Source organism: Delftia sp. UME58 (genome assembly GCF_014170385.1).
Taxonomy (GTDB): domain Bacteria; phylum Pseudomonadota; class Gammaproteobacteria; order Burkholderiales; family Burkholderiaceae_C; genus Comamonas; species Comamonas acidovorans.
Genome location: NZ_LZZV01000056.1, coordinates 112,314 through 218,954 on the forward strand (window position 1 = coordinate 112,314; position 106,641 = coordinate 218,954).

The 106,641-nt window shown below is 66.5% G+C and carries 98 protein-coding genes (1 of these 98 cut by a window edge); 80 read left to right on the plus strand and 18 right to left on the minus strand.

The window, feature by feature from the left end:
• Positions 1–366 carry the beginning of a phenylalanine 4-monooxygenase gene (phhA, locus tag A9976_RS18025; RefSeq protein WP_183020137.1) on the minus strand. Its footprint begins 525 nt before the window's first position, so only the first 366 of its 891 coding nucleotides appear in the window; its start codon is at positions 364–366; the stop codon falls past the left edge of the window.
• 64 nt (positions 367–430) lie between these two features.
• On the minus strand, positions 431–1,513 hold the full coding sequence (locus A9976_RS18030) for a tripartite tricarboxylate transporter substrate binding protein (RefSeq protein ID WP_232245657.1): 1,083 nt from the start codon (positions 1,511–1,513) through the stop codon (positions 431–433).
• A gap of 375 nt (positions 1,514–1,888) precedes the next feature.
• On the opposite strand from A9976_RS18030, the gene A9976_RS18035 reads away from it, so the two are divergent.
• The 10 genes from A9976_RS18035 (at position 1,889) to rfbC (ending at position 11,482) form a co-directional block, all read left to right on the plus strand.
• Positions 1,889–2,371: an Lrp/AsnC family transcriptional regulator gene (locus tag A9976_RS18035; RefSeq protein ID WP_183020138.1), complete on the plus strand. Its 483-nt coding sequence runs from the start codon at positions 1,889–1,891 to the stop codon at positions 2,369–2,371.
• A 136-nt stretch (positions 2,372–2,507) separates the two neighbouring features.
• Positions 2,508–3,233, plus strand: coding sequence for a GNAT family N-acetyltransferase (locus A9976_RS18040; protein ID WP_183020139.1), 726 nt, complete (start codon positions 2,508–2,510; stop codon positions 3,231–3,233).
• Positions 3,234–3,339: 106 nt separating this feature from the next.
• The gene (locus tag A9976_RS18045) at positions 3,340–4,221 is read left to right on the plus strand and encodes an HlyC/CorC family transporter (RefSeq protein WP_183020140.1); all 882 of its coding nucleotides are present in this window, start codon (positions 3,340–3,342) and stop codon (positions 4,219–4,221) included.
• A 73-nt stretch (positions 4,222–4,294) separates the two neighbouring features.
• Positions 4,295–5,947, plus strand: coding sequence for an apolipoprotein N-acyltransferase (gene lnt, locus A9976_RS18050; RefSeq protein WP_183020141.1), 1,653 nt, complete (start codon positions 4,295–4,297; stop codon positions 5,945–5,947).
• A gap of 178 nt (positions 5,948–6,125) precedes the next feature.
• Positions 6,126–6,650 (plus strand): bifunctional 3-hydroxydecanoyl-ACP dehydratase/trans-2-decenoyl-ACP isomerase, encoded by a 525-nt coding sequence (fabA, locus tag A9976_RS18055; RefSeq protein ID WP_012203203.1) that lies wholly within the window; start codon positions 6,126–6,128, stop codon positions 6,648–6,650.
• Positions 6,647–7,870 carry a beta-ketoacyl-ACP synthase I gene (gene fabB / locus A9976_RS18060; protein ID WP_183020142.1) on the plus strand — a complete coding sequence of 408 codons (1,224 nt, stop codon included), beginning with the start codon at positions 6,647–6,649 and terminating at the stop codon, positions 7,868–7,870. Before fabA ends, fabB begins: the two co-directional genes overlap by 4 nt.
• A 165-nt stretch (positions 7,871–8,035) precedes the next feature.
• Complete coding sequence (gene rfbB, locus A9976_RS18065; RefSeq protein WP_183020143.1) at positions 8,036–9,106, plus strand: dTDP-glucose 4,6-dehydratase; 1,071 nt, start codon at positions 8,036–8,038, stop codon at positions 9,104–9,106.
• A complete protein-coding gene (gene rfbD, locus A9976_RS18070) occupies positions 9,103–10,005 on the plus strand; it encodes a dTDP-4-dehydrorhamnose reductase (protein ID WP_183020144.1) in 903 nt (300 codons plus the stop codon). The genes rfbB and rfbD overlap by 4 nt, the downstream gene beginning before the upstream one ends.
• 41 nt (positions 10,006–10,046) lie before the next feature.
• Complete coding sequence (gene rfbA / locus A9976_RS18075; RefSeq protein ID WP_183020145.1) at positions 10,047–10,937, plus strand: glucose-1-phosphate thymidylyltransferase RfbA; 891 nt, start codon at positions 10,047–10,049, stop codon at positions 10,935–10,937.
• Positions 10,934–11,482, plus strand: coding sequence for a dTDP-4-dehydrorhamnose 3,5-epimerase (gene rfbC, locus A9976_RS18080; RefSeq protein WP_183020146.1), 549 nt, complete (start codon positions 10,934–10,936; stop codon positions 11,480–11,482). Before rfbA ends, rfbC begins: the two co-directional genes overlap by 4 nt.
• A 6-nt stretch (positions 11,483–11,488) precedes the next feature.
• On the opposite strand, the gene A9976_RS18085 is transcribed toward rfbC, so the two are convergent.
• Positions 11,489–12,370 carry a LysR substrate-binding domain-containing protein gene (locus A9976_RS18085; RefSeq protein ID WP_183020147.1) on the minus strand — a complete coding sequence of 294 codons (882 nt, stop codon included), beginning with the start codon at positions 12,368–12,370 and terminating at the stop codon, positions 11,489–11,491.
• Between the two features lie 210 nt (positions 12,371–12,580).
• Here A9976_RS18085 and A9976_RS18090 point away from each other — a divergent pair, with 210 nt between their 5' ends.
• From A9976_RS18090 to A9976_RS18115, 6 genes are all read left to right on the plus strand, one after another.
• Positions 12,581–14,032: an NCS1 family nucleobase:cation symporter-1 gene (locus A9976_RS18090; RefSeq protein WP_183020148.1), complete on the plus strand. Its 1,452-nt coding sequence runs from the start codon at positions 12,581–12,583 to the stop codon at positions 14,030–14,032.
• Positions 14,033–14,042: 10 nt separating this feature from the next.
• Complete coding sequence (locus A9976_RS18095) at positions 14,043–14,792, plus strand: GntR family transcriptional regulator (protein ID WP_183020149.1); 750 nt, start codon at positions 14,043–14,045, stop codon at positions 14,790–14,792.
• A 174-nt stretch (positions 14,793–14,966) separates the two neighbouring features.
• The gene (locus tag A9976_RS18100) at positions 14,967–16,010 is read left to right on the plus strand and encodes a putative 2-aminoethylphosphonate ABC transporter substrate-binding protein (RefSeq protein ID WP_183020150.1); all 1,044 of its coding nucleotides are present in this window, start codon (positions 14,967–14,969) and stop codon (positions 16,008–16,010) included.
• A gap of 15 nt (positions 16,011–16,025) precedes the next feature.
• Entirely contained in the window at positions 16,026–17,099 is a 1,074-nt protein-coding gene (locus A9976_RS18105; protein ID WP_183020151.1) for an ABC transporter ATP-binding protein, read from the plus strand.
• Positions 17,096–18,874 carry a putative 2-aminoethylphosphonate ABC transporter permease subunit gene (locus A9976_RS18110; protein WP_183020152.1) on the plus strand — a complete coding sequence of 593 codons (1,779 nt, stop codon included), beginning with the start codon at positions 17,096–17,098 and terminating at the stop codon, positions 18,872–18,874. The genes A9976_RS18105 and A9976_RS18110 overlap by 4 nt, the downstream gene beginning before the upstream one ends.
• A gap of 31 nt (positions 18,875–18,905) precedes the next feature.
• Positions 18,906–20,021: a TIGR03364 family FAD-dependent oxidoreductase gene (locus tag A9976_RS18115; RefSeq protein ID WP_183020153.1), complete on the plus strand. Its 1,116-nt coding sequence runs from the start codon at positions 18,906–18,908 to the stop codon at positions 20,019–20,021.
• A 16-nt stretch (positions 20,022–20,037) separates the two neighbouring features.
• Here A9976_RS18115 and A9976_RS18120 read toward each other — a convergent pair whose 3' ends face one another.
• Positions 20,038–21,213, minus strand: coding sequence for a zinc ribbon domain-containing protein (locus A9976_RS18120; protein WP_232245656.1), 1,176 nt, complete (start codon positions 21,211–21,213; stop codon positions 20,038–20,040).
• A 73-nt stretch (positions 21,214–21,286) separates the two neighbouring features.
• Complete coding sequence (locus tag A9976_RS18125) at positions 21,287–22,405, minus strand: SPFH and helix-turn-helix domain-containing protein (RefSeq protein ID WP_183020154.1); 1,119 nt, start codon at positions 22,403–22,405, stop codon at positions 21,287–21,289.
• Positions 22,406–22,763: 358 nt separating this feature from the next.
• Between A9976_RS18125 and glyQ the strand changes: the two genes are divergently transcribed.
• The 6 genes from glyQ to A9976_RS18155 all read left to right on the plus strand — a co-directional run bounded on the left by glyQ (position 22,764) and on the right by A9976_RS18155 (position 29,003).
• Positions 22,764–23,702, plus strand: a complete 939-nt coding sequence (glyQ, locus tag A9976_RS18130; RefSeq protein WP_012203218.1) for a glycine--tRNA ligase subunit alpha — start codon at positions 22,764–22,766, stop codon at positions 23,700–23,702.
• Between the two features lie 34 nt (positions 23,703–23,736).
• Positions 23,737–25,848, plus strand: a complete 2,112-nt coding sequence (gene glyS / locus A9976_RS18135) for a glycine--tRNA ligase subunit beta (RefSeq protein ID WP_183020155.1) — start codon at positions 23,737–23,739, stop codon at positions 25,846–25,848.
• 167 nt (positions 25,849–26,015) lie between these two features.
• Positions 26,016–26,585 carry an HAD-IIIA family hydrolase gene (locus A9976_RS18140; protein WP_183020156.1) on the plus strand — a complete coding sequence of 190 codons (570 nt, stop codon included), beginning with the start codon at positions 26,016–26,018 and terminating at the stop codon, positions 26,583–26,585.
• A 158-nt stretch (positions 26,586–26,743) separates the two neighbouring features.
• Positions 26,744–27,484 carry a 1-acyl-sn-glycerol-3-phosphate acyltransferase gene (locus tag A9976_RS18145; RefSeq protein ID WP_013804242.1) on the plus strand — a complete coding sequence of 247 codons (741 nt, stop codon included), beginning with the start codon at positions 26,744–26,746 and terminating at the stop codon, positions 27,482–27,484.
• Between the two features lie 16 nt (positions 27,485–27,500).
• Positions 27,501–28,427, plus strand: a complete 927-nt coding sequence (locus A9976_RS18150; RefSeq protein ID WP_183020157.1) for a M48 family metallopeptidase — start codon at positions 27,501–27,503, stop codon at positions 28,425–28,427.
• Between the two features lie 135 nt (positions 28,428–28,562).
• Positions 28,563–29,003 carry a rhodanese-like domain-containing protein gene (locus tag A9976_RS18155; RefSeq protein WP_183020158.1) on the plus strand — a complete coding sequence of 147 codons (441 nt, stop codon included), beginning with the start codon at positions 28,563–28,565 and terminating at the stop codon, positions 29,001–29,003.
• Here the strand turns inward: A9976_RS18155 and A9976_RS18160 are convergent, their stop codons facing one another.
• The 3 genes from A9976_RS18160 to A9976_RS18170 are packed head-to-tail and all read right to left on the minus strand — an operon-like array spanning position 29,004 to position 32,172.
• A complete protein-coding gene (locus A9976_RS18160) occupies positions 29,004–30,155 on the minus strand; it encodes a CaiB/BaiF CoA-transferase family protein (RefSeq protein ID WP_183020159.1) in 1,152 nt (383 codons plus the stop codon).
• A complete protein-coding gene (locus A9976_RS18165) occupies positions 30,155–31,180 on the minus strand; it encodes an NADPH:quinone oxidoreductase family protein (protein ID WP_183020160.1) in 1,026 nt (341 codons plus the stop codon). Before A9976_RS18165 ends, A9976_RS18160 begins: the two co-directional genes overlap by 1 nt.
• 2 nt (positions 31,181–31,182) lie before the next feature.
• On the minus strand, positions 31,183–32,172 hold the full coding sequence (locus tag A9976_RS18170) for a tripartite tricarboxylate transporter substrate binding protein (protein ID WP_183020161.1): 990 nt from the start codon (positions 32,170–32,172) through the stop codon (positions 31,183–31,185).
• A 201-nt stretch (positions 32,173–32,373) separates the two neighbouring features.
• On the opposite strand from A9976_RS18170, the gene A9976_RS18175 reads away from it, so the two are divergent.
• Entirely contained in the window at positions 32,374–33,273 is a 900-nt protein-coding gene (locus A9976_RS18175; RefSeq protein ID WP_183020162.1) for a LysR family transcriptional regulator, read from the plus strand.
• A 9-nt stretch (positions 33,274–33,282) separates the two neighbouring features.
• On the opposite strand, the gene A9976_RS18180 is transcribed toward A9976_RS18175, so the two are convergent.
• Positions 33,283–34,218, minus strand: coding sequence for a LysR family transcriptional regulator (locus A9976_RS18180; protein WP_183020163.1), 936 nt, complete (start codon positions 34,216–34,218; stop codon positions 33,283–33,285).
• Positions 34,219–34,323: 105 nt separating this feature from the next.
• Between A9976_RS18180 and A9976_RS18185 the strand changes: the two genes are divergently transcribed.
• Positions 34,324–35,298 carry a tripartite tricarboxylate transporter substrate binding protein gene (locus tag A9976_RS18185; protein WP_183020164.1) on the plus strand — a complete coding sequence of 325 codons (975 nt, stop codon included), beginning with the start codon at positions 34,324–34,326 and terminating at the stop codon, positions 35,296–35,298.
• Position 35,299: 1 nt separating this feature from the next.
• Complete coding sequence (locus A9976_RS18190) at positions 35,300–36,058, plus strand: Asp/Glu racemase (protein ID WP_269670910.1); 759 nt, start codon at positions 35,300–35,302, stop codon at positions 36,056–36,058.
• 60 nt (positions 36,059–36,118) lie between these two features.
• Here A9976_RS18190 and lysM read toward each other — a convergent pair whose 3' ends face one another.
• On the minus strand, positions 36,119–36,589 hold the full coding sequence (lysM, locus tag A9976_RS18195) for a peptidoglycan-binding protein LysM (RefSeq protein ID WP_183020165.1): 471 nt from the start codon (positions 36,587–36,589) through the stop codon (positions 36,119–36,121).
• 185 nt (positions 36,590–36,774) lie between these two features.
• Here lysM and A9976_RS18200 point away from each other — a divergent pair, with 185 nt between their 5' ends.
• From A9976_RS18200 to A9976_RS18295, 20 genes are all read left to right on the plus strand, one after another.
• Positions 36,775–37,587 carry a type III pantothenate kinase gene (locus A9976_RS18200; protein WP_183020166.1) on the plus strand — a complete coding sequence of 271 codons (813 nt, stop codon included), beginning with the start codon at positions 36,775–36,777 and terminating at the stop codon, positions 37,585–37,587.
• 159 nt (positions 37,588–37,746) lie between these two features.
• Positions 37,747–39,453, plus strand: coding sequence for a type II secretion system ATPase GspE (gene gspE, locus A9976_RS18205; protein ID WP_183020222.1), 1,707 nt, complete (start codon positions 37,747–37,749; stop codon positions 39,451–39,453).
• Positions 39,446–40,663, plus strand: a complete 1,218-nt coding sequence (locus A9976_RS18210; protein ID WP_183020167.1) for a type II secretion system F family protein — start codon at positions 39,446–39,448, stop codon at positions 40,661–40,663. Before gspE ends, A9976_RS18210 begins: the two co-directional genes overlap by 8 nt.
• A gap of 32 nt (positions 40,664–40,695) precedes the next feature.
• Positions 40,696–41,136, plus strand: coding sequence for a type II secretion system major pseudopilin GspG (gspG, locus tag A9976_RS18215; RefSeq protein ID WP_183020168.1), 441 nt, complete (start codon positions 40,696–40,698; stop codon positions 41,134–41,136).
• Positions 41,137–41,194: 58 nt separating this feature from the next.
• Positions 41,195–41,641 (plus strand): GspH/FimT family pseudopilin, encoded by a 447-nt coding sequence (locus tag A9976_RS18220; protein ID WP_183020169.1) that lies wholly within the window; start codon positions 41,195–41,197, stop codon positions 41,639–41,641.
• Positions 41,641–42,045, plus strand: coding sequence for a type II secretion system protein (locus A9976_RS18225; RefSeq protein WP_220808722.1), 405 nt, complete (start codon positions 41,641–41,643; stop codon positions 42,043–42,045). The genes A9976_RS18220 and A9976_RS18225 overlap by 1 nt, the downstream gene beginning before the upstream one ends.
• On the plus strand, positions 42,042–42,737 hold the full coding sequence (locus tag A9976_RS18230) for a prepilin-type N-terminal cleavage/methylation domain-containing protein (protein WP_183020171.1): 696 nt from the start codon (positions 42,042–42,044) through the stop codon (positions 42,735–42,737). The genes A9976_RS18225 and A9976_RS18230 overlap by 4 nt, the downstream gene beginning before the upstream one ends.
• A gap of 47 nt (positions 42,738–42,784) precedes the next feature.
• On the plus strand, positions 42,785–43,531 hold the full coding sequence (locus A9976_RS18235; protein ID WP_183020172.1) for a general secretion pathway protein GspK: 747 nt from the start codon (positions 42,785–42,787) through the stop codon (positions 43,529–43,531).
• A 70-nt stretch (positions 43,532–43,601) separates the two neighbouring features.
• A complete protein-coding gene (locus tag A9976_RS18240) occupies positions 43,602–44,777 on the plus strand; it encodes a PilN domain-containing protein (protein WP_183020173.1) in 1,176 nt (391 codons plus the stop codon).
• Positions 44,774–45,346 (plus strand): type II secretion system protein GspM, encoded by a 573-nt coding sequence (gene gspM / locus A9976_RS18245; RefSeq protein ID WP_183020174.1) that lies wholly within the window; start codon positions 44,774–44,776, stop codon positions 45,344–45,346. The genes A9976_RS18240 and gspM overlap by 4 nt, the downstream gene beginning before the upstream one ends.
• Complete coding sequence (locus tag A9976_RS18250) at positions 45,343–46,038, plus strand: hypothetical protein (protein WP_183020175.1); 696 nt, start codon at positions 45,343–45,345, stop codon at positions 46,036–46,038. The genes gspM and A9976_RS18250 overlap by 4 nt, the downstream gene beginning before the upstream one ends.
• Before the next feature lie 22 nt (positions 46,039–46,060).
• Positions 46,061–48,532 carry a type II secretion system secretin GspD gene (gspD, locus tag A9976_RS18255; protein ID WP_183020176.1) on the plus strand — a complete coding sequence of 824 codons (2,472 nt, stop codon included), beginning with the start codon at positions 46,061–46,063 and terminating at the stop codon, positions 48,530–48,532.
• A gap of 77 nt (positions 48,533–48,609) precedes the next feature.
• Positions 48,610–49,047 (plus strand): hypothetical protein, encoded by a 438-nt coding sequence (locus tag A9976_RS18260; RefSeq protein ID WP_183020177.1) that lies wholly within the window; start codon positions 48,610–48,612, stop codon positions 49,045–49,047.
• Positions 49,048–49,251: 204 nt separating this feature from the next.
• On the plus strand, positions 49,252–51,030 hold the full coding sequence (locus tag A9976_RS18265; RefSeq protein ID WP_183020178.1) for a cell surface protein: 1,779 nt from the start codon (positions 49,252–49,254) through the stop codon (positions 51,028–51,030).
• Between the two features lie 100 nt (positions 51,031–51,130).
• Positions 51,131–52,042: a peptidylprolyl isomerase gene (locus A9976_RS18270; RefSeq protein WP_183020179.1), complete on the plus strand. Its 912-nt coding sequence runs from the start codon at positions 51,131–51,133 to the stop codon at positions 52,040–52,042.
• A gap of 221 nt (positions 52,043–52,263) precedes the next feature.
• Positions 52,264–53,064, plus strand: coding sequence for an ABC transporter permease (locus A9976_RS18275; RefSeq protein ID WP_183020180.1), 801 nt, complete (start codon positions 52,264–52,266; stop codon positions 53,062–53,064).
• The gene (locus A9976_RS18280) at positions 53,061–54,347 is read left to right on the plus strand and encodes an ABC transporter ATP-binding protein (RefSeq protein WP_183020181.1); all 1,287 of its coding nucleotides are present in this window, start codon (positions 53,061–53,063) and stop codon (positions 54,345–54,347) included. The genes A9976_RS18275 and A9976_RS18280 overlap by 4 nt, the downstream gene beginning before the upstream one ends.
• Before the next feature lie 3 nt (positions 54,348–54,350).
• Positions 54,351–55,412 (plus strand): acyltransferase, encoded by a 1,062-nt coding sequence (locus A9976_RS18285; protein ID WP_183020182.1) that lies wholly within the window; start codon positions 54,351–54,353, stop codon positions 55,410–55,412.
• Positions 55,413–55,457: 45 nt separating this feature from the next.
• Positions 55,458–56,357, plus strand: a complete 900-nt coding sequence (locus A9976_RS18290) for a bifunctional 2-polyprenyl-6-hydroxyphenol methylase/3-demethylubiquinol 3-O-methyltransferase UbiG (protein ID WP_183020183.1) — start codon at positions 55,458–55,460, stop codon at positions 56,355–56,357.
• A gap of 41 nt (positions 56,358–56,398) precedes the next feature.
• Positions 56,399–57,259, plus strand: a complete 861-nt coding sequence (locus tag A9976_RS18295; protein WP_183020184.1) for a cyclopropane-fatty-acyl-phospholipid synthase family protein — start codon at positions 56,399–56,401, stop codon at positions 57,257–57,259.
• A 52-nt stretch (positions 57,260–57,311) separates the two neighbouring features.
• On the opposite strand, the gene A9976_RS18300 is transcribed toward A9976_RS18295, so the two are convergent.
• Positions 57,312–61,133: a methyltransferase domain-containing protein gene (locus A9976_RS18300; RefSeq protein WP_183020185.1), complete on the minus strand. Its 3,822-nt coding sequence runs from the start codon at positions 61,131–61,133 to the stop codon at positions 57,312–57,314.
• A 347-nt stretch (positions 61,134–61,480) separates the two neighbouring features.
• On the opposite strand from A9976_RS18300, the gene A9976_RS18305 reads away from it, so the two are divergent.
• From A9976_RS18305 to slmA, 6 genes are all read left to right on the plus strand, one after another.
• Positions 61,481–62,254: a glycosyltransferase family 2 protein gene (locus A9976_RS18305; RefSeq protein WP_183020186.1), complete on the plus strand. Its 774-nt coding sequence runs from the start codon at positions 61,481–61,483 to the stop codon at positions 62,252–62,254.
• A gap of 5 nt (positions 62,255–62,259) precedes the next feature.
• The gene (locus A9976_RS18310; RefSeq protein WP_183020223.1) at positions 62,260–63,363 is read left to right on the plus strand and encodes a glycosyltransferase family 4 protein; all 1,104 of its coding nucleotides are present in this window, start codon (positions 62,260–62,262) and stop codon (positions 63,361–63,363) included.
• A gap of 110 nt (positions 63,364–63,473) precedes the next feature.
• The gene (gene argB, locus A9976_RS18315; RefSeq protein ID WP_183020187.1) at positions 63,474–64,364 is read left to right on the plus strand and encodes an acetylglutamate kinase; all 891 of its coding nucleotides are present in this window, start codon (positions 63,474–63,476) and stop codon (positions 64,362–64,364) included.
• A gap of 121 nt (positions 64,365–64,485) precedes the next feature.
• Positions 64,486–65,205: a response regulator transcription factor gene (locus A9976_RS18320; protein WP_012203252.1), complete on the plus strand. Its 720-nt coding sequence runs from the start codon at positions 64,486–64,488 to the stop codon at positions 65,203–65,205.
• Between the two features lie 37 nt (positions 65,206–65,242).
• Positions 65,243–66,730, plus strand: coding sequence for a sensor histidine kinase (locus tag A9976_RS18325; RefSeq protein WP_183020188.1), 1,488 nt, complete (start codon positions 65,243–65,245; stop codon positions 66,728–66,730).
• Positions 66,731–66,812: 82 nt separating this feature from the next.
• Positions 66,813–67,508, plus strand: coding sequence for a nucleoid occlusion factor SlmA (gene slmA / locus A9976_RS18330; protein WP_012203254.1), 696 nt, complete (start codon positions 66,813–66,815; stop codon positions 67,506–67,508).
• Positions 67,509–67,611: 103 nt separating this feature from the next.
• Here the strand turns inward: slmA and A9976_RS18335 are convergent, their stop codons facing one another.
• Positions 67,612–68,124 carry a Mor transcription activator family protein gene (locus A9976_RS18335; RefSeq protein ID WP_183020189.1) on the minus strand — a complete coding sequence of 171 codons (513 nt, stop codon included), beginning with the start codon at positions 68,122–68,124 and terminating at the stop codon, positions 67,612–67,614.
• A 146-nt stretch (positions 68,125–68,270) separates the two neighbouring features.
• Here A9976_RS18335 and A9976_RS18340 point away from each other — a divergent pair, with 146 nt between their 5' ends.
• From A9976_RS18340 to A9976_RS18430, 19 genes are all read left to right on the plus strand, one after another.
• Entirely contained in the window at positions 68,271–68,885 is a 615-nt protein-coding gene (locus tag A9976_RS18340; RefSeq protein ID WP_183020190.1) for a S24 family peptidase, read from the plus strand.
• Between the two features lie 453 nt (positions 68,886–69,338).
• A complete protein-coding gene (locus A9976_RS18345) occupies positions 69,339–69,824 on the plus strand; it encodes a hypothetical protein (protein WP_183020191.1) in 486 nt (161 codons plus the stop codon).
• A 130-nt stretch (positions 69,825–69,954) separates the two neighbouring features.
• Entirely contained in the window at positions 69,955–70,881 is a 927-nt protein-coding gene (locus A9976_RS18350) for a phage tail tube protein (protein WP_047474647.1), read from the plus strand.
• A gap of 43 nt (positions 70,882–70,924) precedes the next feature.
• Positions 70,925–71,380 (plus strand): hypothetical protein, encoded by a 456-nt coding sequence (locus tag A9976_RS18355; protein ID WP_012203259.1) that lies wholly within the window; start codon positions 70,925–70,927, stop codon positions 71,378–71,380.
• A 29-nt stretch (positions 71,381–71,409) separates the two neighbouring features.
• Complete coding sequence (locus A9976_RS18360) at positions 71,410–71,700, plus strand: DUF1799 domain-containing protein (RefSeq protein WP_016446439.1); 291 nt, start codon at positions 71,410–71,412, stop codon at positions 71,698–71,700.
• A gap of 70 nt (positions 71,701–71,770) precedes the next feature.
• A complete protein-coding gene (locus tag A9976_RS18365; RefSeq protein ID WP_183020192.1) occupies positions 71,771–76,786 on the plus strand; it encodes a tape measure protein in 5,016 nt (1,671 codons plus the stop codon).
• Positions 76,783–77,718, plus strand: coding sequence for a hypothetical protein (locus A9976_RS18370; protein ID WP_183020193.1), 936 nt, complete (start codon positions 76,783–76,785; stop codon positions 77,716–77,718). The genes A9976_RS18365 and A9976_RS18370 overlap by 4 nt, the downstream gene beginning before the upstream one ends.
• The gene (locus tag A9976_RS18375; protein ID WP_183020194.1) at positions 77,696–78,397 is read left to right on the plus strand and encodes a hypothetical protein; all 702 of its coding nucleotides are present in this window, start codon (positions 77,696–77,698) and stop codon (positions 78,395–78,397) included. Before A9976_RS18370 ends, A9976_RS18375 begins: the two co-directional genes overlap by 23 nt.
• On the plus strand, positions 78,397–79,479 hold the full coding sequence (locus A9976_RS18380) for a hypothetical protein (protein WP_183020195.1): 1,083 nt from the start codon (positions 78,397–78,399) through the stop codon (positions 79,477–79,479). Before A9976_RS18375 ends, A9976_RS18380 begins: the two co-directional genes overlap by 1 nt.
• The gene (locus A9976_RS18385; protein WP_183020196.1) at positions 79,469–80,008 is read left to right on the plus strand and encodes a hypothetical protein; all 540 of its coding nucleotides are present in this window, start codon (positions 79,469–79,471) and stop codon (positions 80,006–80,008) included. The genes A9976_RS18380 and A9976_RS18385 overlap by 11 nt, the downstream gene beginning before the upstream one ends.
• 149 nt (positions 80,009–80,157) lie before the next feature.
• A complete protein-coding gene (locus A9976_RS18390) occupies positions 80,158–80,865 on the plus strand; it encodes a TetR/AcrR family transcriptional regulator (RefSeq protein WP_183020197.1) in 708 nt (235 codons plus the stop codon).
• A gap of 63 nt (positions 80,866–80,928) precedes the next feature.
• Positions 80,929–82,734 carry an acyl-CoA dehydrogenase C-terminal domain-containing protein gene (locus A9976_RS18395; RefSeq protein WP_183020198.1) on the plus strand — a complete coding sequence of 602 codons (1,806 nt, stop codon included), beginning with the start codon at positions 80,929–80,931 and terminating at the stop codon, positions 82,732–82,734.
• Positions 82,735–82,814: 80 nt separating this feature from the next.
• Positions 82,815–83,255, plus strand: a complete 441-nt coding sequence (locus A9976_RS18400; RefSeq protein WP_012203268.1) for a DUF2147 domain-containing protein — start codon at positions 82,815–82,817, stop codon at positions 83,253–83,255.
• Positions 83,256–83,308: 53 nt separating this feature from the next.
• Positions 83,309–85,711, plus strand: a complete 2,403-nt coding sequence (locus tag A9976_RS18405; protein WP_183020199.1) for a 3-hydroxyacyl-CoA dehydrogenase/enoyl-CoA hydratase family protein — start codon at positions 83,309–83,311, stop codon at positions 85,709–85,711.
• Between the two features lie 155 nt (positions 85,712–85,866).
• Positions 85,867–87,063, plus strand: coding sequence for an acetyl-CoA C-acyltransferase (locus A9976_RS18410; protein WP_016446429.1), 1,197 nt, complete (start codon positions 85,867–85,869; stop codon positions 87,061–87,063).
• 104 nt (positions 87,064–87,167) lie between these two features.
• Entirely contained in the window at positions 87,168–88,070 is a 903-nt protein-coding gene (locus tag A9976_RS18415) for an alpha/beta fold hydrolase (protein WP_183020200.1), read from the plus strand.
• 37 nt (positions 88,071–88,107) lie between these two features.
• The gene (locus A9976_RS18420; RefSeq protein WP_183020201.1) at positions 88,108–88,938 is read left to right on the plus strand and encodes an acyl-CoA thioesterase II; all 831 of its coding nucleotides are present in this window, start codon (positions 88,108–88,110) and stop codon (positions 88,936–88,938) included.
• Positions 88,939–88,959: 21 nt separating this feature from the next.
• The gene (locus tag A9976_RS18425; RefSeq protein WP_183020202.1) at positions 88,960–89,754 is read left to right on the plus strand and encodes an enoyl-CoA hydratase; all 795 of its coding nucleotides are present in this window, start codon (positions 88,960–88,962) and stop codon (positions 89,752–89,754) included.
• Complete coding sequence (locus A9976_RS18430) at positions 89,748–90,239, plus strand: thioesterase family protein (protein WP_183020203.1); 492 nt, start codon at positions 89,748–89,750, stop codon at positions 90,237–90,239. Before A9976_RS18425 ends, A9976_RS18430 begins: the two co-directional genes overlap by 7 nt.
• 40 nt (positions 90,240–90,279) lie before the next feature.
• On the opposite strand, the gene A9976_RS18435 is transcribed toward A9976_RS18430, so the two are convergent.
• Positions 90,280–91,659 carry an MATE family efflux transporter gene (locus A9976_RS18435; RefSeq protein WP_183020204.1) on the minus strand — a complete coding sequence of 460 codons (1,380 nt, stop codon included), beginning with the start codon at positions 91,657–91,659 and terminating at the stop codon, positions 90,280–90,282.
• Positions 91,656–92,123, minus strand: a complete 468-nt coding sequence (locus A9976_RS18440) for a MarR family winged helix-turn-helix transcriptional regulator (RefSeq protein ID WP_013804191.1) — start codon at positions 92,121–92,123, stop codon at positions 91,656–91,658. The genes A9976_RS18435 and A9976_RS18440 overlap by 4 nt, the downstream gene beginning before the upstream one ends.
• A 218-nt stretch (positions 92,124–92,341) precedes the next feature.
• Here A9976_RS18440 and A9976_RS18445 point away from each other — a divergent pair, with 218 nt between their 5' ends.
• Positions 92,342–93,007, plus strand: a complete 666-nt coding sequence (locus A9976_RS18445) for a polymer-forming cytoskeletal protein (protein ID WP_183020205.1) — start codon at positions 92,342–92,344, stop codon at positions 93,005–93,007.
• A gap of 75 nt (positions 93,008–93,082) precedes the next feature.
• Here the strand turns inward: A9976_RS18445 and A9976_RS18450 are convergent, their stop codons facing one another.
• Positions 93,083–93,559, minus strand: coding sequence for an acyl-CoA thioesterase (locus A9976_RS18450; protein WP_013804190.1), 477 nt, complete (start codon positions 93,557–93,559; stop codon positions 93,083–93,085).
• A 41-nt stretch (positions 93,560–93,600) separates the two neighbouring features.
• On the opposite strand from A9976_RS18450, the gene A9976_RS18455 reads away from it, so the two are divergent.
• Positions 93,601–95,427 (plus strand): ABC transporter ATP-binding protein/permease, encoded by a 1,827-nt coding sequence (locus tag A9976_RS18455; protein ID WP_183020206.1) that lies wholly within the window; start codon positions 93,601–93,603, stop codon positions 95,425–95,427.
• A gap of 44 nt (positions 95,428–95,471) precedes the next feature.
• On the opposite strand, the gene A9976_RS18460 is transcribed toward A9976_RS18455, so the two are convergent.
• Positions 95,472–97,364, minus strand: a complete 1,893-nt coding sequence (locus A9976_RS18460) for a S9 family peptidase (protein ID WP_183020224.1) — start codon at positions 97,362–97,364, stop codon at positions 95,472–95,474.
• 229 nt (positions 97,365–97,593) lie between these two features.
• On the opposite strand from A9976_RS18460, the gene A9976_RS18465 reads away from it, so the two are divergent.
• From A9976_RS18465 to A9976_RS18495, 7 genes are all read left to right on the plus strand, one after another.
• Entirely contained in the window at positions 97,594–98,352 is a 759-nt protein-coding gene (locus A9976_RS18465; protein WP_183020207.1) for a GntR family transcriptional regulator, read from the plus strand.
• A gap of 116 nt (positions 98,353–98,468) precedes the next feature.
• Positions 98,469–99,560: an aromatic ring-hydroxylating dioxygenase subunit alpha gene (locus tag A9976_RS18470; RefSeq protein WP_013804187.1), complete on the plus strand. Its 1,092-nt coding sequence runs from the start codon at positions 98,469–98,471 to the stop codon at positions 99,558–99,560.
• A gap of 98 nt (positions 99,561–99,658) precedes the next feature.
• A complete protein-coding gene (locus A9976_RS18475) occupies positions 99,659–100,132 on the plus strand; it encodes a MarR family winged helix-turn-helix transcriptional regulator (RefSeq protein ID WP_047326188.1) in 474 nt (157 codons plus the stop codon).
• A gap of 268 nt (positions 100,133–100,400) precedes the next feature.
• A complete protein-coding gene (locus A9976_RS18480) occupies positions 100,401–101,753 on the plus strand; it encodes an MFS transporter (RefSeq protein WP_183020208.1) in 1,353 nt (450 codons plus the stop codon).
• Between the two features lie 30 nt (positions 101,754–101,783).
• Positions 101,784–102,884, plus strand: a complete 1,101-nt coding sequence (locus tag A9976_RS18485) for an aromatic ring-hydroxylating dioxygenase subunit alpha (protein WP_183020209.1) — start codon at positions 101,784–101,786, stop codon at positions 102,882–102,884.
• A gap of 34 nt (positions 102,885–102,918) precedes the next feature.
• A complete protein-coding gene (locus A9976_RS18490; protein WP_183020210.1) occupies positions 102,919–103,881 on the plus strand; it encodes a PDR/VanB family oxidoreductase in 963 nt (320 codons plus the stop codon).
• A 106-nt stretch (positions 103,882–103,987) separates the two neighbouring features.
• Entirely contained in the window at positions 103,988–104,935 is a 948-nt protein-coding gene (locus A9976_RS18495; RefSeq protein ID WP_183020211.1) for a 2-hydroxyacid dehydrogenase, read from the plus strand.
• A gap of 8 nt (positions 104,936–104,943) precedes the next feature.
• Here A9976_RS18495 and A9976_RS18500 read toward each other — a convergent pair whose 3' ends face one another.
• Positions 104,944–105,384 (minus strand): hypothetical protein, encoded by a 441-nt coding sequence (locus A9976_RS18500; protein ID WP_220808724.1) that lies wholly within the window; start codon positions 105,382–105,384, stop codon positions 104,944–104,946.
• A 116-nt stretch (positions 105,385–105,500) separates the two neighbouring features.
• On the opposite strand from A9976_RS18500, the gene A9976_RS18505 reads away from it, so the two are divergent.
• Positions 105,501–106,157: a TetR/AcrR family transcriptional regulator gene (locus tag A9976_RS18505; protein WP_183020212.1), complete on the plus strand. Its 657-nt coding sequence runs from the start codon at positions 105,501–105,503 to the stop codon at positions 106,155–106,157.
• Positions 106,158–106,273: 116 nt separating this feature from the next.
• Here the strand turns inward: A9976_RS18505 and A9976_RS18510 are convergent.
• The coding region (locus A9976_RS18510) for an integrase core domain-containing protein (RefSeq protein ID WP_183020213.1) at positions 106,274–106,641 on the minus strand (368 nt) is incomplete at its 5' end.

Sequence of the window (106,641 nt, forward strand, 5' to 3'; positions counted from 1 at the left end):
CGAGAAGAAGGGCACCTCGGGAATCAGCCCGGGCACGCCGACGATCTCCCAGCCCGTGGCGCGGCGCAGGCGCTCGTTGACTTCCTCGAAGCGCGGAATGCGGTCCTTGGCGCCCAGCGAGGGCAGGGCGTCGATGAAGTGCTGGCTTGCCAGGCCCGGCAGCAGGGCGGACTGGCGCTCGTACAGGCGCCGGTAGGTGTCGTGGTCGGCCTCGGTGTAGGCGTCGTAGTCCTGCGCGCAGGTGTAGTCGTCGCTGGCGCGGCTGTAGTCGCCGCGCGGGGGGCGGTCGGCCTGGCCGTAGACCACGGGTGCCACACCGGGGGCGTGGGCGTGGGAGGAAGTGGGGGTCGCTGCGGTGCTCATCATGGTGCTCTCCAAGGATCTTGTCATTGCCGCCCCGGGCCGGGGGCAGGCAAGGCACCTGCGCGGCTCAGAGCTGGCGGATTCGGGCGGCCTGTACCAGCAGGCCGTATTTGCTGTGCTCGGAGCGCACAAAGCGCGCGAACTCCTGCAGTTGCAGTTCTTCGGGCAGCACGCCCATGGCGGACAGGGTGTCCTGCACCGGGCGGCTGCGCATGGCCTGCGCGAACGCGGCGGCATGGCGCTGCGCCTGCTCCGCCGGCCAGCTGGCCGGTGCAAACAGGCCGAACCAGTTGGCCATGTTGAAGCCCTGCACCGTGTCGTTGAGGCTGGGCACCTCGGGCAGCAGGGGCGCGCGCTCCAGCGTGGTCACGGCCAGGGCCTGCAGCCGCCCTGCGCGGATGTGCGGCAGCGAAGATGCCAGGCTGTCGAACAGCAGGTCGGCCGAGCCGTCGAGCAGGGCCGACAGTGCCGGCTGCGTGCCGCCGAAGGGCAGGTGCAGCAGCGGCAGCCGCGTGAGCATCTGGTACATCTCGCCCGACAGGTGGCCGCTGCTGCCCGGCCCGCCCGAGGCATAGCGCAACGGCTGGCGGTGCTTGGCAAGAAAGCGCTGCAGGTCCAGCGGCGTGCGTATGCGCCACTGGCGCGCCAGATCGCTGCGCATGACCAGCACATTGGGCATGCGCGCCACCAGCACCAGCGGCTGGAAGTCGCGCAGCGGGTCGTAGCCCAGCTGGGGCTGCAGCCAGGGTAGCACGGCATGGGTGGCGGCCGCGCCCATCAGCAGCAAGCGGTCCTGGGCCGTGGCCTGGGCGACCATGTTGGAGCCCTTGGCGCCGCCGTCGCCCGGCACATAGAGGATTTGGATGGCTCCCAGCTTCGCGGTGCTGGCCTCGACCAGCGGCCGTGCCGTGCGGTCCAGCGGGCCGCCGGCCGCATAGGGAACGATCAGGGTCAGGGAGTCGGACTTCGCATCGCGCGGCTGGACTGCGGAGGGCTGCTGGGCCTGCGCCGCCGCAGGCAGCCAGGGCAGGGCGGCCAGTGCTGCCAGCAGGCTGCGCCGCGCCAAACGGGCCGACGGCTGCGGGCCGGCTGGCGCAGGCGCACGGGCATGGCGTGACATGGCGCGGTTGGCGTCGTGGCGGGGCGTCATGGCGTGAAGCGAAATGGAGGCGATCCCCGCAGTATAGGCAGCGTGGGCAGGCAGGCGGGCGTGGACGACGCATGTCCCGTTGGCGCTTGACTGTTTGCGCGCAGGCCTGGACGGCAGCCTGGTTCAGCAGGGCATTCATGGGGATCTCCGGCCAGTGCGGTGCAGGATGGTCGGACGGGCGCCATGGCCGGCGCCTGCGTCTTCTCTATCGGTGCTGTCACTGTAGGCGGGAGGGGCTTCAGCTTTTTGCCGTTTGCCCGTGGTGGGAAAATGCGGAATGCATGAAAATTGCGGAATTCTTTCGTTTATCGCAATTTAACTGGTTAATTCGGGTTAACCCTGAAGAAATCCGTACTTATTTACGAGTCCACCGCCATGAGCGCCACGCACAACATCGACAAACTGGATCGGGCCATTTTGCGCCGCCTGCAGGCCAACGGCCGGGAAACCTATGACGTCATCGGGGAGCAGGTGGGCCTGTCTCCCAGCGCCGTGCTGCGACGGGTCAAGCGCCTGGAAGACAGCGGTGTGATCGACCGCTACGTGGCCCTGGTCCAGCCCGAAACGGTGGGCCTGGGGCTGACCGCCTATCTCAACGTGCGCCTGGAAAAATACACCGAGACCAGCAAGCGCAACCCCATGGACGTGTTCCGCGCCAGCGTGCAGACTTGGCCCGAGGTGGTGGAATGCGTGTCGCTGACCGGCGAAATGGACTACCTGATGCGCGTGGTCGTGGCCGATATGCAGCACTACACGCGCTTCGTCATGGACACCTTGCTCAAGCACCCCAGCGTGCAGGACTGCAAGACCAGCTTCGTGATGGACCGGGTGAAGGTGACCACGGCGGTGCCTCTGTAGCCACGAAGGCTAGGGCAGGGGCCTTGCCGTCGAGAGGTGCAGGGAGGGAAATTGGTTTGCATGCCAAAACCTTACAGTTTTGTTGCATTGCAATATCTCCGTTGCTCGACATCGGGTTTTTACCTATATTTGAGCCATGAATGCATCCAAAGACTGGTTGAAGGCGTCCTGGCAGGCCGGCCGGGACATGTTGCGTGCGAGCGCAGGCCAGCCGCACCGTCCCGATGGGCGCTCCGCGTCCATGGTGCCCATTCGCTCCCTGGGCCCGTCCCACCGCGAGCGCGTGGTGGCGCATTTGCTCAAGCTCGATGAAGGCGACCGCTACCTGCGCTTCGGCTATGCCGCCAGCGACGAGCAGGTCCGCCGCTATGCCATGCAGCTCGACTTCGAGCGCGATGACATCTTCGGCATCTACAACCGCCGGCTCGAGCTGATCGCCATGGCGCACCTGGCGTTTGCCTCGCATCCCGAGCACAAGAGCTGCGCCGAATTCGGCGTCTCCGTGCTCAAGCAGGCACGTGGCCGTGGCTATGGCGGGCGCCTGTTCAACCGCGCCGTGATCCATGCACGCACCAAGGGCGTGTCCATGATGTTCATCCACGCGCTGTCGGAGAACACGGCCATGCTCAGGATTGCGCGCAAGGCCGGCGCCACCATCAAGCGCGATGGCTCCGAATCCGAGGCCTATCTGCAGCTGCCGCCCGCCGGCATCGACACGCACATGGCGTCTCTGATGACCGAGCACATCGGCGAGGTGGACTACCAGCTCAAGAAGCAGGCCAAGCAGTTCTGGGATTTCCTGGCCGATGTGCAGGAAATCCGCCGTGGCGTGCAGGATGGCCGCCACCAGGCCGGTGAATAAGCGCAAAACGCCGCAAGGGGAATTGGCGCAGCGCATGCAGGGGTGACGGAGCAATCCGCTATCCTTGCAGCTTGTTTCACTACCGCACGTCCTGCACTCCAAGACAGTGTCCGACCCCCATCCTGCGCGCTCTTCCGAGAAGGAAAGCAAGCGAAGCTTCCTGCAAAAGGTGGCCGAGTTCATCCACCCGGCCCCCGACTCTCCCGACGAGCTGATCGAGACCCTGGCCGACGCCGAGGACAATCAGGTCATCGGCCCCGAGTCGCGCGTCATGCTCGAACGCGTGATCCGCATGGCCGACATGACGGCCGGCGACGTCATGGTCGCAGCCCCTCGCATGGACCTGGTCAACATCGACGCGCCGTTCGATGAATTGCTGCACCAGGTCATCACCACGGCCCATTCACGCTTCCCGGTCTACCAGGGCGAGCGCGAGAACATCATCGGCATCCTGCTGGCCAAGGACCTGCTCAAGCTGCAGCGCTCGCCGGACCTGAACATCCGCGCCCTGTTGCGCCCCGCCGCCTTCGTGCCGGAGAGCAAGGGCCTGAACGATCTGCTGCGTGAATTCCGGGGCAACCGCAACCACCTTGCCGTGGTCATCGACGAGTTCGGCCGCGTGGCGGGCCTGGTGACCATCGAAGACGTGCTGGAGGAAATCGTCGGCGAGATCGAGGACGAGTTCGACATCCCCGAGGACGAGGGCGACATCTTCGCCCTGGCCGACAACAGCTACCGCGTGGCGGGCGACACCACCATCGAGCATGTGAACGAGACCTTCGAGGTGTCCCTGCATGCCCGCGATCCCGACGATGAGTTCGACACCATCGGCGGCCTGATCGCCCACGAAATGGGCCATGTGCCCAAGCGCGGCGAGCAGATCCACCTGGCGGGCCTGGAATTCACCGTGCTGCACACCAAGGGCGGCGCCGTGCGCTGGTTCAAGGTGGTGCGCGATCCCGCCGCCGACAGCCTGCTGCGCAGCTGAGACTGCGCCTGAACCTGCCCTTGGCTGGACCTCTCTCACCCGAGACCTACCTCTTTTTGCGCACAACCGGCCGATGCCCCTGTCCAGTTCTTCCGCTTTCTCGCAAGACGGCCGGCGCATGGGCCGGTTCGCCCATGGCGTGCTGCTGCTGGTAGCGGGTGCGGCACAGGCCCTGTCGCTGGCCTGGCCCTGGGCGCGCGGGCAAGGTGACGGGCTGCTGAGCCTCATCGGCGGCTATGGCCGCCCGCTGTGGTGGCTGCAGATACTGTCGCTGGCCGTGCTGGCGCGCGCCCTGCAGACGGCGCAGCGCCCGGCCCAGGCGGCAGGGCGTGCCATGCTCTTCGCCACGGCCTGGCTGGTGGCCACCTTCTGGTGGCTGTTCATCTCCATGCATGTCTATGGCGGCCTGCCTGCGCCGCTGGCCGTTGCCGCCGTGCTGGCGCTTGCGGCATTTCTGGGCAGCTACTACGCGGTGGCTGCCTGGGGCTGGCAACGGCTGCGCCCTGCCGGTGCAGCGGGCGGCGCGCTGCTGTTTTCCGCCGTCTGGCTGCTGGCCGAACTGGCGCGTGGCTGGCTGTGGACCGGCTTTCCCTGGGGCGCCGGCGGTTATGCCCATGTGGAAGGGCCCTTGTCCGTGCTGCCGCGCTGGATTGGCGTCTATGGCACGGGCGCCGTGGCGTCCTGGCTGGCGTATTGGCTGGCCGCCTTGCCGGGAATCTCGCGCAATGGGGCCCGTGTTCGGGCCGCCCGGCCCCTGGCGGCGGCTGTGGCCCTTGTTCTGGCCTGGGGCGGCCTGTGGTGGTTGCGCGATGCCGCCATCAATGCACCGTCGGCCGAGCGGCCTGCACTGAGCGTGGCCATGCTGCAGGGCAATATCCCGCAGGATGAGAAGTTCGAGGCCGGCAGCGGCATTCCGCTGGCGCTGGGCTGGTATGGGCGCGAGCTGCGTGCGGCCACCGCGCAACTGGTCGTGGCCCCTGAGACAGCCGTGCCCCTGTTGCCCCAGCAACTGCCCGAGGAATACCTGGACCTGCTGCGCGAACCGTATCTGAAGAAGGATGGCCGGCAGGCCGCGCTGCTCGGCATTCCCCTGGGATCGGAAGAGGCCGGCTATACGAACTCGGTCGTGGGCTGGCAGCCCGGCCAGATCCAGGACTACCAGTACGACAAGCACCATCTGGTGCCCTTCGGGGAGTTCATCCCGCCGCTGTTCCGCTGGTTCACGCAGATGATGAACATACCGCTGGGCGACTTCAACCGCGGCGCGCTGGGACAGCCCTCCATGGCCTGGGCCGGCGAGCGGCTGTCGCCCAACATCTGCTACGAGGATTTGTTTGGCGAGGAGCTGGGTGCACATTTCGGCAACGCGGCGACGGCGCCGACGGTGCTGGTGAATTTCAGCAACATCGGATGGTTTGGCGACAGCGTGGCGATTGACCAGCATCTGGCCATCAGCCGCATGCGTGCGCTGGAATTCGAGCGCCCCATGCTGCGCGCCACCAACACAGGCGCCACGGTCGCGATCGACCACCGGGGCGTGGTCACGCATGCGCTGGTGCCTTACGAGCGCACCGTGCTGCAGGCCAGCGTGCAGGGCCGCGAGGCCTTGACGCCATTCGCGCGCTGGGTACACGCGGCAGGTCTGGTGCCGCTGTGCCTGGCTGCCTTGGCGGTGCTGGTGGTGGCTTGGATCAGGCGGCGCAAGCCGTCGGTCCGGGGGCTGTAGCCGAGGCCCGCGAGCCGGGTCGGCGTGGCTTTTGTGGCAGAGTTTTGATGCGGCCTCGGGGTTTTGTTGCAGTCTGGCAACGTTCAACCCCGATAATGCGCGGCTGCATGGTCCGCTGCGGGCCGCACCCATTCAGAGATAGAGGTGGCGTCAGTGCCGCCGTGGAGCAAGTTAGACAATGGCCGATTCTTTTTCGTATGAGCAACTGATCGCTTCGGGCGAAGGCAAGCTGTTTTCCGCAGACAGCGGACGTCTTCCCCTGCCTCCCATGCTGATGTTCGACCGCATCACGCACATCGACACCGATGGTGGTGCCCACGGCCTGGGCAAGATCGTGGCCGAACTCGACATCAAGCCTGATCTCTGGTTCTTCGACTGCCATTTCCGGGGCGATCCCGTCATGCCCGGCTGCCTGGGCCTGGATGCCATGTGGCAGTTGATCGGCTTTTACCTGACCTGGCTGCGCCTTCCCGGCCGCGGCCGCGCCCTGGGCGCCGGCGAGGTCAAGTTCACGGGCGAAGTGGGTCCTGACGTCAAGCTGGTGACCTACGAAATCAACATCAAGCGCGTGATCAAGCGCAAGCTGAACATGGCCATCGGCGATGCACGCCTGCTGGCCGATGGCAAGGAAATCTACGTGGCCAATGACCTGCGCGTGGGTCTGTTCCTGCGCGAGGGTGAAGGCCAGGGAACGGCAGCATGACCAAACGTCGCGTAGTCATCACCGGCGCGGGCATTGTCTCGTGCATCGGCAACGACCTCGATACCGTGGAGACCTCGCTGCGCGAGGGCCGCACGGGCATCAAGGCCATGCCGAAATTCACCGAACTGGGCATGCGCAGCCAGGTGGCCGGTGTGCCGGAGATCGACGTCGAGGCACGGATCGATCGCAAGCAGCTGCGCTTCATGGGCGATGCGGCAGCCTATGCGCAGATCGCGCTGGAAGATGCCATCGCCCAGGCGGGCCTGGCCCCCGAGCAGGTCAGCCATCCGCGCACGGGCCTGATCATGGGCTCTGGCGGCGGCTCGCCGGCCAACCAGATCGAGGCGGCCGACACATTGCGCGAGAAGGGCATTCGCCGCGTCGGTCCCTACCAGGTCACGCGCTGCATGAGCTCCACGGTGTCGGCCTGCCTGGCGACCAATTTCAAGGTCAAGGGCATCAACTACTCCATCACCTCGGCCTGTTCCACCTCGGCGCACTGCATCGGCGCGGCGGCACAGCAGATTGCCTGGGGCATGCAGGACGTGATGTTTGCCGGCGGCGGCGAAGAGCTGTCCTGGGGCATGGCCCTGCTGTTCGACGGCATGGGTGCCATGTCCAGCAAGCACAACGACCAGCCCGAAAAGGCTTCGCGCGCCTATGACGCCAACCGCGACGGTTTCGTGATCGCAGGCGGCGGCGGTGCCGTGGTACTGGAGAGCCTGGAGCACGCCCAGGCCCGGGGTGCGAACATCCTGGCCGAAGTCGTGGGCTTCGGCGCCACCAGCGATGGCGAGGACATGGTCGCGCCCTCGGGCGACGGCGCCATCGCCTGCATGCAGCAGGCCCTTGAAGGTATCGAAGGCGGCGTGGACTACATCAACACCCATGGCACCTCCACGCCCGTGGGCGACATGCAGGAAGTGCGCGCCATGCGCGCGCTGTTCGGCGACCAGGTGCCGCCGTTCTCCTCCACCAAGTCGCTGACCGGCCACTCGCTGGGCGCTACCGGCGTGCAGGAAGCCATCTACTGCATGATCATGATGAACAAGGGCTTCATCGCAGGTTCGGTCAACGTGGACACGCCCGATCCGGCACTGGGCGACATGCCCCTGGTCACCCGCACACGCGATGCCCGACTGGACACCGTGCTGTCCAACAGCTTCGGCTTTGGCGGCACGAACGCCTCGCTGGTGCTGCGCCGTTGGCAGGGCCAGTGAACACGCCCCGGGTGTGTAAAAGGCGTGTCCTGAAGGAAAAAGCCCGCCTCTTGCGGGCTTTTTTACTGGCGAGCGCCGACAATGCCCAGGTCGCGCGGGAGGCCGCACCCCATGCTGCTGCCGGATCCCCGCCCCAAGAACAATGAAATTTTGCAAGGTTGAACCATGATTCTTGTCACAGGCGGCGCCGGCTTCATCGGTGCCAATTTCGTGCTGGACTGGCTGGCTGCTGGCGACGAGCCGGTGCTCAACGTGGACAAGCTCACCTATGCCGGCAACCTCAAAAGCCTGGAGAGCCTGCAAGGCGATGCGCGCCATGTCTTCGTGCAGGCCGACATCGGCGACGGCCAGACCCTGGCCCGCCTGCTGGCCGAGCACAGGCCGCGCGCCGTGGTCAACTTCGCGGCCGAGAGCCATGTGGACCGCTCCATCCATGGCCCCGAGGACTTCATCCAGACCAATGTGGTCGGCACCTTCCGCCTGCTCGAAGCCGTGCGCGGCTACTGGAGCGCGCTGGATGCCGAGGCCAAGGCAGCCTTCCGTTTCCTGCATGTATCCACCGACGAGGTCTACGGCAGCCTGGCGCCTGCGGCACCGGCCTTCACCGAAGACCACCTCTACGAGCCCAACAGCCCGTACTCGGCCAGCAAGGCTGCCAGCGACCATCTGGTGCGCGCCTGGCACCACACCTACGGCCTGCCCGTGCTGACGACCAACTGCAGCAACAACTACGGCCCGCTGCATTTCCCCGAGAAGCTGATCCCGCTGATGATCGTCAACGCCCTGGCCGGCAAGCCGCTGCCCATCTATGGCGACGGCATGCAGGTGCGCGACTGGCTCTATGTGCGCGACCACTGCAGCGCCATCCGCCGCGTGCTGGAGGCCGGCAGGCTGGGCGACACCTACAACGTGGGCGGCTGGAACGAGAAGCCCAACGTCGAGATCGTGAACACCGTCTGCGCCCTGCTCGACGAGCTGCGCCCCAAGGCCGATGGCACCAGCTACAGCGCACAGATCACCTATGTGAAGGACCGCCCCGGCCATGACCGGCGCTATGCCATCGATGCGCGCAAGCTCGAGCGCGAACTGGGCTGGAAGCCTGCCGAGACCTTCGAGACCGGCATCCGCAAGACCGTGCAGTGGTACCTGGACAATCCCGAATGGGTGGCCGATGTGCAGTCCGGCGCCTACCGCGAATGGGTCAGCCGCCAGTACGCGGAGGGAGCCGGCTCATGAAGCTGCTGCTGCTGGGCCGCAATGGCCAGGTGGGCTGGGAGCTGCAGCGCAGCCTGGCGCCGCTGGGCGAACTGATTGCGCTGGACCGCCAGGGCGATGCCGGTGGCCAGGGCCTGTGCGGCGATCTCTCGCGCCTCGATGAGCTTGCACGCACCGTGCGCGCTCTGCGCCCCGATGTCATCGTCAATGCCGCCGCCCACACGGCCGTGGACAAGGCCGAAAGCGAGCCTGACCAGGCGCGGCTGCTCAACGCGCTGGCCCCCCAGGTGCTGGCCCGCGAGGCGGCGCAGATCGGTGCGCTGCTGGTGCACTACAGCACGGACTATGTCTTCGACGGCAGCGGCAGCGCCGCGCGCACGGAGACCGAGGCCACGGCGCCGCTGTCCGTCTATGGCAGCAGCAAGCTCGAAGGCGAGCAGCTGATCCAGGCTTCAGGCTGCCGCCACCTGATCTTTCGCACCAGCTGGGTCTATGCGGCGCGCGGCGGCAATTTCGCCAAGACCATGCTGCGCCTGGCCCAGGAGCGCGAGGCGCTGAGCGTGATCGACGACCAATGGGGCGCGCCGACGGGCGCGGACCTCATCGCCGACGTTACGGCCCATGCCATTCGCCAGCTGCAGCGCCAACCCGGCGACCAGGGCCTGTACCACCTGGTGGCCGGTGGCGAGACCACCTGGCATGCCTATGCCAGCCATGTGATCGCCCGCGCTCGCGAACTCGCGCCCGACCGGCCCTGGAAGGTGCAGCGAATAGCTGCCGTGCCCACCAGCGCCTTTCCCACCCCGGCACAGCGTCCGCACAATTCCCGCCTGAACACCGACCGGCTGCAGCAGACCTTCGGCCTGCGCCTGTCGCACTGGCAGGCCGGCGTGGACCGCATGCTGCAGGAAATCATCTGAGCGCGGCTGCGCGCTCCAGGAAGAACCCCAGGATCCAGGACATGAACCAGACACGCAAAGGCATCATCCTCGCGGGCGGCTCCGGCACCCGCCTGCACCCGGCCACGCTGGCCATCAGCAAGCAACTGCTGCCGGTCTACGACAAGCCGATGATCTACTACCCGCTGAGCGCCCTCATGCTTGCGGGCATCCGCGAGATCCTGGTGATCAGCACGCCGCAGGACACGCCGCGTTTCGAGCAGTTGCTGGGCGATGGTTCGCAGTGGGGCCTGAAAATCGAATACGCCATCCAGCCCAGCCCGGACGGCCTGGCCCAGGCCTTTCTGATCGCCGAGGATTTCCTGGCCGGTGCGCCCAGCGCCCTGGTGCTGGGCGACAACATCTACTACGGCCACGACTTCCCCCGCCTGCTGGCGCGCGCCGACGAGCGCAGCGAGGGCGCCACGGTGTTTGCCTACCACGTGCAGGACCCCGAGCGCTATGGCGTGGCCGAGTTCGATGCCCAGGGCCGCGTGCTTTCCCTGGAGGAAAAGCCCAGGCAGCCAAGGAGCAACTACGCGGTCACTGGCCTGTATTTCTACGACAGCCAGGTCGTGGAACTGGCCAAGTCCATCAAGCCCTCGGCGCGCGGCGAGCTGGAAATCACCGACCTCAACCGCCTGTACCTGGAAAAGGGCCAGCTCAATGTGGAGCTCATGGGCCGTGGCTATGCCTGGCTGGACACGGGCACGCACGACAGCCTGCTGGAAGCGGGGCAGTTCATCGCCACCCTGCAGCAGCGCCAGGGCCTGAAGGTTTCCTGCCCAGAAGAGATCGCCTTCCGCCAGGGATGGATAGACCAGGCACAGCTGGAGACGCTGGGCCAGGCCCTGGCCAAGAACGGCTACGGCCAGTACCTGCTGCAGATCCTCAAGGAAAAGGTGCACGCATGAAGGCAACACCCCTGGCCATTCCCGAGGTAATGCTGATCGAGCCCAAGGTCTTTGGCGACGATCGCGGCTTCTTCCTGGAAAGCTTCAACCAGCAGGCCTTCAACCAGGCCACGGGCACGGACCACCAGTTCGTGCAGGACAACCACAGCCGCAGCAAGAAAGGCGTGCTGCGCGGCCTGCACTACCAGCTGCCGCCGCATGCCCAGGGCAAGCTCGTGCGCGTGGTGCGCGGCGCCGTGTTCGACGTGGCCGTGGACATCCGCAAGGGCTCGCCGACCTTCGGCCAATGGGTGGGCGCCGAACTGACGGAAGACAACCACCGCCAGCTGTGGGTGCCGCCAGGCTTTGCCCACGGCTTCGTGGTGCTCAGCGACAGCGCCGACTTCCTCTACAAGGCCACTGCCTTCTACGCGCCCCAGGCCGATCGCGGCATTGCCTGGAACGACCCGGCCATCGGCGTGCAATGGCCGCAGCTCGATGTGGAGATGTCGCTGTCGGACAAGGATCTCAGGCAGCCGCTGCTGGCGGATGCCGAGCTGGCCTGAGCCGGTTCACATCTGGTCCGGCAGCACCCCGCCCGGCACGGCTTCCTCCAGAAAGCCGGCGATCAGCCGGGCCTGGCGGCGTTCGCGCAGGCAGTACAGGTACTCGGGCAGGCGCGGCACGGGGCCTGCGAAGGGCAGGACGACGATGTCGGGGTGGGCCGAGGCTTCATGCCGGGCGAAGACGCTGATGCCCATGTCGCGGATCACGGCCTCGCGGATGGCTTCGCGGCTGGCGATTTCCATGATGTGGCGCGGTGCCAGGCCGGCGGCGGCCAGCATCTGTTCGGTGAGCTGGCGCGTCATGGAGCCGCGCTCGCGCAGGATCAGCGTGTCGTGCACCAGATCGGACGCCTGCACCATGGTGCGCTGCGCCAGCCGGTGGCTGCGGTGCACCAGCAGCGCCAGCGGGTCCTGGCCCAGCTCCATGCGCAGCAGGCGCGGATCGCTCTCCAGGTGTGAGGAGGTCGCCAGGTCCACCTGGTAGTCCACCAGCGCCTGCACCATCTGGCGCGAGTTGCCGCCCACGATGGCCACTTCCACCCGCTCGAAGCGCCGCTGGTAGCGCTTGACGATGTCCAGCACGTAGTAGGGCGCCGTCGCGCCTATGCGCAGCTGGCCCTGGCTGGCATCGCCCGAATGGCGCAGCGCCGACTCCAGCTGGATGGTCTGCAGCAGCAGTTGCTCGACCTGGGGCAGCAGGCGCAAGCCGGCATCGGTGATGGACAGCCGCCCGCCCTGGCGATGGAACAGCTCCACGCCGTAGTGCTCTTCCAGCGCGCGGATCTGGGTGGTCACGGTGGGCTGGCTCAGTGCGAGCTGGCGCGCGGCTTGCGTGATGCTGCCAAGGCGGGCGACCCAGAAAAAGGACTTGAGCTGCGTGACGAACATGGCGGGGTTGGAGGGAGGGGGGCGGCTCCATATTTCACCATGTCGCCGCAGCCTGAAGGCCTGCGGTGGCCGGGTATGTCCCGGGAAAAAACTCCTGCGCCCGAAGGCACACTTCTTGCATACCAGTTTGCGTGCCAGTTTGTGTGCCAGCTGATCATGGGTTTCGGCTGGTCTTGTGTCAGTGATTACTCGTGGTCAAGGAGCGCATCAATGGACATCCGCAACCCCTCGCCAGGTCTCTACAACGAAGACCTGGCGCCCACCAGGGACCGCCGCTGGGGCGCCTTCAGCATCTTCAACGTCTGGACTTCGGACGTGCACAGCCTCTGGGGCTACTACCTGGCGGCCAGCCTGTTTCTGCTGTGCGGCAGCTTCGTCAATTTCCTGATCGCCATCGGCATCAGCTCCCTGGTCATCTTCTTTCTGATGAACCTGATGGGCTATGCGGGCGAGAAGACCGGCGTGCCCTACCCGGTGCTGGCGCGCGCCTCGTTCGGTGTCTGGGGGGCGAATCTGGCGGCGCTTGTGCGCGCCGTCGTGGCCTGCTTCTGGTATGGCGCGCAGACGGCGGCCGCCTCGGGCGCCATGGTGGCACTGCTGGTGCGCAATGACGCCCTGCTGTCCTTCCACCAGACCACGCACTGGCTGGGCCATTCAGGGCTGGAGGTGATCTGCTATGTGGTCATCTGGGCTTTGCAGCTGCTGATCATCCAAAGGGGCATGGAGACCGTGCGGCGATTCCAGGACTGGGCCGGGCCTGCCGTGTGGATCGCCATGCTGGTGCTGGCCATCGGCCTGTGCGTGAAGGCCGGCGGCTTCAGCTTCGACCACGGCATTCCCATGGATGTGCTGCTGGACAAGACCAAGGATGCGGGCGTGAGCGGCGCGCCGGGCAGCTTCTGGGCGCTGATGGCCGTGGGCGCGACCTGGATCACCTACTTTGCGGCGCTGTACCTGAATTTCTGCGACTTCTCGCGCTATGCGAAGAACAAGGAAGCGGTCGCCAAGGGCAACCTCTGGGGCCTTCCTGTGAATCTGATCGCGTTCTCGCTGGTGGCGGGCATCACCACGATTGCGGCCTTCAAGGTCTATGGCGAGGTGCTGCTGCACCCGGAGCAGATCTCGGCCAAGTTCGACAGCTGGGTGCTGGCCCTGCTGGCCGCCGTCACCTTTGCCGTGGCCACGCTGGGCATCAACGTGGTGGCCAACTTCGTCTCGGCGGCCTTCGATATCTCCAACGTGTTTCCCAAGCGCATCGACTTCAAGCGCGGCGGCTACATCGCCGCGCTGATCGCCCTGGCTCTCTACCCCTTTGCACCATGGGAGGGCGGCGCAGCCCACTTCGTGAATGCCATCGGCGCCACCATGGGGCCGCTGCTGGGCATCATCCTGGTGGACTACTACCTGGTGGCCAAGGGCAACATCAACGTGGCAGCGCTGTATGACGAGCATGGCGAGTACCGCTACGAGGGCGGCTGGAACGTCAACGCGCTGATCGCCACCGGCATCGGCAGCGTGTTCTCCACCATCCTGCCCAACTTCACCAGCCTGCTGCCGGTCTGGTGGGGCACCTACGGCTGGTTCTTCGGCGTGCTGATCGGTGGCGGCGTGTACTGGGTGATGGCCACGCTGCGCCCGCGCCGCATTCCGGCCGCGGCCTGAGGAGGCCGCCATGTCCGAGCCGCAGGATGCGCCGGCCACCGGGCCGGCCTTGATTGCCGAGCGTGTCATGCGCTCCATCGTCGAGCGCAAGCTGCGCCCAGGCGAACGCCTGGGCGAAAAGGAACTGGCCGAGGTCTTCGGCGTGAGCCGCACCATGGTGCGCGAGGCGCTGATGCAGCTGCAGGCGCGCGGTTTCGTCGAGGTGCGCTCGCGCCAGGGCTGGTACGTGGTCGAGCCCTCGTTCGAGGAAGCCCAGGAAACCTATGCCGCGCGCCGCGTGCTGGAGTCCGGCATGCTGCGCGACGCGGGCCGGCCGCTGCAGGCGGCCATACGCACGCTGCGCCAGCACGTGGCCCAGGAGCGCGGCGCCATTGCCGAGGCCGACAACGCCGGCCAGCGCAGCGTGCTGCTGGCTGACTTCCACGTCTGCCTGGCGCAGCAACTGGGCAACCGCTTCCTCACGGCCATGATGGCCGACCTGTCGGCGCGCACCACCCTGGTGTCTGCGCTGTACCAGTCGCAGACCGAGGCCCAGCACTCCAATGCCGACCACGAGGCCATCGTCGATGCGCTGGCCGCTGGCGACATGGCGCGCGCCGAGCAATTGATGCGCGAGCACATCGACGCGCTGGCCGCGCGGCTGGATCAGGACCTGGCGCACCGCGCGCGCCTGCAGGACCGGCTGCTGGATGCGCTGCAGCCCCAGGCGGCCCAGGCCGCCCAGGCAACGCGCACAGGCAGGGGCAAGCCGCGCGGCTGAAGAAGCGGGGAGCGTGGCGGATGGCAGGGTGAGGGGGACACCCAAATCCGCCAATACCCGCTTCGCCAAATTTCCGTTGTGTGACACGGGCGTTTCACCTGCGCTTCCTAAAGTGGGTGTCAGAGGTGGTGAACCTGCCACCTGTCCACGAACCCACAACGGAACTGCCACGCCATGCGCCACACCCTTGCCTCCCTGGGCCGCCGCCTCGCCATTGCCTCCGCGGCGCTGACCGTCGCCTCCTTCGCCACCCTTGCCCACGCGGCCAGGACCGAGCTGCTGGTCTACAGCGCGCTGGAGGCCGACCAGATCAAGGCCTACAAGAGCGGCTTCGAGAAGGCCCATCCCGATATCGAACTCAAGTTCGTGCGCGACAGCACGGGCATCATCACGGCCCGCCTGCTGGCCGAGAAGGCCAACCCCCAGGCCGACGTGATCTGGGGCGTGGCCGCCACCTCGCTGATGCTGCTGGACAAGCAGGGCATGCTGCAGCCCTACGCGCCCAAGGGCCTGGACAAGGTGCGCGCCAACATGCGCGATCCGCGCGCCCAGCCGACCTGGGTGGGCATGGACCTGTGGTCCTCGGCCATCTGCTTCAACACCGTGGAGGCCGGCAAGCGCAAGCTGCCCGTGCCCGCCAGCTGGTCCGACCTGGTCAGGCCCGAATTCAAGGGCACGATCACCATGCCCCACCCGGCCTCCAGCGGCACGGGCTACCTGATGGTCGCGGCCTGGCTGCAGATCATGGGCGAGGAAAAAGGCTGGGCCTACATGGACGGCCTGCACCAGAACATGGGCGTGTACACGCACAGCGGCTCCAAGCCCTGCCGACAGGCGGGGGCCGGCGAGTTCCCCGTGGGCCTGAGCTTCGAGTACCGCGCCAGCAAGACCAAAAAGGACGGTGCGCCCATCGACATCGTCTTCCCGCAGGAAGGCCTGGGCTGGGACGTGGAGGCCACGGCCATCCTCAAGACCAGCAAGAAGCAGGAAGCCGCCAAGGCGCTGGCCGACTGGGCCGTCACGCCAGAGGCCAACAAGCTGTACGCCGCCAACTTCGCCGTGCTGGCCCTGCCCGAGGCGCAGGAGAAGCTGGAGTTCATTCCTGCCGATCTCGAAAAGCGGTTGGCGAAGAACGACTTCGATTGGGCTGCGGCCAACCGCGACCGCATCCTGGCCGAGTGGAGCCGCCGCTACGAAGCCAAATCGGAAAAGAAGTAAGTCGAGGGCCACGCCATGCTGCGCATAGACCATATCGCCAAGCGCTACCGCGAGCAGCAGGTGCTGCGCGGCATTGACCTGAACGTGGAGGCGGGCGAGTTCGTCAGCCTGCTCGGCCCTTCGGGCTGCGGCAAGACCACGCTGCTGCGCATCGTCTGCGGCATCGACATGCCCGACGAGGGCAGGGTGCTGTTCCAGGGCGATGACATCACGCGCTGGCCTGCCGCGCGTCGTGGCTTCGGCGTGGTGTTCCAGAGCTATGCGCTGTTTCCCAATCTCACGGCCGCGCAGAACGTGGCCTTCGGCCTGAACGCACAGCCTGCGGCGCAGGCGCGCGAGCGCGTGGCCGAGATGCTGTCCCTGGTGGGCCTGGGCGCGCAGGCCCAGCGCTACCCGGCCCAGCTGTCGGGCGGCCAGCAGCAGCGCGTGGCCCTGGCCCGCGCGCTGGCGCCCCGGCCGCGCCTGCTGCTGCTGGACGAACCGCTGTCCGCCCTGGACGCCCAGGTGCGCACCGAGCTGCGCAGCGAGATCCGCCAGCTGCAGCGCCAGCTGGGCATTGCCTCCATCATGGTCACGCACGACCAGGAAGAGGCCTTGTCCATGGCCGACCGCGTGGTGCTCATGCACCAGGGCCGCATCGAGCAGCAGGGCTCGCCCGAGCAGCTCTATGCCCGGCCCGTGAGCCAGTTCGCGGCCGGCTTCGTGGGCCGCATGAACCTGCTGCCGGCCACGGCCGAATCGGCGGACCAGGTGCGCATCGGCGAGGCCAGCCTGCGCTGCGCGCTGGCCGGTTTCGAGCCGGGCGCTGCCCTGCTGGTCGGCGTGCGGCCCGAGAGCGTGGTGCTGCACCCGGCCCAGCCCACGGCATTGCCCAACCTGTTCCGCGCCCGCGTTGTGGAGACCTCCTTCCTCGGATCGATGGCCCTGGTGCGCCTGTTCAGTTCCACCCTGCAATGCCAGATCGACGCCCAGTGGCCGCTGCGCCACGATGTGGGCCTGCCCGACTGGCTGCAGGGCGAGGTGCTGATGGAGCTGCCCGCCGCCGCACTGCAGCCGCTGGCGGCGCCCGACGCGAGGAAGGCTGCATGAGCGCGCATCCCATGGACACGGCCATTTCCGTGCCCGTGCCCGTGCCCGTGCCGGTGGACCGCTCCGTTCCCGCCCGCCGCAGCGCGCCTGCAGGGCCCGTGCGTCCTCGGGGGCGCAGCGCAGGCTGGGAGCGCTGGTGGCTGGGCGCCCTGGTGCTGGGGGCACTGGCCTGGCTGCTGGCCACCATCGCCCTGCCGGTGGCCAGCCTGCTGGGCAGGAGTTTCTGGGACGACACGGGCCGCTTCACGGGCCTGGCCCAGTTCATCACCTATGCGCGCATGCCGGGCGTGGCGCAATCGCTGTTCAACAGCCTGTGGCTGTCGGCCGTGAGCAGCACGGTCTGCGTGCTGCTGGCCTATGTCTACGCCTATGGCGTGGTGCGCAGCTGCATGCCGCTGGCGCGCTGGTTCCGGGGGCTGGCCCTGGTGCCGCTGCTGGCCCCCTCGCTGCTCATGGCCATCAGCCTGATCTACCTGTTCGGCAGCCAGGGCCTGCTCAAGGGCTGGCTGCAGGGAGGCTCGGCCTACGGGCCCTTCGGCATCATCGTGGGCTCGGTGCTCTGGACCTTTCCGCATGCGCTGATGATCCTGTGCACCACGCTGGCCTCGGGCGATGCGCGCCTGTACGAGGCTGCCGCCACGCTGGGCGCCAGCCGCTGGCGCAGCTTCCGCCAGGTCACGCTGCCGGCCAGCCGCTACGGGCTGATGATTTCCTGGATCGTGGTCTTCGTGCTCGTGGTGACCGACTTCGGCGTGCCCAAGGTCATCGGCGGCAACACGGCCATGCTGGCCACCGATATCTACAAGCAGGTCATAGGCCAGCAAAAGCTGTCCATGGGCGCCGTGGTGGCCATGCTGCTGCTGGTGCCGGCCGGCCTGGCCTTTGCGGCAGAGCGCCATTTGCGTGCGCGGCAGGCGGCGACCATGGGCGTGCGCTCCGTGCCGCTGATGCCCCAGCCCCATGCGCCGCTGGACCGCGCGCTGCTTGCCTACTGCGCGCTGGTGGCGCTGGCGCTGCTGGCCGTCATGGGCACGGCCGTGCTGGCCTCCCTGGTCAGCTACTGGCCCTACAACCTCGCGCTGACGTTCAAGAACTACCGCTTCGACATGATGGACGGCGGCGGCTGGGCCAGCTATGGCAACTCGCTGTCCATGGCGCTGGCCACGGCGGTGGTGGGGGCGGTGCTGAGTTTCGTGACCGCCTACCTGGTGGCCAAGCCCCAGCGCTGGGCACGCACGCGCCAGTGGCTGCATGCCGTGGCCACGCTGCCCATGGCCGTGCCGGGGCTGGCGCTGGGCCTGGGCTACATCCTGTTCTTCAATGCCCAGGGCAATCCGCTGCACTTCCTGTACGGCAGCATGGCCATCCTGGTGCTGTGTTCGGTGGCGCATTTCTTCTCGGTGGCGCACATCACGCAACTGGCCGCGCTGCAGCAGCTCGATGCCGAATACGAGCGCGTGGCCGATTCCATGGGCGTGGCCTTCTGGACGCTGCTGTGGCGCGTGCACCTGCCGGTGTGCATGCCCGTGGTGATGCAGGTGGCCGGTTACTTCTTCGTCAATGCCATGACCACGGTGTCGGCCGTGGTGTTCCTCTACTCGCCCGAGACCACGCTGGCCTCGGTGGCCGTGCTGGCCATGGACGACGCGGGCGACACCGCGCCCGCCGCGGCCATGGCCACGCTGATCTTTGCCACGGCCGCCACGGGCCGGCTGCTGATCGCGGCGCTGGATGCCTGGGTGCAGCGGCGCACGCAGCGCTGGCGCCAGCGCTGATTTTTCCTTTCCTTTTCCTCTGTTTCCTCCCATGAAGAACTACGACCTGATCGTGGTGGGGGCCGGCATTGTCGGCCTGGCCCACGCCTATGCGGCTGCGCGCCGTGGCCGCAGCGTGCTCGTCATCGAGCGCGACGCGGCCTGCATCTCCGCCTCCATCCGCAACTTCGGCTTTGTGACCGTCACTGGCCAGCAGGCAGGCGCCCACTGGCGGCGTGCCATGCGCTCGCGCGACACCTGGGCCGAGATCGCGCCGCAGGCCGGCATCGAGGTCGTGCACCGCGGCCTGTGGCTGACGGCGCGTCGCCCCAGTGCCGAGGCCGTGCTCCATGCCTTTCTGAGCACGGCGATGGGCGAGCGCTGCGAGCTGCTCACGCCGGCCCAGGCCGCCGAGCGCCACCCGGCACTGCGCACCGGAGACCTCAGTGCCGTGCTCTACAGCCCGCATGAACTGCGCGTGGAGTCGCGCACGGCCATTGCCCGGCTGGCGCAGTGGCTGGAGCAGGCCATGGGCGTGGATTTCCGCTTCGGCGAGGCCGTGCTCGAGGTGGCGGCACCCCGGGTGCGCAGCACGCGCGCCAGCTACCACGGCGAACGCGTGGTGGTCTGCAACAACGCCGACCCGGGCGGCCTGTTCGCCGGCCTGTGGGCGCCGCACCGCATCCAGCTGTGCCAGCTGCAGATGCTGCGCGTGCGGCCGCAGCCGGGCTTTCGGCTCGAGGGCTCGGTCATGGGTGACCTGAGCATGGTCAGATACGAGGGCTACAGCGCCCTGCCCGAAGCCGCCGCGCTGCGCGCCGAACTGGAGCGGGAGGAGGGCGAGAGCCTGGCCCATGGCATCCACCTGATCGCCGTGCAAAGCGCCGACGGCAGCCTGGTGGTGGGCGATTCCCACCACTACGGCGCAGCGCCCCAGCCCTTTGCCAGCGAGGCCGTGGACGGGCTGATGCTGCGCCACATGAACGAGGCCCTGAACCTGCGCGACGCCCAGGTGGTGGAGCGCTGGGTGGGCGTCTATCCGAGTGCGCAGGACGCGCCCTGCGTGGTGCATGCGCCCGACGAGGCCACGCGTGTGGTGGCGGTCACCGGAGGTTCCGGCGCGAGCACCGCCTTCGGGCTTGCCGAAGAGGTCTGGAGCGCGTGGTGAGCGGCAGCCGGCCTACTTACTGGCCGAACATCACCCACAGCAGCGCCAGCACCATGATCGTGGCCAGCACGGCCAGCGTGATCTTGAGGGCGCTGTAGGGGCGCTCGCCCGCGATCTGGCCGGTGTAGCCGTTGGCGATGATCTGGAAGGTCTTGCTGCCGTAGGTGTATCCCACCAGCCAGACCGGCACGAGGATGTGCTTGAAGGTGCGGCCCTGGTACTCGCGCTGCACCTGCAGGTTGCGGTAGGTGTCGCCGGGCACCTGGCGCGCGCACAGGGCGCGCAGCTGCTCGTCCATGTCCTGCACGTTGACCTGGGCGGCCTTGCCCAGGTCGATCTGGTAGCGCTCCACGGTCCAGCCGCGCACGAACTCGGGCGTGTAGGGCTTGAGGTCGGTGGTGGTGGGAAAGGGCTCCACCTGGCGCAGCAGGTTGGCGTGCACGCCCACGGTGCCGGGCACCAGTTCGTCGTCGAAGAAATGCGCGAGGCTGCCCGAGGCCGGCTCCCAGCGCACATGGCGCACCTGGCGCGTCTGCACGTTGCCGTTGCTGTCGCGGTAGGACTCGGTGGTGTAGTAGTAGAAGCCTGCCTCGGCCTGCCAGTCGGCGCTGGCGTGGGCGTCGAAGGTCCAGTAGGGCAGGTAGACGCCATGCAGCGTGTCGGTCAGTGCTGCGGACTTCAGGCGGTTGGGTGCGAACCAGCGGCTGCCGTACCACTGGCGGATGCGGTCGCGGATCTGGCCGTCGCTGATCTTGAAGGGCAGGATGCTCTGGGGCGTGATGGCATCGCCCTGCTCCTCATGGGCGACGATGGAGGGTGAACCACAGAAGTCGCAGCGCTGGGCCACGGTGCGGTTCACGAAGACCGAGATCGCGCGGCAGTTCTGGCACTGGACCTCGTAGCGGTCCTCCGTGCCCCAGCCCCGGCCGGATTGGGGGTTGCGCAGCGCCTCGGCCAGGTCCTGCTCGACCACATCGCGGCCCAGCTCCTCGCGCGTTTCCTCGCTCCAGGGCACCGTGGTGCCGCAGTACGGGCACTTGAGCGCCTGGGCCTGGGCATTCCATTCGAGATTGGCGCCGCATTCGGGGCAGGGGTGCTTGCGCACCATGGCGGGCGCGGCGGCTGCGGCCTCCCAGGAACCGGAGGCGGGGGAAGTCGAGGTGCTGGAGGAACTGGAGGAGGGCGCGCTCACGGCATCGGTCCTGGAAAACGGGACGCGGCGCCAGGCAGGGCCTGGCGCCGCAAAGGGTCAAACCACGGAAATGTCAGCCGCGCAGGAAGTCATCGAGTGCGGCCTGCGCAATGCGCCACTGGCTGCCGATCTGGCGTGCCTTGAGGTTGCCGGCCTGGATCTCGGCCAGCACATCGGCCTCGCTCACACCCAGTACCTGGGCCGCCTGGGCCGGGGTCAGCACCTGCAGTCCACCGGCGGCGGGCGCTGCGGGGGCCTGGGCCGCCTGTGCGGCAGCGGGCGAGAACGGATCGGACGTCTGGCCCTGGCCGGCCGGTGCGCCACCGGCACCGCCGCCGCTTTGCATGCTCTTCATCATCTCCTGCGCCATGCCGAAGCCCATGGCCATGGTGGCGGGCAGGGTGGCTGCGGCAGCGCCTTCGCCGCCCGTGGTCATGGCCTGGCCCATCTGGTACTTGACGTAGTCGTTGAGATTGCCGATGGCCGTCATGCTGGAGCGCTTGTCGATGGCCTGCTCCACCTCGGGCGGCACGGACACGTTCTCCAGCACGAAGCTGGTGATCTCCAGGCCGTACTTGTCCGTCATGGCCGGGTTGATCAGCGGCAGCAGCGCATCGCCCAGCTCGCCATAGCGCTGGGCCACGTCCAGCACGGGCACCTGGGCCTTGGCCAGCGACTCGGTGAACACGCTGATGATGCGCGAGCGCATGGTGTCGGCGAACTCGTCGATGCGGAAGTTCTGGTCCGTGCCCGCCACTTCCTTGAGGAACTTGGCCGGCTCGACGATGCGGAAGTCGTAGGTGCCGAAGGCGCGCAGGCGCACAGCGCCGAAGTCCTTGTCGCGCACCATCACGGGGTTGGAGGTGCCCCACTTGTTGCCCGTGAACAGGCGCGTGTTGATGAAGTAGACATCGCACTTGAACGGCGAGTTGAAGCCGTACTTCCAGCCCTGGATGGTGGACAGGATGGGAATGTTCTGCGTGGTCAGCGTGTGCTTGCCGGGGCTGAACAGGTCGGCGTACTGGCCGGCCGAGACGAACTGCACCTGCTGCGACTCGCGCACGATGAGCTGGGCGCCGTTCTTGATTTCCTTGTCGTCATCGGGCCAGCGGTAGGAGAGCGTGTCGCGCGAGTCATCGGTCCACTCGATGATCTCTATCAGTTGCTTGGTGATGATGTTCATCAGGTTCATGGCAGGCTCCGGGGCGGTGGTGGTCCACGACAAAAAAGGTCAATGGGCCATTCTAGGGGGCGTGCATGGCGGCGTGGCGAACGGCCACCGGCCGCGGCCCCGGTGAATTGTCAAAAAATGAAGCTGCCGGGCCTTGCAAGGCCTGTTTCCAGTTGGTCCCGCGCCATGGCCTTTGCCTGTATGCAATGCGTGCTCTGTTTTTTGATGCAGATCGCGTGGCGTCGCTGCCGCAGTGGGGCCGCAGGCCGGCGCCACGGCGCACGGCCGGGCGGCGCCTTAAAATCGTCGTTTGCGCGGCGCGAGCCGCCTCTCATTCACCGGCGCGGCCCCGGCCTGCGTGCGACGCCTGAAACAAGTCATGCTCACTTTCCAACAAATCATCCTCAAGCTGCAGTCCTACTGGGCCGACCAGGGCTGCGCGCTGCTCCAGCCCTATGACATGGAAGTGGGCGCGGGCACCTCGCACACCGCCACCTTCCTGCGCGCCCTGGGCCCCGAGCCCTGGAAGGCCGCCTACGTGCAGCCCAGCCGCCGCCCCAAGGACGGCCGCTATGGCGACAACCCCAACCGCCTGCAGCACTACTACCAGTTCCAGGTGGTGCTCAAGCCCGCGCCCGACAACATCCTGGAGCTGTACCTGGGCTCGCTCGAAGCCCTCGGGTTCGACCTGAAGAAGAACGACATCCGCTTCGTCGAGGACGACTGGGAGAACCCCACGCTGGGCGCCTGGGGCCTGGGCTGGGAAGTCTGGCTCAACGGCATGGAGGTGACGCAGTTCACCTACTTCCAGCAGGTCGGCGGCATCGACTGCAAGCCCGCCACGGGCGAGATCACCTACGGCCTGGAGCGCCTGGCCATGTACCTGCAGGGCGTGGACAACGTCTACAACCTGACCTGGACCGACGGCCTGAGCTACGGCGACGTCTACCACCAAAACGAGGTGGAGCAGTCCACCTACAACTTCGAGCATTCGGACGCCGACTTCCTGTTCACCGCCTTCGGCGCCTACGAAAAGCAGGCCAACCACCTGATCGGCGAACAGCTGGCGCTGCCGGCCTACGAGCAGGTGCTCAAGGCCGCCCACACCTTCAACCTTCTCGATGCGCGCGGCGCCATCAGCGTGACGGAGCGTGCCGCCTACATCGGCCGCATCCGCAACCTGGCCCGCGCCGTGGCCAAGGCCTATATGGACAGCCGTGCACGCCTGGGCTTCCCCATGGCGCCCAAGGCCCATGCCGACGAAGTGCTGGCCGAGCTGGCCAAGGCCGCCGAACAACAGGGCAAGAAGGCCGCCTGAGGCGGACACCGCTGCACCGAGAGAACACCAGACCATGAACGCATCGAATCTTCTTGTTGAACTGTTTGTCGAAGAGCTGCCCCCGAAGGCGCTGCAAAAGCTGGGCGACGCCTTTGCCGGCGTGCTGTTCGAGCAGCTCAAGGCCCAGGGCCTGCTGGCCTCCAGCGAAGCGCGCCTGACGGCCTATGCCTCGCCGCGCCGCCTGGCCGCCCACATCACCGAAGTCCTGCCCCAGGCCGAGGACAAGGCCGTGTCGCAAAAGCTCATGCCCGTCTCCGTGGGCCTGGACGCCGACGGCAAGCCCACGCCCGCCCTGATCAAGAAGCTGGCCGCCCTGGGCGCCGGCGAAGAAGCCGTTGCCGGCCTGACGCGCCAGGGCGAGGGCAAGGCCGAGGCCCTGTTCCACGCCTCCACCGTGCGCGGCGTGATGCTGGCCGACGGCGTGCAAAAGGCGCTGGACGAAGCCATTGCCAGGCTGCCCATCCCCAAGGTCATGCGCTACCAGCTGGCCGACGGCTGGAGCAGCGTCCATTTCGTGCGCCCGGCCCACGGCCTGGTGGTGCTGCACGGCACCGAGGTGCTGATCGGCGTCAAGGCCCTGGGCCTGACGGCCGGCACGGCCACGCATGGCCACCGCTTCGAGGCGGCGGTCGATCCCGTGGTCATCCGCTCTGCCGATGACTACGCCGCGCAGCTGCGCGAGGAAGGCGCCGTCATCGCCAGCTTCGCCGAGCGCCGTGCCGAGATCGCGCGCCAGTTGCAGGCCGCTGCCGAGCGCGTGGGCGGCGGTGTCCGTCCCATCGAGGACGATGCCCTGCTGGACGAGGTCACGGCCCTGGTCGAGCGTCCCAATGTGCTGGTCTGCGAGTTCGAGAAGGAATTCCTCGACGTGCCGCAGGAATGCCTGATCCTCACCATGAAGGCCAACCAGAAGTACTTCCCGCTGCTGGACGCCGCCGGCAAGCTGACCCACCAGTTCCTGGTGGTCAGCAACATCAGCCCCCAGGATGCCAGCGCCGTCATCGGCGGCAACGAACGCGTGGTGCGCCCGCGCCTGGCCGACGCCAAGTTCTTCTTCGACCAGGACCGCAAGAAGACCCTGGCCTCGCGCGTGGACGGGCTGGGCAAGGTGGTCTATCACAACAAGCTCGGCACCCAGGGCGAGCGCGTGGAGCGCGTGCGCTCCATCGCCAAGAGCATTGCCCGCCAGCTGGGCGACACGGGCCTGGCCCAGCAGGCCGACCTGGCCGCGCAACTGGCCAAGACCGACCTCGTGACCGACATGGTGGGCGAGTTCCCCGAACTGCAGGGCACCATGGGTCGCTACTACGCGCTCAACGACGGCCTGGACGTGGCCGTGGCCGATGCCATCGAGGACCACTACAAGCCCCGCTTTGCGGGCGACGAACTGCCGCGCGGCAACGCCGGCGTGGTCGTGGCCCTGGCCGACAAACTGGAAACCCTGGTCGGCATGTTCGGCATCGGCAACCTGCCCACGGGCGACCGCGACCCGTTCGCACTGCGCCGCCATGCGCTGGGCGTGATCCGCATGCTGGTCGAGAAGGACCTGGCGCTGGACCTGGAGACCCTGCTGGTCAGCGTGCTGCCTGCCTTCGGCGACAAGATCGAGGACGCCACGCCCCAGCTGGCCGACTTCATCTACGACCGCCTGGCCGGCAACCTGCGCGAGCAGGGTTTCTCGGCCCAGGAAGTGGACTCCGTGCTGGCCCTGCGCCCGCAGCGCCTGTCCGACGTGCAAAAGCGCCTGGAGGCCGTGCGCGCCTTCGGCGAGCTGCCCGAGGCACCGGCCCTGGCCGCCGCCAACAAGCGCGTGGGCAACATCCTCAAGAAGGCCGACCAGGCTGTGCAGGCCCAGGTTGACGCGGCCGTGCTGGCCGAGGTGGCCGAGAAGGACCTCTACGCGGCCCTGCAATCGGTGGCGCCCAAGGCACAGCAGCAGTTTGCTGCCGGCGATTACACGGCCAGCCTGCAGACCCTGGCCGCGCTGCGCGCCCCGGTCGATGCCTTCTTCGAGCATGTGATGGTCAACGCCGAAGACCCGGCGCTCAAGGCCAACCGCCTGGGCCTGCTGGCGACCTTGCACGAAGCCATGAACCGCGTGGCGGACCTTTCGCGACTGGCGTAAATGGAGCACCCCCTGAGGCGCTTCGCGCCTTCCCCCTCTCTACTTGCTTCGCAAGGGAGGGGGACGACACCCTCGATGCGGGGCGGCGCGGCCGGCCTAGGCCCTTCCTCGGTGTCCCTCGTCTTGGGACGCGCGCAATTGAGTTCTGACATTCTTGGGACCCGACCATGAAAATTGCGATCCTGGACCGTGACGGAACCCTCAACCAGATCGGTGAGGAGGGCTTCATAGGCTCGGCCGAGGCCTGGACGGCCCAGCACGGGGCGCTGGAAGCCGTGGCGCGCCTGAACCGGGCGGGCTGGCATGTGGTGGTCGCCACCAACCAGCCGGGCCTGGGCCGGGGCCTGTTCGACGTGACCGAACTCAATGCCGTGCACGCGCGCATGCACCGTGAAATGGCGGCGGCAGGCGCGCGCGTCGATGCGGTTTTCTACTGCCCCCATGCGCCGGACGAGGAATGCCATTGCCGCAAGCCCGGCACGGCGCTGTTCGAGCAGATTGCCGAGCGCTTCGGCGTCGAGGGCCACCAGCTGTGGGTGGTCGGCTCCTGCGTGGCCCACCTGCAGGCCGGTGCCGCCATGGGCGCGCGCCTGCACCTGGTCTGCACGGGCGCCAGCGCCGGAGTGTCTCTGGACGGGGCGCTGCCGCCCGGGCTGCCGCCCGGCACCCAGCGCCATGCCAGCCTGGCCGCGCTGGCCGATGCGCTGGTTCCGGCGGATGCCGCACCGGCTCCCTGAACGCCTGAACGCCTGAACGCCCGAACGGCGCTTTTCCCATGCGCCGCCGGCCTGCCGTCCTGCGCACAATGCTATCTTTGTGAATTCCGATTCCTGAGGGCGCAAGGCCCGGGCCTGCCGCCCGGCCCTTGCGCCGCTTTCTGCACCACACTGCCGCCATGTCCCTGATCCGCTCCACCCTCCACATGCTCTGGATGGGCATCACCGTGATCCCCTACACCCTGGCCGTGCTGCTCACGCGCTGGCTGGGCGGCGGGCCGCGCCGCGTCTATGCCGTGGCGCGCGCCTGGCTCAAGCTGTCGGTGGACAGCGCCCGCGTCATCATGGGCGTGCGCCACCGCGTGCAGGGCATGGAGAACCTGCCCACCGATCCCAAGCAGGGCGTGGTGCTGCTGGTCAAGCACCAGTCCACCTACGAGACCTTCCTCATGCCGGCCATCATGCCGCGCCCGCTGGCCTATGTGTTCAAGAAGGAGCTGCTCATGGTCCCCTTCTTCGGCTGGTCCATCGGCAGCATGGACATGATCCACATCGACCGCAAGCACGGCTCGCGTGCCTTCCACAAGGTGGTCGAGCAGGGCAAGCGCCTGCTGGGCCAGGGCACCTGGGTGATCATGTTTCCCGAAGGCACGCGCATCCCGCGCGGCCAAAGGGGCGAGTACAAGACCGGCGCCACGCGCCTGGCCATCATGACCGGCGTGCCGGTCGTGCCCGTGGCCGTCACCTCGGCCAAGTGCTGGCCGCGCAAGGCCTTCATCAAGACGCCGGGCGTGGTGGATGTCTCCATCGGCAAGCCCATTCCTTCCGTGGGCCGCAAGCACGAGGAGCTGATGGTGGAAGTCGAAAACTGGATCGAGGCAGAAATGCAGCGCCTCGACCCCGAGGCCTACCGCGCCTGAGGCGCCGGAGAGCGGCATGGCGGACCCGGCACAGCGCAGTTGGGATTGGCTGCTGCCACCTGCCGTGCAAACGCAGGACGGCGGGCTGAAGCCGCGCCGTGACCGGGCCGCTCCCCCCGCCCAGCCTCCATCCGCGCCTCCTCCTTCATCTGCCCCGTCTCCATCCACCATCCCCGAGCACAGTCCCAGCGTCCATCCGGAGGCCAACCAGCAGGCGGTCCTCCAGGGACAGGTGCTGCATTACCGGCTGCAGCGCTCGCGCCGGCGCACCATCGGCTTCACCATCGGCGCGCAGGGGCTGGTGGTCAGCGCACCGGCCTGGGTGAACATGGCTGCCATCGCACAGGCGCTGGATGCGAAATCGGGCTGGATAATGCGCAAGCTGCACGAGGCCGGCCAGCGCCAGCAAGCCCAGCAGGCGGCACGCATCCGATGGGAGCACGGCGCGGAGATCGGCTACCTGGGCCGCCCCTTGCAGCTGTGCCTGACCGGCGGCGAAACCCAGCCGCTGCGCACGCGCCAGATACACCGTGAACAGGCGGCCGACGGCAGCCAGTCCCTGCAACTGCCGCTGGCGCCCGGGGCATCGGCCGCCGAGGTGCGCGCCTGCGTGCAGGCCTGGATGCTGCGCGAGGCGCGCTCCTGGTTCACGGCCAGCCTGCAGCGCCACGCACCGCTCCTGGGCGTGCAGTGGACCAGCCTGAGGCTGACCAGCGCAAGCACGCGCTGGGGCAGTGCCAACACGGCGGGCGCCATCCGGCTGAATTGGCGGCTCATGCAGCACGCGCCCGAGGTCATCGACTACGTGGTCGTGCACGAGCTGTCCCATCTTCGGTACATGGACCACAGCCCGCGCTTCTGGGCCACGGTGGCCAGCGTCATGCCGGGCTGGGAGGCGCAGCGCCAGGTGCTGCGCGACAAGCTGCTGCCTCCCTGGGAGTAGGCGAGGCGCCCGGGGGCGACTTGAGGCGACTTCAGGCAACTCAATGCGGATCAATGCGGCCTCATGCGTCCTCACGCAGGCGGCACGGTTATTCTTGCCGTGCACACAACCGCGTCTTATTCAGAAAGCCAATCCATGACCGCAAGCGCTCCCGTCCCCGCAGCGATCCCGCTGACCGTCCAGCCCGCACCGGGATATGCAGGTGATATTCCTGCCGAACTCGCCTGGCAATGGCAGCAATCCGGCGAAGCCGTGCTCGTCGATGTGCGCACCGATGCCGAGCGCGACTGGGTGGGCCGCGTACCGGGCGCCGTGGCCGTGGCCTGGAAGCAGTGGCCGTCCATGGCGATGAATCCCGAATTCGACAGCCAGCTGCGCGCCGCCGTGCCTGAAGGCGGCAAGGTGGTCCTGCTGTGCCGCAGCGGCGTGCGCTCGGTGGCTGCCGCCCAGCGTGCGACGCAACTGGGCATCGAGGCCTACAACATCCTCGAAGGTTTCGAGGGCGACGTGGACGCCAACGGCCAGCGCGGCCATGTCGGCGGCTGGCGCCTGCGCGGCCTGCCCTGGCGCCAGTAGTCAGCGCAGGCCGAACTCCCGCAGCACGGCCTGCGTGTGTTCGCCCAGCGCGGGCGGCACCAGGGCCTGGGCATCCGTCGCATGCGTCTGTCCCGGCAGGCGCGGCAGGGGCAGGTCCGGCCAGGCGCAGTGGCCGGGCGTGCGCTGGAACAGGTGCGCCGACTGGGGATCGTCCAGCATTTCGAAGGGGTGGCGCACGCGTCCGAACAGGATGTCGTTGTCCTTGAACAGCCGCTCCCAATGGGCCAGTGGCTGGTGCAGCAGGGCCTGCGCCAGCCGGGCCGACAGGTGCTGCGCCTGCGGCAGCCGGCCCGCGCTGCTGCGCAGGGCCGGGTCCTGCAGCCAATCGTCAAAACCCATGGTCTTGCACAGGCGGGCGAACATGGCGTCGTCCAGCATGCTGAGGTAGAGCATGCCATCGGCCACGGGGAACAGGCCCGTGGGCGCGTTGAAGGCCGAGGCCTCCGCGCCGGGGAACAGGGCGCCTTCAATGACCAGGTAGGACTGCAGGGCCGCGCAGACCTGCAGCATGGACAGTTCCAGGTGCCGGCCCCGGCCCGTGCGTGCGGCCCGCAACAGCGCTGCCGTGGTGCACTGGGCGGCATACAGGGCCGTTGCCAGGTCGGCCAGCAGCAGGCCGATGCGGCGGGGCTGGCCCGTGGCCGGGTCGCGGTTGGCGTGCATCAGGCCGCCGTAGGCCTGCATGGTCGTGTCCAGGGCCGGCAGTCCGGCCATCGGCCCCTCGCTGCCATAGCCGGAAATGGACACGTAGACCAGGCGCGGGTTGCCTGCGGCCAGTTGCACGGGGTCGGCGCCCATGCGGGCTGCCACGCCGGGGCGGAAATTCTGCAGCACCACGTCGGCGCGCAAGGCCAGCGCCTGCAGCGCCGCGCGCCCTTCGGGCGCACGCGTGTCCAGCACCACGCTGTGCTTGCCGGCGTTGCAGGCCACCGAGATGGCGGTCTGGCCATCCCGGCTTCTGCCCATCTGCCGGCTCCAGTCGCCAGCGGGCGGTTCGATCTTGATCACCCGCGCGCCCTGCTGGCGCAGCAGCAGTCCGCAGTAGGGGCCGGCCACGCCCTGGCTTATGTCGAGGACGGTGATGCCGGCCAGCAGTGGCTCATCGTCGAATGGATGGGGAGTCGAAGACATCAGAAATCCAGGATGACCTTGCCCACGGCGCGGCGCGACATGGTGGTGTCCAGTGCCTGCTGCCACTGCGGCAAGGGAAAGTGCATGGTGCGTGGCGCCGCGATGGCCCTGCTGGCGACGGCTTGCGTGATCTGCCCGACCAGGGCCTGCACGGCCGGTGCGTGGACGGCACGCTCGTCGGTCAGTCCCCAGCCGATATAGCGGCCGTAGTTGAAGCCCAGCACGCCCAGGTTCTTCACCAGCAGCAGATTGGCGGGAAACTGCGGAATGCGCCCGCTGGCAAAGCCCATGGCCAGCAGGCGGCCCCCGGGTGCCATGCAGCGCAGGGAGGCATCGGCCAGGTCGCCGCCGACGGGGTCGAAGACCACCTGGACCCCGCCTGCGGGGCACAGCGCCTTCACGGCTGTGGGCAGCGCCACGGCGTCGGATGGCAGGGCGTGGGCGGCGCCATGGGCCAGCGCTGCCGAGCGCTTTTCCTCGGTGCTGGCCGTGGCGATGACCTGCGCGCCCAGGTGGCTGGCGATCTGTACGGCCGCCATGCCCAGGCCGCCGCTGGCTCCGTGCACGAGCACGCTTTCCCCGGCCTGCAGCCGGGCCGCCCACTGCAGTGCCGACCAGGAGGTGGCATAGGTGATGGGCAGGGCGGCCGCTGCGCACAGGGGGACGGCATCGGGCAGGGCATAGACGGTATGGGCCAGGGCCACGGCTTCCTGCGCCAGCGCGCCCCAGTCCAAGGCCGCAATGACGCGCTGGCCCGTGCGCAGGTCCGGGCGCAGCTGGCGGACATCGGGGGCAACCTCCATGATTTCACCCGCCACCTCGGTGCCGGGCGTGAAGGGCAGGGGCGGCCTACGCTGGTAGGTGCCTGCGACGAACAGGCTCAAGGCAAAGCCTATGCCCGCATGGCGTACACGGATGCGGACCTGGCCGGGTGCCAGCACGGGCCGCTGCAGTGCCTGCAGTTCCAGTTCATTCCAGTGGCCCCAGTGGGTGCAGACCAGGGCCCGGTAGTGTTTGTCGGCCATGGCTACTCCAGCCGGATGTCGAGTTCGCGCACCAGTTGCGCCCATTTGGCCTGGTCGGCGCGCAGCGTGGCGGCAAAGGCCTGGGGCGTGCTGCCCACAGGCTCCAGGTTCAGGCCATGCAGGCGCTGCACGATGGCGGGCTGCTGCACCAGGCGCGAAACTTCGCGGGACAGCTGCGCCGTGATGGCCTGCGGGGTGCCGGCCGGAAACAGCAGGCCCATCCACGCGTCGGGCTCGAAGCCCTGGTAGCCCAGCTCCAGGAAGGTGGGCACCTGGGGCAGCAGGGTAGAGCGTCGGGCCCCGGTGATGGCCACGGGCACGATGCGGCCCGCCTGCAGCAGCGGCATGGCCGTGCCCACGGCGATCAGTCCGATGGGAATGTGGCCTGCCGCCAGATCGTTGCCCAGGGGGACGCCGCCCTTGTAGGGCGTATGCGCCATCTTCAGCCTGGCCTGGCGCTTGAGCAGCTCGCCCAGGATGTGGCCCGTGGTTCCCACGCCGTAGGAGCCGTAGGCGTACCTGTCCGGCTCCGCGGCCACGGCCTGCACCAGGGGGGCCAGGCTGCGGTGCGGAAAGTCCGCCGAGACGGCCAGGATGACCGAGGATTTGGCGACCAGGCTCACGGCCTCGAAGTCGGCAATCGGGTCGTATCCGACCTGCGCGTAGAGGGCCGGGTTTTGCACATGGGCGGTGAAGGTCAGCAAGGCGGTATGCCCATCGGCAGGTGCCCGTGCCACCAGCTTGGTGCCTGTGGTGGTGCCTGCGCCCGGGCGGTTGTCTATGACCACCGGCTGGCCCCAGCGCTCGGTCAGTCCCTGGCCCAGCAGGCGAGCCACGGCATCGTTGACATTGCCTGCCACCGAAGGCACGACGAGGGTGATGGGTCTGCGCGGATAGCGGGAAGGCCCGTCCGGCCCGTCCGGCGCGGCCGCCATGGCTGCCGGGGCCAGCAGCCCCGCGCCGGCGCTCAGGCCGAATCGGCGGCGTGTCATGGCTGCCGCATGGCATGGTGGCTGCGCTCCTTGCAATGGTTGCCGCATGTCTGTCTCCTGTGGATTGGGAAGGGCCTGGCACGGCTGGTGACAAAAACCAGTCTAGGTATCCCCCTGGTGCGCCGGTATTCCCGTGTGGAAACTTGGAATGCCTGCCGGGCATGCGGGAATGCGCGCGGGCCATTCATGGAGGGACACCGCATGCGCATCGATGACCTGGAGCTGTTTGTGGCCGTGGCCGAGCACGGCAGCCAGCAGCGGGCGGCCGAGTCCAGGGGGCTCACCCAGTCGGCACTGTCCAAGGCCATGGCGCGGCTGGAGGACGAGGCAGGCCTGGCCCTGTTCGAGCGCGCGGCCAAGGGCCTGACCCTGACCCGCACGGGCACCGGCATGCTCACGCATGCGCGCGGCGTGCTGCAGTCCATGCAGGCCTTGCGCAGCGCGCTGGACGAGCAGCGCGCCAGCCATGCCGGCCAGGTGCGCCTGGGCTCCATTCCCTACCTGATGCCGTCGCTTGTCTCGCCGCTGCTGGCGCGTTTCTTCGTACAGCGCCCGCTGGCCACCTTTTCAATAGAAACCCATATGAGCGCGCACCTCATGACCCTCCTGCGCAAGGGCCACATCGACCTGGCCCTGGTGGCCGTGCCGGCGCAGATTCCTGCGGATGTGGAGTGCATGCCGCTGGGGACCATGCGCATGCAGATCGTGGCGCGTGCGGATCATCCAAGGCTTCGCCGACTGCGCGGCTGGCCGGATCTGGTGGGCGAGCGCTGGGCCATGCCCGCAGCCTCGCTATACCTGCGGCAATGGCTGGACGAGAAGTTCGCCCTGGCCGGGCTGGCACCGCCGCGCGTGGCGGTGGAAAGCACGGCCTCGCCCGTGGCCTTTGCCCAGCTGCTGCGTCAGTCGGACCTGCTCGGTCTGATGCTGTCGCGGGCCCTGCACCAGCCCGAGGGCCAATGCCTGGTGGCCCTGCGCGGCGAAGGCATGGCCTGGAGCCACGAGCTGGCCGTGTGCTGGCGTGCAGGCGCCAGATTGTCGCCGCTGTGCCTGGATTTCCGCGATGCGGTCACGCAGTGGTGCGCCGAGCACGGCGTTTGAAAAGGGGTTTCAGCGCTCCGGCTCCGCAAAGCCCAATGCCACCGCCCGGGCGGCCACCATGTCCACCAGGGCCTGGGCCGGTCCTGACAGCGTGGCCTGCGAGCGCATGGCCAGCAGCAGCCGGCGCCGGGTATTGAGTGCGCCCAGCGGGCGCAGCCGCAGTGCCCGCGCTGCCAGGTGCGGCGCGGTGGCGGCGCGCGGCAGGATGGCCAGCCCCAGCCCGACCGAGACCATGTGGCACATGGCGTCGAAGCTGCGCACCTGGATGCGGATCCGCACGGGCCGGTTGATGGATTCGGCCTCGGCTGCAATGCGCCGCATCAGCGAGGTGGAGCGGGCCAGGCTCACGAAGTCGTGGTCCAGCACGGTGGCCAGGGGCACGGGGGCGGCGTCGTCCGTATCCAGTGCATGGCCGCGCGGCATGACGAGCACCAGCTCGTCCACATCGCACACCTGGGTGCTCAGCCCTTCCAGGGGCGTGTTCTCCCCGATGATGGCCAGCTCGGCGACGCCGCTGAGCACGGCGCGCACGGACTCCTCGCTGAGCGCGTCCTCCAGGTCCACCGACACACCCGGGTGGGCCGCCATGAAGTCGGCCAGCAGCCGGGGCAGAAATCCCGCAAACGCCGAGTTGTTGGCCCACAGGCGCAACTGGCCCGTGGCGCCGCTGCGAAAGTCGTCCATGGCCAGGGCCAGGTGTTCCAGCCGGGCCACCACGTCCACCGCATGGTGGTACATGCTCTGGCCGGCAGGCGTGGGCGTCACGCCGCGCTTGCTGCGCACCAGCAGGGTCACGCCGCAGTGCTGTTCCAGCTCGGCCACCCGCTTGCTGGCCGCCGCCAACGACAGCCCCAGCGTGCGCGAGCCGGCCGTCAGGCTGCCGGCATCGACCACGGCCACATACAGGCGCAGCGTCAGCAGATCGAATCGGTGCAGGTTGATCATCCTCATCCTCCACCACAGACGAAGGATGGATCAACGAGATACGGCTGTTCGGCCGCGTGCAGGCCCGCAAGAATGCGCTGGTACAAAGAGAACATGGAGACAAGCATGAATCGACGCATTGTGCTGCAGGCCGCCGGTCTGGCAGCCGCCGCCCTGCTGGGCGCAGGGCCCGCACTGGCCCAGGGCTTTCCCGCCAAGTCCATCACCCTCGTGGTCCCCAACCCGCCCGGCGGCGTAGTGGACACGGCGGCACGCCTGGCGTCCGACCCGCTGTCGCGCCTGCTGGGACAGTCGGTGGTGGTGGACAACCGGGGCGGCGCCAGCGGCAACATCGCCTACCAGATGGTGGCCCGGGCGCCCAAGGACGGCTACACGCTGCTGGCCTCGTATTCGGCCTACCACGTGGGCAATCCGGCCCTGTTCCCCAAGCTGCCCTGGGCGCAGTCCGAGCTGGCGCCCGTGGGGCTGATCGTGGCCGCCACCAATGTGATCGCCGTTCATCCTTCCGTTCCGGCGAACAATCTGCAGGAATTCATTGCCTATCTGCGCAAGAACCCGGGCAAGGTCAATTACGCGTCGCAGGGCAATGGCTCGCTGTCCCATGTGGGCACGGCCGTGTTCGCCCAGGTGACCCAGACCCAGATCACGCATGTGCCCTACAAGGGCTCCGGCCCTGCCATCCAGGACGTGCTGGGCGGGCAGGTGCAGATGTTCATCACCACGCCGCCTTCGGTGCTGGGCCATGTGCAGACGGGCAAGCTCAGGGCCCTGGCCGTGACCAGCAAGACGCGCCATCCCATGCTGCCCGATGTGCCCACCACGGCCGAAGCGGGCCTGCCGGGCTTCGAGCTGGAAGCCTGGGTCGGCCTGTTCGCGCCTGCGGGCACGCCGCCCGAGGCCATCGCCAGGCTGTCGGACGCGCTCAAGACCTCCCTGGAGTCGCCCGACGTGCAAAAGCGCGCGGCCCTGCAGGGCGTGGAGCCGCGATTCCTCGGCCCGCAGGCGCTGGGCGCCCTGGTGCAGCGAGAGACCGATCACTGGGGCAAGGTGATCAAGGCCAACCACATCACGATGGATTGACATGACAGCCAAAACCCATTTCCGCATCGGGCAGATCGTGCCCAGCTCCAACACCACGATGGAGACCGAGATCCCCGCCATCCTGCGCGCCCGCGAGGCCCTGGCGCCCGAGCGTTTCACCTTTCATTCCAGCCGCATGCGCATGAAGCATGTGACCAAGGAAGAGCTGGCCGCCATGGACGGCGATAGCGACCGCTGCGCGCTGGAACTGTCGGACGCGCGTGTCGATGTGCTCGGCTATGCCTGCCTGGTGGCCATCATGAGCATGGGGCGCGGCTACCACCGTGTCTCCGAGGCGCGCCTGCACCAGCGCACCGTGGACAACGGCGGCCCCGCGCCCGTGGTCACCAGCGCCGGCGCACTGGTCGATGGCCTGCACGCCATCGGCGCGAAAAAGGTGGCTCTGCTGGCGCCCTACATGAAGCCGCTGACGCAGCTGGTCATCGACTACATAGAGAACGAGGGCATCGAAGTGGTGGACAGCATCTCGCTGGAGATCGCCGACAACCTGCAGGTGGGCGCCCAGGATGCGCGCGCACCCATCGAGATCACGCGGCGCCTGAACACGGCCAACGCCGACGCGGTCATCGCCTCGGCCTGCGTGCAGATGCCCTCGCTGGCCTCGGTGCAGCCCATCGAGGACCGGGTGGGCCTGCCCGTGCTGTCTTCCTCGGTGGCCACGACGTTCATGATGCTCAGGCGCCTGGGCTTGCCTACAGCCGTTCCGGGATTCGGTGCGCTGTTGAGCGGTAAATACTGACTACTGACTGAGCCCACGAAAAAACCGCCCGAAGGCGGTTTTTTTACGGAGACAAAGAGATCACAGCGCCGGGATGCGCAGCTTCTGGCCGGGGTAGATCTTGTCGGGGTGGCTCAGCATGGGCTTGTTGGCCTCGAAGATCACCGGGTACTTGTTGGCATCGCCATAGAACTTCTTGGCAATGGCCGACAGCGTGTCGCCACGCACCACGTCGTGGTACTGGGCTTCGGGCTCGGGGTTGGTCACCGCCATCTGGTTGTCCACCGACTGCACGCTGGAGACGTTGCCGCAGCACAGCGTCACCTTTTCCTTGACCGCCTGGGTGGGGGCCGTGCCCAGCACCGTGACCTTGCCCTGCGAGCCGTCGAACTGCACCTTCACGTCGCTGACGCCCAGGTTCTGCGTGCCGATATAGGTCTCGATGGCCTTGGCCGCCTTGGCATTCAGGTCTTGCGCAGGCTCGGCTGCCTGTGCGGCGCTGCCGCCGAACAGCTTTTCGCCGGCTTCCTTGATGAAACTGAAAAGTCCCATGGGTGACTCCTGTTGGTGGGTGGAAAAACGGAAAGGCCAATGTAACGCCTAACCGTGGCAACGCGCGCTGCCGGGCAGGAGTGCTCCCGGATTTTTGACATTTGCGCCATTCTTGCGTTCACGTCCTCACTCAGTTGTCGTCCATGGCTGACGCTATCCTCCGGAAAACTCCGATAATCCCGCCCATGACTTTTTTGGCCATAGACATCGGCAACACCCGCTTGAAATGGGCGATGTACGACGCGCATCGGCCTGGCGCCGCCTTGTTGGCGCACGGCGCGGAGTTCCTCGAGCACATAGAGCACCTGGCCGAAGGGCCGTGGAGCGACCTGCCCACGCCCACGCGCATGCTGGGCTGCGTGGTGGCGGGCGACACGGCGCGCCGGCGCGTGCACGACCAGATCGACATGATGCTGGGCTGGGATTTCGAGCCGCAGTGGGCCGTGCCCGGCGCAGCCGAGGCCGGAGTCACCAACGGCTACGACTTCCCTTCGCGCCTGGGGGCGGACCGCTGGGTGGCCATGATCGGCGCGCGCCAGCACATCCTGCAGCGCGGACCCGAGCGCCCCCTGATCGTGGTCATGATCGGCACCGCCGTCACCGTGGATGCGCTGGACCAGCATGGCCACTTCATGGGAGGCCTGATCCTGCCGGGGCACGGCATCATGCTGCGCGCCCTGGAAAGCGGCACGGCCGGCCTGCATGTGCCCACGGGCGCGGTCACGCCATTTCCCACCAACACCAGCGATGCGCTGACCAGCGGCGGCACCTACGCCATCGCCGGGGCCGTGGAGCGCATGTACCAGCATCTGTACATGCACTGCAGCATGGAACCCGCCTGCGTCATGGCCGGCGGTGCAGGCTGGAAGATGGTGCCCAGCATGACGCGGCCCTTCGAGCTGGTGGACAACCTCATCTTCGAAGGCCTGCTGGTCATGGCGCAGCGCCGCTGGGGCGATGCCAGCGGCCTGCCAACCGAGGCCGTGAAGGCGGCCTGAAGCTGCCTTCCCTTGTGCAGCGCAGCATCTCGCCGGCCTGGCCGGTGCGTAACAGTTGATGACAGGAATGCGGCGACCGTGGACGCCGCATGGGACGCCTTTCGCGGGGGATGCGGCGACAGTGGATAATCCGCGGCAATGTCTTCCACCAATCACGTCATGGAACCGATTGCCGGTGTCGAAGCCCCGATCAAGGGGCGGCTGGGCGAACGCCTGCTTTCCGCCGGCAAGCTGAACGAGCGCGATCTGCAAAACGCCCTGCAGGCGCAGCAGGAGCTGGGCGGCTACCTGGGCCAGGTCCTGGTCCAGCTGGGCGTGGTGGCGGAAACCGACGTGGCCCAGGCCCTGTCCGAGCAGCTGCACATGCGCTGGCTGCGCGCCGAAGAATTCCCCGACCTGCTGCCCGATGTGCCGGGCCTGCTGCCCAGTTTTCTGGATGCGCAGTGCGTCTGCCCCATTTCGCTGCAGGAAGGCGTGCTCGAAGTGGCCATGTCCGTGCCGCAGGACCCCTTCATCACCAAGGCGCTGCGCCTTGCCACCGGGTTGCAGATCAGGCCCGTGCTGGCGCTGGAAGCCGACATCCGCAAGGCCCTGTCCGAGGCCGGCCAGGAGCCTGAAGGCGAAGAAGGCCAGGACTGGGAGTCGGACGCCACGGGCGGCGACTTCGTAGAGCATCTGAAGGACCTGGCCAGCGAGGCGCCGGTCATCCGCCTGGTCACGGGCATCATTTCCCGCGCCATCGAGCTGCACGCCTCCGACATCCACCTCGAACCCTTCGAGGCCGGCCTGCAGGTGCGCTACCGCATGGACGGCGTGATCCATGCGGCCGAACTCGTGCCGTCGCGCCTGAGCGCCGCCGTTGGCTCGCGCGTCAAGCTGCTGGCCCATCTGGACATTGCCGAGCGCCGCCTGCCGCAGGACGGCCGCATCAAGACCCGCGCCAAGGGCCGCGAACTGGACCTGCGTGTCTCCACCGCACCCACGGTGCACGGCGAGAGCATCGTCATGCGGGTGCTGGACCGCGCCAACGTGCGCCTGCGCCTGGAAAGCATGGGCTTCGAGGCCGATACGCTGGAGCGTTTCAACACCTTGCTGGCCAAGCCGCACGGCATCGTGCTGGTCACGGGACCGACAGGCTCGGGCAAGACCACCACGCTGTACGCGGCCCTGTCCAAGATCGACGCGGTTTCCAACAAGATCATCACCGTCGAGGACCCGGTCGAGTACCAGCTCGACGGCATCAACCAGATCCAGGTCCATCCGCAGATCGACCTGACCTTTGCCAACGCCCTGCGCTCCATCCTGCGCCAGGACCCGGACATCATCATGATCGGCGAAATGCGCGACGGAGAAACCGCTCAGATCGCCGTGCAGTCCGCGCTGACAGGCCACCTGGTGCTTTCCACGCTGCACACCAACACGGCCGCAGGCGCCGTCACCCGCATGCGTGACATGGGGGTGGAAAGCTACCTGATCACCTCCTCGGTCAATGGCGTGCTGGCCCAGCGCCTGGTGCGCACGCTGTGCTCGCATTGCAAGCAGCCTGACACGCTGCCGGCTGCCGCCGTCGAGGGCAGCGGCCTCAAGCGCTTTCTGCGCGAGGGCTCGCCCATCTACCGTGCCGTCGGCTGCGAGCATTGCCGGGGCACGGGCTACAAGGGCCGTACCGGCATCCATGAACTCATGGTCATCGACGAGCCGCTGCGCCGCGCCATCATCGAAGGCCAGGACGCCAACGCCCTGCATGCCATGGCGGCCAAGAGCGGCATGCTGAGCCTCTACGACGACGGCCTGCGCAAGGTGGCCTCGGGCGCCACCACGCTGGACGAAGTGCTGCGCGTGACCCAGGACCAGAGCGATGCCTGATTACAGCTGGGAGGCCGTGGACAGCCGCGGCCAGATGGTCAAGGGCACTTTTTCCGCTGCGGCCGTGGCCGAGGTGGTGGTGCACCTGCGCAAGAGCCGGCTGTCGCCCATCAAGGTCGAGGAAGCCGCAAGCCTGGGCAACGTGCCGCTGGCGGTGCGCGCGCTCAAGAAGGGCCGCATCAAGGCCGACGACATCCAGGGCATGACCACCGAGCTGGCCATCATGATGCGGGCCGGGCTGTCGCTGGACAATGCGCTCAAGGTCCTGGTCGAGATGAGCCACAAGGTGCAGATGCAGGCCATGCTCCAGTCCGTGCTCGACAGCGTCAAGGCCGGCATGCCGCTGAGCCAGGCCCTGGGCAAGCACCACGACCTGTTCGGCGACTTCTATATCAACATGGTGCGCTCGGGCGAGGCCAGCGGCCAGATGTCGGGCGTGCTCAACCGGCTGGTGGAGCACATGGCGCGTCAGCGTGCCCTGCGCGACAGCGTGGTCTCGGCCACCATCTATCCCGCCATCCTGCTGGGCGTGGCCGTGCTGTCCCTGGTGGCCATGCTGGGCTTCGTAGTGCCGCAGTTCGAGCAGCTCTTCAACGACATGGGCGACGCGCTGCCCCTTCCCACGCAATTCGTGATGGGGCTGGGCCATGCATTCCGCAGCTACGGCTGGGCGGTGTTCATCGTGCTGGGCGCGCTGGGCTGGGTCTTTTCCCGCTGGGCCAAGAGCCCCAAGGGCCGCCAGACCTGGCAATCATGGCTGCTGGGCCTGCCGGGCCTGGGTGGCGTGGTGCGCAAGTACCAGCTCACCCTGTTCAGCCGTTCGCTGGGCACGCTGCTGGGCAACGGCGTCACGCTGCTGACGGCGCTGCGCATTGCCAGCGACACGGTCTCCAATGTCGCCATCCGCGAGCGCCTGGAAAAAATGGGTCCCATGGTCAAGGAAGGCCATCGCATGGCCCATGCCGCCCAGAAAACCGGAGAATTCGAGCCCCTGGCCCTGAATCTGGTGCGGGTGGGGGAGGAAACCGGCCGCCTGGGCGACATGATGCTGGAGCTGTCCAACATATTGAACCGCGAGGTCGAAAACGCGATCAAACGCCTCCTGACCATGCTGGAGCCGGCGCTGATCCTGGTCCTCGGTATCCTTATCGCCTCCATCATCGTGTCGATCCTGCTCGGAATCCTGTCCGTCAACGATCTGGCCGTCTGATGAATCTGAATTGTCTGAAAGGTATGTAGAAGATGATGCGCATGCAAAAGCAACTGTCCTCCCGCGCCCGCAAGCGTGGCTTCACGCTGATCGAACTGCTGGTCGTGCTGGCCATCCTGACCCTGCTGGCCGGCCTGGTCGGCCCCAAGGTGCTGAACCAGTTGGGTGGAGCAAAGACCAAGACGGCCGGCGTGCAGATCGCCGACATCGAAAAGGCGCTGGAGCTGTACAAGCTCGACGTGGGCCGCTATCCCACCTCGCAGCAGGGCCTGGACGCGCTGGTCAAGCAGCCTGCCGGCGTTGCCGGCTGGGCGGGCCCCTACCTCAGGGGCGGCGTGCCCAATGATCCCTGGAACAACGCCTACCGCTACACCTATCCCGCCGCCAACGGTGACCTCGAAATCCTCTCGCTGGGCTCCGATGGTGCGCCTGGCGGCGAGGGCGAGGCTTCCGATATTCGCAACACCAAGTAATCAGCTGTCCAGAACAGCTGCCGCAACCGTTGCCATTCCGTCTCGCCAAGGATGAGTCTTGAAGCGCGCCCAGGGTTTCACGCTGATCGAGCTGCTGGTGGTGTTCGCCATTCTTGGCGCCATCATCGGCATCGTGCCGCCTGCCATGGGCAAGCTGCGCGATGCCGTGGACTATCGGCAGACGGTGCAGGACGTGACGGCCCTGCTGCGCAAGGCGCGCCAGCAGGCCACGCTGCAGGGCATGCCCGTGGCATTCGCTGTCAATACGAATAGCAGGCAGTACGGCATCGCCGGACAGGCCGCGGCCAGGCTGCCCGACAGCCTGACGGTGCAACTGACCACGGCAGCCGGCATGGCGCTGGCCGATGGCAGCCAGACCATCGTCTTTCTGCCCGAAGGCGGCGCCACGGGGGGCAGCATTTCGCTCGCCCGTGCGCAAAGCGGTGGTGGCGTGCGTCTGCGTGTGGACTGGCTTTCCGGCCAAGTCACCAAAGAGGCCCTGTAATGCGTCGGCGCGCCGCTTCCCGCCCCAGGGTGCGGGGCATGACCTTGCTGGAGCTGTTGGTGGCGCTGTCCATCATGGCCATCTCCCTGGCGCTCATTTACCGGGCTGTCGGCGGCTCTGCACGCGGCGTGGCCAAGCTGGAGCAAAACCAGGGCGTGGCCCTGCTGGCCGATTCGCTGATGGATGCCTTCCCCATGGTCGATCCCGGCGGCACCCAGGCTTCGGGCCAGGATGGCATCTATGCCTGGCAAGTGGCTTCGGCGCCTTTCCCGGCAAGCGACTTGCCTGAGACCGCCGTCCCCCTGCATGCCTTGCGCATCACCATCTCTGCCGAAAATCGCAGCTGGGTCTTTGAAACCCTGCGTCCGCAGCGACCATTGCAGCCGGGTGAGGTGGCGCGATGAGCGTGTCCGGCGTCAAGCATTCGGCTTCGGCCAGGCAGCGCGGCTTCACGCTGGTGGAGCTGCTGGTGGTCATGGCTTTGCTGTCCCTGCTCATGCTGGGGCTGGCCTCGGCCATGTCCACGGTGTCCCAGACCCAGGAGCGCGTCGACGCACGGCTGGATCGCATGGACCACCAGCGGGTGTCCATTGCCTTCCTGCGCTCGGTTCTGGGCCAGGTCTCTGCCGTGAGACGGCAGGCGGGCCTGCGCAAGCAAGGCGAGAGCGAACTGTTTTTCGAAGGCGGCCCGCAAGGCATGCGCTGGCTGGGCATCATGCCCGCCCGCTTCGGCATGGGCGGTCGTACCCACTTCCAGCTTTCCGTCGAAGGCGATGCCCTGGTGCTGCGGTTCGCACCCTGGCAAGGGCCCGATGTCATGCCCGACTGGGGGCAGAGCCAGTCCTACGTGATCGATCGCGGTGTCACGGGTTTTGCCTTGCGTTACCAGAACGCCAAGCTGGGCGTGGCACATTGGCAGCCGCAATGGGGACCCGAAAAGGACAACGAAAAGGAACTGCCGTCTGCCGTGCAAATCGAGTTGCAGTCGGCGTCGGGGGTATGGCCGATGATGGTGGTTGCCATGAGGACTCCGGCTGCATCGAATCCCCAACGCGTGGACGACGAGGCCAGCCTTGGAGGGGGGCGCAGCTTTTGAGCAGAAATAAAATCCTTACCGCCCAGAAGGCTCGCACACAGCAGGGCATGGCCCTGATTCTGGTGCTCTGGATCGTGGCTGCCTTGGCGATTTTTGCCAGCAGCCTGGGCGGCGTCGTTCGCCAGGAGGCGGCTGTGGGCGGGGTGACACGGCAATTGGCGCAAGGGCGCGCACTGGGAGAAGCAGCCATCTATCAGGTGCTGCAACGGATGGCGGTCAAGCCCGCCGACTTCCGGGAGTTCAGCGTCGTTCCCGTCTCGCTCGGGGGCGCGGTTGTCGAGGTGGATATCATTCCGTGGAGCGGCCTGGTGAACATCAATGGTGCATCGTCTACGCTTTTGTCGGCCTTGCTCACCCAGGTGGCGGGCTTGGGGCAAGGGCCTGCAGAGGTGCTTGCCCAGGCCATCGTCCAGGCACGCACCGGCGATGGGCAAAGGCGGGTGTTGCGTCCTGCCTGGGAGTCGCCGGAGGATTTGCTCCAAGTCCCGGGCATGACCTATGACATCTACTCCCGCTTGCGGGATTTTGTCGTGGCCGATGTCAGTGCGCGCTCCAGCATCAATCCTGCTGCCGCTCCTGCGCAATTGCAACCGTGGCTTGAACGCGCGGACGGCGTCGCTGCCTTTCGGCAGACCACCATAAGCTCACGCTACAGCCTGGTGGCGAAGGTGCCTTTTGGCGGAGGGAGTGGCGTGAGGCTGGTGCGGCAGGTCGATGTGCAAGGCGGCACGGCAAACAGGCGGTTGCCTTGGATTATTTTTTCGGCTTCCCAAGCCTGGGTCGGACGCATGTAGGCCTGATGCGGCGCGGCAATCAAAAGGAACTGACGACTATGGCTCAACTATTACAACAACGGCGGGATGCATGGCCTTGCTGACATCTGATGCCAAATTTTTCGGCCTCGATCTGAGTTCACTGGGTGGGCAATTTCGCGATGCTTGGCAGCAATTGACCCAACTGCCATGGCTGCGCCGCTGTCTGCCTGCTGCACGCATGCAGCTCATCGGCGCAGACGGTACAGGTCAGCGGCAGATGCATGCAGCCTGGGTGCGTGGCAATTCACTGACCTTGTCGGATGCGGCGCAAGGAGATGTTTCTCCATCTGCTGCCTATGCCGGCGTGCTGCTGTCGCCAGACCTGGTGCTGGCGCGTACGCTGCGGCTGCCTCGCCTGTCGCCGCAGGCGCTGCACAGTGCGGTGGCGCTGGACGTGCAGACCATGTCGCCCTTTTCTGCTGTGCAAACCCTTTGGGGCTATGCGCTGCGGCCTGATGCCGGGTCTGACTCTGCAGGCATGCAACAGGTTGATGTGGTGATCACATCGCAGGATCTGGTCGCCAAAGTGCTGCAGGAACAGGCTGAGCGCCTGCCCCAGGGCATGGCTCCGGAGGTCTGGGCCTCATCGCTGTCCAGCCCCGTACTGCTCCAGGGATTTGGCGAGTCACGCCGTTTCGGCCGTGAGGCGCGCCAGCGCATGTGGATGCTGCTGGGCCTGGCGGGCGCCATCGCCTTGGCCATTGCGCTGGCAGTCACTCCCACCCTGCAGTTGCGGTTGAGGGCCCTGGATGCCAGCGATCAGTTCAAGCGGCTTTCCCAGGCATCTTCCGAAGTCGTGGCCAAGCGCCAGGCGGCGGTGGACGAATCGCAGAGCGTCGCAGACCTGCTGACGCGCCAGCAGCAGCAGATTGACCATCTGCGCGTATTGGCTCTGCTGACGGAGCTGCTGCCGGACGACACGGCTGTGCAGCGGATCAAGTTCGCTGGCAACAAACTCACCATCGTGGGGCTGAGCGACAACGCATCCGATGTCGTATCCGCGCTGTCCAAGCAAGCGGGCTTCAGTGAGGTACGGCTGCCCAGTGCGGTCACGAGGCCCACTCGCTCCAACAAGGAGAGCTTCACTCTGGAGGCCGTGATTGATCCTGCGGTTCTGGGGCTGTATGCGGCCCCGGCTGCGACTGCAGCCGACGCTGATGCAGAAAACAAGCCTTCGGATGCTGATGCTCCCAATGCTCCAGCCTCCGCAAAGGAGGGCGCATGAGCACTAGTGCAAAACTGTCGTTGCGCCAGCTGGCGCTGCTGGCTGTGCCTGTTGTATTGGTGCTGGTGCCCGTGGTTCTGCTGGCTTTTTGGGTGAATGAGCGTCACCAATGGGCCCAGGAGCAACTCGATACCCTGGAGCCGCGCTATGCGCGCCTGCTGGGTCTGCAGGCCCAGGAGGAGGAAATACAGCAGATGCTGGAGCGCATAGGCAGCGTCAAGGCCCGCCATGTCTATCCGGGCGAGAACGATGCCACGCAGACGGGCAACATCGTGCAGCAAAGCCTGCGCTCGGCCCTTGACCGCGCTGGTCTGACGGTGGTCAGCAGCCAGGTGCGGCCGAATCCCGAAGAAGGGCCTTTCGAGCGCATCGATGTCGTCACTACCGTCGAGGGCGACTGGCCAGCCATGCAGATGGGGCTGCTGTCCTTGAAGGACATCAGTCCCACCGTCTGGCTGGACAACGTTGAAATCAACCTCATGGGATCTCTTCAGACCAACGACACGAAAGCGGCGCCCAAGTTCAGTGCCCAGCTCACCTTCAGCATTCTCCGGAGCAAGACATCGTGAAGCACCCCATCAATTGGCTGGGCTGGAGTCTTGCTGGCGCCCAGGTGGCAATGTGCGGTGCGCTGGCATGGGCATGGCTCACTCCTCAGGGTGAGATCAGAGACAGCCGCTGGCAGCCGCCGCAGGCCATCAAGGCGGATATCGAGTCACTGCTGCAGCCGCAGCCATCCAGGAAAGCGCCTGACGCAGAGGATGATCGCCAACTGCTGCAAATGCAGGAGCGGCCGCTGTTTGCGATGAGCCGCCGCCCGCCGCCGCCTCCACCCCCGCCGAAAAAAGTGGATGCGGAACCACCCCCCGAGCAGGATCAATGGTCCCAGGCCAAGGTGACAGGCCTTTTCGATGGAAGCGTCTCCGGCGCCATCATCGTCTATGGCGGCAAGGAGCAGCGCCTGATGCTCAACCAATCCCTGGATGGCTGGAAGCTGCTGAGCATCCAGGGCCGCGGAATCGAGATCGGACGCGGGGAAACACGCCGCTCTCTCACTTTGACCAAGGCTGCGCTGGACAAGGCCCCTGCATTGCCTGCGGGTGCACGCTTGCCGCGGCCTTCTGCTGGCGCGTCCGGCGCCGCCCCTGACGGTGGCTCGAACAACAACGCTGCCGCTGAACGCCCCGAGCCGACCCGGCCGGGTGCGGGAGGAGATGCCTCCCTGGGCGGAGGCACCAGTCTGCCCCGCCGCCGCAACTGAAAGAACTCACCGAACACATCCTATGCAACTGACTAATCGACCTATCCGAACCGCATTGGCACTTGCCGTGTGCCAGTTGCTGCTGGCCTGCGCGCAGCCTGCCAAGAACAACTTCGTCAGCCACTTCCGCGAAGACACCCGGCAGTCGGACTATGTATTCCTGCCGGACGATGATGCGGATGCGGCAAAAGGCAAGAAGTCCGAAAGTGCGGACAGTGCCAAGCCCCGCATCCTGGACGGCACCGGCAAGCTGCTGGGTGAGGCCAAAAGCTTCCCGGCCGTGGAGGGCAAGCCCGTCAAGCTCAATTTCGAGGATGCCCCGCTGTCGCAGGTGGTGCGCACCGTGCTGGGGGACATCCTGTCGCTCGACTACGTGCTGCACCCCCCCATCACGGGCAACATCACGCTGAGCACGCGCAGCACCATTCCTGCAGACCAGGCGCTCAACCTGCTCGAAACCGCACTGCAGGCCAATGGCCTGGCCATGGTGCGCGATGCGCGTGGCACCTACCATGTGGGCCGGGTCGATGCGCTCAAGAGCATCGGCGCCACCGTGCGCCAGGCCGTGTCAGACAAGCCTCTGGCGCCGGGCTACGGCACCATCATCGTGCCGCTGCAGTACATCGGCGCCAACGAGATGGCCGCCATCCTGCGCCCCATGGTTCCCGGCGATGCCATCCTGCGCGTGGACAACATTCGCAACCTGCTGGTCATGGCCGGGTCGCGTGCCCAGGCCGAGGGCTGGCTTGACATGGTTCGGACCTTTGACGTCAACCTGCTGGAAGGCATGTCTGTGGGGGTCTTCCCCCTGAAGTACGTTTCCATCCAGGAAGTCAGCGCTGCACTGCAGATCATGAATGGCGGGGCAGGGGCTGGCGGCGCAGCTGCGCCGGGTGTGGCACCAGGGGCAGCAAGCGCAGTGCGCCCAGGCGCCGTCGGTACCGGTGCGATTGCCGGTGGAGCGGGGGCGGCGGCAGGCGCCGCCGCGGGTCTGACCGAGGGCAATCCCTTGTTTGGTGCCCTGCGCATCATGCCCATCGAGCGCCTCAACAGCATCCTGGTGATCACGCCGCGCGCCGCCTATCTGGACGAAGCACGGCGATGGATTGCCAAGCTGGATCAGCCTGGTTCCGGTGGTTCCCAGCCCCAGTTGAACATCTATCGCGTGCAAAACGGCAATGCCCGCCATCTGGCGGGCGTGCTGGCGGGCATTTTTGGCGGAGCCATGGCAGGGACTACTGCCAACAGCGGTGTGGCTCCGGGGTTGGGCACTTCCACCGGTGGCAGTGGCTTCGGAAACAGCAGCTTTGGCAATAGCGGTTTCGGTAACAGCGGCTTTGGCAATAGCGGGTTCGGGAACAGCGGGTTCGGCAACAGCGGCTTCGGCAATAGCGGTTTTGGCAATAGCGGCTTCGGAGGAAGTGGCTTTGGCAATAGCGGCTTCGGTTCCGGCCAGCGCGTGGGCAGCAATACGGGCTTTGGACAGTCGGGGACGATGGGGCAGCCAGGCAGCCAGGGTGCTGTCGGTGCCAACCTGGGCAGTATCCGTGTCATGGCCGACGAGCTCAATAACACGGTGCTGGTCTGGGGTACTCCAGCGGAGTTCGAACGCATCGAAGCCACGCTCAAGAAGCTGGACCTGCCACCGACCCAGGTGCTGATCGAGGCCAGCATCGTCGAGGTCACACTCAATGACGGGCTGGAGTTCGGCCTGCAATGGGCATTCAATGGCGGGATACACAACAGCCACGCTGACGGGACGGGTACGCTGTTCGGGCAGAAGGGCAACGAGTCATCCACGCTGGGCGATGCACTGGGCATGGGTTTCAACTACACGGTGAGATCCTCTGCCGGCAGAGTCCGTGCCACGCTCAACGCGCTGTCAACCAAGACCAATGTCAAAGTGGTGGCAAGCCCCACGCTCATGGTGCTGGACAATCACACGGCCGCCATTGCCGTGGGCACGCAGCAGCCCTACCGATCCGGCGAGACCTCCACCAGCGCGACGGTGGGCAGCACGACCACCAATTCCTATCAGTACAAGGATACCGGCGTGAACCTGCAGGTCACGCCTTCGGTCAACGCCGGCAACCTTGTCACCATGACGGTCAATCAGCAGGTCACCGATGTGGGTAGCGAGGACACGATCACGAAGCAAACAGCCTTCCTGCAGCGGCAGCTTTCCAGTCGAGTGGCGGTGCGCTCTGGCGAATCCATCGTCATGGGGGGCTTGATTCAGGAGACAAATAGCAACAGCCGTAACGGCGTTCCGTTCCTGCATGATTTGCCCGTGGTCGGCAACCTGTTCGGGTCCAGCACCAATTCGGGGCGGCGCACTGAATTGCTGGTCATCATCACCCCGCGTGTGGTGCGCACGGATATTGACGTGCGTGAGGTCAGTGAAGACCTGCGTGAACGAATGCGAGCGCTCGCTCCCATACTCAAGGCGCCGAGTTCCGTGGAAGTGGGGCCGCTCACACCTGCCGTACCTTGAGTATTGATGAGCAATCAATCAGGAACATTTGAGCGCCCCAGGCCTCCAATTCCCCTTTTCCCGGAGAGAAAAACCGCATGAAGCACTCGACATTCCCTTTTCCTCTGGCCGCGCGTTCGCGCTGGCTGCAATGGGGCGCCGGCCTGGCCTGCGCCGCAGTCCTGGCAGGCTGTGCCACCACCGGCGCACAGGACCAGAGCCCCGAGGCCCAGGTGACCCAGCGCTCTGCCGCCTACCTGAAGGCGCGCCAGGCCGGTGAAGTGGACAAGGCCTACGCCTTGCTGGCGCCTTCCTACCGCGCCGTCAAGAACCAGGAGCGCTTCCGCCTGGAGCAAGGCGCCGCCACCGTGCTCAGGGGCGGGGACCTGGTCTCGGCCAAGTGCGAGGAAACCCGTTGCCAGGTGCTGCGCAACTACAGGACCAAGGTCCCCATGATGGGCGATGCCGAGGTGCCTCTGAGCATCTATGAAACCTGGGTCAGCGAGGACGGCCAGTGGTGGCTGTTCATGGAGTAAGTTCAGCTACCCTTGTGAGCAAATGTCTGGGATAATTCGCCGTCCCTGTACGCAGCTGGCCAGTTGGGTGTTGTTTTTTTCGCAAAACAGCACTTGGATGCCCTGAAAAAGCCATATAGGGGCGTAACTGGCTGTGCTACGATTCCCCGGCGATCAATCGTGGTGGTTGCAACTACCTTATCTTTTTTACTGGAGATAGTTCTTATGAAGAAAAATGTTCTGGCCCTGAGCATTGCTGCCATGGTTGGTGGCCTGGGCTTTGCAGGCATGGCATCGGCTGCCGTCGTCGCTGGTACGGGTGCTGCTGATGGCGCTGCCAAGATCGGTAAGACCGATGCTACGTCCTTTCAAGTGACTGAAGGCGGTACGGGCCACAACCTGGTGGTGCCTTACTTCAACGCGCAGAACGGCAACATGACCGTGCTGCACCTGGTGAACACCGACACCGACAACGGCAAGGCCGTGAAGGTGCGTTTCCGTGGCGCCGCCAACTCTGACGACCTGCTGGACTTCCAAGTCCTGCTGTCGCCCCAAGACGTGTGGACCGCCGCCGTGGCCCAAGGTCCTGATGGCCGTCTGCAACTGACGACCTTCGACAACACCTGCACGCTGCCCGCTCTGCGTTCGCGTCCCGTGGCTCTGGATGAAAGCTTCAGCGACGTGCCCGCACGTACTGGCGCTGGCACCGCTGGCTACTTCAATTCCACCACCGGCCGCCTGAACCCCAAGCTGTCGGCTGAAGCTGCTGCCAACGGCACGCGTGAAGGCTATGTTGAAATCTTCAACATGGCTGACATCCCGAAGAAGAACAGTGCTGTCTTCGCTACGCCTCTGACAGACGACACCAAGCTGTACAAGACCATCAAGCACAATGCCTCCGGCGTTGCCGCTTGCGATACCACCGTTCTGCGCGACACGCTGCTGAATGGCGAGTATGGTACTGAAGCAGCTGTGGCTAAGGCTGGCATGACTGTTCCTACCACCGGCCTGATGGCTGACTGGTACATCATGAACGTGCCCCAAACCACGACCTTCTCCGGCTCTGCGACTGCTCTGACGGCCCTGGCTCCCCCGGTTGCACCCGCGACCGTTGGCAAGGCTGGCAACGGCAATTTCGTCATGTTCCAGCAGAAGTCTACTGCTGCACAAGACGTTCTGGATGCTCTGACACCTGCTCAAAGCGTGGACGCTGCTACGGCTGACCCTCTGCTGCTGAAGCCCAGCGGTACCAACATCGGTACTGCAAAGGCGGATGATGGCACTCTGACGGCGCCTATTGCAGCGACTGAAGATCCGTTCATCTTTGCAAACCTGAACGATCTGCCTGACATGTCGACGCCTTACCTGGCGGGTGTTACAGGCCCGGCTGCCCAGGCTGCTGCTCTGACGACTGCACTGGCTACGAAGAACGTGATCAACCAGTACGCCAACGATGTCAGCATCTCTGGCAAGACCGACTGGGTGTTCTCCATGCCTACACGCCGCTACAGCGTCGCACTGGCATACAACAACGATCCCTCTGCAGCCGCAAAGACCGTGTTCACCACGGCCATCCAGGGTGCAGCTGGGACCGAGTTCTTCCACACTGGCAATGCCAAGCTGGATGCCGCGACTGCCAAGGGCGATGCACGTATCTGCGTGGATGCCAACAGCCTGGTGACCTACGGCCGTGAAGAAGAAGTCAAGAGCGATGATTTCGATCTGTCGCCCGCTCCTTCGTCCAAGACCTCGTTCTGCGGCGAAACCAGCGTGCTGAAGTTCGGCGTGGCTCAGGCTGACACCTCGGTGCTGGGCGCTTCCGTTGCCTTCCAAGGCGTGAAGAACCCCGTCTCCAAGCGCGGCTGGGCCAACATCGCCACGACCAATGGCGGCAACGGTCTGCCTATCCTGGGTTCCGCCTTCATCAAGCTGACCAACCCCAACGCTGGCGCAGGCTTCTCGGGCACCTACGGCATCACCTGGCCCCACCGCTATGTGCGTTAATTTGTTTGCGTGAGCAAGCAACTTAAAGCCTAAGTAGCACTCAAAAAAGCGGGACGAAAGTCCCGCTTTTTTTATTTGTACCGACGAGAAGACGCCAACTATGCAAGTGACCAAGACTTCTGCTTTTCCCCTGTCGCGCGTGTACCTGGCACTGGCCCTGGCGGCCGGTGGCCTGGCCAGTGTGCCGGCCCGGGCCGACGAGGCCCGGCTGCTGATGGACGGCCCTGCCACCCGCATCACCACGGCCGATGTCAATGCCGATGCCCAGCGCATGCCTGAGGATGTGCGCCCCGTGATCCTGTCCCAGCCGCAGCAGGTGCAGCAGATCGTCTCGAATCTCTATGTGCGCCGTGCCCTGGCAGATGATGCCGAAAAGCAGGGCCTGGGCAAGACGCCCGAAGTGCTGGCCGTGCTGCGCCTGGCGCGCGACAAGGTGCTGTCGGATGCCTGGATAGAGCAGGTGCGCGAGCGCAGCCGCCTGCCCGCCCAGGTGGCCGAGGCCCAGGCCCGCAGCCTCTACAACGCCAAGCCCGAGCGCTTCGAGCAGCCCGAGCAGGTGCAGGTGCGCCATATCCTGATCGCCGGCGACACGCCCGAGTCCAAGGCCAAGGCCGGGGAGTTGCTGGCGCAGCTCAAGGCGGGCGCCGACTTCGCTGAACTGGCCAAGGCGAATTCCGCCGACAAGGGCAGCGGCGCCAAGGGCGGCGATCTGGGCTACTTCGGTCGCGGCCGCATGGTGCCCGAGTTCGACAAGGTGGCCTTTGCGCTGGACAAGCCCGGCGCGCTCAGCGACCTGGTCAAGACCCAGTTCGGCTACCACATCCTGCGCCTGGAGGCCCGCAAGCCCGCTGGCACCCGCCCGTATCTGGAGGTGCGCGAGCAGTTGCTGGCCGAGGTCCAGGACAAGGTGGCCCAGGATGCCGTCACGGCGCAGGCCGACAAGCTGCGCGCGGCCGCCACGCCGCATGTCGATGCCATCCGCGCCTTCAGCGAAGGCGTGAAGAAGCCCTGAGCCCGCTCACGGTCGCTCGCGCTGCGCGCGCGGCCGGCCGTGCGTGGCACGGCCCCTGTCGCGCGCGCTGGGGCGGCTGCAAAAACTGACACTCTTTGCGCGGTCTGCCTGATAAAGGCCGGCACAGACCTTGCGTCTTGCGCGAAAATGCCGGGTTTGGCATGAACGAAGTGCCGCTGCGTCGCCATGCGACGTGGGCGGCACTTGTCGCATAACAACGCATGTACTCTTTATTCGGCGAATGCCGCGCGCTGTGGCAGGCACGCAGCCTGCTGTGGGTGATGACCCGGCGCGAGGTGGCGGCTCGCCATGCGGGCACGGCCGCAGGCGTGCTCTGGCCCTATCTGCAGCCCCTGCTCACGGTGGCTGCCTACTATCTCGTGTTCGACGTGGTGTTCTCCATGCGCCTGGGCGACAACGCGCCCACGCATGCCGTGGGCGCGTTCCTGGTCGTGGGCGCCTTGCCCTGGATGGCGTTCTGCGATGCCACGGCACGTGGCATGAACAGCCTGATCGAGGCGGGAGGCATTCTGCAGAAGAACGCGCTGCCACCCGTACTGTTTCCCATGCGGGCCGTGCTGGCCAGCAGCGTGATCTTCGGGCCCTTGCTGGTGCTGGTGGCACTGGCCTATCTGCCCCAGCATGGATTGAACACCTCGATGCTGGCCCTGGCGCCGCTGCTGCTGGGCCAGTTGCTGCTGTGCGCGCTGCTGGCCTATGCGCTGGCCATCCTCACGGCGGCGCTGCGCGATGTGGGGCAGTTGGTGACCTTCCTGCTGTCGGTGGGCATTTACCTGTCGCCCATCCTGTTCCCGCTCACGCTGTTCCCAGAGCGTTGGCGCTGGGTGCTCTGGGCCAATCCCATGACGGCGCTGGTGCTGGGCTACCAGAATGTGCTGCTGCAGGGCCTGTGGCCCCAGCCCGCGGTGTGGGTGGCCCTGGGCGCCTGGCTGCTGGTGCTGGCCGTGCTCCTGAACGGCCTGGTGCGGCGCAGCCGCGATCAATTGGTGGACTGGCTATGAACGCCAAGCATGTCGAGCTGCCCGAAGACCTGGTTTTGCGCGTGCGCGACCTGGGCAAGGAATACAAGCTGTACCCGTCGCCGCGCGCGCGGTTCAAGGCGCTGCTGACGGGAACCGCCACGCACCGCAGCCATTGGGCGCTGCGCGATGTGTCGTTCGAACTGCACCGCGGCCAGTGCATTGGCGTGATTGGCGACAACGGTGCAGGCAAGAGTTCGCTGCTCAAGCTGTTGGCAGGTACCTTGCAGCCGAGCTGCGGAAAGATCGAACGCGTGGGCCGGGTGACGGCCATTCTGGAGCTGGGCGCCGGGTTCCATCCTGATTTCAGCGGCCGGGACAATCTGTATTTCGGCGGCAGCCTGATCGGCATCAGCCCCGAGCGCATGCGCGAGCTGGAGCCCGAGATCGCGGCCTTCGCCGAGCTGGGCGAGGCGATGGAGCGCCCGGTCAAGACCTATTCCTCGGGCATGACCGTGCGCCTGGCGTTTGCGCTGGTGACGGCGGTGCAACCCGATGTGCTGATCATCGATGAAGCATTGGCTGTGGGCGACCAGCATTTCCAGAAGAAATGCATAGAACGCATCATGGCCTTCCGCAACAGCGGCTGCACCATCCTGTTCTGCTCCCACAGTCCTTACCACATCCGCCATCTCTGCGACGCTGCACTGTGGCTGCGTGGGGGGCAGGTGGCACAGTTCGGCGATACCGAGCAGGTGCTTGCTGCCTACGATATGCACACACGCGAGCGCCAGGAGCGCGAGCAGCAAGCCCTGGAAGGTGCTGCTGCATCCGAGGGGGCAGGCGGGCGTGGGCAGGCCAGGGCGCATGAGGCAGAGGCTACGCCATCGGGGCCCGTGGCTGCCGTTGACAGCGGCACGGCCTGCATCCTGTCGGTGGATGTGAAGGATCTGGCCGAGCCTGAGGGCGATCAGCCTGGCCTGCTGCAGAGCCAGGATCTGGTGGTGACCATCACGGCGCGCGGACGCGGGGAGGAGCGCCCGCACATAGGCTTCATGATCGAGCAGTCCAAGGGCGTGGGAATCACCTCCCTGGCCACCCACGAAGATGGCGCTTTTCCGCGGCAATTGCCTGATGGAACCTGGCAGACGGTATTGACCTTCCCCGAACTGCCTCTGCACAGCGGCGACTATGTGATCAGTGCCTTCCTGTTCGATGAGACAGGTCTTGCCGTCTATGACGAGTGGTTCCAGTTCCTGCATCTGCGCTTCATCTTCCCAAAGCCGCTGCCCGGATTGGTGCGCCTTCCTCATCACTGGAACTGAACGATGGCGCAGGAGTCGGCACGATTGCAGCAGCAGGCGCCGCCCGCTGGCGAGGCCAGGTCGGGTGTTGATCCACGCTTGAATCTGCTCAAGGTACTGGCATCGTTCGGCGTGATCATGGTGCATACGGCGGTGCTGCGTGTGTCGCAGGTGGACGTGCACAGCCTGGGTTGGTGGGTTGCCAATATCGGAGACGCGGCCGGGCGCCTGGGCAGTTCCATGTTTGTGATGGTGGGCGGGGCGGTGCTGTTGGCGCGGCCTGCCGAACGTGATCCCTGGGGCATGGTAGGTCAACGCCTGTCCCGGCTGCTGCCGGCGCTGCTGTTCTGGTCGGTGTTCTATTTCGCTTGGCGCCAGTGGATGTGGGGCGGAATGACCTGGGCGGGCATCGTGCAGGATGTGGTGCTGGGCAGTCCCTGGTACCACCTGTGGTTCATGTACATGATGCTGGGCCTGTACCTGATGATGCCTGCCATGCGCTATGCGGTGCTGGGCGTGGGGGATGGTCCGGGATGGCGCCATCTCTTGGCCGTGGCAGCGGGCATGACGTGGTTTGTCTCCATCGCACAGACGCTGCAGAAGACCTCGCATGCCAGCTTCATCGGGCTTGCTCCCCTGTTTATCGTCTATTTCCTCGGTGGCTACTATCTGCTCAGGCGCCCGGTGCGCCTGGCGTCATGGCAATTGTGGCTGGGCGTGATCCTGGCGATTGCGGGCATGGCAGGGGGTGTGGCGTTGCTTTATCCGGCGCTCAAGGAGTGGGCCTTCGTGCTCTTCTACAGCAATCGCAGTCCTTTTGCGATGGTGCTGACCTTCTGCGTTTTCTTGCTGGCACTTCGCTTTCCCGCGCACAGGGTGCCGGCCTGGGTCAACCACCTGGGCAAGGCCACTTTGGGTATCTATGCCATTCACCCCTTCTGGATCGATATGCTGGCGCGTTGGGGCTATGGCCTTGCACAAGCCGGCAGTTACTGGCCTTTGATGACGCTGCTGGTGTTTGCGCTGTCTGCGGTGACATCGCTGGCGCTTTTTTCGCTTCCCCCGCTGCGGCGCCTGGTGAGCTGAAGACGGTTTTTCGGCCTTTGCACACAACTCTCCCCGGATAGTTCAATGAATACAACGAGTTCTCTGCCCACGGATTTGAGCGAAGGGCAACGTCTGCTGAAAGAAGCCAGCCAACTGCTGGAGCAGGGAGACAGGGCTGGCGCTGCCCAGGTACTGCTTCGCGCACGAAGCGAAAACGATGCGCTGCTGCAGGCTCATGAGCTGATCGAGACCCATGGCCTTGTGGGCTCGTTCTCCAACATCATGGGGCTTGAGTGCAGGATCTCGCCACAGGACGATATCTTTGGCTTCTTCCGTGGACATCCCTCCAGCCGCAATCCGCTGCGCGACTACTTCGCTGATGGTTGGCGCACGCTGTCGGAGCTGATGCTGCTGCTGGAGGCAGTGGACAAGCCCTTGCTGCGCACGGCCAGCGTGCTGGAGTTCGCCAGCGGCCATGGCCGCTTCACACGGCACCTGGTCAAGGCGCTGGGTGCGGAACGGGTCACGGTCTCGGACATCGTGATCGATGCCGTGGACTTTTCCAAGCAGACCTTCGGTGTGCAGGGCTTTGCGTCGGCCAGCGTGCCGGAGCAGGTACGCTGGCCTCAGCAGTACGAGCTGGTGTTCGTGCTGTCGCTGTTCAGCCATCTGCCGCGCTCGACCTGGACGCGATGGCTGCAGGTGCTGCGCGATGCGGTGGCGCCGGGTGGTCTGTTGGTGTTCAGCACCCATGGCGTGAAGGCTGCGGATTTCGATAGCGTGACACTGGACGATGACGGTTTTTTCTTCGCACCGTCCAGCGAATCGAATGCCATTGATGCCAATGAGTACGGCACGGCCTTCACCTCGGAGCGTTTCGTGCTGGAGCGCATTGCCGAAACCTGGGGCAGTGATGCCTTGCGCCATCGTTCACTGGTGCATTTCTGGAATCACCAGGATGCCTATGTGCTTCAACGGCTGTGAACGGCAGCCAGGCCATTTGATAGAACAAAGAGGACGATTGCATGAGTTGGAAGCTGCGCTTGCAGGAGAGACTGTTCGGCCTGGCGCCATGGGATGCCGGCAAGATCACGGATGAATGGTTTCGTGCACATTTCAACTACGCGGCAGATCTGGCGCATGATTGGCTGGGTCGGTCGCTGGATCTGTCCAAGGCTCGGCTGCTGAATTTCGGCTGCGGCGATGGCATTACCGATCTGGCCCTGGTATTGCGCCATGGTGCGACGTCCATCCACGGCATCGACATCCGCCAGGAATACGCCAAGCTGCCGCGCATCGCGCGAGAGCAATTGGGCATGTCGCGCATTCCTGCCGCGCTGAGCTTTGAGACCATCGTGCCCAATTCGCCACTGGCGGGGCGCCATGCAAATTACGATGGATTGCTCAGTTGGTCCACCTTTGAGCATGTGCAGCGCGACAAGGTGCTGCCGATTCTGGCCGACCTGCACGCCTGCCTGCGCCCTGGCGGGGTGTTCTTCCTGCAGATCGAGCCGCTGTTCCATTCGCCCTGGGGCTCGCATCTGCGCCGCTATGACGATGTGCCTTGGCACCACCTGATGGCTTCGGAAGAGGAGCTATGGAGCATCATCGACAAGCATGAAGGTCCGTTGGATGCTGCCGAGGTGGATTTCGGCTTTGCCGATTTCGGTGTCGATGGTTACAAGCGCTTTGTCTTCAAGGAGTACCAGGCGCTGAACCGACTCACTGCCGATGAGCTGATCGATATCGCCCGGCAGGCCGGCTTCGAGGTGCTGCGCGAGGAGCGGCGCCATGTGGATATGCCCGTTCCGCAGGCGCTGCAGGGACGATATCCCGAGGATTGGTTGCGCAATAACGAGATCTTGCTGTTGCTGGGCAAGTCCTGAACTGCGCAGGCATCGCCATTTTGGCGGCGCCTGCGAGCTCATGGTCCAGGGCTCAGGCCTGCAGCCAGTTCTTGACACGCCGCTGCCAGTGCGCAGGAATGCACCTGGCCACGCCACGCAGGACTGGCATGGAGCGCAACCGTGCCAGGGCGGCCAATGCCATTGAGCTGGCCACATGGGCTTCGCGCTGCAGGCGATGCGTTGCCAGAAAAACCTGGGGCAGGGGCTGGAGCACGGCCTGTTCGCAAGGCTGAAGGCCTTTCAGGTAGCTTTGCGCATAGAAGGCTTCGCCAGCCAGCGCCTGCGGCATGTCTGACGCAGGAGGAGTTTCCGGTGCCTGTGAGGCGATGAAATGCGCCTGACGTACCTTGGCGAAGAAATCCAGCCATTGCGCAGGGCTGGCATCCCAGGCGTGGACCCATGACCATTCACGCCCGGCAAGACGTTCCGGAAACGCACCGATATCGGGGCCGACGACAGGCAGGCCAGAAGCCAGGCACGCGCTGAGCGTGTAGCTATAGGTCTCCGGCCATTGCGCAGGGAACCAGGCCAGGTCGGGCTGCAGCCACTCCAGCAGCGCAGGCAGCTCATCTTCCTTGTAGCCGCCATGCACGGTCAGGCGAGCGCGCGGCTGGGTCTGCAGGCTGCGGTAGCCGTAGCCCAGCAAGTGGAACTCTACGGGTGCGCCACGCTTGGCGGCCTCCTGCGCCACGGCTTCCAGCACGTCGGCGCCCTTGATGGCGCTCATGGCACCCAAGACCACGACTTTGAGCGGGGCTGTCTCGGCCAATGGTCGCGCTGTTGGAGCCGGCAGCTGTGCCGGCAGGTCGGTGTGGGCAACCGCCTGGACACGCGCGCCGGGCGCGAAGCCGGCGATCCGGCCGGCCGTGTCCTGGCTGGGCGCGAGTACATGGCGCGCATTGTTCAGCAGCAGCGCATTGCGATGGCGCCACTGGGCCACGGTGCCTGCGTAGGGCGCGGTGTCTCCCGGCTCGCAGCAGCCGCACTCTCCTGCACGTGGCGGTTCGATGTAGCGGTTGTCCATGCCGGTCAGCGAGATGTTCTTGCAGTAGGTGTAGAAGTCGTGGGCCGTGAAGTCGTAGGCCGCACCCAGGCGGGCGGGAAGGTCCAGGATGGCTTCGCTGTGGCCCAGCAGGTGCTGGTAGTGCACATGCACCACGCCCAGCTGGCGCAGGGCCTGCACCAGTTCCTCCATCTGGTCGGCGACGCGGAAGGCCAGCTCGAAGGCTTCTTTCTCTTCGGCGCGGCGCAGCACCACGGCGCCGCCTGCAGCGGGAGACAGGGTCAGGAACAGGGCCTTGCCTTGCAGGTGCTGCGCCAGTTCGCGCACATGGCGAACGGTGCCGCCCGCTCGGTCATGCAGGACTGAAAGCACCACCGGCTGGTGCGCGGCGTCTGCCTGCAGGCGAGCCGCATCAAGCGCCAGGCGAGCCGTGCGTGCGGGATCCGCTTGGACAAAGGCCATGACATCGGCTTCATAGCGCGGATGCAGGCGGCGCAGCGTCTCCATGGCGGCACGCTCGCGCGGGCTCTTGCTTTCTCCGAAGCTCACGCCGCCCGTGTGCAGCACGAAGGTGTCCAGCAGGTGCAGGTTGCGCCAGCCGGCGGCTGCGGCGCGTTGGCAGAAGTCGTTTTCTTCGCCATAGCCCTTGCCGAAATGCTCGGTGTCGAACAGGCCGACGGCGTTCAGGCTGTCGCGGCGTATGTACATGCAAAAGCCCACGCCGGTGGGCACGTCCACCACCTGGCCGGGATTGGTGCGCGCGCACAGTGCATCGATGGCGGCGGTGTCCATGCCGGCCGGCAGGTCGTTGCCCTCGCAAAAGCGCGGGTAGCTGCAGATGGTGGCATTGTTGGAGAACGGCGTGACCGAGGCAATGCGCGCATCGCCATAGGCAGCCTTGCGGATGCGGTCCAGCCAGTCATTGGCGACCACGGTGTCGCTGTTGAGCAGCAGCACGTCATGGGCGGTGTTCAGCGCCATGCCACGGTTGACGGTGCCGACGAAGCCCAGGTTCTCCTCGTTCTCCAGCAGGGTGATGCGGGGCTCTTGCGCCGCCTTCTCGCGCAGCCAGGCCGTGACTTGGGGCTCGGGGCTGGCGTCGTTGATGACCACGAGTTGCCAGTGCGTGCGGCAGGGGCTGGCCAGTACGGACTCTATGCAGTTGCGCGTGTCGTCCAGGCCGCGGTACACGGGCACGATCACATCGACGGGCTGCGGCGGCATGGCCTGTGGCACGGGAGTTTGGACAGGGGCAGGCGCGGGCGTGCGGCCCAGCAGGCGGTCAATGCGCATCTTGGCGTGGACGAGGGGGCGCGTGGCCCGGAAGACGGTGGAGTTCTCTATGTCGCGCAGGTGCTGTTCCAGCCGTGCGAAGTCCCGCTGCACGCGGGTGGCCTCCTGCTGCCAGATGGCGCGCTCCTTGCTTTGCGTCGCGTGGCTCTCTTCTAGCAGAGCATTGCGATGCGAAAGGCCCTTGATGGAGTCACTCTTGTGCTGAATCTCAACATTCAGCCCCTGAAGCTCATCGGTCAGCCGGCTAATGGTTTCCGCATGTTGCTGTTCATGCACCAAGTTCTGGGTGTGCAGTTGATCCTGCAGATCATTGGCCCTGCTGCGTTCCTGCGCGATCTGCCGCTCAAGCGGCTGCACGGCCCCGGCCAGCGCCAGATAGTCGGCCGACATGGGCCATCCCATCTCGATCTCCAGCGAGGCGCCACGCAAGGGGGCCAGGGTTTCTGCGGGAATGGGAAGTTCGAACCAGGGGTCATCGCCGGTCAGCAGCAGCATCAGCGCGAATGCACCTGCCGGATGGGGCCCGTTCCACACCAGCTGATGGTGCGGGCGTTGCCCCAGCAAGGCGGCATCCGAATCCTCGGGACGCCATTGCCAGACGACGGCGCCTTGCGCATCGAGCAAGGCCAGCCGGTACAGGTGCACGAAGCCCGGCCGGTCGGCCAGGTCCAGGCGCAGATGGCTCAGCGAAGTATTGTGGTCGGGCAGTGCAAAGCGCAATGTCTGACGTGCCTGGCCAATGATGCCGGTGGTGGAGAGCTTGCTTTCTTCGTCATAGCGGCCAGCGCGAGCCATATAGAGCTGTGCCGTGAATAGGGCATGTGCCTGTGGATAGTTCACGGGCGGCTCGATGGCCTGTGCCTGGGCCACCGGGGCGGCACTGGCGATGAATTGATAGGCCAGTGCATCGGGCGTGGCCAGCAGGTGGCGTGCGACTGCCGGTGGCAGGCTGTCGTAGGCGACGCGGAACTCCGATTCGGGCAGGGCCCGCTCGATGGTGTCGATGCCATCGACCTGCCAGCCTTGTTCGGCCAGAAAGCGCGACAGCGAGCGCCGCGTGAAAAAGCGCAGGTGAGTGCGATCCAGCAGGCCTTCTTCGCGGTAGCGGAATTCGCCGTGCAGCAGTTCTGCCACCAGGCCGCTGTAGCCCGCATTGGGCACGGAGATCAGCAGCCGGCCTTCAGGCGTCAGCCGCTTGCGGCATGCCGCCAGAATGCGCTCGGGCTGGCGCAGGTGCTCCAGCACGTCGGCGCAGACGATGTAGTCATAGCGCGCATCGCCGAAGAGCTGGTCCAGGTCGCAGTCCTCCAGGTCGGCCACATGGACATGGCGGTAGAAGGGCGCGGCATGGCGCGCCTCTTCCTGGCTCAGGGTGACGCCATCGCAGACGCATTGCTTGTGCTCGGCGAGAAATGCGCCCAGCGCGCCGCTGCCGCAACCCAGATCCAGTATGTGCGCCTGGGCCCGGACATGGCCGGCCAGCACGGACAGCGACGTGCGCTCGTTCAGATCGACGGTGCGCAGGTAGACGTGGGGATCGGAAATGGGTGTGGTCATAGGAGATGGGGCGCCGGGCAATCTCTCCGTTGGGAGCAGGAGCCGCGGCCGTATTCATTCACGCCAGACGGCCTTGGCCAGTCCGCAGCGGGCAGCAAGATGCGCCCACGTCGGGCGCAAAAAATCCCGGAAGTCCGGGCGGCAGATTGTCGCGCATCATAATCCCGGCCACCGCAGTGACTGCATGGCATGGCCGGGTAATGACATATTGCGCGGCTGTTGCATTTTTTTGCATTACAGCAAGCCTGCTGACGCTTGACAAAAGCCATCAGCGGAATACTGGGTGCCGCCGTTTCTGCGGCGCGTGATTCCCGTGCGGGAGTTTGAAGATCTGAAGGGCGGCATTGATGGGTTCATCGTTGGTCGTGTCCGTGGTGAGCCACGGGCATGGCGCTCATATCCAGAGGCTGCTTGAATGCCTGGCTTCGGCACGCCTGGCGCCAGTGTCCCGCGTGGTGTTGACGCTCAACATCCCCGAGGTGGAGCCTCTGGCGCCAGCTTCCGGCTGGCCTTTTGCCCTGGAGATCCGGCGCAATGCGCAGCCCCTGGGTTTTGGCTGCAACCACAACCGGGCGCTGGCGAATGCGCGGGAGCCATTTGTCTGTGTGATCAATCCTGACGTGTACTGGGGAGCACAGGAAGAGCCGCTGCAGGAGCTTCTGGCGCTGGCGGCCCGGCCGGGATGGGCCCTGGCCTACCCACCGCAGATCGGCGAAGACGGCACGCTGCAGGATTTCGAGCGGGAGCTGCCGTCTTTCTGGAATTTGCTGCGACGCAAGCTGCACGGGCGTGTGGAGCAGCGTGTGGAATGGGTGAATGCGGCCTGCCTGGTGATGGGCCGTGACAGCTGGATGCGGCTGCGTGGGTTTGACGAAGGTTTCTATATGTATTGTGAGGATGTGGATCTGTGCCTTCGCCTGCGCGCGCTGGGCGGAGAGCTTCGGCGTGGTGAGTTGCCTGTCGTCCATGCGGGTCAGCGGGCGAGCCGGCGCAGCCTGCGCCATGGCGCATGGCACGTGGCCAGCCTGCTGCGGCTGTGGAGCCGTCCGGCCTACCGCAAGGCCCGAGCCCTGCCACAGGCAGCGCCCTCGCTGCGCAGCCTGCATGGGGAGTCATCGTGATCTGGATGGCGGTATTGGCCTTCATGGTCTCCTTCATCGGCTGTGCGCTGCTGCTGCGCTGGGCTCGGCGGTCCTCGACGTCCTCTTACGGATACGACAAGCCGCAGCGCTTTCACATCGGCGAGATACCCCGGCTTGGGGGCGTGCCGATGTACCTCGGGCTGGCCGTGTCCTGGGGAGTGGGCACGTGGCTGAGCATGCGCGGAGACCCATCGTCGCTGCGCATGCAGCTATGGGTTGTCGTGTGCCTGGCCGCCATGCTGCCGGCCGTGGTCGGCGGCGTCATCGAGGATGTCTCGCAGCGCCTGAGCGTGCGTTACCGGCTGGTGCTGACCCTGCTGAGCGCCGTGCTGGCTGTTTTGCTGTGCGGCCTCACCGTGCCCCGGCTCGGCTGGCCCTGGCTGGAACAGGCACTGGGCCCGGCCATGCCCTGGCTGGGCATGGGCCTGGCAGTGCTGGCCCTGACGGGCCTGCCCCATGCCTTCAACATCATCGACGGCTACAACGGGCTGGCCGGCATGGTGGCCACCATCATCTGCCTGGCGCTGGCCCACGTGGCATTGCAGGTGGGGGACCGGACCCTGGCCGCCATGCTGGTGACGCTGGCCGCCGCCACCTGCGGCTTCCTGGTCTGGAACTATCCGCGCGGCATGATGTTTGCCGGCGACGGCGGGGCCTATGTCTGGGGGCTGGCGATTGCCCTGGCCAGCATTGCCCTGGTGCAGCGCAATTCCGCAGTCTCGCCATGGTTTCCCATGCTGCTGCTGATCTATCCGGTCTGGGAGACGGTGTTTTCCATTTACCGCAAGCTGATGCGCGGCATGTCGCCGGGCATGGCGGATGCCCTGCATTTCCACCAGTTGATCTACCGGCGCATCGTGCGCGGCGTGTTCGACGACGATCTGGCACGGCGCATGCTGCGCCGCAACAACCGGACTTCGCCCTATTTGTGGGCCTTCACGCTGCTGACCGTGGTGCCGGCGCTGCTGTTCTGGAGCAATACGCCCGTTCTGGTGGGTTTTTGCCTGCTGTTCGTGGTCAGCTATGTGATCGCCTATCTGGCCATCGTGCGCTTCAAGCTGCCGGGCTGGATGCAGAACAATGGATGATGGCCGGGCGCCAGTGGGCGTTCCGTCATCCGGGCATGCAACACTGCCGCGCAGTTGCGGCACAATGCCCGCCTTGTTGTTGACTACTTCCACGCCCCCGGGCTAGCACCATGAACGATATCCTCTCGATTGCCCCCCGCGACAAGGCCGAAATCCTCGCCCAGGCCCTGCCCTATATCCGCAAGTTCCATGGCAAGACCATGGTCATCAAGTATGGCGGCAACGCCATGACCGATCCGGCCCTGCAGGCCGACTTCGCGGAAGACGTGGTGCTGTTGAAGTTGGTGGGCATGAATCCGGTGGTGGTGCATGGCGGCGGGCCGCAAATCGAGACGGCCCTGAACCGCCTGGGCAAGAAGGGCGAGTTCATCCAGGGTATGCGCGTGACGGACGCGGAGACCATGGAGGTCGTGGAATGGGTGCTGGCCGGCGAGGTGCAGCAGGACATCGTGGGCCTGATCCACCAGGCCGGTGGCAAGGCCGTGGGCCTGACCGGGCGCGATGGTGGCCTGATCCGCGCACGCAAGCTCAAGATGGTCGACAACAAGGATCCGAGCATCGAGTACGACGTGGGCCAGGTGGGCGATATCGTCTCCATCGACCCCAGCGTGGTGCGCGCGCTGCAGGATGACGCCTTCATCCCCGTGATCAGCCCCATCGGCTTTGGCGAGGAAAACGAGAGCTACAACATCAACGCCGACGTGGTCGCCAGCAAGCTGGCCACGGTGCTGCAGGCCGAAAAGCTGGTGCTGCTGACCAACACCCCTGGTGTGCTGGACAAGGCCGGCAGCCTGCTGACCGACCTCACGGCGCGCGAGATCGACGCCCTGTTCGCCGACGGCACCATCTCGGGCGGCATGCTGCCCAAGATCAGCGGTGCCCTGGATGCCGCCAAGGCCGGCGTCAACGCCGTGCACATCATCGATGGCCGCGTGCCGCATGCCATGCTACTGGAAATCCTGACCGACCAGGCCTACGGCACCATGATCCGCAGCCATTGAGGCCCGATGACGCGGACTTTGCGGTTCGCGTTACCATCGTGCATGGCCCGGGCGTGGTCTGACGGCCTGGGCCGGTTTGCTGCAAGCCGCCTTTGGGCGGCTTTTGTTTTTTAGGTTTGATATGCGTTTGCTTCTTGTGGAAGACGATGTGATGGTGGCCAGCGGCATCAAGCTGGGACTGTCCGATGCGGGGTATGCCGTGGACTGGGTCGGCAGTGCCGAGCGCGCCCTGGAGGTGCTGGCCCAGGAAGCCTTCGACCTGGCCGTGATCGACATCGGCCTGCCGGGCATCGATGGGCTGGAGCTCACACGCCGCCTGCGCAGCAGCGCTGTCGAAAGCTCGGCCATGCCCGTGCTGATCCTGACGGCGCGCGATGCGCTGCAGGACCGCGTGCAGGGCCTGGACCAGGGCGCCGACGACTACATGGTCAAGCCCTTCGAGCTTCCCGAACTGCTGGCCCGGCTGCGCGCGCTGCTGCGCCGCTCGCAGGCGGCCACATCGGCCGTCCTGAGCTTTGGCCCCATCGAGCTGGACACGGCAGGCCGCCGCGCCGGCGCGCGCCAGCCTGCGCAAGACGATGAGAGCGAGGGAAAACTGCTGCCCATCGACCTGGGTCCGCGCGAATGGACCGTGCTGGAGTACCTGCTGATCCACGCGCCCAAGCCCGCCAGCAAGGACAAGCTGCTGCAGGCGCTCACAGGCTGGGACCGCGAGATCACGCCCAACGCGGTCGAGGTCTATGTCTCGCGCCTGCGCAGCAAGCTGGAGCCGCATGGCGTGGCGCTGCGTTCCATCCGGGGCTTCGGCTATCGGCTGGAACTCTCGCATACCGCCGCCTGATGCGGACATGGCGCATGGCCCCAGGCGCTGACCGCCCATGACGGCCAATCTGCGCCTTCGCCTGCTGGTGCTGCTGGTGGTGCCGCTGACGCTGCTGGCACTGATGGGGGGCTGGTTCGGCTATCGCTCGGCAGACGAAGCCTCCACCCAGCATGACCAGCGCCTCTTGCGCCTGTTGCCTGCGCTGGCCGATTCGGTGCTGGCGCCGTCGATTGCCGAGGGAACGCCGCCCCTGGTGGCGCTGACGCCCGCCATCGAGGACGTCTTGCGCCAGCGCGGCGACGATGTCGGATATGCCATCGGCGACCTGCAGGGCCATGTCGTTGCCGGCGACACCTGGATCCGCTTCGACGTGCCTTCCACGCCTCTGGCCGAGTTCCACAGCCAGGAGCATGACGGCCTGACCTACCGCGTGGCCGTCATGCGTGCCGAAACCTATGGCGCCGGTGAAATGGTGCTTGTGCTGGCCGATGGGGGCGATGTGCGTCAGCAATGGGTGCGGCAGCTGCTGCTGCATGTGCTGCTGCCCAGCGTGCTGCTGATCGCGGGTGCCGGCATCGCCATCTACTGGTCGGTCAGCCGGGCTTTCCGGCCGCTTCTGACCCTGACCCAGGCTGTGGAGCGGCGCTCGCCGCGCGACCTCAGTCCCATCTCGGAGCACAGCTCGCCGGCCGAGGTCCGTCCGCTGGTGCGCTCGCTCAACCGATTGTTTGCACTGGTCAACGCACAGGCCGAAGGCCAGCGGCGCTTTGTGGCCGATGCGGCCCATCAATTGCGCACGCCGCTGGCGGCCTTGCAGGCCCAGGTCGAGGCCTGGGCGCTGAGCGCGCAGTCCGCGCAGGCCGAGGCGCGGCGCAAGGGCACCGAGGCCCAGGTGGTGCTCAGCGTGACGCAGATCGAGCAGTTGCGCGATGCCACGCGGCGCACCTCGCAGCTGGCACGCCAGCTGCTGGCGCTGTCGCGCGCCGATGCGCGCAATGCCGAGGTGCAGCCGCTGCAGCAGGTGGATCTCAAGGACCTGTGCGAAAGCATGCTGGAAATGTTCTTCGACCAGGCCAGCGCCAAGGGGCTGGACTTCGGCCTTGACGTGGGGGCCGCCAGTGTCTGGGGCCACAGCTGGCTGCTGCGCGAACTGGTTTCCAATCTCGTGGACAACGCCATCAAGTACACGCCGCCCGGCGGCAGCGTCACGCTGCGCTGCGGCATGTACCATGGCGCGGGGCAGTCTGAGGATGAACCGCAAGGCTGGGCCTTCCTGGAGATCGAGGACGACGGCCCCGGCGTGCCCGAGGCCGAGCGCTCGCAGATCACGCAGCGCTTTTACCGCGCCCAGGGCGCGGCCGGCGACGGCACCGGGCTGGGATTGGCCATTGCCGAAGAAATCGCCCTGCTGCACCAGGGCACTCTGGCCTTTGGGGCCGCAGCGCAGGGCAAGGGCCTGCTGGTACGCTTGGAGCTTCCATTGCAAATGCCGGCCATGCTCTCGGAAACAATAGCAGCGCAAGCAACAGGCAAGCGATCCTGACGGTTGCGCTCATGGGGACAGCTTTGTGCGGAGTTGCCGCCGGGGGCTGTGAGAGAATTACTTACAAATAGTTGATCTGCTTATGTCCGAGTCTGAAGTCCTGTCGCCTTTATCCGCTCCTGGCGCTGATGTCGTTTCCGACGAAGCCGCCTCCGCTTCCGCCCCTACGCCTGCGCGCAAACGCCCCAAACCCGGGGAGCGGCGCGAGCAGATCCTGCAGGCGCTTGCGGCCATGTTGGAAAAGCCGGGTGCAGAACGTATCACCACGGCAGCGCTGGCAGCCCATCTGGGCGTCAGCGAGGCAGCCCTGTACCGCCACTTCGCCAGCAAGGCCCAGATGTTCGAAGGACTGATCGAGTTCATCGAGCAATCCGTCTTCACGCTGGTGCAGCAGATCGTCGGGCGGGATGTGCCGGAGGAAGAGCGGCCCGCAGTGGATGGCATGCGCCAGGCCAGCCGCGTGATCTCCCTGGTGCTGCAGTTCGGCGAGCGCAACCCCGGCATGGTGCGCGTCATGGTGGGCGATGCCATCGTCTTCGAGCACGAGCGCCTGCAGGCCCGCATGAACCAGTTCTTCGACCGCATCGAATCCACGCTGCGCCAGTGCCTGCGCCCCGCCGCCGGCGCGCTGGGCTCTTCCGCCCCGACGGTCGATGCACAGGTGGCTGCCAGCGTGCTGACATCGTTCGCGCTGGGCCGCCTGCAGCGCTACGCGCGCTCGGGTTTCCGCCGCCTGCCGACCGAGCATCTGGAAGCCAGCCTGGCCTTGATGGTCTGAACACAGCGCAGCGGACCCCAGGGTCCGCTTTGCAGCAAAGCCACCCGCTTGTGCCGGTGGCTTTTTTTGCGACCAGGGCCTTGCTTCGTCGCGGTGGCTGTGCTCAGCCCACGAGATTGCGCCGTCGCCTGGCCGGTGCTGTCACGCCCAGCGCCGCAACGATGCGCCCCACCTGGCCTTCCGTAATCCCATGCTCGGCAGCCAGTTGCCGGGCCGTTTTGTCCGTGGCGTAGTCTGCAGCGATGCGCTGGTTGCGCAGTGCCTGCAGTGCACGCGCCGCCCTGGGCAGCTGGAAGTGGGGCAGGCCGCCATACTCACGGGCGAGCTGGAGCAAGGCTTGCACGCCGATGGTGGCCGCATAGGGATGCTCGGCTGTGACCTTGTCCGGTGTGGGAATGTAGATGCGCAGTCCACCCCAGCGCTGCACCAGGGCCATCGTGGGCTGCAGCCCGATCAGGCGCTCGAAGTCCTGCAGCAGCGGTGGAAGCAGATCGCTGCAAGTGCCATGGCGCGGGTCCAAGGCAGCTGCCACGGGCGTGTGCATGCCGATGGTGGGGGGCAGGGCAGCAGGCCGAAAGCCCTGGAAGGCGGGTGCCGGATGGTGTTCGGAATGCATTTTGGCTGTACGCTCGTGGTTCAAAAGGAAACGGTTCAATTTGAACCATATTCTTGGTCCATAACGAACCACTGTCAAGATTCGCCATGCCTGCAAAACCTGTGACTGATGCGCTTACATCCAACGTTGATGAGGTACTGGCGCGCATGGCTGAAGCCTTGGGACCCGACTGGATGGCCGGCATGGAGGTTCAGCCTGAAACGGTGCGGACCTGGCGCAAGCGCGGCGAAGTGCCGGCACGGCAACTGCTGCGGGCCTCGCAGCGAGCGGGCCGGCCGCTGGAGTATTTCAACGGCACGGGCGCAGCGAAGCCTGCCGCTCGGCATGGCGGGGCGGCCGAAGACGAGTTCACGCAGATCGAGATGCTCGATGCGCACGTCAGCGCAGGGCATGGGGCCGTCAACGGCCCCGACGAGGTGATAGGCCGCTTCGCCTTCCGTTCGTCCTGGCTGCAGTCCAAGGGACTGGGCAGGCACAACGCCAAGATCGTGCGTGCCCGTGGAAGATCCATGGCGGACCGCATCAACGACGGCGACATCCTGCTGGTCAACACCTCGGTCGATACGCTGACCCAGGATGGTGTCTATGTGATCGAGCTGGAGGGTGAGAACTACGTCAAGCTGCTGGAGCGCGACTTCAGCACGGGCGGTGTGCGCATCGTCAGCTACAACCCCGCCTATCCGCCCCAGGTTCTGGAAGGCGAAGCCGCCAACCGGCTGCGCATCTGCGGCCGGGTTCTCTGGCATGGCGGAGAACTCTAGCCCCCGGGCCGCGCCGCCCAGCATCGCTCCAGAGACTTTGCCGCAGGCCTGAGGCGACCTGGGCGTTTCCGTCTTCTCCCAGCCTTTCTCGTCCTCCTCTTTCGTCCACCTCTTTCGTGCGTCCGTGCCTGCCCGAGCGGCAGGACGTTTGCGCTTGCCTGGCCGTTGGGATGTGCCGGGCCAAGGCACATGTGCCTGGCATCCAGGTCCGCTGCGCCTGAGAAGGCGCGCGCCTGTGGACGCTGAAACCGGGCCTGCATATGCAGGCCTTATTCATTTTTGCCTGCCTCGGCACAGTCACTCCATCGCAACGACGCATCTTTTTCTGCGTCCCCCAACGGAGTGACCCATGTACGCCATCGCACAACTGTTCCTGCTCTTTTCCGCTCATCTGCGGCCCATCGTGGCCGAGGCTGCGGCGAGTGTGGCGGCGGCCTTTCCGGTGCTGCGCTCATGAATGCACTGGCCCAGCATCGCAACGCCATCGTGGCCATCCTGGCCTCGGTGCCGCAGATCGGCGTTGTGCAGGACCGCGAACGCCATGCCGCCAGCGATGCCGAGCTGGCCGCCCTGTTCACGTACACGCCGCCTGCAGCAGGCACGGCCCATGTCCGCGGCTGGTGGCTGCGCAGAAGCAGCACGGCCGAGCACGGCAGCAGCACGGCCCGCACGGTAAGCGTGCACCAGTGGACGCTGCATGGCTACCTGGCCATCTCCGACACCCAGGCCAGCGAACTGCTGCTTGACGACCTGGTCGAGCAGTTCCGCGCCCTGGTGCGAGCCGATCCGACCCTGGGCGGCGCGTGCCAGCCCGGTCCCCTGGCAGGCAGCGACGACAGCACCGATGGCGTGCAGGTCGTGCGTGCCGAGCCTGTGGATTTCGCGGGAGTGCGATGCCACTCCGTTGTCCTGCAACTCAGAACCTGGAGCTACCTGTGATCTGCACACCACCGAACCGGGCCTAGACCGGATACCCCGCACCTTTCCCGCAACCCCTGTGGCCCGCAGCGCTGGAGAACGGCGCCCAAGGCCGCGAAACCTCTGTTTGTCTCTTCAAAGGATTTTCCAAATGGCAGCAAAGATCATGCGCAAGATGGCCCTCCTGGCCCTGGTTGAAACCGTTGTCGGCACGGCCGTCGTACCGCTGGCGGCCAATGCCATGCTGGTCAGCGACGTGACCCTCACCCCCATCGAGGGCGACGTGGTCGAGCGCAACAACATCCGTCCCTTCTTCGGCTCCAGCGGCAGCACCCTGGTCACCGAATACCAGAAGGTGTCGTTCTCCGTGGAATTCGCGGGTGTGGCCGCAGCGGGCGAGCGTCCCGGCGTGACCGACCTGTTGCGTGCGTGTGCCGCCAGCGCCAGCACCGAGACTGGCGTAAAGACAGTCTTCTCTCCCGTGACCGACGGCATCCAGAGCGTGACCATCTACGGCAACGTGGACGGCACCCTCTACAAGATGCATGGTGCACGCGGCGAGGTGGAATTCAGCACCGATGCCAAGGCCATTCCCAAGTGGAAGTTCGAGTTCACGGGCTCCTTCGTTCCCGCCGTGGATGAGGCCCTGCCGGCAGTGGACTACAGCGACTTCGTCGCTCCCCTGGGCGTCAACAAGACCAACACCCAACTGACCCTCGACGGCCTGGCGGTGGCCTGCAGCGCCTTCAGCTTCAAGTGCGGCAACCAGGTGGTCAAGCGCGACCTGATGAATGTGGACACCGTGGAAATCACGGACCGCAAGTCCACGGGCAGCGTCACCTTCGAGAACACCAGCGTGGCCACCAAGGACTGGATCGGCCTGGCGCGTGCCAGCGCCATCGTGCCCGTCACGCTCAAGCATGGCCCCGGCGCCACCAACACCGTCAGTTTCAAGAGCGCGCGCGCCCAGATCGGCAAGCCGACCTACAGCGACAGCGATGGCGTGCAGATGATCACCATCCCCCTGTCGTTCATTCCCTCCGACGCGGGCAACGACGAGTGGTCCATCGAGATCTGACGCCTCACCTCCCTGCCTGACAACTACACATCCAAGGATCACCATGGCCGTCAAGATTTCCGGGCTCAAGCCCACCATCTCCGTTCCCGCAACGCTGTACCTGCCCGTCGATGAGGGCAGGTTCGGAGCCCATCACTTTGCCGTCGTGTTCAAGCGCCTGGGCAAGGCGCGGCGTGACGAGATCAATGAACTCATCGTCGTCGGCAAGCCCGCCACGCAGCCCGATGGCTCGCAGGAGGTACGGCGCATGACCATCCCTGAACTGCTCGACGAAGTGGTTGTGGGCTGGGAGGGGATGCTGGGCGACGAAGGAACACCCGTGCCCTACAGCCGCGACGAGCGCCTGGCGGCCGAGGAGGCCTACCCGGGACTGGAGCAGGCCATGGCCGTGGCCTGGTTCGACGGACTCAACGTGCACCAGCGGGATGCCGCCACAAAAAACTCCGTGGCGCTGTCCGGCATCACCTCGGCCTCGACGGCGCAGACCGCTATCTCGTAGACGACGAGCTGCGCGCCCAGTGCGCGCAGATGGGGATCGACCCCGACCGGATGGTGCCCGGCGATCTGCAACGCCAGCATCCCGAGGACTACGAACTGTGGCCGGAGCATGCGATGGCCTGGAGCGTGTACCTCGGCTGCTCCACCCAGTGGCGCAGGACGGCCACGCCCTGGGGCCAGTGGCACTGGGACGGGCTGGACTACGCCGGGGTCGAGATCGTGATGCGCCGCTACGCGGTGCCCGCCGCGCAGCGCGGCGAGGTGTTCGCGCAGTTGCAGGTACTGGAGGCGCAGGCGCTGCGCCAGCTCAACCGGGGCTGAGGCATAGGGGCCTCGGCTCCGGCCTTTCAAGACAAACACAAGCGGTCAAGCATACCGAACAGAGATCAGCATGAGTACAGCGGTCAAAAGCATAGGCATCGCCGAGACGCCCAGCCTGAGCGAGCTGCGTGCGCAGAATGCCCAGTTCTCCCAGGAGCTCGACAAACTCCACGGCAAGCTGCAGCAGGCGTATGCCGACATGTCGCAGTTCGCAGGTGCCTCAACGGATACGGGACTTGTGTCGGCGCGTGCCAGCATCGATATCGAGAGCCTGTCTACTTCCATGGGCAAGATTGCCGGCCGTGCCAATGCCATGCTGGAGGTGGCGGGTTCGGCGGCCAAGGTGGGAGAGGCCCTCTACACGGCCAGTGCCCAGACAGAGAATCTGCGTACGCGACTGGATCTTGCCACCGGCGGCAAGGGCGCGCAGGAGCTGGCCTATGTCACGGCCCTGGCCGATCGGCTGGGCCTGCAGCTCAACGCCACCGGCCAGGCCTACGCCGACTTCGCCACCAAGGCGCGTGGTACGGCGCTGGAAGGCGCGCAGGTGCAGACCATCTTCACGGGGATTGCCTCGGCCAACGCGGCCATGGGCCTTTCCGTGGAGCAGGGCAATGCCTCGTTGGCAGCCGTACTCGACCTGATGGGCAAGGGGACGATAGGCGCGTCGGACTTCAGCGAGAAACTGGGACATATCCCGGATGCGGCGCTGGTCGGCGCTCAGGCCCTGGGTGTGACACAGGAGCGGTTCTCCCAGATGCTGCAGACCGGCGAGATCGTGACGCAGGACTTTCTGCCCCGTTTCTCGCAGGCGCTGCAAAGCTCCCTGGGAGAGGGGACCGACAAGGCGGCGGACAGGCTGGATGCCGGCACTCAGCGCATGGCCAACGCCTGGGACAAGCTCAAGTCCGCCGTGGGTGATTCCGGCATCAGCCAGATGATCTCCTTTGGCATGAATGCAGCGGCCAACGACATGAACGCCTTTTCGGAGTCCATGTCGCGCGCGCGTGACAACGGGTCGGGCTTCCTGGGCCAGATCAGCAGCGGCCTGGGCAACATAGCCGGGCGCGCGGTGGGCTTGCAATACATCAGCACGGCCTTCCAGTCGAATGCGGAAAAGGCAGCCTATCTGGCCAAGGAGCTTCCGCGCGCCAGGGCTGAATTGGAGATGCTGCAAGCCAAGGGGGCAGCGACATCGCGCAATGTGTGGGTGCGCACGGCCCATGACGATGCCCAGCGCCTGGTCGAGAAGCTTCAACAGGTGCAGCGCGAGTTGATGGCTGCACAGGGTCAGCGCAATGCAGGCGGCGGCCGCGGGTTCATCAATCCGCCGCTGGTGGGACAGCCACAGCCGCAGGAGCAAAGCAAGAAAACCGACGCGCCTGCGCAGAAGAAAGAGCCGCCTGCGGTACCCCGGACCGTCAGCTACGCGCCACCGGCCGTGCCAGCCAGAACGCAGCAGGACAATGAGGAGCTCAAGCGCGATCAGGAACTGCAGAAAAGGCAGCAGGAGGTGGCGCAACTCGTCAAGGAGCACCAGACCAAGGCCGTACTGGCCGAAAAGAACCTGGACCTCGCCCGGCAGGAAACGCGCGCGATCGGCCTGACCGGGGAGGCGCTGGGACAACTGCGCCAGGAGCAGGTCGAGAAGACCATCGCGGAGCTGGAAGACAACGCGGCCGGGCAAGAGAGTGTCCGCTGCTCCAGGGAGGTCGCCGAGGCCGTTGGCAAAGAGGTCGAGGCCACGCGCGAACTCGCCCGGGTCAAGGGCTACAACGAGTCTGCCAGCAAGGTGGACGAGTACACCAAAAGCGTGAAGGCGGCCAGTGAGGCGGTGCAGTTCGAGCAGTCTCTGGCAGCCATGTCGGAACGCGACCGCAAGATCGCGCTGGAGCAGTACCAGGTCGCGATCGAGCTCAAGAAAAAGCTCGAAGACATCTCGGCCAAGAATCCGGATGATGCGGCTGGCGCCCAGAAACTCAAGGACGACGCCACGGCCGCAGCCAACCAGGCCAAGGCCAATGTTGCCGAACGTGTCCGCATGCAGGAGACTCAGAAATCGGTCGACCAGATGGACGAGATGTTCCGCAAGGGCTTCACGGACATGCTGGCCAACGGCACCGAAGGCTGGCGTACCTTCACCAAGAGCCTGAGTGCGACGTTCAAGGCCTCTGTGGCCGATGAGATGTACAAGGCGTTTGCGCGGCCGTTTCTCGTGCCTGTCTTCGCTCAGCTCAGGGGGTTCGTCGGCAACTTCCTCGGTCAAGGCGGTGCTCCGGGAACAGCGGGCGCTGGTGATGCGCAGGGCACGGGCCTGGGCGGTGGATTGACGGACTGGTCCACCTGGGGAACCTCGGCGCAGAAGTACCTGAATGAATCCGCACTCAAGCTCATGTCCAATGGCTGGAACATCGCCGGTGAAGCACTGCAGGACCTGGGCAAGACCGTAGGCCGGTTCGACACCTGGCTGAAAGACATTCCCGGTTTCCAGGGAGGGATTGGCTCTGCTGCCGGTTACCTGGGAAGCCTGTACAGCCTGTCCCAAGGACAGTACGGAGCCGCTGTGGGTCAGGCGGTGGGAACCTGGATTCTTCCGGGCATCGGTTCGATGATCGGCAGCTTCCTCGGTGGAGCGCTCGACAAGGCCTTCGGCTCCCGCGGCGCCAACCATGGCGGCGCGGCTTACAGCACGGCCGGCATTGGCAATGACAAGGCGGCCGAGCAGCTGTTCGGCCGCGCGGCAGGCGACTGGTACGACGATCTGACACGCCGCCACAGCGATGGCATCGAAAAGCAGCTCAAGACCAGTCTGGACGGACTGGCCCTGGTCTACGGATCCCTGGGCAAGTACGCCATGGGCGGAGTGCGCGACATCGACTTGGTGGGCGGCTTTGCCGCCAACGGCCGGTACAGCGACGAGGACGCCTACGGCTACGCCAAGATCATCGACAAGACGACCGGCATGATCCTGGCCGGCTTCGAAAACCGCTCGCTGGGCAACAACCCGGAAGAGGCCTACAAGGCCTTCCTGGGCCAGACCGGTTCACTGCTGGTGTCCGAACTCAAGAAGGCGGACCTGCCCAGCTGGATGCGCACCACGCTGGACTCGCTGGGCGAAGCACCCAATGTCGAGGCGTTGCAGGCCGCCTTCCAGACCATCGACCTGATCGGCCGCTCCTTTGAGGAGCTGGGCAAGAAGATCACCGGCTTTGCCGACATGACCGACCTGGCTTTTGAGGCCCTCATCAAGGCCTCGGGCGGGATCGAAGCGCTCAACGCGAATACCAGCAGCTTCTACCAGAACTTCTACAGCGAAGACGAGCGCAAGACTGCTACCAAGAAAGAACTGGACAAGCAGCTCAAGGATCTGGGCGTCGACATTGATCTCGACGCTGATGACGCACAGGCCCAGTTTCGCAAGCTGGTGGAGGACAAGCTCGAGGCTTCCAGCGCAGAGGAAGCGCGCAGCAAGGTGCTGAAGGACCAGCTCAGCGTATTCTCCGAATCTGACCTGACGGATTTCCGCAACGGCAAGACCACGGGCTATTTCGCTGACTTCGTGAAGACCGTAGTTTCGGGTGAAGGCCACGTGGATTCTGGCTTGGCCGCGAAGATGACGGCTGAGATCGATGAGCTGCTCAAGAGCGGTGGCAATTTGAAAGACTTCGGCGCCGGCATCGAAAAAATCGTTGGCTCCGTGGGCGGCGCCGGCAAGACCTCGGCCGAGACTGCCGCCGAGCTGCTCAAACTCAATGGCACCTTCAAGGCCGTCACCCGCACCACCGAGGAGGCCAAGAAGACGGCGGAAGATGCGGCCAAAGCGAAAGAGGAAGCGGCGAAGAAGGCCCAGGAAGAGGCAGAGCGGACAGCCCGTGCTGCCACGGACAAGGCCTGGGCTACGCTGGAGCGCGCCATTGACGCGGAGCGCACGGCCGCGCAGGCCCGCGTGGACGCGGCGCAGGAGCGCGTCGATGCAGAGCGCGCCCTGATGGATACCTTGCGCGAGCAGGTCAACGAGCTGCGTGGCCAGGTCGAGGCGACCCACCGCATGGCCATCGACCGCGCCGACCAGGTCATCGACCAGGCGCTGCAGACTTACCGCACCACGGGCTACCTGCCGGAGGCTGCGGAAATCGGGGAAGCCGCGTCCACCGCACGCGGCGGCATCACCACGCAGGGATACCGCTCGCGCCTGGACTACGAGGCCGCGCAGCTGATCCTGGCCAACAAGCTGGAGGTGCTGCACGATGCGGCCGGTGAGCAGCTGTCCACCGACGAGCTGATCCTGGAGCAGGAAAAGAACCAGGTCGACTATCTGGACCGTCTGCTCAAGGCCGAGAAGGAGGCACTGGACGTTGCACGCGGCATCGACACGCGGCTGCTCACCTCCGAGCAGGCCTGGGCCGAGTTCCGCGCGGCGATCATCAAGGAGAAGACGACCACCGACGCTGGCAACGCGGGCACAGGTGGCAAGGGGGGCAGCTCGGGCGGCGATCTGGGCCCGCCATCCCTGCATGGCGGCTCGGGCGGGTCGGGCGCGGCCGCCAGCAAGTACAAGGTTCCCGTGGCGAGCATGGGCGATGGCGAGGCCATCTACCAGTTCGAGACGGACAAGGACAGGATCGCCCACCTGGACAAACTCGCACCGACCTTCCACAAGTACGACGGGACGGGCGACCTGGCGGGCCTGGCGCGCGACATCAAGGCCGCCGGCGGCACGGCCAAGGATCTGGCCTACCTGTACGGCTACACGGAGAAGGACGTCAACGCGGCCCTGGATCAGTTCGGCATTCCCCGCTTCATGGGTGGTGGTGACCACTTTGGCGGCATCCGCCTGGTCGGCGAGGACGGTCCTGAGCTGGAGATTACCGGCCCCTCGCGCATCCACAACGCTCGGCAGACCCGGCAATTGCTGGCAAGCCTTCAGGGCGACGGTGGCGGCTGGTCGGAGGTCGTCCGGTCGGTGCAGGGCCTGCAGCAGCTGCTCTATGACATCGGCCGCCAGCAGCTGGTGCTGCTGCACAGCATGGAAAGCCTGGCGCGCAAGAACGACGCCCTGGGCGTCAAGCAACGGGAGTGCGCATGAACGGCGATTTCACCCACGGCATGGGATTTTTGCCACCGCTGCCGGTCTCGCTCAGCAACATGACCACCAATGTGGCAGCCAGCACCTTGCTGGCCTGGGTGGCCGGCAAGACCTACGCGCTCAACGACGAGATCATTGATGCAGACCGCGTGATCTGGCGCAGCATGGCCGACGCCAACACCGGCAACAACCCGGCCAGCTCGGACGGCAAGTGGCAAAGGCGCGGTGTCGAAAACCGCCTGCGCATGTTCGACGCCAGCCTGGGGTCGTTCACCGAGGCCGACGACATGATCGAGGTGGTCATCAAGCCTGGCCGCGTCGTCACCGACGTGATGCTGCTGGGCGTGCAGGCCCATGACGTCCAGGTGTCGATGGTCGATCCCGTCGACGGTGAGGTGTTCGACAGCGGGCAGCGCCTGATGCTCAGGCCTTCGGGCAATTCCCACTGGGGCTATTTCTTCAACCCTATCGAACGCCAGCGCAAGCTGCACATCAGCGGCCTGACAGCCTATACGCAGGCCAGCATCACCATCCGCATCCGAAACCAGGGCGCCAAGGCGCGCTGCGCCGAAGTCGTCCTCGGCCGCGCCGTGTGGCTGGGAAATACCCAGTGGCGGCCGTCCATCGGCTTCGACGACTGGAGCCTCAAGAAGCGCGACGACTGGGGCGGCTGGATGGCAGAGCCTGGCGCCTACAGCGATCGCTTAAAGCTGCAGGTCCTCGTCCAAGGCACGCAGTACGAGCGCGTGCGCAACGAAATCCTGGCGTATCGCGCCAGACCGGTCGTCTGGATAGGTGCGCGCGGCTACGGCGTGCTCACCACCTACGGCTATATCACGGGCTTCGACCAGGTTCTGGTGGCCCATGGCTTCTCCGATTGCAATCTAACCATTGAAGGACTGGAAGACGATGAACTTCACCCCCCCGCCTAGTGCGCCCGAGGAATCGGTGGCGATCCCGAATCGCCGCACGGATCCGCAGGACGTATTCGACGTCAAGACGGATGTCTATCTGAACTGGCTGACCGGCTTTCGCAACTGGACGGCCGGGCTGGTGACCTGGACGGTCACGCACCTCGCTGAAATGCTGCAGGCCATGCAGGCGGTGGAGGGCAACAAGAATGCGGCCCAGATCGCCGCTGCAGCGGCAGAGGCCAGCGCCCAGAATGCGGCCATCATCGCAGGCGCCCAGCGCTGGGCGCCAGGCAACTACCAGCAAGGCGCGACTGTCTGGTCGCCTACCTCGCTGCTGACCTATCGGCGCGTGCCTGCGGGCATCACCGCCAGCGCCACGGACCCTGCGCAGGACCCCATGGGCTGGCGCCTGACCGGATCGCCGTTCTCCATGCCCCAGCAGGAGCTGACCACCACCGGCCCGCACACGCTCGTCGTCGGCATGCACTACCTGGTCAAGCATCCGCTGTGCGAATGCCTGATGCCTGCCGGCGCCGCGCCACAGGAGCAACTGCGCCTCTCCAACCAGTCGGGAGCCAACACGCCCATCCTGCGCCGCAACGGGGGCAAGTTCCTCGGCATCGAGGACGACATGCGCCTGGACAACCGCCGCGCCGACAAAGTTTTCACACAATCCGCAACCCAGGGGTGGATCTAATGCTCTCCTACAACATCCTTTTTGGAGGCGGCGCGCCGCTGCGCAGCCGGACTATCTACACTGGCCCAGACCGGCGTGTGCCCAGCTACGTCACGGCCCGGATACGGCCCTTCAAGCTGCGCCCCAAAACCAATCCGGCCTCCGTGGAAGCCTATTCCATTGCGCACAACGGATCGGTTTACATGCTTGTTCCTACGCGCCCGACCAGCAACCCGCCGTTTCCCGTGGACTACTACACGGGGACCGACACAACCACGCTGACCGTTCGCTCTGGTGACAGGGTGCAGTTCAGGCGGGTCACAGCGCTGGGCACCTTGTTTTTTGCTGAAGGAGGCGCGGGCGATGGTATCGCCCGCGTCTATCGGTCCACAGACAACGGCGCCTCGTGGACCATGTCCTGGGACTACGTCCGGAACGTCCAAGTCGCTGGAGGCAAAGCATTTATGGCTGCGTCGCGCACCGACCAGGCCATGTCGGTGTACAACGCCAGCACCGGCGCATGGGATGCCCGCGGTCTGCCAGAGGCGCCGCTCGGCGCCTGGATGGGCGTTGCCCACAACGGCACCGTGTACTGCGTGGCTTCCCCGAGCAGGGCCGCTGTCAGCACGGATGCTGTGTCCTTTTCCGTCAGTACGGGTTTCGCGGCCGTAGCAGCTGCACTGCCAATTCCCGTGTCAAGGCTCTACACCTTCGGCTCCCGGTTTATCGCGGTGGGCTTCAGCGCCAAGCACATCGTTGCCATGGTCTCCGAGGACGGCCACCTATGGAGTCAAACTGCCGCGTACCCCCTTTTGGACGCCACCTCGGCGCGCACCATCCTCCAGATTTCCTTTGTGGGTGCTGATCTCGATGGTGTGCTCTACATCGGCATTTCGTACCTGGAGAGTGCCAAGTACATCACGGGCCTGATAAGCACGGCAGACGGCAAGGATTGGCAGGTGTTTCCTGACCTCATCTCCGCCAGCGCCACCTCTTTGAATCCCCCGGAGCTTTTCGTGCGTCCCGGTACCAGCACCATCATGCTGGGCGGCACGCTGATTGATACCGACGACACTGGCGTGGAGTTGTTCTATGAACTTTGAATTTGACCTGGGCGGCTGGTTTTGCGGCACTGCCGACGATGCTCACATTCGCACGACCCTGATTGCGCCCGATGACATGTCCACAACAGTGGAGCCGGGCGCCATGCGTTCCAACTGGACCGGCACCGGCTGGGTAATGCTGCCCTACGCGCCGCTGCCGGATGTCTCCGATGTCCAGGCGCCCGAGATCGTGATCACAGACATCCAGTCTGACGTTGACAGCTTTGTGCATGCCCAGGAATTCACCGAAGCCACGGTCCCTGTCGGCGGCACATTGCGCTTCACGGCCCAACTGCGCCAGGCTGGGGAGGTTCTGCTCCTGGATGACTCCTTCCGGATGCCCATCTGGTCGCGCGATGGCCGTGAGCGCGTGGTGCTGGCCTCCATGGCCCAGGGCATCATCCGCTTCTCTGTCCATTTCGAGGACAGTCGAGTCTGGGAAGTGACCGAAGCCATGGTCAATTCCGATCTTCCTCCCGAACGCCACATGCGCTTCAAGGGCATCAAGATATTTGCCGTGGAGGCATGACTTGCTCTGAGGCATGACAAGCAACCAAGCCGGCCCCTGCCGGCTTTTTTGCGCCTGCCCGCTGGCTAGGTGTTTTCCCCCGCATGTCTTCGCCGCGACAAGCTTTCCATGCAAAATAGCACGAACGTTCGTTTTAACAAGAATTTCGCATGTCCAGCGTTTCCGCCCCACGCCGCACCACCCGTTTGACCGCTGATGCCACGGCCGATCCCAAGGCGGGCTCTTCCGCGCACGAAGCCGCTGCGCCCGCGCCGCGCCGCGCGCTGCACAAGGGGCAGCAGACCAAGGCCACCATTGTGGAGGCCGCCCTCAACCTGGCCACGCACATCGGTCTTGAGGGCCTGTCCATCGGCGCTCTGGCCGAGCTGACGGGCATGAGCAAGTCGGGCGTGTTCGCGCATTTTGGCTCGCGCGAGGAGCTGCAGATTTCCGTGGTGCATGAGTACCACGATCGTTTCGAGCAGGAAGTGTTCTTTCCGGCGCTTCAGGCGCCGCGCGGCGTGGCGCGTCTGCGTGCGCTGTTCGACAACTGGATGAAGCGCACGTCGATCGAGCTGGACTCGGGCTGCATCTATATCAGCGGCGCCGTGGAGTTCGACGACCGCACGGGGCCGGTGCGCGATGCGCTGACGGCCTCGGTCCAGACCTGGCATGCAGCCATGCGCCGCACCATCGTGCAGTGCCGCGAAAGCGGCGACCTGCGTGCCGACCTGGACGAGAACCAGCTGCTGTTCGAGATCCACGGCCTGATCCTGGCCCTGCATTACGAAGCGCGCTTCCTGCGCAACGAAGGCTCCATGCAACGCGCCATCGACGGCTTCGAGAGCATCCTGGCGCGCTACGCCCGCCCGGCCTGATTTTTCCGCTTCCACCGTTTTCACCGTATCCACCGCAAACCCCGCCATCACAGGAGAAGACAAATGCCCAGCTACAACCCGCCCCTGCGCGACATGCAATTCCTCATGCACGAGGTGTTCAAGGTCACGGACGACTACCAGCAGATGACGGCGCATGCCGAGGTCGATGCCGACACCATCAATGCCGTGCTCGAAGAGGCGGGCAAGTTCGCGGCCAATGTGACGTTCCCGCTGAACATCAGCGGCGATGCCGAGGGCTGCGTGCTCAACAAGGAAACCCACGAGGTCACCACGCCCAAGGGCTTCAAGGAGGCCTACCAGAAGTATGTGGAAGGCGGCTGGCCTTCGCTGTCCTGCGACACGGCCTATGGCGGCCAGGGCCTGCCCTTCGCGGTGAACTCGGCGGTGTACGAGATGCTCAACAGCGCCAACCAGGCCTGGACCATGTACCCGGGCCTGTCGCACGGCGCCTATGAAGCCCTGCATGTGCACGGCACGGAAGAGCAAAAGAAGCTGTACCTGCCCAAGCTGACCAGCGGCGAGTGGACCGGCACCATGTGCCTGACCGAGCCCCATTGCGGCACCGACCTGGGCCTGCTGCGCACCAAGGCCGAGCCCGTGGCCGGCGCGCCCGAGGGCACCTACAAGATCACCGGCAACAAGATCTTCATCAGCGCGGGCGAGCACGATTTCACCGACAATATCGTCCATCTGGTGCTGGCACGCCTGCCCGATGCGCCGGCCGGCTCCAAGGGCATCAGCCTGTTCGTGGTGCCCAAGTTCGTGGTCAAGGCCGATGGTTCGCTGGGCGAGCGCAACCCCATCTTCTGCGGCGCGCTGGAGCACAAGATGGGCATCCATGGCAATGCCACGGCACAGATCAATATCGACGGCGCCATCGGCACCCTGGTGGGCCAGCCGAACAAGGGCCTGCAGGCCATGTTCGTGATGATGAATGCCGCCCGCCTGGGCGTGGGCAACCAGTCGCTGGGCCTGACCGAGGTGGCCTACCAGAACGCCCTGGCCTATGCCAAGGACCGCCTGCAGATGCGCAGCCTGTCGGGCACCAAGGCCAAGGACAAGCCGGCCGACCCCATCATCGTCCATCCCGATGTGCGCCGCATGCTGCTGACGGCCAAGGCCTATGCCGAGGGCGGCCGCGCCCTGGTGACCTATTGCGCCTTCCTGATCGACAAGGAGTTCAACCACCCCGACGAGAAGGTGCGCAAGGACAGCGCCGAGCTGGTGGCGCTGCTGACACCCATCGTCAAGGCCTTCATCACGGACAACGGCTGGACGGCCACCACCATGAGCCAGCAGGTCTATGGCGGCCATGGCTTCATCACCGAATGGGGCATGGAGCAGTTCGTGCGCGATGCGCGCATCAACATGATCTATGAAGGCACGAACGGCATCCAGGCGCTGGACCTGCTGGGCCGCAAGGTGCTGGGCAACCAGGGCGCCTCGCTCAAGAAGTTCGGCAAGCTGGTGGCGCAGCTGGTGGAGGAAGAGGGCGTCAACGAGAAGATGGCCGAGTTCATCAACCCCATCGCCTACCTGGGCGACCAGATGACCAAGTTCACCACCGAGATCGGCTTCAAGGGCATGCAAAACCCCGACGAGGTGGGTGCCGCTTCCGTGGACTACCTGCGTGTGGCGGGCCACCTGGTGTTCGGCTACTTCTTCGCCCGCATGGCCCAGGTGGCACTGCGCGAAATCGCCAAGGGCAACACCGACCCGTTCTACCAGGCCAAGCTGCAGACCGCGCGTTTCTACTTTGCCAAGCTGCTGCCCGAGACCGCCACGCTGATGCGCACGGCCCGCGCCGGCAGCAAGTCGCTGATGGACACGGACGCGGCGCTGGCCTGAACGGCTTCACTCCAACATGGGAGCGCGGGCTGTGCGCATCAGCGTGGCCTGCGCGCCTTTCTAGGCGAAAGGGGTTTGAAATGAAGGCATATCAAGCACTGGCAGCAATGGTCCTGGGCCTCACGGCCGCCGCAGCGCAGGCGCAGATGACGCCCGTGGGCCTGTGGAAGAGCGTGGACGACAAGAGCGGCGAGGCCAAGTCCGAGATCCGCGTGGCCGAGAACGACGGCGTGGTCACGGGCCGCATCGAGCAGATCCTGCGCAAGGGTGCCGATCCGGCCGCCACCTGCACCGAATGCTCGGACGACCGCAAGGGCCAGCCGCTCAAGGGGCTGGAGATCATCCGCGGCGCCAAGAAGGCCGAGGGCAAGGACGTCTGGGAAGGCGGCAAGATCCTCGACCCCGAAAACGGCAAGACCTACACGCTGCGCCTGACGCCCATCGAAGGCGGCGCCAAGCTCGAGGTGCGCGGCTCCATCGGCCCCTTCGGCCGCACCCAGACCTGGGTGCGCGTGCAGTAAACCAATCCGGGAGGCGGCCGCAGCGGCCCCTTCCTCCCACTTGTGGAACATCCATGTCCCGATTCAATGTGAAGAAAGTCGCCGTGCTCGGCGCTGGCGTGATGGGGGCGCAGATCGCGGCCCATCTGGTCAATGTCAAGGTGCCCGTGGTGCTGTTCGACCTTCCCGCCAAGGAAGGCCCGAAAAGCGGCATTGCCGAGCGCGCCATCGCCAACCTCAAGAAGCTCAAGCCTTCGCCCATCGGCGTGGCCGAGGACGCGGACCTGATCCAGCCTGCCAACTACGAGGAGCACCTCAAGCTGCTCAAGGGCTGCGACCTGATCATCGAGGCCATTGCCGAGCGCATGGACTGGAAGCTCGACCTGTACACCAAGATCGCGCCCCATGTGGCCAAGCACGCCATCGTGGCGTCCAACACCTCGGGCCTGTCCATCACCAAGCTGTCCGAGGCGCTGCCCGACGCGATCAAGCCGCGCTTTTGCGGCATCCACTTCTTCAACCCGCCGCGCTACATGCCGCTGGTGGAGCTGATCGCCACGCCGACCACGCAGCCCGTGGTGCTGGACCAGCTCGAAGCCTTCGTCACCAGCGGCCTGGGCAAGGGCGTGGTGCGCGCCAAGGACACGCCCAACTTCATCGCCAACCGCATCGGCATCGCCGGCATGCTGGCCACGATGAAGGAGGTCGAGAACTTCGGACTGACCTTCGACGTGGTCGATGACCTCACCGGCAAGAAGCTGGGCCGCGCATCCAGCGGCACTTTCCGCACGGCCGACGTGGTGGGCCTGGACACCATGGCCCATGTGATCAAGACGCTGCAGGACAACCTCAGCGCCGAGACCGATCCCTTCTACGGCAGCTTCGGCACGCCGCCCGTGCTGGCCAAGCTGATCGAGCTGGGCAACCTGGGCCAGAAGGCGAAGAAGGGCTTCTACAAGAAGGTCGGCCGCGACATCCTGCAGTTCGAGCTGGACAGCGAGGACTACGTGCCTGCAGGCGGCAAGGCCGACGAGGTCTATGGCCGCATGCTCAAGAAGCCCGCGGCCGAGCGCCTGAAGCTGCTGCGCAATGCCGAGGGCGCGCAGGGCCGCTTCCTGTGGGCCATCCTGCGCAACAGCTTCCACTACGCGGCCATCCACCTGGAGAGCATTGCCGAGTCCGCACGCGACGTGGACCAGGCCATGCGCTGGGGCTTCGGCATGAAGCAGGGCCCCTTCGAGCTGTGGCAGGAAGCCGGCTGGCTGGAAGTGGCGAAGATGGTCCAGGAGGACATCGATGCCGGCAAGGCATTGAGCAAGGCACCTCTGCCCAAGTGGGTCTTCGAAGGCCCCGTGGCCGAGGCCGGTGGCGTGCACACGGCGCAGGGCTCGTGGAGCCCTGCACTAGGCCAATTCGTGCCCCGCCGCGTGCTGCCCGTCTACGAGCGCCAGATCTTCCCCGAGAAGCTGCTGGGCGAAGACAGCCTGCCCGACTGGAAGACGGCCGGCACCACGATCGCCGAATCCAAGGCGCTGCGCACCTGGACGCTGGACGGCCAGATCCTGATCGCCAGCATCAAGAACAAGATGCACGCCATCAGCCCCGAGGTCATGGAAGCGCTGATGGAAGCCGTGGACGTGGCCGAGACCGACTTCCAGGGCATGGTCATCTGGTCGGGCGATGCGCCGTTCAGCGTGGGCGCCGACCTGGAGGCCACCATGCCGGCCTTCGTGATCGGTGGTGCCGATGCCATCGAAAGCGTGGAGCAGGAGCTGCAAAACCTCATGCTGCGCATCCGCTACGCCCAGGTGCCCGTGGTTGCGGCCATCCATGGCATGGCGCTGGGCGGCGGCTGCGAGCTGGCCGTCTACAGCGCGCGCCGCGTGGCGCACATGGAAAGCTACATCGGCCTGGTGGAAGTCGGCGTGGGCCTGGTGCCCGGCGCGGGCGGCCTGACCTACATCGCGCGCCGCGCGGCAGAGAACGCCGCCACCAGCACGGGCAAGGACCTACTGCCCTTCCTGACCGAAGGCTTCACGGCCGCGGCCATGGCCAAGGTGGGCACCAGCGCCATCGAGTCGCGCAAGCTGGGCTACCTGCTGGACAGCGACCTCATCGTGCCGCACAAGGACGAGCTGCTCTTCGTCGCCATCAACGAGGCCAAGTCCATGGCCGCAGGCGGCTGGCGCGCGCCGCTGCCGCGCAGCTTTCCCGTGGCGGGACGCAGCGGCGTGGCCACCATCAAGGGCTCGCTGGTCAACATGCGCGACGGCGGCTTCATCAGCGAGTTCGACCAGCATGTGGCCAGCCTGATCGCCAACGTGGTCTGCGGCGGCGACGTGGATGCGGGCACCCTGGTGGACGAGGCCTATCTGATGAAGCTCGAACGCAAGGCGTTCTGCCACCTGATCGGCCATCCGAAGACCCATGAACGCATTCTCGGAATGCTGAACACCGGCAAGCCCGTCCGCAATTGATATGCCCCCCCTGAGTCGCTTCGCGCCTTCCCCCCAGGGGGACGACAGCCTCGCGGCGGGGCGGCGCGGCCAGCTTAGGCCCTTGCTTGCTGTCCCTGACTTGGGACATGCCTGCGTTGCGGGCCACGAATAACTGAGATCTAGGAGCAATCTCCATGAAACAAATCCAAGACGCCTACATCGTCGCCGCCACGCGCACGCCCATCGGCAAGTCGCACAAGGGCTTTTTCCGCAACTACCGTCCCGACGACCTGCTGGCGACCACGCTGAAGGCCGCGCTGGCCCAGGTGCCGGGGCTGGACCCGGCTGCCATCGAGGACATCATCTGCGGCTGCGCCATCCCCGAGGCCCAGCAGGGCCTGAACGTGGCGCGCATCAGCGCCGTGCTGGCGGGCCTGCCCACCAGCGTGGGCGGCATCACCGTGAACCGCTTCTGCGCCTCGGGCCTGTCGGCCGTGGCCATGGCGGCGGACCGCATCCGCGTGGGCGAGGCCGACGTGATGATCGCGGCCGGCGTCGAGAGCATGAGCATGGTGCCCATGATGGGCAACGCGCCCTCGCTGTCGCCGTCCATCTTCGAGCGCGATGGCGACGTGGGCATTGCCTATGGCATGGGCCTGACGGCCGAGAAGGTGGCCCAGCAGTGGAAGGTCTCGCGCGATGCACAGGACGCCTTTGCGCTGGAGTCGCACCGCCGTGCCCTGGCCGCGCAGCAGGCCGGCGAGTTCAAGGACGAGATCACGCCCATCGAGGTCACCGACCGGGGCCTGGACCTGGCCAAGGGCGAGCCCGTGGTGCGCACGCGCACCGTGGAGCTGGACGAGGGCGCGCGCCCCGACACCAGCCTGGAAGGCCTGGGCAAGCTGCGCACCGTGTTCGCGGCGCGCGGCTCGGTGACGGCCGGCAACAGCTCGCAGACCAGCGATGGCGCAGGCGCGCTGATCCTGGCCAGCGGCGCTGCCGTGCAGCGCTTCGGCCTCACGCCGCTGGCGCGCTTCGTGAGCTATGCCAGCAAGGGCGTGCCGCCGGCCATCATGGGCATCGGCCCCATCGAGGCCATCCCGGCCGCGCTGCGCTATGCGGGCCTCAAGCAGGACGACATCGACTGGTTCGAACTCAACGAAGCCTTTGCCGCCCAGTCGCTGGCCGTGGTCAACACGCTGGGCCTGGACCCCGCCAAGGTCAACCCCATGGGCGGCGCGATTGCCCTGGGCCACCCGCTGGGCGCCACGGGCGCCATCCGCTCGGCCACCGTGGTGCATGCGCTGCGCCGCAAGCAATTGCGCTACGGCATGGTGACCATGTGCGTCGGAATGGGCCAGGGCGCCGCCGGCATCTTCGAGCGGGTCTGACCGTTGCTCAAAGCCCCGTTCGCGGGGCTTTGTTTTTTCCGCTCATCCCATCCTTTCCCATCCATGCGAGCCGGCACAGAAACGGCACCGACCAGGAGACAGCCATGGAACAACACCAACTCAGCAGCGACGGCGTCACGCTGGCGCTGCGCGTCTACACGCCCGCTGGCCCGCCGCGCGCCAGCGTGGTCATCGGCGGGGCCATGGGCGTGCGCCAGGCCTTCTACGAGGCCTTTGCCACCTGGCTTGCTGGCCAGGGCTATCGGGTGACCAGCTTTGACTACCGGGGCCATGGCGATTCCCTGCAAGGCTCTTTGCGCCAGGTGCGTGCCGACCTGTGCGACTGGGCGCGCGACTACGAGGCCGTGATCGCCCATGCCAAGGCGCAGCTGCCGGACCAGCCGCTGTTCCTGGTCGGCCACAGCCTGGGCGCCCAGCTGCCGGGCCTGCTGCGCACGCCGCAGCTGGTGGACGGCCTTTTGAGCATTGCGGCCGGCAGCGGCTACTGGCGCGACAATGCGCCCCGCCTCAAGCGCATGGTTCCCTATTTCTGGCATGTGCTGGTGCCCGTGGCCACGCGCCTGTGCGGCTACTTTCCGGGCCGGCGCCTGCGCAAGGTGGGCGACCTGCCGGCCGGCGTCATGCTGCAGTGGCGCCGCTGGTGCCTGAATCCGCGCTACAGCGTGGGTGCCGAGGGCGAGGCCGCCGCGCGCAGCTACGCCGCCGTGCGCTTTCCGGTGATGGCGCTGTCCATGAGCGACGACGAACTCATGACCTGGCGCGGCACCGAGCACCTGTTCGCGCTCTACGCCAATGCCCCCAGCCGCATCGAGCGCATCGAGCCCAAGGCGCTGCAGTTGCGGCGCATAGGGCATTTCGGCTTCTTCCGCGCCGATATGCGCGAAGCGCTCTGGGGTCGGGCCGTGGACGTGTTCTCGGGCTGGACCAGGTCGCCGGCTGCCGCTGCCCACCCGCGCTTTCCCTCACCCGCAGAGTCGCCGGCTTGACGGACGCGGGCCCCGCTTGCCATCACACTCTTTTGCCATGAGCACAGACATCCATCCTCTCGACCGGGCCGTGGCGCTCACGCCCACCGGCGCCGTTGGCCACTACCAGGGCCAGACCACGCAGGACTACTGGAACATGGTGGGTCCCTACGGCGGCATCACCGCAGCCGCGCTGGTGCAGGCCATCCAGCAGCATCCGCTGTGCCTGGGTGATCCGCTGTCCATTACCGTCAACTACGCTGCCGCGCTGGGCGCGGGGCGCTTCGACATCGAGGCCAGGCCCGTTCGCACCAACCGCTCCACCCAGCACTGGCTGCTGACCATCACCCAGCCTGACCAGGATGGCGATGCCCAGGTCGTCACCACGGCCACCGCCGTCACGGCCGCGCGGCGCAGCACCTGGGGCGGCACCGACCTGGCCATGCCCGAGGTGCCTGCTCCTGCCACCGTGCCGCGCGTGCCGCCGCTGGGCGGCGTGGAGTGGCTCAACCGCTACGACATGCGCTTTCTCGACGGCATCATTCCCCAGACCTGGGATGGCCGCGAGACCGACAGCCTCACGCGCCTGTGGGTGCGCGACGAACCGCCGCGTGCACTGGATTTTTGCGCGCTGGCCGGCCTGGCTGACGTATTCTTCCCGCGCGTGTGGCTGCGCCGTGCACAGCGCACCCCGGCGGGCACGGTGTCCATCACCGTCTACTTCCATGCGGGGCGCGAGGGACTGGCTGCGGCAGGCACGGGCCACCTGCTGGCCCAGGCGCGCGGCCAGGAGTTCCGCAACGGCTTCTTCGACCAGAGCGCCCAGCTGTGGAGCGAAGCCGGCGTGATGCTGGCGAGCAGCCACCAGATCGTGTATTTCAAGGAATAAAGCCAAAGGGCACAGACCATCATGAGCGAAACCACCCAGGACATCCTCGTGCACACCGAAGCCGGTGTCTGCACCATCACCTTCAACCGCGCCGACAAGAAGAACTCCATCACCGAGGCCATGTACGCCAGCATGGCCGATGCGCTGGCCCGGGCCGGCGAAGACGCCGCCGTGCGCTGCGTGGTCTTCCAGGGCGACATGGCCATCTTCAGCGCGGGCAACGACATTGCCGACTTCCTCAAGCAGTCGGCCGGCGGCGCCGCCAGGCCGGAGGGCGAGCAGCGCCCCGTCTGGCGCTTCCTGCACAACATCGCCGCCTTTCCCAAGCCCGTGATCGCCGCCGTCTGCGGCCCGGCCGTGGGCATCGGCACCACCTTGCTGCTGCACTGCGACCTGGTCTATGCGGGCGATAACGCGGCCTTCTCGCTGCCCTTCGTGAACCTGGGCCTGTGTCCCGAAGCGGCCTCCAGCCTGCTGCTGCCGCAGATGCTCGGCTACCACCGCGCGGCCGAGGCCCTGCTGCTGGGCGAGCCCTTCCTGGCCGAAGCCGCTCTGGAAGTGGGCCTGGTCAACCGCGTCGTGCCGCCCGGCGAATGCAATGCACTGGCGCAGGCACAGGCCAGGAAGCTGGCCGCCAAGCCGCTGTCGGCCCTGATCGAAACCAAGCGCCTCATGAAGGCCGGCCAGTCCGGCCTGGTGCGCGAGCGCATGGCCGAGGAGGGCGCGAGCTTCGGCAAGCTGATGAGCGGACCTGCCGCGAAGGAGGCGTTCACCGCGTTCATGGAGAAGCGCAAGCCGGACTTCAGCCAGTGCTGAAATCCACGAAGGCCTCTGCGGCGCCCGTTCAGTTCGAGCCCGAGTTCGTCGCCGGGCTGCGCGAAGTGTTCGAGCGCCAGATCGCCTTCAACCAGGTGCTGGGACTGCGCATCACCGAAGTGCTGCCCGAGCGGGTTGAAGGCCGCATCACCATGCGGCCCGAGCTCGTAGGCCATGCGGCCTACCAGCGCATCCACGGCGGCGTGATCAGCGCCGGCCTGGACTCCATGGGTGGCCTGGCCGTCATGGCGGCCATCGGTGCCAGGCACATGGAAGATGCGCCGCTGCAGCGCCTGCACCGCTTCTCGCGCCTGGGCACCATCGACCTGCGCGTGGACTACCTGCGCCCCGGCATAGGCAGCGAATTCATCCTGCGCGCCGAGGTGCTGCGGCTGGGTTCGCGCGTGGCCAATACGCGCATGGAATTCCTGGGGGCCGATGGCAGCTTGCTGTCCACGGGGACGGCGGCGTACATCGTTTCTTGAAGCATGGCCCGCTGACTGCGGGCCTTCTTTTTGCGTTTCTTCACCCCCAGCGCGCGCGCCACACGGCCCAGGCCGTGCCTGCGCCATAGGCGGCCATGGCCACGGCGACCAGGATGAACAGCGACTGGGCGCTGCCCAGGCCGCTGGACATGAGCCAGCCGCCGCCCACCACCACGATCAGCAGACGCACCGTGCCGGCCAGCACGGGAGCCCAGACGCGGCCTGCGCCCAGGGAGGCGAAGTACAGCACCAGTCCCAGGCCGAACAGCCCGAAGGCCGGGCCCACGGTGCGCAGGTAGAGGTCGGCATAGGCGCGCACGGCCGGGTCGCCGGTGAAGATGGCAGACCACAGCTGCGGCCAGGCCATGACCACCAGGCCCAGCACGCCCAGCAGGGCGGCGGCCATGGCGCCGCCCGACCAGGCCACGCGGCGCGCGCGTGCCACCTGGCCGGCGCCCATGGCCATGCCCACCATGGGCACGGCGGCCATCCCCACGCCGAAGGCCATGGGGATCAGCAGGAACTCCAGCCGCTGGCCTATGCCGTAGCCGGCCAGGGCCAGCGGGCCCAGGCGGGCGACCATGCCTGTCAGCAGCAGCGCGGCCAGCGCCGTTTGCACGGGCGACAGGCAGGCCAGGGCGCCCACGCGCAGGATGTCGCGGAACATGGGCCAGGCCAGGCGCGGCGTGCGCCAGTCCAGTTGCAGGCGCTGCTGGCCCCATTGCAGGTAGGCCAGGAAGGCCGCCACGGCCAGCACCATGGCCACGATGTTGCCCACGGCCACACCCGGCATGCCCCAGCGCGGCATGGGCCCCAGGCCCAGCCCCAGGGTGCCGCCCACCACGATCTGTACCAGCGAGGCCGCAAAGATCACGGCCGAGGGCATGCGCATATTGCCCGTGCCCCGCACTACCGAGGCCAGCGTATTGCACAGCCACACCAGGATGGCGCCGCTGAACAGCACGGCGCCAAAGCCCGTGGCCGCTGCCAGCACCTCGCCGCGCCCGCCCAGCCAGCCGTAGAAGGTGGCGCCGCAGAGCACGAAGATGAGCGAGTACAGCAGGCCTGCGATGGCGCCGATCACGATGGCGTGCAGGGCCAGTGCCGAGGCACGCGCGCCGTCGCCCGCGCCCAGCGCGCGGCTGATGGCCGAGGACACGCCGCTGCCCATGGCACCGTTGCTCATCATCTGCGTGAGCATGGCCAGCGGAAACACCAGGGCCATGGCCGCCAGCGATACGGTTCCCAGCTGCCCCACGTAGTAGGTCTCGGCCACGGCGACCAGCACCGACATGCTCAGCGCCACCATGTTGGGCACGGCCAGGCGCACCAGGGTGGAGGCGATGGGTCCGCTGACCAACGGATGCGCGGACCCGCTGGCCGCAGCGCCAGGGGCTGCGGAGGGCAGGGCGGCGCTCATTCCGCGCTCTCCTGCGTGGCGGTTTCCAGCACGGGCAGCATGCCCAGCACCAGGCTTTCGAGCGCGCCGATCTGCTCGCTGCCGCACAGCTCGCGCACGCGCTGCTGGGCCTGGCGCCACAGGGCGGCGGCCTCGCGGATGCGGGCGCGGCCTTCGGGCGTGACCACCACGCAGCGGCTGCGCGCATCCGCGCCGGGAACCAGGTCGATGAAGCCTGCCTGCTGCAGCGTGCGCAGGTTGCGCGTCATCGTCGTGCGGTCGGTGTGCAACTGCTCGGCCAGGGCCGAGACGGTGGGCGGGCCGTCGGGCGCATTGCGCGCCTGCACCAGCAGGCTGAACTGCGTGCCGCGCAGGCCGCTGGGCGCCAGCGTGTCGTCATAGAGCTGGGAGATCTTGCGCGACAGGCTGCGCACCATGAAGCAGGTGCAGACCGGACTGGCGGCGCTTGAGGTGGAGGAGGTCATGGGGCGTGGGGCAGGTGGCTTGTAATGGAAATAAGTGTAGATGCACCTATTGATTTGCGCATGTCCGCTGCGCGACCTGTGCATGCGTGGTGTGTGATCGAGAAAGGCTTGCAAGCACATGAAACGGGAGAACCATCTCGTTACCGTTATTGCGAGATGCCGGCATTTGTTGCCAGTTCGTGTGCGTAGCATCGGATTTTTCCGAAGGAGACCCACCCATGGCTGTTCAGAACCCGTTCTTTGGCAAGCGCGACAACGATGCTTTCACCTCCCGCAACACCCTGGGCAGCGGCACAGGCGCTGCCAGCACGGGCGGCAGCCCTTCGGGAGCCGTCATGCCCAGCTCCAGCGTGACCAGCCCGGCATCCACCCAGCGCCAGGCCTCGCCTGTGTCGCAGGACTCCCCGGGCAGCAAGCTCACCGTGGGACCGAACATCAAGCTCAAGGGCGTGGAGATCACCGATTGCGACACGCTGGTGGTCGAAGGCACGGTGGAGGCCACCATGGACTCGCGCGTGATCCAGATCGCCGAGCAGGGTGCCTTCCATGGCACGGCAGAGATCGACATCGCCGAGATCCATGGCGTGTTCGACGGCACGCTGACCGTGCGCGAGAAGCTGGTCATCTACGGCACGGGCAAGGTCAGCGGCAAGATCCGCTACGGCAAGGTGGTGATCGAGGAAGGTGGCGAGCTCACGGGCCAGATCGAGGCCGGTTCCTCGCCGCGTTCATCTTCGGGTTCGGCCGTGGCATCCAGTGCCTCCAGCCTGTCCTCTTCCTCGTCGGCCGCCTCCAGCGACAGCGCCGCCAGCAGCTCCGCTGCCCTGGCTGCGGCCACCGCAGCGGCTTCGCTGCAGCCGCGCGTCACTCCCTCTCTGGCCTGAGCCCTTCCTGCACCGGAAATGAAAAAGCGACCTGCGAAGGTCGCTTTTTTCATGGCTGCAGAGGCGCAGGCGGGTTCAGCCGGCCTGCTGCTGCTTGCGTTCTGCATTGCGCTCGGCCGACGCGCGCCAGGAGCGCACCTGGTCGTTGTCCGGCAGTGACTGGGGCTTGCCCTGGCCGTCGATGGCCACGTAGGTCAGCAGGGCTTCGGTCACCTTGACGAAGCGGCCCTGGTCGGCAAAGCGCTCGGCATAGACCTCGACATCGACCGTGACCGAGGTGCGGCCCACGCGTTGCACGCTGGAGTAGAACGACAGGATGTCGCCCACGCGCACGGGCTGCTTGAAGATGAACTCGTTCACGGCCACGGTGACCATGCGGCTCTGGCCCAGGCGCGAGGGCAGCACGGAACCTGCCAGGTCAACCTGCGCCATGACCCAGCCGCCGAAGATGTCGCCATTGGCGTTGACATCGGCGGGCATGGGAATGACCTTGAGAACCAGCTCCTTGTCTGCGGGCAAGGGATGGGGCGGGAGGTCGGGGCGGGGTGGCATGGGCACAATCGGGTCAATATAACAACCGAGAATTGTCTTTCATGCGACGCGAGAGCGCTTCCCCTACGGATTTACCCTTAGTCCCAACCCCGGCACCGTCGCGGGACTGGAACGCGCTGCGGCGCCTGCTGCCCTACCTGTGGCAATACAAGTGGCGCGTGCTGGCGGCGCTGGGCTTCATGATCGGGGCCAAGCTCGCCAACGTGGGCGTGCCAGTGCTGCTCAAGCACCTGGTCGATGCGCTGGATCTGAAGGCCGGCGACGCCCGGGCGGTGCTGGTCGTGCCCGTGGCCCTGCTGCTGGCGTACGGACTGCTGCGCTTTTCCAGTTCGCTGTTCACCGAGCTGCGCGACCTGGTCTTTGCCAAGGCCACGCAGGGCGCCTCGCGGGCGATTGCGCTGTCCACCTTCGAGCACCTGCATGCGCTGAGCCTGCGCTTTCACCTGGAGCGCCAGACCGGCGGCATGACGCGCGACATCGAGCGCGGCGTGCGCAGCACCGAGTCGCTGATCTCGTATTCGCTCTACAGCATCCTGCCCACCTTCATCGAGATGGCGCTGGTGCTGGGCATCCTGGCGCTGCGCTTCGATATCTGGTTCGCGGTCATCACGCTGGCGGCGCTGGTGTTCTACATCACGTTCACGGTCACGGTGACCGAGTGGCGCACGCGCTTTCGGCGCGAGGCCAATGCCCAGGAGTCGGCGGCGCACACCAAGGCCATCGACTCGCTGCTGAACTACGAGACCGTCAAGTACTTCGGCAACGAGGGCTTCGAGGCGCGGCGCTATGACGAGAACCTGGAGGCGCTGCGCCGCGTGCGCCTCAAGAGCCAGACCACGCTGAGCATGCTCAACTGCGGGCAGCAGCTGATCATCGCCACGGCCCTGGTCGCCATCCTCTGGCGCGCCACGCAGGGCGTGGTGGACGGGCGGCTGTCGCTGGGCGACCTGGTCATGGTCAATGCCTTCATGATCCAGCTCTACATCCCGCTGGGCTTTCTGGGCGTGATCTACCGCGAGATCAAGCAGAGCCTGACCGACCTGGAGCGCATGTTCACCCTCATGGACAAGGAGCGCGAGGTGGCCGACGCGCCCGGCGCCCGGCCCCTGCCGGCCGACGGCGCGCCGCCCGAGCTGCGCTTCGAGCATGTGGACTTCGCCTATGACCCCGAGCGGCCCATCCTCAAGGACGTGAGCTTCACCATTCCGGCCGGCAAGACCGTGGCCGTGGTCGGCCCTTCGGGCTCGGGCAAGAGCACGCTGGCCCGGCTGATCTTCCGCTTCTACGACGTGCAGTCCGGCCATGTGCGCATTGCCGGGCACGACCTGCGCGAGCTGACCCAGGACAGCGTGCGCGGCGCCGTGGGCATCGTGCCGCAGGACACGGTGCTCTTCAACGACACGGTGGAATACAGCATCGCCTACGGCCGCCCCGGCGCCAGCCGCGACCAGGTGGTGGCCGCCGCGCGCGCCGCGCGCATCCACGACTTCATCGAGGCCACGCCCCAGGGCTATGCCACGCGCGTTGGCGAGCGCGGCCTCAAGCTGTCGGGCGGCGAAAAGCAGCGTGTGGCGATTGCGCGCACCCTGCTCAAGGACCCGCCCATCCTGATCTTCGACGAGGCGACGTCGGCGCTGGACTCGGCCAACGAGCGCGCCATCCAGGCCGAGCTGCAAAGCGCCGCGCGCAACAAGACGGCGCTGGTGATTGCCCACCGCCTGTCCACCGTGGTCGATGCGCACGAGATCCTGGTCATGGACGCGGGCCGCATCGTCGAGCGCGGTACCCACGCCCAGCTGGTCGCGGCGGGCGGGCGCTATGCGGACATGTGGGCGCTGCAGCAAAGCGGGGAGCCCGCCGTGCTGTAGCGCTGTGCGGCCGGGCGACCGGGGGGCCGGGCGCCTGGACGGCTTCAGGGCTTGAGGTGCGTGACCAGGAACTGCTCCATGGCCTCGTAGAACTCGAACTTGTTCTCGTCGTTGTGAAAGCCGTGGCCCTCGTTGTCCTTGACCATGTACTGCACCTCCACGCCGCGCTCGCGCAGCGCCTTCACCACCTGGTCGCTCTCGTCCTTGTTCACGCGCGGATCGCGCGCGCCCTGGGCGATGAACAGCGGCGCCTTGATGCGCTCCACATGCAGGGCCGGCGAGGTGGCGGCCAGGCGCTCCCTGTCGCGCTCGGGGTCGCCCACCATGGCGTGCATCTGGTCCAGCAGCGGCTTCCAGTAGGGTGGAATGGTCTTCATGAAGGTGAACAGGTTGGACACGCCCACATAGTCCACGGCCGCCGCATACAGGTCGGGCGTGAAGGCCACGCCGGCCAGCGTGGCATAGCCGCCATAGCTGCCGCCGTAGATGCCGATGCGCGCAGGGTCGGCAATGCCCTGGTCGATCAGCCAGTGCACGCCGTCCGTGATGTCGTCCTGCATCTTCAGGCCCCACTGGCCGAATCCCGCTTCCCAGAACGCGCGGCCATAGCCCGTGGAGCCCCGGAAGTTCACCTGCAGCACGCAGAACCCCCGGTTGGCGAGGAACTGCACTTCGGGGTTGTAGCCCCAGCCGTCGCGCGCCCAGGGGCCGCCGTGCGGGTTGATGATGCAGGCCAGGTTCCGGGGCTCGCGGCCGGCCGGCAGGGTCAGGTAGCCGTGGATGGTCAGGCCGTCGCGGCTGGTGTAGCTGACGGGCTGCACGCGCGACATGGCGGATTCGGGAATGGCCGGGTTGATGTCGGCCAGCTTGGTCAGCGCATCGGCGGCCGCGTCGTAGATGTAGCGCGCGCCCGGCGTGCGGTCGTTGAAGGCGGCGACGATGAACTTGTCCTCGGCGCGGTTGGCGCCCTGGATGGCGAAGTCGTAGCCCGGCAGCTGCGCGGCCAGCCGGCCGTACAGGGCTTCGGTCTCGGCATCGAAGAAGCGGTACTGCGGCTTGTCGGTCTGGTAGGCGGCCAGGGTCAGCACGCGGCGCTTGCGCGAATAGGCCGCCGCGCCCAGATCGACTTCCTCGGGCACGAAGATTTCCTCTTCCTCATCGGGCCGGGCCGGGTCGATGACCACCAAGGCCAGCTTGTCGCGGCCCCGGTTGGACAGGGCGTAGAGCCTTTGGTCATCGAAGGTGAAGAAGGCCGGGCTGACGCTGGTGCGGTAGTCGGTGGTGATCAGGGGCTGGAACTCGCCGGCCTCGTCGTCGCGGTAGAGCAGGGCGCTGTTCAGGCCGTCGCTGGCCACGGCGGCCCGCACGCGGCCCGCATGGTCGGTCTGCCAGCCGACGATGTTGCCGGGGTTCTGCGCCACCAGTTGCGCCGCGCCCGTGTGCACGTTCACGCGGTACACGTCGAAGACCTCGGCATCGCGCCGGTTGTGGCTGATCAGCACATGGTCGGGGTCGTCTTCCAGGTCGTCCTCGATGCTGGCGCGCACGCCGTCCCAGGGCGTCAGGTCGGTGGCTTCGCCGCTGCGCGCGTTGACCGCCAGCACGTGGAAGTTCTCGTCGCCGCCGAAGTCCTTCTGGTAGAGCACCACGTCCGGGCCCTTCCAGAAGAAGTTGCTGATGTCGCGCTCGGTCTCGGCCGTGATGCGGCGCGGCTCGCCCACAGGGGTGCTGCCCTCCAGCGCCTGCACATGGATGTTCATGCGCGCCGGATGGCCGTCCACGCCGACGGGCTGCATGAAGCCCAGCGTCTTTCCATCATCGGCCAGGCGGAAGAAGCCGCGCTCCGGATTGCGGAAGAAGTCCTTGATCGGATAGGCCTGCGGTGCCTGCGCATCGGCGCTGGCATCCCGTGCCAGGTTGAGGATGTGGGCGGCCATGGCGGGGTGTCGGGAAAACGTCGGCAAGGGTGACCTCCTGGGTTGCAGCGGCAGGGAAAAAGGGAGCCGGCCATGATGCCATGGCGATGTATACAAACAGGCGGGTCACTGTCTTTGCCGGGATTGGTTGTATACATTTGATTGGTGTTTTCCCGTGTTTTTGCGGAAATGTGCGCCATGAATTGCCATGGTTGTATACATTGACGCCATTCCATCGAGACAAAGCCCCATGAGCCCCCAGCTTGCCCCCGCCGCCTCCGAAACGGAAAGCCACTCCCAGGTCATCAAGGCCCAGCTGCAACTGCGCGAGATGATTCTTGCGGGCGAACTGCCCGCAGGCGAGCGCATCGCCGAGCTGACCGTGGTGCAGCGCCTGGGCATCTCGCGCACGCCGGTGCGCGCCGCGCTGATGCGGCTGGAGCAGGAAGGCCTGCTCGAAGCCATGGCCGGCGGGCGCGGCTACCGCGTGCGGCTGTTCTCCGAGGCCGATGTGGCAGATGCCATCGAGCTGCGCGGCACGCTGGAAGGCCTGGCCGCGCGCTGGGCGGCCGAGCGCGGCGTGGCCGAGCCGCTGCTGGCGCAGGCCGGCCGCTGCCTGGATGCCATCGACCGTGTGCTGGAGGCGCCCGACTGGGGCGATGAGGCCTTCTCGCGCTATGTGGCGCTGAACTCCGAATTCCACGACCTGCTGCACTCCATGGCCGGCAGCAGCGTCATGCAGCGCGAGCTGGAGCGCGTGGTGCGCATGCCCTTCGCCTCGCCCTCGGGCTTTGTGCTGGCGCGGGCCGAATCGCCGCGTGCGCGCCACAGCCTGATGGTGGCCCAGGACCAGCACCGCCAGGTGCTGGACGCCATTGCCGCGCGCGAGGGCGCCCGGGCCGAGGCGCTGATGAAAGAGCACTCGCGCATTGCGCGCCGCAACCTGCGCGAGGCCGTGAGCGAGCCCGGCAGCCACGCGGTTCCTGGCGTGCAGTTGATCCGAGCCTGATTCGAGTCTGATCCGCGCTTGATCTGCGCTTGATACGTGCCGGCGGCCTCGGCCGCCCGTGCCCCAGCCACCGCAGCGCCAAGGACTGCGGACCCCACCCATAAAGGAGACCCCCCATGAGCACATTCCCCAAGAACACCTGGTACGTGGCCGCCACGTCCGACGAGATCCAGGACAAGCCGCTGGGCCGTCGCATCTGCGGCGAGCGCATTGCGTTCTACCGCGCGCAGCACGGCGTTGCCGCCGTGGAGGATTTCTGCCCGCACCGCGGCGCGCCGCTGTCGCTGGGCTTTGTCTGCGAGGGCAAGCTGGTCTGCGGCTACCACGGCCTGGAGATGGGCTGCGACGGCAAGACCATTGCCATGCCGGGCCAGCGCGTGCGCGGCTTTCCCGAGATCCGCAGCTATCCCGTCGAGGAGCGCCACGGCTTCATCTGGGTCTGGCCCGGCGACAAGGCGCTGGCCGATGCCGCCCTGATCCCGAAGCTGCCCTGGCACGACAACCCCGAATGGGCCTACGGCGGCGGCATGTTCCACATCCAGGCCGACTACCGGCTGATGATCGACAACCTCATGGACCTGACGCACGAGACCTATGTGCACGCCAGCTCCATCGGCCAGGCCGAGATCGACGAGACGCCCTGCAAGACCGAGACGCGCGGCGAGGGCGCCGATGTCGAGGTCGTCACCAGCCGCTTCATGAACGACATCCCCGCCCCCCCGTTCTGGAAGATGGCGCTGCGCAGCAACGGCCTGGCCGACGAGGTGCCCGTGGACCGCTGGCAGGTCTGCCGCTTCACCCCGCCCAGCCATGTGCTGATCGAGGTCGGCGTGGCCCATGCAGGCCACGGCGGCTACGACGCGCCCGACGAACACAAGGTCTACAGCATGGTGGTGGACTTCATCACGCCCGAGACCGAGGAATCCATGTGGTACTTCTGGGGCATGGCGCGCCGCTTCAATCCGGGCGATGCCGAAGTCACCGACCGCATCCGCGAGGGCCAGCACAAGATCTTCAGCGAAGACCTGCAGATGCTGGAGCTGCAGCAGCGCAACCTCAGCGCCCACCCCGACCGCAAGCTGCTCAAGCTCAACATCGATGCGGGCGGCGTGCAGTCGCGCAAGGTCATCGACAAATGGATTGCGCAGGAGCAGCAGGCGGCGGCGGTGGCCGCAGCAGCGGCCCAGCCTGCCGCCGCCGTGGCCTGAGGCTGCCGGCATGGCCAGGCCAGCAGGCGCGGGCGGCGCCGGGGATGGGGTAACCTCGGCGGGCTTCAACCCCAGGGCCGCAAGGCCTGCCGCCACCGATGGTCCACTCCGCCTCCGATCCGCTTTCCATCGACCTCTACGACCAGCCGGGCCACCTGATCCGGCGCGCGCAGCAGATCGCGGCGCAGCTGTTCCGCGACGTGCTGGGGCCGGACGTGACGCCGGTGCAGTACGCCATCCTGCGCATGCTCCAGGAAAAGCCGGGCATCGACCAGGTGACGCTGGCACGGCTGGTGGCGCTGGACAACTCCACCACGGCCGACATCGCTGCGCGCCTGGAGGCCAAGGGCTGGGTGCTGCGCGAGATCCTGCCCCGGCGCCAGCGGCGCCTGACGCTCACGGCCGAGGGCGAGACCATGCTGGCCGGCTTCGTGCCCAATGTCCACGAACTGCACGAGCGCATGCTGGCCGCGCTCGAACCCCAAGAGCAGGCCGAGTTCAAGCGCCTGCTGCGCAAGTTCGTGCAGCTGCACGACGTGCGCGAATCCACGGAAACATCGTCCGCCGACTGAGGGCGGCCTGCCGGCTGCGCGCATGGCGCACCGACCCTGATCGGGGGAAACCCGGTATTTGACGCACATCATCATTCAGTAAACTGAATCACGTTCAGCATACGTAATGAACGACTGAGAACGGCCGAAAGCGGCTGAAAACACAAGAAAGCTCGGCCAGAGCTTCCACCCCAAGGAGACCCACGATGACTGCCTGCCTGCTTGCCCCTCGCTTGCAGCGGCCCCGCGCCGCCGCATCTTCCATCCCCTTTGCGCGGGGGCTGCAGCCATGAGCGCCGATCTGCGCGCCAGCGTGGACCAGCGGCCCATGACACGCTTCCAGTGGTCGGTCATAGCCCTGTGCATGGTGCTCAACATGATCGACGGCTTCGATGTGCTGGTCATGGCCTTCACGGCCTCGGCCGTGTCGGCGCACTGGCAGCTCAGCGGCGCCCAGCTGGGCTTTCTGCTCAGTGCGGGCCTGTTCGGCATGGCGGGCGGATCGCTGCTGATCGCGCCCTGGGCCGACCGGCTGGGCCGCCGGCCGCTGATCCTGGCCTGCCTGGCCCTCTCGGGCGTGGGCATGCTGGGCTCGGCCTTCAGCCACAGCGCCATCGAGCTTGCGGCGCTGCGCGTGCTCACGGGCCTGGGCGTGGGCGGCATCCTGGCCTGCAGCAACGTGATCGCCAGCGAGTACGCCTCGCAGCGCTGGCGCAGCCTGGCCGTCACCCTGCAGTCCACGGGCTATGCGCTGGGCGCCAGCATCGGCGGCTCCATCGCGGTCTGGCTGCTGGGCCGGCATGACTGGCGCGCCGTCTTCCTGTTCGGCGGCTGCGTGACGCTGGGCGTGCTGGTCCTGGCCTGGTGGCGCCTGCCAGAGTCCATGGATTTCCTGCTGGCGCGGCGCCCGGCCGGCGCGCTGCAGCGGCTCAATGCCCTGGTGGTCCGCCTGGGCCTGCCCACGCTGGCGGCGCTGCCGCCTGCCGCGCCCTCAGCGGCGGGGCCTGCGCGGCGTGGCCCGCTGCAGCTGTTTGCGCCGGGCCTGCGCCGGCCCACGCTGCTGGTCTGGCTGTCCTTCTTCGCGGTGATGTTCGGCTTTTACTTCGTGATGAGCTGGACGCCCAAGCTGCTGGCCGCCTCGGGCCTCACGCCCGAGCAGGGCGTGACCGGCGGCGTGCTGCTGAGCCTGGGCGGCATCCTGGGCGCCACCTTGCTGGGGCTGCTGGCGGCGCGCTATCCCGTGCACCGCGCACTGGCCGGCTTCATGCTGGCCACGGCCGTGCTGCTGTGCTTCATCGTGAGCAATCCGGGCTCGCTGCTGCTGTCCTATGCGCTGGCCTTTCTGATCGGTGTCTTCGTCAACGGCTGCGTGGCGGGGCTCTATGCCATCGCGCCCATGGTCTATGGCGGCGAGGTGCGCGTGACCGGCGTGGGCTGGGGCATAGGCATAGGGCGCATCGGCGCCATCGTCTCGCCCATGGTCGCGGGCTCGCTGCTCGACGTCTCCTGGTCGGCCAGCCAGCTGTACGTGGGTTATGGCGCGGCCTTCGTGTTCGCGGCCTGCATCGTGTCGCTGCACCGGCTGCAAGGGCCCGAAGCCGGCTCGCCCGCAGCCACGGGCCGCACGCTGTCGGCGCATTGAGCGCGACTTGCAGACAAGAAGGAGAACCCCATGACCGAATGCACCACCATTGCACCTGCCTCCACGCCAGCCCCCACACCCTCCTCCACGCCCGCCTTCCCGCTGGACCAGTGGTATGTCGCCGGCTTTGCCTGGGAACTCCAGGACGCGCCGCTGGCGCGCACCCTGCTGGGCCGGCCCGTCGTGCTGTTCCGCACGCCCGATGGCAGCGTCGCCGCGCTGGAAGACCGCTGCTGCCACCGCGAGCTGCCGCTGTCCTGCGGCACGGTGGAGCCTCGCGGCCTGCGCTGCGGCTACCACGGCCTGCTGTTCGACCGCGCCGGGCAGTGCCTGGAGATTCCGGGCCAGCAGCGCATACCGCCCAAGGCCTGCGTCAAGTCGTTCGACCTGCGCGAGCGTGACCAGATCCTCTGGATCTGGATGGGCGCCACGCCCGATTCCGTGCCCGCGCAGGAGCCGCCCGCCTATCCCGTGCACGGAGATGCGCGCTACCGCTTCGGCGGCGATGTCTACCACTACGACGCGCCCTACCAGCTCATCCACGACAACCTGCTGGACCTCAGCCACCTGGGCTATGTGCACCTCAAGACCATTGGCGGCAATGCCGGCGTCCACATGAATGCCGAGCTCAAGGTGCGCCAGGAGGGCGACAGCGTCACCGTGCTGCGCTGGATGCCCGACTCCGACCCGCCGCCCACCTATGCGGCGGCCTGGCCGTTCGCGGGCCGCATCGACCGCTGGCAGGAGGTGGAGTTCCACCCCTCGCATGTGCGCATCTGGACCGGCGCCATGGACGCAGGCAGCGGGCAGCTGGACGACCCGCAGCGCGAAGGCTTTCACATGCGGGGCTTTCACGGCGTGACGCCGGAGACCGAGCATTCGGCCCACTATTTCTGGACCATCGCCACCAACCCCCATCCGGACATGCAGGACACCACGCGCCTGGTGATCGACCAGACGGCCGCCACCTTCGAGGAGGACAAGGTCGTCATCGAGGCCCAGTTCCGCAACCAGCAGCGCTTTGGCGCGCGCCCCGTCATCGACATCCACGTGGACGCGGGCCCCAACCGCGCGCGCCGAGTGATCAGCCGGCTGCGCGAGGCCAGCGCCCGTGCGCTGGCGGCGGCCTGATCTTCCGAACCCCTTCCTTTCCGCGTTATTCCCCATGCAAGCCAACCCCATCCTCCAGGTGCGCGTCGCGCGCAAATGCGCCGAGGCGCAGGACATCTGCAGCCTTGAACTCGTGCCGCTGGACGGCCAGAGCCTGCCCGCCTTCACGGCCGGCTCGCACATCGACCTGCACCTGCCCGGCGGGCTGGTGCGCCAGTACTCGCTGTGCAACGACCCGCAGGACACGGGCCGCTACGTGGTCGGCGTGCTGCGCGAAGCCGCCTCGCGCGGCGGTTCGGCCGCCGTGCACGAACAGGTGCAGGAAGGCCAGCAGATCGCCATTGGCGCGCCGCGCAACCACTTCGCGCTGCATGCAGACGGCCCTGCACGGCATCTGCTGCTGGCCGGCGGCATAGGCATCACGCCCGTGCTGGCCATGGCGCGCCAGCTGGCGCGCGAGGGTGCCGACTTCGAACTGCACTACTGCGCGCGTTCGCGCGAGCGCATGGCCTTCACGGCCCTGCTGCAGTCCATGCCCTGGGCCGACCGCGTGCACCTGCATGTGGATGGCGAGGGCGCGCTCGACATGGCGCAGCTGCTCGGCGCCCCGCAGGCGGGCCTGCACCTGTATGTCTGCGGCCCGCGCGGCTTCATGGACGCGGCCCTGGGCCATGCCCGCGCGTCGGGCTGGGGCGAGGACCGCCTGCACTACGAGTTCTTTGCGGGCGAGGCCGTGCAGCGCGAGGGCGATGCCGGGTTCGAGATCGAGATCGCCAGCACCGGCCAGGTGGTGCGCGTGGCGCCCGAGCAGACCGTCGTCCAGGCGCTGGCCGGCATCGGCGTGGAGGTGCAGACCTCGTGCGAGCAGGGCGTGTGCGGCACCTGCCTCACGCGTGTGCTCTCGGGCGAGCCCGAGCACCGCGACATGTACCTGACCGAAGACGAACAGGCCGCCTGCGACCAGTTCCTGCCCTGCTGCTCGCGCGCTAAATCCGCCCGGCTGGTGCTGGACCTGTAGGGCGGCACCGCGCAGGGCCCCTGGCGGGTGGACAATGGGTTTCCCCTTGCCCACAGCCCGTTGAAGCCGCTGATTTCCCCGCGGCAGCGGGCGCCGCTCTTTCGCCATGCAACCTGCCCTGCTTGTCCTGAACTTCAATACCGAAGGCCATCTGCGCCAGATGGCCCAGGCCTTTCCCTCCTTCGAGGTGCTCTACGCGCCCGACGCCAGCCAGTGCGAGGCAGTCATCGCCGAGCACGGCGCGCGCGTGCAGGCCGTGCTGACCATAGGCTCCATCGGCCTGTCGGCCGCGCAGATGCTGCGCATGCCCGCCCTCACGCTGGTCTGTGCGCTGGGCGCGGGCTACGAGAACATCGACGTTGCCCATGCGCAGGCCCATGGCATTGCCGTGGGCAATGGCGCGGGCACCAATGACGACTGCGTGGCCGACCACGCCATGGGCCTGCTGATCGCCTCGATGCGCGGCCTGGTGCGGCTGGACCGTGCCACGCGCGACGGCGTCTGGCGTACTGCGCTGGCGCTGCCGCCCAACGTCTCGCACAAGCGCCTGGGCATCCTGGGCATGGGCGCCATCGGCGCCAAGATCGCCCAGCGCGCGCTGGGCTTCGAGATGGAGATCGGATACCACAACCGCAGCCAGCGCAGCGAGCTGCCCCACCGCTACTTCGGCGACCTGCTGTCGCTGGCGCAATGGGCCGATGTGCTGCTGGTCGCCACGCCGGGCGGCCCCGGCACGCGCCACCTCGTCAATGCCCGGGTGCTGGACGCGCTGGGCCCGCAGGGCCACCTGGTCAACATCGCGCGCGGCAGCGTGGTCGATACCGCCGCCCTGGCCGCCGCCGTGCGCGAAGGCCGGCTGGCCGGCGCGGGCCTCGATGTCTACGAAAGCGAACCTGCGCCACCGGCCGAACTGCTGGACCTGGACGCCGTGGTGCTCACGCCCCATGTCGGCGGCTGGTCGCCCGAAGCCGTGCAGGCCTCGGTGGACCGCTTCATCGCCAACATGCGCTGCCACCTGGAAGGCCGCCCGCTGGTCTCGCCGGTCACGGCCTGAGGCCGGATTCAGCCCTGTGCCATCCCGGCAACTGCTGCCAGGTGCAGCAGTCCCATGACCAGGCAGATGGCGGAGGACACGTGCCAGAAGCGGTCGCTGTTGTCCGGAAAGCGTGGTTTCAGCCACGGAAAGGCCATGGCCCGCGCCACCAGCACCAGGCCGGCCCCGGCCAGCACCGGGCGCATGAAGGGCAGGGGACCCAGCAGGCCCGCGCCTGCCAGCCCATACCCCGCCAGCAGCGACAGCACCACGCCGATGGCCGCCGACACCAGCGGCGGATACCAGTGCCCGGCCTCGGCCATGCGCGCCATGCGCTCGCCGGCACCCATGAGCCGCAGTCCACGTCCCCCCCAGACGATGCAGGCGAAGTGGGCCAGCGCGGCCGCCGTGTCGAACAGGGCAGCGGCCAGGGCCAGCAGTTGCACGCCCTTCACGGCAGGGCTTCCCATGCGCCGGTGTGCTGATGCTTCTTCATGGTGTATTCCTTGGGATTTGCTGCAATGGCCGGTCACTGTAGTGCTTAAACTCCGGGCCGAAAACTCGCCTTGTGCTCAGGTTCTTCCGCATGACCTCCAATACCCCCCACACCGCTGAATCCCAGAGAAGAAGGCAGCCCGTGCAGGCGCGCGGGCAGCGCACGCTCGCAGCCATTCTCCAGGCAACGGCTCAGATTCTGGTCAAGGAGGGCGAAGCCGCGCTCACCACCAACCGCATTGCCGAGCGCGCAGGCGTCTCCATCGGCACGCTCTACCAGTACTTCCCCGACAAGCAGGCCGTCTTCCGCGCCATTGTCGATGGCCAGCGCCGTGCGGCCGTCGCGGCCATCGAGGCCTGGCTGGAGCAGGCGTCGGAACAGGGCCTGCCGCGCGAGGCCGTGGCGCGCGGCGTGGTCGCCTGCATCGTCGAGGGCTTTGCGGGTCGCACGCCTGCGCGGCGCAAGCTGGCGCGCTTTGCCTGGCGGCAGGATGGTGACGAGCGCATTGCCCTGTCCATGCGCGAGACCGCCGAGCGCATGGCCGCCCACCTGCAGCGCTGGGGTGGCCCCTCGCTGTCCTATGCGCGCCTTTACGTGGCCACGCGGGCCGTGCTGGGCACGGTGCGCTTCGCCTCGCTGGAGGCCTCGCCGCTGATTGCCTCGGGCGCACTGGAGGAGCTGCTGTGCGAGATGGGGACAGACATGTTGCTGGGTGGCGTGCAGGGCGCCGGCGCTGCTGCCTCATAGAGGCTGTCCCATTCGCCGAGGCCATCATGGGGGCATGGCGTTCGTTGATGGCGTGCCGGAGGCCCAGGCCGTTCCTGCGCAGCAGGATGGTGACCCGTCCTGCCATAGGTTGACACCTATGAAGGACACCGATCCGGCGTAATCCAGCCGGCCAGAGACGCCCGATGAACCTCATCGGGCGTTTTCAATTTTAGGGACAGGTGCGGTCTTTCCTGGTTGTAGATCTGCACGGCCTGCTGGACCATCCGGCTGGCCTGGGCCAGATCGGCAGGCCGATGCAGCAGGAACTCCATCTTCAAGATCCCGTTGACGCGCTCGGCCAGCGCGTTCTGATAGCAGTCGTAGCCGTCAGTCATCGAACAGGCAATGCCGTGGCGCCGATGAATCTCCTGATAGTCATTCGAGCAGTACTGGATGCCCCTGTCCGAGTGATGCACCAGCATTTGCTGCGTCTGGCGGCCGTTGAGCGCCACCTTCAGCGCCC

Bases quoted from the DNA above. Each gene is read 5' to 3' on its own strand.
- A9976_RS18030 (WP_232245657.1), bottom strand. From the start codon at position 1,513: ATGACGCCCCGCCACGACGCCAACCGCGCCATGTCACGCCATGCCCGT.
- A9976_RS18035 (WP_183020138.1), top strand. From the start codon at position 1,889: ATGAGCGCCACGCACAACATCGACAAACTGGATCGGGCCATTTTGCGC.
- A9976_RS18040 (WP_183020139.1), top strand. From the start codon at position 2,508: ATGAATGCATCCAAAGACTGGTTGAAGGCGTCCTGGCAGGCCGGCCGG.
- lnt (WP_183020141.1), top strand. From the start codon at position 4,295: ATGCCCCTGTCCAGTTCTTCCGCTTTCTCGCAAGACGGCCGGCGCATG.
- fabA (WP_012203203.1), top strand. From the start codon at position 6,126: ATGGCCGATTCTTTTTCGTATGAGCAACTGATCGCTTCGGGCGAAGGC.
- fabB (WP_183020142.1), top strand. From the start codon at position 6,647: ATGACCAAACGTCGCGTAGTCATCACCGGCGCGGGCATTGTCTCGTGC.
- rfbB (WP_183020143.1), top strand. From the start codon at position 8,036: ATGATTCTTGTCACAGGCGGCGCCGGCTTCATCGGTGCCAATTTCGTG.
- rfbD (WP_183020144.1), top strand. From the start codon at position 9,103: ATGAAGCTGCTGCTGCTGGGCCGCAATGGCCAGGTGGGCTGGGAGCTG.
- rfbA (WP_183020145.1), top strand. From the start codon at position 10,047: ATGAACCAGACACGCAAAGGCATCATCCTCGCGGGCGGCTCCGGCACC.
- rfbC (WP_183020146.1), top strand. From the start codon at position 10,934: ATGAAGGCAACACCCCTGGCCATTCCCGAGGTAATGCTGATCGAGCCC.
- A9976_RS18085 (WP_183020147.1), bottom strand. From the start codon at position 12,370: ATGTTCGTCACGCAGCTCAAGTCCTTTTTCTGGGTCGCCCGCCTTGGC.
- A9976_RS18090 (WP_183020148.1), top strand. From the start codon at position 12,581: ATGGACATCCGCAACCCCTCGCCAGGTCTCTACAACGAAGACCTGGCG.
- A9976_RS18095 (WP_183020149.1), top strand. From the start codon at position 14,043: ATGTCCGAGCCGCAGGATGCGCCGGCCACCGGGCCGGCCTTGATTGCC.
- A9976_RS18100 (WP_183020150.1), top strand. From the start codon at position 14,967: ATGCGCCACACCCTTGCCTCCCTGGGCCGCCGCCTCGCCATTGCCTCC.
- A9976_RS18105 (WP_183020151.1), top strand. From the start codon at position 16,026: ATGCTGCGCATAGACCATATCGCCAAGCGCTACCGCGAGCAGCAGGTG.
- A9976_RS18110 (WP_183020152.1), top strand. From the start codon at position 17,096: ATGAGCGCGCATCCCATGGACACGGCCATTTCCGTGCCCGTGCCCGTG.
- A9976_RS18115 (WP_183020153.1), top strand. From the start codon at position 18,906: ATGAAGAACTACGACCTGATCGTGGTGGGGGCCGGCATTGTCGGCCTG.
- A9976_RS18125 (WP_183020154.1), bottom strand. From the start codon at position 22,405: ATGAACCTGATGAACATCATCACCAAGCAACTGATAGAGATCATCGAG.
- glyQ (WP_012203218.1), top strand. From the start codon at position 22,764: ATGCTCACTTTCCAACAAATCATCCTCAAGCTGCAGTCCTACTGGGCC.
- glyS (WP_183020155.1), top strand. From the start codon at position 23,737: ATGAACGCATCGAATCTTCTTGTTGAACTGTTTGTCGAAGAGCTGCCC.
- A9976_RS18140 (WP_183020156.1), top strand. From the start codon at position 26,016: ATGAAAATTGCGATCCTGGACCGTGACGGAACCCTCAACCAGATCGGT.
- A9976_RS18145 (WP_013804242.1), top strand. From the start codon at position 26,744: ATGTCCCTGATCCGCTCCACCCTCCACATGCTCTGGATGGGCATCACC.
- A9976_RS18150 (WP_183020157.1), top strand. From the start codon at position 27,501: ATGGCGGACCCGGCACAGCGCAGTTGGGATTGGCTGCTGCCACCTGCC.
- A9976_RS18155 (WP_183020158.1), top strand. From the start codon at position 28,563: ATGACCGCAAGCGCTCCCGTCCCCGCAGCGATCCCGCTGACCGTCCAG.
- A9976_RS18160 (WP_183020159.1), bottom strand. From the start codon at position 30,155: ATGTCTTCGACTCCCCATCCATTCGACGATGAGCCACTGCTGGCCGGC.
- A9976_RS18165 (WP_183020160.1), bottom strand. From the start codon at position 31,180: ATGGCCGACAAACACTACCGGGCCCTGGTCTGCACCCACTGGGGCCAC.
- A9976_RS18170 (WP_183020161.1), bottom strand. From the start codon at position 32,172: ATGACACGCCGCCGATTCGGCCTGAGCGCCGGCGCGGGGCTGCTGGCC.
- A9976_RS18175 (WP_183020162.1), top strand. From the start codon at position 32,374: ATGCGCATCGATGACCTGGAGCTGTTTGTGGCCGTGGCCGAGCACGGC.
- A9976_RS18180 (WP_183020163.1), bottom strand. From the start codon at position 34,218: ATGATCAACCTGCACCGATTCGATCTGCTGACGCTGCGCCTGTATGTG.
- A9976_RS18185 (WP_183020164.1), top strand. From the start codon at position 34,324: ATGAATCGACGCATTGTGCTGCAGGCCGCCGGTCTGGCAGCCGCCGCC.
- A9976_RS18190 (WP_269670910.1), top strand. From the start codon at position 35,300: ATGACAGCCAAAACCCATTTCCGCATCGGGCAGATCGTGCCCAGCTCC.
- lysM (WP_183020165.1), bottom strand. From the start codon at position 36,589: ATGGGACTTTTCAGTTTCATCAAGGAAGCCGGCGAAAAGCTGTTCGGC.
- A9976_RS18200 (WP_183020166.1), top strand. From the start codon at position 36,775: ATGACTTTTTTGGCCATAGACATCGGCAACACCCGCTTGAAATGGGCG.
- gspE (WP_183020222.1), top strand. From the start codon at position 37,747: ATGGAACCGATTGCCGGTGTCGAAGCCCCGATCAAGGGGCGGCTGGGC.
- A9976_RS18210 (WP_183020167.1), top strand. From the start codon at position 39,446: ATGCCTGATTACAGCTGGGAGGCCGTGGACAGCCGCGGCCAGATGGTC.
- gspG (WP_183020168.1), top strand. From the start codon at position 40,696: ATGATGCGCATGCAAAAGCAACTGTCCTCCCGCGCCCGCAAGCGTGGC.
- A9976_RS18225 (WP_220808722.1), top strand. From the start codon at position 41,641: ATGCGTCGGCGCGCCGCTTCCCGCCCCAGGGTGCGGGGCATGACCTTG.
- A9976_RS18230 (WP_183020171.1), top strand. From the start codon at position 42,042: ATGAGCGTGTCCGGCGTCAAGCATTCGGCTTCGGCCAGGCAGCGCGGC.
- A9976_RS18235 (WP_183020172.1), top strand. From the start codon at position 42,785: ATGGCCCTGATTCTGGTGCTCTGGATCGTGGCTGCCTTGGCGATTTTT.
- A9976_RS18240 (WP_183020173.1), top strand. From the start codon at position 43,602: ATGGCCTTGCTGACATCTGATGCCAAATTTTTCGGCCTCGATCTGAGT.
- gspM (WP_183020174.1), top strand. From the start codon at position 44,774: ATGAGCACTAGTGCAAAACTGTCGTTGCGCCAGCTGGCGCTGCTGGCT.
- gspD (WP_183020176.1), top strand. From the start codon at position 46,061: ATGCAACTGACTAATCGACCTATCCGAACCGCATTGGCACTTGCCGTG.
- A9976_RS18260 (WP_183020177.1), top strand. From the start codon at position 48,610: ATGAAGCACTCGACATTCCCTTTTCCTCTGGCCGCGCGTTCGCGCTGG.
- A9976_RS18265 (WP_183020178.1), top strand. From the start codon at position 49,252: ATGAAGAAAAATGTTCTGGCCCTGAGCATTGCTGCCATGGTTGGTGGC.
- A9976_RS18270 (WP_183020179.1), top strand. From the start codon at position 51,131: ATGCAAGTGACCAAGACTTCTGCTTTTCCCCTGTCGCGCGTGTACCTG.
- A9976_RS18275 (WP_183020180.1), top strand. From the start codon at position 52,264: ATGTACTCTTTATTCGGCGAATGCCGCGCGCTGTGGCAGGCACGCAGC.
- A9976_RS18280 (WP_183020181.1), top strand. From the start codon at position 53,061: ATGAACGCCAAGCATGTCGAGCTGCCCGAAGACCTGGTTTTGCGCGTG.
- A9976_RS18285 (WP_183020182.1), top strand. From the start codon at position 54,351: ATGGCGCAGGAGTCGGCACGATTGCAGCAGCAGGCGCCGCCCGCTGGC.
- A9976_RS18290 (WP_183020183.1), top strand. From the start codon at position 55,458: ATGAATACAACGAGTTCTCTGCCCACGGATTTGAGCGAAGGGCAACGT.
- A9976_RS18295 (WP_183020184.1), top strand. From the start codon at position 56,399: ATGAGTTGGAAGCTGCGCTTGCAGGAGAGACTGTTCGGCCTGGCGCCA.
- A9976_RS18300 (WP_183020185.1), bottom strand. From the start codon at position 61,133: ATGACCACACCCATTTCCGATCCCCACGTCTACCTGCGCACCGTCGAT.
- A9976_RS18305 (WP_183020186.1), top strand. From the start codon at position 61,481: ATGGGTTCATCGTTGGTCGTGTCCGTGGTGAGCCACGGGCATGGCGCT.
- A9976_RS18310 (WP_183020223.1), top strand. From the start codon at position 62,260: ATGGCGGTATTGGCCTTCATGGTCTCCTTCATCGGCTGTGCGCTGCTG.
- argB (WP_183020187.1), top strand. From the start codon at position 63,474: ATGAACGATATCCTCTCGATTGCCCCCCGCGACAAGGCCGAAATCCTC.
- A9976_RS18320 (WP_012203252.1), top strand. From the start codon at position 64,486: ATGCGTTTGCTTCTTGTGGAAGACGATGTGATGGTGGCCAGCGGCATC.
- A9976_RS18325 (WP_183020188.1), top strand. From the start codon at position 65,243: ATGACGGCCAATCTGCGCCTTCGCCTGCTGGTGCTGCTGGTGGTGCCG.
- slmA (WP_012203254.1), top strand. From the start codon at position 66,813: ATGTCCGAGTCTGAAGTCCTGTCGCCTTTATCCGCTCCTGGCGCTGAT.
- A9976_RS18335 (WP_183020189.1), bottom strand. From the start codon at position 68,124: ATGCATTCCGAACACCATCCGGCACCCGCCTTCCAGGGCTTTCGGCCT.
- A9976_RS18340 (WP_183020190.1), top strand. From the start codon at position 68,271: ATGGCTGAAGCCTTGGGACCCGACTGGATGGCCGGCATGGAGGTTCAG.
- A9976_RS18345 (WP_183020191.1), top strand. From the start codon at position 69,339: ATGAATGCACTGGCCCAGCATCGCAACGCCATCGTGGCCATCCTGGCC.
- A9976_RS18350 (WP_047474647.1), top strand. From the start codon at position 69,955: ATGGCAGCAAAGATCATGCGCAAGATGGCCCTCCTGGCCCTGGTTGAA.
- A9976_RS18355 (WP_012203259.1), top strand. From the start codon at position 70,925: ATGGCCGTCAAGATTTCCGGGCTCAAGCCCACCATCTCCGTTCCCGCA.
- A9976_RS18360 (WP_016446439.1), top strand. From the start codon at position 71,410: ATGGGGATCGACCCCGACCGGATGGTGCCCGGCGATCTGCAACGCCAG.
- A9976_RS18365 (WP_183020192.1), top strand. From the start codon at position 71,771: ATGAGTACAGCGGTCAAAAGCATAGGCATCGCCGAGACGCCCAGCCTG.
- A9976_RS18370 (WP_183020193.1), top strand. From the start codon at position 76,783: ATGAACGGCGATTTCACCCACGGCATGGGATTTTTGCCACCGCTGCCG.
- A9976_RS18375 (WP_183020194.1), top strand. From the start codon at position 77,696: ATGAACTTCACCCCCCCGCCTAGTGCGCCCGAGGAATCGGTGGCGATC.
- A9976_RS18380 (WP_183020195.1), top strand. From the start codon at position 78,397: ATGCTCTCCTACAACATCCTTTTTGGAGGCGGCGCGCCGCTGCGCAGC.
- A9976_RS18385 (WP_183020196.1), top strand. From the start codon at position 79,469: ATGAACTTTGAATTTGACCTGGGCGGCTGGTTTTGCGGCACTGCCGAC.
- A9976_RS18390 (WP_183020197.1), top strand. From the start codon at position 80,158: ATGTCCAGCGTTTCCGCCCCACGCCGCACCACCCGTTTGACCGCTGAT.
- A9976_RS18395 (WP_183020198.1), top strand. From the start codon at position 80,929: ATGCCCAGCTACAACCCGCCCCTGCGCGACATGCAATTCCTCATGCAC.
- A9976_RS18400 (WP_012203268.1), top strand. From the start codon at position 82,815: ATGAAGGCATATCAAGCACTGGCAGCAATGGTCCTGGGCCTCACGGCC.
- A9976_RS18405 (WP_183020199.1), top strand. From the start codon at position 83,309: ATGTCCCGATTCAATGTGAAGAAAGTCGCCGTGCTCGGCGCTGGCGTG.
- A9976_RS18410 (WP_016446429.1), top strand. From the start codon at position 85,867: ATGAAACAAATCCAAGACGCCTACATCGTCGCCGCCACGCGCACGCCC.
- A9976_RS18415 (WP_183020200.1), top strand. From the start codon at position 87,168: ATGGAACAACACCAACTCAGCAGCGACGGCGTCACGCTGGCGCTGCGC.
- A9976_RS18420 (WP_183020201.1), top strand. From the start codon at position 88,108: ATGAGCACAGACATCCATCCTCTCGACCGGGCCGTGGCGCTCACGCCC.
- A9976_RS18425 (WP_183020202.1), top strand. From the start codon at position 88,960: ATGAGCGAAACCACCCAGGACATCCTCGTGCACACCGAAGCCGGTGTC.
- A9976_RS18435 (WP_183020204.1), bottom strand. From the start codon at position 91,659: ATGAGCGCCGCCCTGCCCTCCGCAGCCCCTGGCGCTGCGGCCAGCGGG.
- A9976_RS18440 (WP_013804191.1), bottom strand. From the start codon at position 92,123: ATGACCTCCTCCACCTCAAGCGCCGCCAGTCCGGTCTGCACCTGCTTC.
- A9976_RS18445 (WP_183020205.1), top strand. From the start codon at position 92,342: ATGGCTGTTCAGAACCCGTTCTTTGGCAAGCGCGACAACGATGCTTTC.
- A9976_RS18450 (WP_013804190.1), bottom strand. From the start codon at position 93,559: ATGCCACCCCGCCCCGACCTCCCGCCCCATCCCTTGCCCGCAGACAAG.
- A9976_RS18455 (WP_183020206.1), top strand. From the start codon at position 93,601: ATGCGACGCGAGAGCGCTTCCCCTACGGATTTACCCTTAGTCCCAACC.
- A9976_RS18460 (WP_183020224.1), bottom strand. From the start codon at position 97,364: ATGGCCGCCCACATCCTCAACCTGGCACGGGATGCCAGCGCCGATGCG.
- A9976_RS18465 (WP_183020207.1), top strand. From the start codon at position 97,594: ATGAGCCCCCAGCTTGCCCCCGCCGCCTCCGAAACGGAAAGCCACTCC.
- A9976_RS18470 (WP_013804187.1), top strand. From the start codon at position 98,469: ATGAGCACATTCCCCAAGAACACCTGGTACGTGGCCGCCACGTCCGAC.
- A9976_RS18475 (WP_047326188.1), top strand. From the start codon at position 99,659: ATGGTCCACTCCGCCTCCGATCCGCTTTCCATCGACCTCTACGACCAG.
- A9976_RS18480 (WP_183020208.1), top strand. From the start codon at position 100,401: ATGAGCGCCGATCTGCGCGCCAGCGTGGACCAGCGGCCCATGACACGC.
- A9976_RS18485 (WP_183020209.1), top strand. From the start codon at position 101,784: ATGACCGAATGCACCACCATTGCACCTGCCTCCACGCCAGCCCCCACA.
- A9976_RS18490 (WP_183020210.1), top strand. From the start codon at position 102,919: ATGCAAGCCAACCCCATCCTCCAGGTGCGCGTCGCGCGCAAATGCGCC.
- A9976_RS18495 (WP_183020211.1), top strand. From the start codon at position 103,988: ATGCAACCTGCCCTGCTTGTCCTGAACTTCAATACCGAAGGCCATCTG.
- A9976_RS18500 (WP_220808724.1), bottom strand. From the start codon at position 105,384: ATGGGAAGCCCTGCCGTGAAGGGCGTGCAACTGCTGGCCCTGGCCGCT.
- A9976_RS18505 (WP_183020212.1), top strand. From the start codon at position 105,501: ATGACCTCCAATACCCCCCACACCGCTGAATCCCAGAGAAGAAGGCAG.